The sequence below is a fragment of the Dyella lipolytica genome (assembly GCF_030160075.1).
In the GTDB taxonomy this organism is placed as follows: Bacteria; Pseudomonadota; Gammaproteobacteria; order Xanthomonadales; family Rhodanobacteraceae; genus Dyella_B; species Dyella_B lipolytica.
The window spans coordinates 940,717-1,056,059 of record NZ_BSNQ01000003.1 but is presented as its reverse complement, the minus strand read 5'-3'; the positions used below and the strand labels follow the sequence as shown (position 1 = coordinate 1,056,059).

The window sequence follows — 115,343 nt, the reverse complement described above, 5'->3', positions numbered from 1 at the left end:
ACCGCCGCCACGTATGTGGTGCTGACGTTGGTCATTGCCGTACCGACGGTATGGTTGGGTATGCGCGGTACGTTGACGCACGACATGAGCCATCTGGCTCCTCTCGACGCGGCACCCGTCGCGCAACAGGATGCACCGCCTCCGGCTGTGCCGGCGCCGTCGGGCAGCACTGCAAGTGCTCCCGCCAACGCTACGGCGTTGGCCCAGCAGGCCGCTCCTACGGCAGCACCAGCGCTGGCGACATCGGTGTCACATACCTCTGAGCAACCGCTGCTGGCCTCGATGGTGCCGGTGCCCAACCTCGACGGCGACGCCACCATTACGCCGTCATCCGGTAACAATCCGGCTGCGGCCACCATCGGTAATGGCGGGCACAGTCTCACGCTCAACCTCGCCAACAGCAGTTGGGTGGAAGTGACTGGCAAGGATGGCTCGCGTCTCGAATACGGCTTGCTGCCTGCCGGAACGGTCAAGACCTATCGCAGCGACCAATCGCTCGAAGTGCGCATCGGCAATGCTGCCGGGGCACAGGTCAGTCTCGACGGCCAGCCGATGACGCTGGATCAGTACCGCCACTCGAACGTGGCGCATTTCCGCGTCGACATCCAGGATGGCAAAGCGGCGCCCGCTGGCGCCTGACGAACCACCTGGCGTCCCCCGATCACCCTGATCGGTTATGCTTGCGCATTGTTCGCCCCCAAGGCGGGCAATGCGGTCTGCCGCCGAGTCGCGGCGGCTTAAAAGTACACCCCCTGTGGCGCCCTGCGGCGTCTTTCGCGATACGGTGATTGCATGGCATTTGATGCATACGACGACTACGAACAAAGCGAACGCGTACAAAAATGGCTGAGGCAAAATGGCCTTTCGATCGTCGTGGGTGTCGTCATCGGCCTGATCGCCATTTTCGGATACCAGCAGTGGCGCAATCATCGTGTTGGACATCAGACCGCGGCATCCGGTCTCTATCAGCAGCTGCAGTCGGTCATCGATAGCGGCAACAGCAACGCCGCCGACGTCCTCGTACAGCAGTTGATGAACGATTACGCCGATACACCGTATGCCATGTTCGCCGTCAGCGACCGCGCGCGCCGGCAGGTTGAATCCAAGCAGTTGGACAAGGCGTTGGAATCGCTCGCCTGGGCAGAGCAGCATGCACCCAGCCCGGAACTTAAAGCCCTGGTTGAGCTGCGAATCGCACGCGTGCAGATGGCTCAAGGTAACGCCCAAGAAGCTTTGAGCGCGCTCAACCGCATGCCCGCAGACAGCTACGGCATCGTGGGTGAGGAACTACGCGGCGATGCGCTGGTCAAGCTTGGACGGCGCGACGATGCCCTGAAGGCATATCAGGCCGCCGTCAAAGCCATGGGCCCCGGTGTCCAGCAGGGCAATGAAGTGCAAATGAAAATCGACGATCTGGCCGCGGCCGGGAAGCAGGGTGCATGAAACGTTTTTGGCTGATCGTATTGACTGGTTCGCTGGTGGCCCTTGCAGGCTGTCATTCGTTTAAAAAAGAAAACATCCAGCCGCCGACACCGCTGGCCAAGGACTTCGTGCCCACAGTGAAGGTGGCCAAGGTGTGGACCGCGCGCGTCGGTCATGGCGCGGGCGACAGCGGCGTGCGGATGCAGCCTGCGGTCGTTGATGGCGTGCTGTATGCCGCCAGCACCGACGGCGCGGTTGCCGCCTACGATGCCGCCACCGGCAAGACCCTGTGGGAGAAGAAAACACGTACCCACGGCTGGTTCGGCTGGGGTGACAAAAAGCGCAAAGACGCCTTCTATTCGGGCGGCCCTGCAGCTTCCGGCGACCTGCTGGTCATCGGCACACTCGATGGACATGTGTACGGTCTCAGCACCAAAGACGGCAGCGAGCGCTGGATCACCACGCTGCCTTCGGAAGTTATCGACTCGCCGGCGATTGCCGGGCAGTTGACCGTTGTTCGCACCCAGGACGGACGCGTTTACGGCCTGGACAGCGGCACCGGCGAACGCCGCTGGGTGAACGATCAGGGCAATGTGCCCTTGCTCAGCTTGCGCGGCAACGGTCCGTTACTGATCGCCAATGGCGTGATTTTCTTCGGCAGCGACGACGGCAAGCTGATCGCACTGCGCCTGGATAACGGCGAGAAGCTCTGGGAACAGAAGCTGGCGAGCGGCGAAGGTCGCACCGACATCGATCGCATGAACGATGCCGATGGCAGCGTCGTGCTGGACGGAACCAGCCTGTATGCCGCGGCCTATCACGGCAACCTGTCGGCCGTGGACGGCCCCAGCGGCCGTCAGATGTGGGCGCGTCCGTTTTCCAGCTATACCTCGGTAGCGGCCAGTGGCAACAGCCTGTTCGGTGTCAATGACGAGTCCCAAGTCTGGGCGTTCGACAAGAGCAGCGGCGCCGACATGTGGAAGAGCGATGCGCTGAAATACCGCTGGCTCACTGCCCCGGCCGTGCAGGGCGACTACGTTGTCGCCGGCGACATCGAAGGATATGTGCACTGGCTGCAGGTTGGCGACGGTGCCCTAGCAGCGCGCGAACGTCTTTCCAAGAAAGCCATCCGTGCCCAGCCGCTCGTGGCTGGCGACATGGCGTACGTCGTAGACGTGCAAGGCCATATCGCCGCCTATCGCCTCGGCGCGAAATAATCTCTGGAAACCATGATTCGTGCTGCCTGTCATCGCCCTGGTCGGTCGTCCCAACGTCGGTAAATCGACCCTTTTCAATGCGCTGACGCGTAGCCGCGACGCCCTGGTAGCCGATATGCCGGGCGTTACCCGAGATCGTCATTACGGCGTGTGCCGCATCGGCTCACGTCCGTTTGTGGTGGTCGACACCGGCGGCCTATCCGGTGTCGACGAAGGCATCGATGCACTCACTGCGCAACAGGTGCGTCTGGCCATCGACGAGGCGCAAGTGTTGGTGTTCGTCGTGGATGCGCGCGATGGTCTGCTGCCACAGGATCGCAGCATCCTCGATGAGCTTCGCCGCAGCGGCAAGCCGATCATTGCAGCCGTCAACAAGACCGATGGTCTGGACGAACAGAACGCGATGGCGGAATTCGCCGTGTTCGGCATTGCCCAGACCTTGCCGCTCGCCGCTGCACACAACCGCGGTACTGAGGATCTGATTGCCTGCGCATTGCCGCTGTTGCCGGAAGACACTCACGAAGAGTTGTCGCCGGAAGAAGCAGACAGCATTCGCGTCGCCATCGTCGGTCGCCCCAATGCAGGCAAATCGACGCTGATCAATCGCCTGCTCGGCGAGGATCGCTTGATCGTTTCCGACGTCGCCGGCACCACACGCGACCCGATTCGCGTGCCGCTGGAACGCGACGGCAAACGCTACACGCTGATCGACACCGCCGGCGTACGACGCAGGGCGCGCGTCGAAGAAGTCGTCGAGAAGTTCAGCGTCATCAAGACGCTGCAATCCATGGCGGCGGCGCAGGTCGTTGTGGTGATGATCGACGCTCGCGAAAATCTTGCCGATCAGGATCTCACGCTGATCGGTCACGCGCTCGACGAGGGCAGGGCGCTGGTCATTGCCGTCAACAAGTGGGACGGGATGGATACCTACCAGCGCGAACAATGCCAACGCGCGCTCGAACGTCGGCTTGTATTCGTCGACTGGGCCAAGCAAGTATTCATTTCTGCGCTGCACGGTTCTGGTTTGCGCGAATTGATGCGCGCAATCGTGCGTGCACATGCTGCCGCCACACGCGAGCTCAGTTCGTCGGATCTCACGAAGACGCTAGAGCGTGCTTACGAAAGTTATCAGCCGCCGCTGGTACGCGGACACGCGCCGAAACTGCGCTTCGCACATCCGGGCGGCAGCAATCCGCCGACCATCGTGATCCACGGCAGCCGCACCAAGCACATCGCGCCAGCCTATCAGCGCTATTTGGAAAACTTCTTCCGCAAGCGATACAAGCTGGAGGGAACGCCGGTTCGTATCGTGTTCCGCGATGGCGACAACCCCTTTGCGGGCAAAAGGAATGTGCTTACCGAGGGGCAGCAGCGCAAGCGCCAGCGCATGATCCGCGAGATGAAGCGACGCAAATAACGGGCATTGCACCCGCTTCGTCCTACACTGTGCACATGAGCGAATCCCTCGACCGCGAATCCTGGTTGGCCGCGTTGCGTCAGCGCGTGCCGGAGATTTCACCTACCGAGGCCTTCAACCGGCAAGCACAAGGCGCACTGCTGATCGACGTGCGCGAAGACGACGAGCGGGCGGCGGGGTTACCCACTGGCGCGCTGGCTCTGTCGCGCGGATTCCTCGAGCTGCGTATTGAAGACCACGAACCACATCGCGACCGCATCATGCTTACGTTATGCGGCAGCGGCCGGCGTTCTCTGCTTGCAGCCGAAGCCCTGCAGCGAATGGGCTATCGACATGTCTTCTCCGTTGCCGGCGGTTTCGAGCGTTGGAAAAGCGAAGGCCTGCCGATCAGCACGGGCAATCTCGACGCAGATGCCGCCGAACGCTATGCCCGGCAGTTGCGGTTGCCCCAAGTCGGCGAGTCCGGACAGCTCAAGCTGAGCCAGGCCAGCGTCGCGCTGCTGGGTGCGGGTGGGCTGGGCGCGCCGGCCGCGTTGTACCTTGCGGCGGCGGGAGTAGGGCGGCTCACCCTGATCGACGATGATCGCGTCGAACGCTCGAATCTGCACCGACAGGTCATCCACGCCGATACACGCGTAGGCATGGCCAAGACGGAATCGGCGCGTATGACCTTGGCTGCGCTCAATCCACGCGTGCAGGTGGATTTGCACAACGAACGTTTACGCGCGGACAACGTCGAGCGTCTGCTGAGCGGACATGACTTGGTTATCGACGGTGCCGACAATTTCCCAGCGCGCTATCTGCTTGCCGCAGCGACGCGGCGGTTGAATATGCCGATGGTCTACGGTGCCGTCGAGCGTTTTACGGGGCAGGTCAGCGTATTCGATCCGCGTCGGACCGATTCGCCGTGTTATCGCTGCCTGTTTCCCGAACCTCCGGCCGCCGCCGATGCACCTAATTGCAGTGAAGCTGGCGTGCTTGGCGTGCTGCCTGGCATCGTCGGATTGCTGCAGGCGAGCGAAGCGCTAAAGCTGATTCTGGATCTCGGTGAGCCACTTATTGGACGGCTGCTGTCGTTCGACGTCCTGAGCATGCGCTTCCGCGAAACGCGCCTGCCACGCGATCCAGCCTGTCCGGGATGTGGTTCGACAGCCACCTTCCATGGCTATGAGGACATCGAGCGCTTCTGCGCAGCCAACGGCTAGGAGCTTATCTAAGTGTCGGCAGGCGTGGCGAGTTGCTACACAAGCCGGGATAATGTCCGCTCGGGAAGACCAGGACACCTCATGAACGCACGCATCCTCGACGGCAAGCGCATCGCACAGGAAGTGCTGGAACGGATCGGCAAGCGCGTGAGCGAACGCAAGGCGCAAGGTCACGTCGAACCCGGCCTCGCCGTCGTGCTGGTAGGTGACGACGCGGCGTCTTCGGTTTACGTGCGTAACAAGCGCAAGGCCTGTCATCAGGTCGGCTTCCGCTCCTTCGATTACGATCTGCCGTCCAAGACTACGCAGGCGGAACTGTTCGAATTGATCGATCGCCTCAACGCCGATCCCGCCGTGCACGGCATCCTGGTGCAATCGCCGTTGCCTGACCATATCGACGAAGACGCCCTGGTCGACCGCATCGATCCAGACAAGGACGTGGACGGCTTTCAGGCCGTTAATGTCGGCCGCCTCGCGCTGCGCCGATTCGGTTTGCGGCCGTGCACACCCAAAGGTGTGATGACCCTGCTCGGACATACCGATCGTCCGGTCCGTGGCCAGCACGCCGTGGTCGTCGGCGTTTCCAATCACGTTGGGCGTCCGCTTGCGCTGGAGCTGCTGATCGCCGGTTGCACCACCACCTGTTGCCATCGCTTTACGCGCAGCCTTGAAACCTATGTGCGACAAGCCGATATCCTGGTTGTTGCGGTAGGTAAGCCGGGGCTGGTGAAGGGCGACTGGATCAAGCCAGGTGCTGTCGTGGTCGATGTCGGCATCAATCGGCTGGACGATGGACGTCTAGTTGGCGACGTGGATTTCGAGGTGGCTTCCGAGCGCGCGAGCTGGATCACTCCGGTCCCCGGCGGCGTTGGCCCGATGACCGTGGCGACCCTGATGGAAAACACACTCGAAGCTGCGGAAGCGCGAAAGTAGCGACGCCCTGGGAATGCGGGCCCAGGGCCTCATGCCAAATGGCAGTTAAACGAGCATATTCCAGCCCGGTTTCAACGCTCCATCTGGCACGATTTTTATCCGGCAGCAGTCGCGCCCTGACCGGCTCCCGCGTATAATCCTCTCTTTGCAGCGGGACTTTTCGCATGCGCATCCTCGCCGAGGCCCTTACATACGACGACGTTTACCTCGTCCCGGCCCATTCCCAAGTCTTACCGCGCGACGTGGATACCTCCACGCGCCTCACGCGGAACCTCAGGCTAAACATCCCCATCGTGTCCGCTGCCATGGACACGGTCACCGAAGCCCGGCTTGCTATCACCATGGCGCAGAACGGCGGCATCGGCATCATCCACAAGAACATGACTGCTGAGCAGCAGGCCGCCGAAGTGCGCCTGGTGAAGAAGTTCGAGGCCGGTGTCATCCGCAGCCCGATTACTGTCAGCCCGCATACTTCGATCCGCGATGTGCTCAAGCTGACCCGTGCGCACAACATCTCCGGCGTTCCGGTGGTCGAAGGCGAGCAGCTGGTCGGCATCGTCACCAGCCGCGATCTGCGTTTCGAACGCAAGCACGACGATCCGGTACGCAACATCATGACGCGTCAGGAAAAGCTGGTCACCGTGCGCGAAGGTGCCAGCCAGGACGAAGTGCTGCTGCTGCTGCACAAGAACCGCATCGAAAAAGTGCTGGTCGTCAACGATGCCTTCCAGCTGCGCGGCCTGATCACGGTCAAGGACATCCAAAAAGCGCGCGACAACCCCAATGCCGCCAAGGATGCACACGAGCGCCTGCTGGTCGGCGCGGCTGTCGGCGTAGGTGGCGATACCGAGCAGCGCGTTGAAGCACTGATCGATGCCGGTGTGGATGTGATCGTGGTCGATACCGCACATGGCCATTCCCAAGGCGTGATCGATCGTGCGGCTTGGGTGAAGAAACGCTATTCGCAGGTGCAGGTGATCGCCGGCAACATCGTCACCGGCGAAGCGGCGCGTGCGCTGCTCGATGCCGGCGTCGATGCCGTGAAGGTGGGTGTCGGCCCCGGCTCGATTTGCACTACGCGCGTTGTCGCGGGTGTGGGCGTGCCGCAGATCACCGCCATCGATATGGTCGCGACCGCGCTGAAGGACGAGATACCGCTGATCGCCGACGGCGGCATTCGCTATTCCGGCGATATTCCCAAGGCGCTGGCTGCGGGTGCATCGACAGTGATGCTCGGCTCGATGTTCGCCGGCACTGAAGAATCCCCGGGCGAAGTCGAACTGTTCCAGGGTCGCTCTTACAAGAGCTACCGCGGCATGGGTTCGATCGGCGCGATGGCGCTAGGTTCCAAGGACCGTTATTTCCAGGACGAAGCCGATGCCGACAAGCTGGTGCCGGAAGGCATCGAAGGGCGCGTGCCGTACCGCGGCCCGCTGCGCAACATCATTCACCAGCTGATCGGTGGACTGCGTGCTTCGATGGGTTATCTCGGCGCGGCGACGATCGATGACGTGCGCAACAAAGCGCAGTTCGTCAAAGTCACCTCGGCCGGTGTCACCGAAGCGCATCCGCACGATATCCAGATCACGAAGGAAGCGCCGAATTACCGGCTGAATTCGTGACGCCACGTAGCATACCCGCGCTCGTCATCCCGGTCTCTGCCGGGATGACGGTTGGATTTATGCCATCTCTTCATCATTTTGTGACCTCGCCGCGATGACCAACATCCATAGCGACAAGATCCTCATCCTCGACTTCGGCGCGCAGTACACCCAGCTGATTGCGCGGCGTATCCGCGAGATCGGCGTCTATTGCGAAATCTGGGCCTGGGACCACAACCCTGCCGAAATTGCCGCGTTCGGCGCAAAAGGCATCATCCTATCCGGAGGCCCGGAATCGACCACACTGCACGGTGCGCCGAAAGCGCCGCAGCAAGTGTTCGATTCAGGCCTGCCGATCCTCGGCATTTGCTATGGCATGCAGACGCTCGCGGCGCAGCTGGGCGGCGCCACGGAAGCTGCCGATGCGCGCGAGTTCGGTCATGCACGTGTCGACGTCGTCGTGGCGGATCGCCTGCTTGCCGGTCTTACCGATCACGCTTCCACTCAGGCGCTCGAAGTGTGGATGAGTCACGGCGATCATGTCGCCAAGGCCCCGCCGGGCTTCACCATCACGGCGACTACCGATCGTATTCCAGTCGCCGCGATGTCGAACGAAGCCAAACGCTGGTACGGCGTGCAGTTCCATCCTGAAGTGACGCACACCAAGCAGGGCAATGCCTTGCTCAAGCGTTTCGTCACCGAGATCTGCGGCTGTCAGACACTGTGGACCGCCGCGCACATCATCGACGACCAGATCGCGCGCGTGCGCGAGCAGGTGGGCAAGGATCATGTGCTGCTGGGTCTGTCAGGTGGTGTGGATTCGTCGGTGGTTGCAGCGCTCCTGCATCGCGCCATCGGCGATCAGCTGACCTGCGTGTTCGTGGACACCGGCCTGCTGCGTTGGCAGGAGGGCGACCAGGTGATGGCCACCATGGCTGAGCACATGGGCGTCAAGGTCATCCGCGTCAATGCCGCAGAGCGTTACTTCAAAGCACTCGAAGGCGTGGCCGACCCGGAAGCCAAGCGCAAGATCATCGGCCGCCTGTTCGTGGAGATCTTCGACGAGGAATCGGCCAAGGTCACCGCATCCGGCAATGGTCATGTGAAGTGGCTGGCCCAGGGCACGATCTACCCGGACGTGATCGAGTCGGCTGGCAGCAAGACCGGCAAGGCGCACGTCATCAAGAGTCACCACAACGTCGGTGGCCTGCCTGAGCATATGAAGCTCAAGCTGGTGGAACCGTTGCGCGAACTGTTCAAGGACGAAGTACGCCGCATCGGCGTCGAACTCGGCCTGCCGCGCGATATGGTCTATCGCCATCCGTTCCCGGGACCGGGGCTGGGTGTGCGCATCCTTGGCGAAGTGAAGCCCGAATACGCCGAACTGTTGGCACGCGCCGATGCTGTCTTCATCGAAGAGTTGCGCAAAGCCAATCTGTACGACCAGGTCAGCCAGGCATTCGCGGTGTTCCTGCCGGTGAAGTCGGTGGGTGTGGTGGGCGATGCTCGTGCGTATGAATGGGTGATCGCGCTACGTGCCGTAGAGACCATCGACTTCATGACCGCGCACTGGGCGCATCTACCCTACGACTTCCTTGGTACCGTTTCAAATAGAATTATCAATGAGTTACGCGGTGTTTCTCGTGTCGTTTATGACATAAGCGGCAAGCCCCCCGCCACCATTGAGTGGGAATAATAAAATCATCGAGTTAGCGCGCTACCAGCGCTAATTCGTCATGGTGTTCACTGCAAGAAAGTCTGATAAATAGCTGAAATGGCTGATGAATTGACCAGCAATCCGGAGTCGCCAGCCTTCAGCGCCGAGGACGAGGCGTACATGCGCCGCGCTCTGCAGCTGGCCGAGCACGCTCGCGATGCCGAAAACGAAGTACCGGTCGGTGCCGTGCTGGTGCAGGACGGCCAGATCGTCGGTTTGGGCTGGAACCGCAATATCACGTTGCACGATCCCACTGCGCATGCCGAAATCATGGCGTTGCGCGCGGCCGGGGAAAAACTGGCGAACTATCGCATCGTCGGCGCCACGCTTTACGTCACGCTCGAGCCATGCGCGATGTGTGCGATGGCGCTGGTGCATGCGCGCATCGGGCGCGTCGTCTACGGCACGATAGATCCCAAGACCGGCGCCGCCGGCAGTGTGTTCGACACGCTGGTTTCCGATCGTCACAACCACCGCATCGAGGTGCAAGGCGGTCTACTTGCCGACGAATCGGCCGCATTGTTACGCGATTTCTTCCGCGCTCGCCGTTGATGCGTTGTCGCGCAAAAAGGCCAAGGCCTCTGCGCAAGGCTGCTCGACTTTCAAACTCAGCAGCGGATCGGCGCGAGTACGCCCCAGATTGACTGCTGCTATCGGTTTGCCGGCTTTGGCGGCAGCGTGTGCAAATCGGTAACCCGAAAAAACCATCAAGGACGAACCCACGACGAGCATGGCATCAGCCGCATCCAGCGCCTGTATCGCTGTCGCCACGCGATCGCGCGGAACGTTCTCGCCGTAGAACACCACATCCGGCTTTAGCATGCCGCCGCAGTGCGGGCAGGGCGGAATGACGAACGTGCCGAAGTCGTGACCCTCGAGATCGGCATCGCCGTCCGGTGCATCGGCAGCATCGAGTTTCGCCCAAGATGGATTGAGCTCTAGCAACATGTGCTGGAAGGTGTGACGCGGAGAGCGATGCTCGCATCCCAAGCATCGCACCGTATCCAATCGACCGTGCATATCCAGCACATCGCGATTACCTGCGCGCTGATGCAGGCCGTCCACATTCTGCGTCAACAGCAATTGCACCTTGCCCAGCTGCTCGAGCTGGAACAAGGCGTGATGCGTATCGTTCGGCAGGGCGTGCCCAAATCGACGCCAACCGACCATGCTGCGCGCCCAATAGCGCTGTCGCGTCAGCGTGTCGCTTATGAACGCCTGATAGGTCACCGGTTGCGATCGCTTCCAGCTGCCGTCGGTATCGCGATAATCAGGTATGCCCGAATCGGTACTGCAACCGGCTCCGGTCAATACAAACAGGCGCCGGTGTTCCGCGATGAATCGCTGGAGGGCGTGCTGGCCGCTGTCGTTGGGCATGGTTATTTATTGCGTCTCGGTCTGCTCGATTATGCTGGCGACATCGTTTCCGCTCAGGAAAATCTCATGAACGTGCTCATATATGGCGCCACAGGCATGGTTGGACAAGGTGTGCTGCGGGAGTGCTTGCTCGCGCAGGACGTCGCCCTTGTCCAGACCGTAGGCAGAACCGCGACCGGGCAGCCAAATCCAAAGTTGAAGGAAATCGTGCAGCACGACCTTTTCGATGGCGACTCCGTTGCCGCCGACTTGAAGGGCTTCGACGCCTGCTTCTTTTGCCTGGGGATTTCGTCTGCCGGCATGACCGAGGCGGCATACACGCGACTGACTTACGACCTCACCATAGCCGTCGCCCAGACCGTGGCCCGGCTCAATCCTGGCATGACTTTTGTCTACGTATCCGGGGCGGGGACCGACAGCACGGAGCAAGGAGGCAGCATGTGGGCACGCGTAAAAGGGCGTACCGAAAATACCTTGCAGCGGCTGCCGTTCAAAGCGGCGTATCTATTTCGACCGGGCGCCATCCAGCCCCTGCATGGCATACGATCAAAGACGGCTTCCTACCGGTTGTTGTACAGCTTGACCAAACCGCTACTGACACCGCTGCGCCTGTTTTTTCCTAACGTCATGCTTACTACGGAAATCATGGGGCAAGCGATGCTGGCAGTTGCCAGACATGGCGCCGACAAAGCCGTACTCGAGGCTGCGGATATCCGTGCCCTGGCCACGGCAGGTTAGCCCTGGCATAGGGGGCAACGCAGCCGCGATCCTCGACGCTGAGCTTCTCGGCGGGAGTAAAATCGACAGCGAGTCCACCGAGGCAGGCAACGCACCTGTCGTGGCAAACAGGGAGCTCGGCAAGGTGAGTGCGGTGCGCTCGGCGAGGGTCGGCAGACCCGAGGAGGCATCATGTTCTCACATGTCCTGATAGCCACGGATGGGTCCGAGCATGCCATGCATGCCGCAGAAACCGGTGTCGAGCTGGCACGCAAGCTTGGCGCGCGCATCTATGCATTTCACGTCCTCGCGCCTCTTCCGGCGGTCGCTTATTTTTCCGACGTCATTCAGCATGCGGAAGATTCTTACGTGGAAAGGTCGGTTGCCCGCGCGCAGCTACACCTGGCCGACATTCAGGCGATGGCGAAGAAGGCCGGCGTGGAGTCGCATGGTGGGTATGCGTTCGACCGCCGCCCTTATGTCGCCATTGTCGGTGCGGCCAAACAACAGCATTGCGATTTGATCGTCATGGGAACGCACAGCTACACCAGTCTCGATCGACTTTTACTAGGTAGCGAAACGAACAAATTGCTGACGTGCTGCGATGTCCCCGTCCTTGTGTGCCACTGATACGTTGCATAGCACGCAGGTTTTCAGATGGGCTATCGGGAGCCGTGCGCAATGAACATGCGGACGGATTTCGTTACCGGTTCGGGTGGCGACACCTTCGACAATGTGGCTGACTTTGTGCTCAGTGCCGCGCGCAAGGCGACGATATCGATTGAAGCGGGCAGCTGATCGAGTGCGCTCATGAACACCTGAAAATCCTGACGCCAACCAAGTCGATCGCTGAGCAAACTCAGACGCTTTATCCGGGCCTCATATTGCTCCGTGCGTCTTTTCTTCATACCGACCTTGCGGCGAGCCGTGCGCAGAAATTCGAGTTGATACCGAACTTGCCGAGCACGGCGACGCCAACGATGGAAAGCAGGTGTTGTGCGTTCCTCCAACGCCGCTTGCCGCACCTTTTTCATCCGCTGCACATGCTGCTTGAGCACTTTTTTTGCGGTGGACGGAGTGACTTGTTGCCAAGGCAAGCCTTCGATGGCGACGGCGATACGCCGTACTTTGGCGGACCGACGACGCCAATGGGGATCATTCTCGAGTGCCTCATCCAGTAAGGCCGCGCTGCGATGTTCGAGCGCATCCATCAGCGATGGAGTGAGCGTGGCTGCGTGAGTAGCCGCGAGGAGTCGCGCGGTGCGCGCAGCTACGTGCGCATCTCGCAACGCGGAAAAGCTATCGACCAACTGCTTCAAGGTCTTGTCGAGCGAGGCTATCCGTCGATCTGATCGTGGCTCGAGAAAAGCGAGCAGGCTGCGCAACCGTCGGCTCGATTTTCGCGCTTCGTGGATACCGTCATGGCGCCCTTTGCGGAGCGCCAGTGCGTGTTCCAGCGACTGGCACTCCTTGGCCGCCAGCGCCCCTAATGCCGACCCGATATCCAAGCTTTTGCATTGCTTCGCATCGTTCATCGGTCCAGATCGCCTCAAGGCAGTCTGCGCGGATTAGCCCCTCATCATAGCCCTCCATCGATGCTACCGGCGGACGTCGGCGGTGGCCGGTCGCTGCAGCCGGGATAAGCCGGATCCGGCCAAACATCCCAGTTGGTCTTGCTGGTCGGCGGGTCGCAAGTCAGGCGATGAACGGTCAGGAAATCCTCGCGAACCGCCTTTCCGGTGGCCCAGCGCTGTATCGAATAGGTGTCGAGCAGGTAAGGCGCGCCAGTAGGGCTCGCATAGCTGGTCAGATAATCAATGACTACGCGGTCGCCGAGGGCCGTTTCGTCATGATCATTCAACGGAATGGGCGGAGCAGGGGGTGGCAAAACCTGCGAACCGGCCGGTGCCGGCGGCACCGCCAGAAATACATAGCCTTCCGGCACCTTTTGCCAGGTCAGCCGTCCGTGCTGATAGATCGTGAACTCCTGCATCAATACGCGACGCGGCGCGACGCCAGGCTGGCGGGCCAGATCAAGCGCAATCTTGAGCGCGGACGCCTCGTCCAGATCATGGATGCCCCATGCCAGCAGCGTGCAGCCGCCGCTATCGGCGTGTGCAGCACGCGACGCCAGCAGTTGCGGCAACCCCTCCGCCGGATGTCGTGCCGCGAATTCTGCCGGCAGATACGCCTGTGTCTGAGCTGTCTGCGGCAAGTAAAAGCCGAAGAAGTCGCGCTCGGCGAGCGTACGGAAGAACGTTGTCGCATGGCCGAAGCGATAAGGAAGAATCACCGGTAGCGGTTGGTTAGCGCATCCTGGAAGCTGCTCCACGTACCGAGCCGATTCACGCCAGTTTTCCGTGCGCGGCAACTCACGCCCACGCAGCAATAGCAGATAAGAGCCGATCAGTATCATGCCGAGCACGGCGACGATAGCGCTGCTGCGCGTATACCCACGCGGCCCGACGGCATCGTAAAGACGCGCGATCAGCAACCAGGCAAAAGGCGAGCAGGCGAGTAAGTTTCGATCCGAAAACGACGGCGCTACCAACATCGATACGGCGATACCGCAAACGATTACACCGATCAGAACGAAGCCCGCGAGGGCAGTTGTCCAGCGCGTATCGATATCGTCGAAAACAAAGAACGGCTCGCCGACAATCCGTCGTTGAATGGCGAATACGAGCAGCAGTCCCACCACCAGCGCGACCTGCGATGCCATGAGATCGGTCGCCGCCTGTCGAATCTGAGTGGAAAAGAAACCGAGGTCGTTGCTGAACCACAGATTTTGCAAATCCTGTTGCGACGAATGAACCATCATCCTGTAGTACGCAACATTGAATGCGAGTACCACCAGGCCGGTCGCAACCAGCGCCGCGCGCAATCGCCACGACGGCACAGTGAAAAGAAGGAACGCCAAGACCATGCCCAGCGCCAATAACAAATACGCATGCGTGAGACTGGCGACGAGCCCCAGCAGGCTTAGTGCCAGCCAATGTGCAATGGGAAAACCGGGGCGTACGCGCACACGTCTGTGCAAAGCGATGGCGAGCGACAACAGGCTCGCGGCGAAGGTCAGGCATAGAGCGTAGCTTCGCGCGTTCTGCGATTGATTGAACCAGAACGCAGACACAGTGCCTACTGCACATGCGAAAGCGATCGCCGCCGGGCTCAGTACGCGCCGCGTTCCCATCGCAAAGACACCGACCGCAAGCACCGCAAACACCGCGCTCGGTAAACGCAAAGCCCATTCTGAGAAGCCCGCTAGACGGGTCCAACAGTACAAAAAGAAATAGTAAAGGGGTGGGTGGACATCGGAGAGCGAGAGGCGGAAAACCTCACCAAGGCCGTTGTGATGATGAATCACCAGGACCGAAAACAGTTCGTCGATCCACAAACCACTTGCTGAAAGCCCGACGAACGCGCCGACACAAGCGATTAATGCAATCAGTCCATAGACAATAGCCTGCCATCGGGCGGGGGCTTGGGTGGAAAAATTCACGTACTGACCCCCGTATAGTCTGTGACACAGCAATGAAATCGTGCCAAAAGAATATTGCAAAGTACGACGGGCGCTTTGGTGCAAGCCATGCATTCACAAGTGTTCGTCATTTATTGAAGTAATCTGCTATTCAATCTAAAAATCGGCATTCCTGACGCGCACTGACACCTAATCAGGTTTATGTGCGTTACATCACTTACGGCGGACTCCGCGCGTAGTTATTCCGAGTGCTTGCGAGAAGCTGATATTTTCGTAAGCGTGTCGCAAGAACTTTGCATTGAGCACGTTTTCGAAATATCGATTTTTCCTCGTGCAGCAAGAATGCTACGCTAAGTTGGCAGCGAATTCATGTCTGTGAATTCGTTGCATGGACGGCTTTAAGCCAAAATATAACTTTGTCAGGGAGATAGCAGTGAAGCACTTATGTATTCTTTTCTGTTTGTTTCTATTGTCCATGGGACAGGCTTATGCCGGGATGCTCAATCCTGGGCAGGGTTTGCAAGCTGGACAGAGGATTTACTCGGATAACGGGCAGTATTTTGCCCAGATGCAGACGGATGGTAATTTCGTCGTTTATACGCTCAGTGGGACCGCTCTTTGGTCCACCAATACTGTGGGTCAAGGCGCCGACTGGGCAGTTATGCAGAGTGACGGCAATTTTGTTCTTTATAACCAGGCAACAGGCAAAGCCATTTGGTCATCCAATACGACCTACCAGAGGCCCGGTTTCGCCGCAATTACTGACTACGGACAGTGGATTGTTTTCTCGAATGTCCCGCTTTGGGCTTCTAACACGTCGGATCATAGTAATCCGCCGCCAGGTGATGCCGTGTTTTTTGGCCAAGGCGTCGCTTTGAAGCAGAACACGTATTACACCGCAGGCCAATACAAGCTGATCTATCAGAATGACGGGAACGTTGTCATTTACAACCCAACAAAAGCTATTTGGGCGACTAATACCGCAAATAGGGGTGCTGCTTACGCTGGATTTTATACGACCGGCGTTTTCTATGTCATGACGGCGGCCCAATTATCCAACAGCGCTAACGGCATGGGTTACACGACGCTGTTTGGGACAACCACGCCCTCGCCTTCGACATATAGCATTTCAGAATGGAACTCTACATATGGGGCGATGCAGGCGGACGGCAATTTTGTAATTTATATCCCGGTTCGCGAGTTTAGTTCGCCCTCTCCCTACGCTCCTGCGGAAGTTTATTCGAGCAATTCTACTTCCGGATGTTACGGACCACCGGATGCGTGCATGGGAACTACTAATATCATCAACATTCCAGTTGACTGATTTATTTAACTGGGCTCCCGGCTGCGCCGGGAGCCTTTTGGTTTCGTTGTCGGTCGCCTAGGTATAGCCAGTTTGCCGATTAACGAGATAAACGAGCGACTGCGTAAAGAGAAAAGCCAGCCGACGTGATGCGCCTTACTTTCCAATGACGAGGGTAGCGTGTGCTTCCGCCAAGAAGCGCTCTGCTTCCTCCGAAGTTGGCATGTTCGATGCGATTTGTGCGAGCACTCGCTCGATGTCGCTGGAGGCGGAGAAAGCTTCATCGCAAAGCAGCGTCGCGATGGGGCCGAAGAAGTTCAGCGCAACCTTCTCCACGATCTCGCGTTGACCTGGACCACCGAGTTTAGTGGTTATCGTGGCCGATGCAGCGGGCTTGGATTCTTGCGGTTGCCGTGCGGATGGGCCGCTCTCGAAACCACCAAGCAACCACTGCAGTGCGGCTTCGCTCAGCGGGACCTTGTTCTCCGTGGCGCTGATCGCGCCGGGTTGGAATCGCGCGCGTGCCGTAGTCACTTTGGACAAGTAGCGCACCGCTTCGTCATTGCGGTACCTGCTGAAGACAACGTCCTCGATATGGCCGTTGCGTAAGCGGATCGTAGACGAGTGATTGCTCTCGGTGGCAATAAAAAAGAAACCCGAGGCTTTCTTCTGCGCGAGCGTTTTCAGCTCGCGCAGGACTGAGATGAGGGGTCGAAATTCACTGACCATCCTTGCTTCTCTAGACAGTTATCACACTGGACGCCGTAGGTACGGCGGCTCAGCGTTTGTTGAGTCGATCCATCGCCAATCGTACGCTGTTTGACAAGCGCGCGATGGCTTTCGCCAGAGTGCCTATTTCGTCTTTGAGTTTAACCTCTTCGATGGTGTGATCCCATTTGCCCACGCTTAGTTCGTCGGCGACGGCGGTCAAATGTTGGATCGGTTGAAGCACGCGGGTCCAGATCAAGACGGATTGCAGTCCAAGCAGAATGAAGCAGATGAGTAAGCCGATGATGCCGATCCAAATGGATTGCCGTGCGATCACACTCTCAATGTCACTTTTGGGATACGCAGAAACGAGCGTAAAGCCCCATCCCGGCACATCTTCCTTCTCTACGCTCCAATCCGACGGTTGCTCTTGGGCCACTTTTTCTATCAGTGCAGGGTCAGTGGTGCCGCCGGTTTTCGAATGGAAACGCAACTTGCCTTTGCTGTCGAACAACGCAATGAAACCCGAATCCAGCACGTGGCTGTCGCTGATGACATCGTCGAGAACTTGCAGGTCTGTCTTGTAACCGACATACCAAATGCCGATGGGCTTCGGATTCTTTCCGTCGTAGATCGGCTCGTAACCAGTGACATACGGGTTGCCGAGAATATCCACGACACCGTAGAAGGCCAGGCCTTTGCGAATTTCAGCGATCACCGGTCCATGCGGATCCAGCTGCGTTCCCGTGGCGCGGCTCCCGTCATCTTTCTTGATATTGGTGGACACGCGCACGAACCCGTCTTCCGCACTCGAGAAGAGGGTGGCTGTGCCTCCCATCGTCGATGTAACACTGTCGACAAGCTGAAAGGTATTGCTCTGTGGTTTGTTACCAAGCAGTAGTTCGTTGGCATGGCGACCCGATACCGTTATCTCGGAACCGGCACTAGGTGTGCCTAATACATCGCTTTCTTGACGCAGCAGCCGCATCGAGCTGTGCACGCTGTCCAGCATGATCGATCGCGTTACGGCTAAAAGACTTTGCAGTGAGCTAGTTTGGCTTTTGATCGAGGCCGCGGCATCGGCTTTCACGCGATTCGCTTCTATCGTGGCAAGCACAAGCGCAACCACGACGACGACCGCCAGGACCAATGCCAGTACAGGCAACAACAAACGCACCCGCAGAGAGTGTCGAAGCATTCTATTTTCCCCCTGAAACGTTTCGATGGGCCGACCGGTCTCTCTGTGTCATCAAACTGTAACCAGCATGGGCCACGGGATGATCGTTGAGCACAGGACGGTCAACTCACAACGGCGAGCATATCAGCGCCATATGTCGATTGCGTTGATCTTCTCCACGAAACGGGCTATCCGCCGGGCGATCGGTGTGCCATAAAAAGTCACATTGGTAACTATCGGCCTATCTTTATGCGCTACTGGATCTTTCTCGCTCTAGCGATCCTGACCGAAGTCGTCGGCACCCTGGCCATGAAATGGGGACAGCTCAACGCGCCAGTGTTAGGCCTCGTCGTGATGTATGTGATGCTGATCGTCTCTTACATGGCTCTGGCGATGGCGGTAAAGCGCATCCCTATCACCGTTGCTTACGGCGCGTGGGAAAGTCTAGGTTTGGTTTTGATCGCATTGATGGCGGCGCTGTTGTTCAACGAGAACCTCGGTCTGATGAAGATCAGCGCCATCGTGCTGATGATTGTCGGCATCGTGCTGCTTGAGCGCGGCACCGCATCGCACGATTGAGGTGCTCCCATGTTGCCGACCTTTGAACCGATTCACGCTATCTACCTCGCCATTGCTATTGCATTGGAGGTAGCAGCCAACGTGCTGATGAAACAATCGCACGGTCTTACGCGGTGGATACCGGGCGTTGCAGCGATTGCATGCGCGCTAGCGGCTTTTACGGCCTTGAGTTTCGCCATTAAGGGGATCGAGCTTTCGGTCGCCTATGGCATTTGGGGTGGGGTAGGACTGTTGGCGACAACGCTATTTGGCATTGCGCTATTTCGCGAGCGCGTCAGCCCATCCGGCTGGTTCGGCATGCTGCTGATCATGGCAGGCGTGATTCTGATGAAGTTCGCGTAGGGCCAGCGAGCCCAGGGTTCGTTTATGACCGCATACCCACATGTATGCGCTTAGCCGCGGGCGGTACTCAGCCCTTGGTGGCGACGGCAGACAAACCGCCCACGTTGCATCTGCGGCCCCCGCACACGGGTCCTTCAATGACACCCACTGACCTAGCTCGCCCAGGTGGCCTGCGTGACTGTATCAGCAGCGTTACACCCTCACCCCTGCCCGTATTCGCCGCCGAGCTTGAGGCCTGGAAAGGGGGTTGTCCCGTTGATTTCTGACTACAAAAGGCTTAGCTTGTCAATGGGGAATAAGTGTGATCCATTTCACAATTTCAGACATAGGCGTCGCCCTTTTATGAAGATCATGGGTCGTCTTCTCATGGTGTGTCTCGCTCTATTCATTACTGCCTGTGCAACCGACCCGGGTTCTCGCACAGCGCCCGAGATCGACCCTAATGCCCAGGCGGTAGCGGCCTATCACATAGGTGTCGACGATCAGCTGCAAGTGACGGTCTGGCACAACCCGGACCTGAGCGTGAGCGTGCCAGTCAGACCGGACGGTCAGATCACCGTGCCACTGATCGGCGACGTCGTGGCCGGTGGCAAGACGCCCGAGCAGGTCGCTGCCGAGATCAAGGATAAATTGCAGTCCTACGTGCGCGACCCGCAGGTGGCAGTGATCCTGATCGAATTGCGCAGCAACGAATACTTATCGCGCGTGCGCGTGACGGGGGCGGTACACACGCCGGTTTCCCTTCCTTATCGGCAGGGAATGACCATTCTCGACGCGGTATTGGCGGCTGGCGGCACGACGGTCTATGCGGCTCCTGACCGCACCGTGCTGTATCGCAAGGGCGGCAAAGACACCACGTCTTATGCCGTACGACTAGACAAGATTCTGCAACAGGGTGAGTTAATGACGAACTATCCGGTGCAGCCAGGTGACGTGATCACGGTGCCGCAACGTACGTTCTGAACGCCACGGAAAATGGCTAGGGGGGTAGGGGTGTCATGAATGGAGAAATCGCTCCGTTAGGGGACATGGTGCCAGTAGTGCTGGGTGAAGCCCGGCGGCATCGCATTGCGTTCGGCCTGGTATTCGCCGTGATCGCGCTGGCCGCGCTGGTCATGGGTTTGCTCTGGCCCAAGAAATACGAGGCGTCCACGACCATCTTGGCGCAAGGGAGCAGCATCATCACGCCGCTGATGGAAGGGGCTGCTTCACCGACCGAGAACCTGACCCGTGCCGGGATTGCGCGCGACGTGATCTTCAGTCGTAGGGTGATGGATCAGGTGCTGGCAAGCGGCGGTTGGTTGGCCGCGCATCCCAGTCCGGTTGAACAGGATCGTCTCATCGAGGGGATCAAGGCGCGCACCAAGGTGCAGATTGCGCGCGACAACCTGATCACCATCAGTTACTCCGATTCCGATCCGAAGCGGGCGTTCGACGTCACCCGGCAGTTTGCCCAGCTGTTTATCAGCGAAAGCCTGGCCTCGAAGCAACGCGAAAGCCGTGATGCGTTCGAATTCATCGATAGCCAGGTCAATGTCTATCGGCAAAAGCTGACTGATGCGGAGAACAAGCTAAAGGCCTTCCGGGACGCCGACGCCGACGCGCGACCGGGCAACAGCAGCGAGACCAGCGAGCGCATCAACCAACTGCGTTCGCAGATCGAAACCGCACAGATGCAATTGATGGAAAAACGCTCGCAGGCGGCTTCGCTGGCATCGCAGCTCAACGGCGAGTCCGAGGTCAATGCCGTGCAGACGACGAGCGGCATCTATGAGACCCAGCTGGCCGACCTGCAAGGCCAACTCGATAAGTTGTTGCTGACCTATACCGACCAGTATCCCGATGTGATTCGACTGCGGCATCAGATCCAGGATCTCAAGCAGCAAGTGGCGATTGACGATCAACGCAAGCAGGCGTCGCGTCAGGCAGGCACGCCGATGCCGCTGGATGACAGCGTACAGATGAATCCGGTGTATCAGCAGTTGAAGGACCAGCTGGTGACGGTGCGCGGCGACATCGCCGCAACTAGCGCAGGTATCGGTGCCAGCCAGACGATGTTGCAGTCGGAGCTGGCGCGCAGCCAACGCATCGCCAATTCCGAAAACGTCACCTCCGAGCTGACCCGCGACTACAACGTCAACCGCGACGTCTACCAGGATTTGCTCAAGCGACGGGAAAACGCGCGCGTCTCGATGAATCTGGATGCCGAGCACCGCGGATTGATGTTCTATATACAGAACCCTGCAGTAATGCCGCTTACGCCATCGGGTTTGCGCTTCATGCATTTTGCGCTGTCGGGGATCGCGCTAGCGCTCGCCATCCCGTTGGGATTGTTGTTGGGCATCGTGCGGTTCGACCCGAGGGTACGCTCGGTGCAACAGCTCGAGCACACGACCGGCCTGCCGGTACTGGCGACGATACCGTTCTATCCGACGCCGCGGGATCGTCGCCGCGAGCGCGTGGAAGTCACCATGCTATCGCTGCTCGTCGCCGGTGTCGCGATCGTCTATCTGTTGCTGTTCTGGCTACGGATGAGGTCATGACCATGAAGAGCACTGAGAGCGACAGCATGTTGTCCCACCATACTGAAGACATCTTCAAGCCGCACGCCGGCGTAACTGCGGCAGGCACGTCGTCCAGTCACTCCATCGCGCGTATGGATGACGGCATCAACGCGCTCGCACCCTTGCAACTCGAGCAGCGGCGGCTGATTCACCGCGAGGAATCGGTCAGGCAGCAATCCGATGCTTTCCGCGAGATCCGCACGCGCCTGCTCGCGATGGGCGGCTTGCAGAATTTCGTCACCCTGGTGGTATCCGTGAGTCCGCGTTCGGGCGGCAGTTTCGTCGCCCGCAACATGGCGGCTGCCTTTGCCTTCGACGAAGCCAAGACCAGTCTGCTGATCGATTGCAACCTGCGCTATCCGAGCCAGCATAAAGCGCTTGGCGTGGATCCCGCGAAGGGTGGGCTGATCGATTTTCTCGAACATCCGGTGCTGGGGATTGCCCACATCCTCTACCACACCGGCGTGCCGCGCCTGCGTCTGATACCGGCCGGCACAGCGCGTGAAAACGGCGGCGAGTATTTCTCTTCGTTCCGCATGCGCGCGGTACTCGATTCGCTGCGTTGTCGTTATGTGGACCGTTACCTCTTTCTCGACGGTCCGGCGATCAAAGGTTCGCCGGATGCGCGGATCTTGTCGGAACTGGCCGACTTCGTCGTCGTAGTGGCCGGTTACGGCCGCGACACGCCGGCAGCCATCAGTCAGGCCGTTGCCAATTTCGATCCGGGGAAGCTGGCAGGGGTGGTGTTCAATCACGTGCCCTAACGGGCTTTGAGAAACACCTTGTTAGGGCAGGCCACGGATGGTCTGCCGTGAATCAGGCACGACACGTGTTTGATTCATTCCGTTGGGGGTTGTGGGCATATCGGGACGTAATGGTTCGTTAGCAACCTAAAAGGGAAGGGGGAGTCATGCCGTCACCCACCAAGCTCGCTGGTGCAGTCATGCTGATTCTCGGCTTGGCGTCGGGTAAGGCTGCGGCTGCGCAGTTCGACTACACCTTGTATAGCGGACTGGAGCGCAACGACAACGTCAACGAAAGCGCCACCAACCAGATCGGCAAGAACATCCTGGATTCGGGCGTCAGCTTTAGCCTTGCGCAAGCTGGCTCGACCCTGCAGGCGAATGCCGCGGGCGACCTGGAGTATCTCGACTACTTCGGCAAGGGCATCAAGAACCAGCTGTTCGGTCAGTTGAACGGGAATGCCAATTGGGTGGTGCTTCCTCAACGGCTGGATATGACCATCCAGGATTACGCTGGCGTGCAGCCGGTTTCGACGCTGACCAGCAATGCGCCGAGCAACCTGCAACAAACCAACGTGGTTGCGTTGGGACCGACGCTGTATTTCCGCCTTGGCGAAACGCTGCACGGACAGGGAGAGCTGCGCTATATCAACAGCTATGCATCGAAAGCCAGCGATTTCAACTCTTCGCGCGGACAGGCCGCGCTGCGCTTGTTCAAGGATCTTGATCCTACCGATCAGTTGTCGGCGAATGTCGAGGATCAGCATGTCGACTTCCAGAACAATACATCGAGCCCGAATTACGATCGCGTGCAGGCGTTCGCTCGCTACGATCGCAAACTCACGAACCTCGACCTAGGCGTTGCACTCGGCTGGTCTCAGATCGACTTCACCCATGGGCCTACCAAGTCGACGCCGCTCGGTTTGTTGTCGGTGAACTGGCAGGCGACACCGCGAAATAGCTTCACTTTCCTTGCCGAACACGAATACGCCGACGCTGCCGACGATCTGATGGCGCAGCCGAACCAGTACTTCACCAACATCGGCAACAACATCAATATCGGCGACACAGAGGTCAACTCCGACGTGTACCTGGAACGAACCCTCCAGGCGAGCTATGCCTTCAACACCGAGCGCTTCACGCTGAATGTGGCGCCGCTGTATCGCAAACTCGACTATCTCACGGACAACACGCTCAACCTGACCGGCCGCGGCTTCAGCTCAGGTCTTAGCTACAAGCTTCGTGAAGACCTCACGCTGTCGGCGTTCGCGAACTATGAAAAGCGCAACTACGACGTCATCGATCGGCATGACAAGTTCTCCAACTACGGAGTAAGCCTGCTGAATCAGCGAACGCCGCATTGGGCCATACGTCTGGCGCTGAGCCGCATCCAGCTCAGCAGCTCCACGCCCCTGCAGGGGTATCAATCCAACGTGATCTATATCGGCGTTGTGTACACACGGTGATGTCGTCATGGAACGAATCGGCCACACATACATGCAGCGACGAGGGTTCGGTATAGAGGCTTTGCATCCCTCGATCGCAAGCCAAGGAGCAGGTGTTATGGGGAGCATGCCGTGAGCGTGATGTCCGTCCCGCAGTGGCTCGGACCACCCGGTCGCCGGCTGTTTGCAACGTGGCATGGTTGCAACGAACCCGCAGGGATGACGCTGGTCATCTGTCCGCCGCTGTTCCATGAGCGCGTGCTTGGCTATCGCTTGTTCGGCCTCCTCGCAGCACGCCTGGCTGCTGCCGGCATCGCGTGCCTGCGCTTCGACTATTACGGCACGGGCGACTCGGCCGGTGATGATCTCGACTTCAGCCTCGAGGGTGCATGTACCGACATCGCCATCGCCGTCGCCGCAGCACGTGCTCAATCCGTGGGGGGCGGCAGCGTCGGACTGCTCGCCGTTCGCGGTGGTGGTTGGCCCGCTTGGTCGGCGACAGTCAGAGACCCGTCCATCTCCCATTGCTGGATCTGGCAGCCGCTAACCGATGGTGCTGAGTATCTCGATGCATTGCAGCGAGTCGACACCGCGGAACGGACTGTGCGGACGAACCCGCCGTTCTGCAAAGCGCCGAGCACCAGTCGCGATGACGGCCAACTAGTGGGGTGCGCGTGTCCCGAATCGCTGCGACGGGAGCTGCGCGATGCACAGCTTCCCGCCACCAATTTGTTGCCCGGCACATCGCTAGGTGTGTTGGGTCGCCGAAACGAACTGGATCGCGCCACGTTCGCGACCTACCGGATCGAACTTACCGAGAGTGCAACCCAATGGGCGGACACCCTGAAAGTGCGGGCTACCTTTCTGACCAAGGCGTTGACCGAGCCGATCGACCGGCTGGCCTCCGTGCTGTTGGCATGAGCGACCCGCGCCTCATCGACGAGATTGTCCCGTTCGCAGACAACGGGCTCTACGGACTGTTGACCCGACGCAGCAAGGACCCCGTGAGCGGGCCCGTGTTGGTGTTGTTGAACCCCGGAGTGATTCCCCGCAGCGGCCCGTTCCGTCTGCACGTGCGGCTCGCGCGTCGGCTCGCAAAAGCCGGCATCGCCACGTTCCGCTTCGATCTGCCTGGCATCGGCGACGCCACGCCCGACACGACCGTCACGCGCATGCAGGCCGTCACCATGGCGCTGGATGCTGTCCAACGCCACACTGGCGTAAATACCTTTGTGATGGGCGGCCTGTGTCTTGGCGCCGACCTGGCGTGGAAGGCGGCCCTGCAAGATCCACGCATCGTCGGCATGCTGCAGATCGATGGCTTTGCACGCATCGACTACTGGTACTACCAAGCCTGGGCGAAAGACCATTTCCGATGGCCGCCAGTACGGGCGCTTGCCGCGATCGCGCGGCTTGCCATCAGGCGCTTGCGTCCCGTCGAGGAGTTCGGTCGCGAATGGCCCGCGCGGGGTGAGGAGCGTGTGCAGCTGCGTGCCATGCTCGACCGTGGTGTAAAGGTTTTCGCGCTATACACGGGCGGCATCGCTGCCTACTTCAGGGATCCGCGGCAATTCGCCTCCACGTATGCGAACGCCGCAGACGATCCGCAGATGCGGTTTGAATTCTGGCCTGATTGCGATCATGTGTTCTTTGCGGAGTCCGATCGCGTTCGGCTTATCGACGCCGTATCGACCTGGTACGAGAGCGCGTTCCATTGCTCCCGCCCGGTCGAGCGCCTGAGGGTTTCCGCATGAACCACGGCACTTTGCTCGTTACCGGCGGCGCCGGGTACATCGGCAGCCACGTGGTGCAACAGCTCGTCGAGCGAGGGGAGCGTGTTGTAGTCATCGACAATCTGGTCAGCGGTTTTCGCGAAGCGGTGCGCAACGCGGAGCTGGTGGTCGGCGATGTCGGCGACCAACGCTTGGTCGCCAACGTACTCGCGACACATCACATCGAGGCGGTACTGCATTTCGCCGCACACACCGTAGTGCCCGAATCGGTCAGCGATCCATTGAAGTATTACGGCAACAACACCTGCAAGACGCGCAACCTGCTGGCCTCGTGTGCCGAGGCCGGCGTGCGCCAGTTCATCTTCTCTTCCACCGCAGCCGTTTACGGCATGCCGGCGGACGGCGCCGCCGACGAGGGCACGCCGACGATGCCGCACAACCCGTATGGGGCATCCAAGTTGATGTCGGAAACCATGCTGCGCGACATCTCCGCGACCGGAGCGATGCGGCATGTAATTCTGCGCTACTTCAATGTCGCCGGTTGCGACCCCGCGGGGCGCATCGGTCACTCCGCGCCCAATGCCACGCTATTGATCAAAGTCGCCTGCGAACATGCAGTAGGAAAGCGCGCGAGCCTCTCGATCTTCGGCACCGACTACAACACACCGGACGGCACCTGCATCCGCGATTACATCCATGTCGAGGATCTGGCAGCCGCACACCTGCAAGCACTCGATCACCTTCGCGCCGGCGGTGAGTCGCTGACCCTCAACTGTGGCTACGGACACGGCTACAGCGTGCGCGAAGTGATCGATGCGGTCGAACGGGTCAGCGGCCATCAGCTGACCGTGGTCGAACAGCCGCGCCGCATCGGCGATTGCGCCATGCTGATCGCACGCAGCGATCGCCTCAAGCGCGCGCTGGCGTGGCAGCCGCGGTATGACGACCTGGATTTCATCGTGCGGACTGCGTTGCAGTGGGAAGAGAAGCTGGCGCATCGGCGTGCTTGATCCCAGATTACCGTGTAGGTAGAGGCATACATAGTCACGGGCCATAGTGACCGCGCAATTCGGCATGGGCCTGCATCGAACCTCGGCCTCCCCTGAAGACAATCCATCCAAGTCCAAAACTTCGATGGAGATCCGCGGATGAGTAAGTCCAAGGGACTGCTTGCCACATCATTGCTCGTGCCAGCCCTGTTTGCCGGACTCTATCTGGCTGGCTTCCTATCATTGCTCTTGCTCGGCCTGCATCATGTCCCGCTGACGTGGAACACTTACTGGGCCTACTACCACGTTATCGATATGCCAACGTACGTGCCGTATGCCGGCAAGATCAAACTTGCAGGCGCCATCGGTTTCGGCGTGCCGCTGCTCCTGTGGACCATCCTCGCTGTCTTGATTCTCAAGCCGCGCAGCACGGCGTTCCACGGTGATGCTCGCTTCGCTAACCGCGCCGACCTGGCCAAGGCCGGGCTGCTCAAGCAAACCCCCGAGGGAGTGATTATCGGCAAGCATGGTCGCCACTTCCTTTATCTCGGGGGACTGCAGCACATCATCATGACGGCGCCCACTCGCACGGGCAAAACAACCAGCATCGCCATTCCCGTATTGCTGACCTATCAACACTCCATGGTTGTCATGGATCTGAAGGGCGAGTTGTATCAAGTAGCGAGCGGCCACCGGCAAGCCGAAGGGCAGGTCATTTACAAGTTTGCACCCTACGCCGAAGACGGCCGCACCCACCGCTTCAATCCGTTCTTGTGCGTGTCGCGCGATCCGCGGGTGCGCGTCAGTGAAATCCAGACTATCGGTGCCATCCTCTACCCTGACGATCCCAACAAAGACCCGTTCTGGACCGCCCAGTCCCGCACGGCGTTTTTCGGATTTGCCTCGCTCTTGTACGAGAACTGGGACGCGATGATTCAACGCGATATCCCCCTCGACCCTAACACCGACGCAGCCTTCCCAAGCTTTGAGCGCATCTATCGGCTATCCAGCGGCGACGGTGACGGTGGTGACCCCAAAGAGGTGATCAAACAGTGGTTGAGCGATCGAAGCTTTATCAGCGAACCAACACGCACGGCGCTCTCCGGCCTGGTCGGATTAGCCGGAGAAACCTTCTCCTCCGTGATTGCCTCCATGCAAGAGCCATTGCAGCAATTCATCAGCCCAATCTTGGCGGCCGCCACCAATGCTAGCGATTTCGATGTGGCCACCTTGCGTAAGCGACCAACCACCATTTTTGTGGTGATCCCGCCAGCCAAACTGGGCGAGTCGAGCAAGCTGCTAAACATCTTCTTTTCTATGGTGGTGGGCCAGAATCTGAAGGTGACACCGCAAGAGGACAAAACGATCAAGCACCAGGTGCTGCTGCTGATGGACGAGTTCACCGCAATGGGCCGCGTGGGCGTCCTGTCCGAACGTATATCGATCACCGCCGGCTACTGGGTACGCGATTTGACGATCATCCAGAGCAATTCACAGTTACGTTCCACTTACGGCGCGGACGCGGCGCAGAATTACGTCACCAACCATGCCGCCAGTATTGTCTTCACTCCGCGCGAGCAGCAGGACGCGGAGGACTATTCCAAAGCGATGGGCGACACCACCGTGCGCCGTCGCAACCGCACAACTAGCCAGGGCGGAACCTCCTACACCCACACCGAAGAGCGTCGCCCACTGATGCTGCCGCAGGAGCTGAAGGGGCTGTCGAACGATGATCAAATCATCTTTTACGAAGGCTGCCCGCCGATCCGATGCAAGAAGAATTGGTATTTCAAGAGCGACTACTTCAAGAAGCGCATTCGACCACCGGTGGAAGTGAAGCAGTTAGCGCTACAAGGCATACCCGTAAAGAAGACGACGCGTGAGGAGGGCTTAGTCGTGGGTTAGTGTTTGCCGCTGCTCGGGATGGGATGAGAGGGTGGGTATGTAGCAAGTTGAGCTTCGGTTGGGGGTGTTTTGTCTGCCGCGACACTCGCCCATTAAACAACTTAGTTAATATAGGAAAGCGATGGAAGGCTCGAATTTTTCTTGTTTATTCGCGCTGTGTTGCTTGCTGTTAGCGTGTGCCAATACTTCAGTAGATGCATCGGATCAGGGCATTGTAGATCCCATGGGGTTGAGACCTTCCTATGACAAATGCATCGACGCATCCGGCGCCGCGACATTCAAAATGCTGGACTGCATTGATACGGAGCACGCTTATCAAGATAAACGCTTGAATAAGGCGTACATGTCATTGATGGCCAAACTGAACGTGAGCGAACAGGCCGGGCTGCGCGAAAAGGAAAAAAAATGGATCGCCTATCGTGACTCTCATTGTGCACTTGCTCCGGATGGTGGGCAGGGACAACGTATAGATTCAGCCAGCTGTTTTCTAGGCGAAACTGCAAAACAAGCTACCGCACTGGACGCACGTCTAAGACGGCCGGTTGCACAGACAATATTTTCGGTAGCCGCAAGCGAAGCGCATATTTCGGACAGCCAAGTTGTGCCACAGTCTGCTGCTGCACCCGTTCCGACGAATGTTGGGAGCAACGTGGCCACCGCATCGGCAACATCGAGCACAACAGTGTCATCGACATCGCTCGGCGATGGGCTGAAGGAAGGCATGGCTTACGCAGACTTCCATAAGGCGCTCCTTGCTCAAGGTTGGGCACCTGTGGTGGACAGGCAATGTAAGGCTAATGTGGTCGGCGGAGATTACAAAACGTCGTGCGCAACCCATCCAGACGCCACATGCAAAGCATGCGACGTAATACCTGAGTTGAGTTCATGCGGTAGTGACGGGGTTTGCTTAACTCGGTTCCACAATGCGAGCAGCAACAAAAATCTGGAGGTAGGCACGTATGGAGATACTGATGATTGGAATGTTCATGGAGGAGAGTCACGAATTTTAGTTACCGGCTGGACGGTTACTCCGACAGCTTCTCACTGAATAACAGTTCAAAGGAATGGAGACCTTTATGAGCAATCCGTTGTTGGACCTGATCTCGCACGGTGAATCCGGAGTCGATGGTTATAATGCCTACAATCGCGGCACGTATATCGATGCGCAAGGCAAGCCACGTGTCCGGCCAGCAAACGAGCCCATCGATTTTTCTAGCCTCACGCTAGGACAAGTGCAGGATATGCAGCATCTCGGGCACGATGACCCGAAAAGACTGCTTGCTGTAGGCAAGTATCAGGTCATTCCGAAAACAATGGATGACGCAATCAACAAGTTGAACCTGGATCGCAATCAGCTATTTACACCGGAACTGCAAGACAAAATTTTTTCTGATTATCTAATTGTTGACAAGCGTCCAGATGTCCGTGGCTACATCATTGGCAAGCCAGGCGTGAGCTTAGAGGATGCGCAACGAGATATGGCGAAAGAATGGGGAAGTTTTGGCGATCCCGACAATAGTGGGCATAGCCACTATCCTCCACCCAACAAATCGAGCATTACGTTGGAGCAATCTGCTGACGCATTGAATCAGATGCGAGCTCAGTACAAGGCTAGTGTCGACCGCGGCTTAACGTCGGATGCGGCGTGGCAGGCAGTCACCGACTCGGGACCATCGCAAACACAAGTCAATCCCCAACGTTCACTAGTTGCACTCCACAATGGGGTTCGTGGAGAAGTCGTCCGCGCATTGCAAGTCGACTTAGCGGCGTTGGGATATACCGATAACCGAGGCCAAACTTTGCAACCCGATGGACTCTTTGGTCGTAGCACCGAAGCCGCTGTCCGTGCCTTCCAGGGTGATAACGGCTTGCGCAAAGACGGCATCGCTGGTACGAACACACTTGAAGCAATTCACAGTCAGCGTCAGTTGCTCAACCACATCCCGGCATTGGCGCGGGAGCTAGAAGGTAACAACCACATTCGAATTGGCGCATTCGACCCTGCCGATCGCGCTCCCACACAAGGCGATCCTCGCGCGAATACCTCATCTACAGCCAACGCACCGATGTCCAATCCGTTTGCCAACCCGTGTCACCCCGATCACGGTTTGTACGCCGAATTGAAAGAACGCATCCCTGATGCTTCCGAAAATCGTTTGGCACAAATGACTGCAGCGTGTCACATGTCAGGGATCAAGCCGGGGCGATTGGGTGACATCCATATCGCCAGAAAGGGAATGGTGCTTAGACCGGATGGCCCGGGGCTTCCTGCAATGGTGGATAACAGCGTTGCGGCTCCGCCGATTCAGCAGACTATGCAGCAGGTTCAAGCTTTTGACCATCAGTGGACGCAACAAGCCCAGCTCAACGCGCAGATGGCCCAACAACAAAGCGCGCCGAACATGGGTAGCTCCGGCGGTCATGGTCGGCGATAAACCCTCCACGCGCTGTTGGACACGAAAAGAAGACAACCCAATGAAACCAATTGGCCGCCGCGAAGCCTTACTGCATTCAGGTGATATACGACGGCGGTGGCAGTTCGTAATCGCGCCACATACCAGGATCGCCACGCTCGCCCGCTTCCGCAGCCTTGATGATGTTGTACATCTCCCGCGCGGTCACGTAATGCAGCACGTAGCGGCGGCCGTCGTTGTAGGTTTTTTCGAGATGGGTGTGCATGGCATGGGTAGATTCGCCCAGTAGCGTATCCATGTCGTGCTCCTGGGTACCGTGGGTGTGCACTTTCACGAACACCCATTCGGGGCGTCCTTCGACATGAACGCCGGTGCGTACCCAAGCGTCCACGCGCGCCGGTGTCGGCGGGCAGGCGCGGCGCACGTCGGCGTTTTCGATGCGCGGCATCACGCCCATGCGGCGTTCGCGCCAGTTCAGGCCGAGCGGTCCCTGCACGATCATCAGGTCGCCGCTGGCGTGTCCGCCAACGCGTACCGGTTCGCCGGTGTTATGGGATTTCGGTCGCAGCGGATCATCCGTGGCGTAGTAGATCGCGTTGATCATGCGCGTCTGCGTGTCGCTCGGCGCGGAGGGCAGGGTGAAGTCGGCATAGCAGCCGAGTTTGCGCAGCAGGATCAATTCGTTGTTGATGCCGCACCAGCGGCCGTCCTTGCGTGAATTGTCCAGGCTCCAGTTGCCGTGGATGAAACCGAAGCGCAGCTGGCCGGTGTGGGGATCGCGAGACAACGCACCATGTCGCTCATGCAACAAAGTGTTGAAGCGGCTGATGGTGGCACTGAAATTCTCGGCCGTGTCGTTGTCGTGGTGCAGGTGGATTTCGATCTCGCCGTACCCATCCGCGCAGAGCGCGGCGAGCTTCTGCAGATGTTCTTCCAAGTACTCTTCTTCGGGATAAAAGAACGTGTGCTGTGGCGGCCGGCCATCGGCATCGCGGTGCGCCGCGGCGACTTTGCGGTAGTCGCTGCACCAGCGGTCGACGCGACGGCGTTGGGTGTCGAGGTTGGCGCGGCCCCAGGCCGGTTCGAAATGATCGACGAAGCAGAACATCACGTGCACCGGGGCGACGGAAGGTCGCGGCCGGCGTCGGCGCAGATAGCTGCCCAACCAGATCTGCATGTTGCGGGCGCGAATCCCCAACATCAGCACCGCTACTACAAGCAACAGCAGCACGACAACAATGATGAGTATCAGCGTGCCCATCAGTGCGACACCGAGGACGGAACCAATGTCAGCAACTGCTCCGCATTGTTGCGCCACTGACGTTCGCCCACGATGTAGTCGCGTGCCGTCTGACCGACGCGCGCACATTGCGCAAGGTCGTCGGCCAGGGCCAGCACTTTGTCCACGCAGGCGTCGACATCACCGCGTGGAAACAGCCAGCCGGTGCGGCCATCGGTAACCACTTCGGTCAACGGCTCGTAATCGGGCGCGACCACCGCCACGCCCATCGCCATGAATTCAAAAACCTTCATGGGCGACCCGTACTGGTTGGAGTCGGGCAGCACGGCGTAATCCATGCACGCGATCCATGAGGCGATATCGGTATGTGCCACGCGGCCAGGCAGGATGACCCGGTCGCCAAGGCCGCGCTCGCTGACCTGGGCGCGCACCGCTGGCAGGTCCCGGCCATCGCCGACCAGCAAGAGGGTCAATTGCGGTTGTTCGCGCAGGCGCATCGTGATCCTGGCCGCAAATTCTGCAGTGCCATGCCAATGCGCAAAAGCGCCGACATAACCGCACACGACTTGCCCGCCGATCCCTCGCTCCCTGCGCAACGGACCGCCGTTGAAACGTGCAGGGTCGAAACAGCTTATGTCCGCGGCATTGGGCGATACCACCGACGGCGCGATCGCACCGTACGCGGCTTCCGCTTGCTGCTGGAATTGCCGCGATATGAAAACCAGACCGGTGGCATGGCGCAGGCACCACGCCTCGATGCGGCGGGCAGGGCGCTTCATCCACAGCGGTCGCACACGCTCGACCAGTGCCGAATCGTTGATCTCCAGAATGATCGGAATACCGCGTTGCCGTGTCAGCCAGATGCTGGCAAACATGAAGAGGGAGTAGCGCTCGTAGACCAATTGGGCCCTTGTGCGTCGCAACGCGCGCGGCAGGCGCAGCAGCACGACCAAGTTGTAGGCCACCTCGAAAAACTCAAAAAGTACGCCGGGTAATCGCGTCACCAAACCACCGATGCCGTGGACTGGCGCACCGGTCGGCGTCGAGTGTTCGTGTTCCGGATCGGCGCCAGGGAAGGACAATACTGTCACCTCGTGACCAAGCCCGCGCAATGCGCCGACGATGCCGCGTATATGCACGCCTTCGACATGTCTTCCGCGCGTGCGGTGGTGATAGAGGATCCTCATGCGCGCTCCGGCGGTAAGGCTTCGGATCGGCGTCCCGTCGCCATCCATTCCGGCAGCAAGGTGCCCAGCACCTCGCAGGCACGGCCGTTGTCGTCGTGCAACAGAATGATGTCGCCCGCTCGCGGCGGTTCGCTGCGCAGGTGGCGGACCAGCTCGTCGGTCGAACGGGGTTGGTAATCGAGACTGTTGTACGACCAATAGGCCATGCCGCGTCCGTGGCGGGCAAAATGCAGCAGCAGCGGCAACGACAGGCTGCCGCGTGGCGGCCGGAAGCGATGGCGCGCATGACCGTCGAACGCCTGCAGCAGTTGATCGGTGCGTTCGATCTCGCTCAGCTGCTGACGAAGACTCAGTGCATTGAACAGCGGATGACTATAGGAATGATTGCCCAAGGTGTGCCCCTCGGCCACGATGCGTTCGACCAGCCGCGGATGTTGTTCGATGCGCTGACCGACGAGAAAGAAACTGGCGTGCGAGCCGTGCGCTGCAAGCAGGTCGAGCAGGCGAGGCGTGTGCTCCGGATGCGGCCCGTCGTCGAAACTGAGATAGACGACACCGCCGCGCTGCGGTCCGCGGGTTAGCACCAGCGCGTCCGGGAAGAGGCGTAGCAATTGCGACTTCGTCGGTCGGAGCTTCATGCCATCGCACCCGTATCGAACGCAGGTGATTCGGTGGCGACGCTCTGCAGGATAGTGTCCAGCCGGTCGATATTGTCGTCCCAGCGGAAGCTTCCGCCGTGCAGGGCGATGCGCTTGCTGTCCCAGTCGCGTTGGCAGGCTTCGCGCAAGGCGGCGGCGAGCGCCGACGTCTCGCGCGGCGCTACCAGGATGCCGGCGTAGCCGGGAACCACTTCGGGAATGCCGCCGACACGCGTCGCCACGACAGGAATGCCACAGGCCATGGCTTCCAATACCACATTGGGCACGCCTTCATTGTGGCTAGGTAGGCACAACAGGTCGGCCGCACGGAACCAGTCGCCGAGCGCGGCATGCGGAATGGCTCCGCGCAGCTCGACGTGCTGCTGCAAGCCAAGCGCAGCGCAACGCTGCGACAACAACTCGCGGCACGGGCCATCTCCCACATAGATCAACCGTGCGTCGGGTTGCTCGACGAGGAGTGCCGGTAAGGCCTCGAGCAGATCGATGCAACCCTTGGCCTGTTTCAGATTGCCGACGTACAGCATCAGCCGTGCGGTAGCTGGAAGTTGCAGCCGCGCTCTCGCATCGCTACGCGAGCCGGGCATGAAGCGTTCGCCGTCGACACCGTTGTACAACGTGTGCACCCGACTCGCTTCGGCACCGATCGAAACCGCCTTGTCGGCCAGCGCCTGGCTGACTGCGATAACGGCGCCCGCGCCATGCAAGGCCGTGCGAATCTTGCGCCGGCGCGGTGGATCGTTCGCCTGCTCGTTGAGGTCGCTGCCGTGCACTTTCACGGCATAAGGAATGCCCATGCGTTTTGCCAGGCGGCTTACCGCGACGGCATCGGGATAGGCCCAGCTGGCAAGCAAGCAGTCGTAGTGCTCGTCACGCAGGCGCCGGCCGTGCTGCAACAGCAGGCACGCCAGCCAGCAGCTGGCATGCAACGCGCGGCCAACACGCGGCGGATACACAAAAACAAAATGGCCGGTGCGCAGCCCCGGTATCTCGACGTGACTGTACGCGCGCGTGAAGCGTTCCTGGAATGGCACCGCGGCGAGCACCTCGACGTCATGCCGTTGCCCCAGGCGCTCGAACTGCTGCCGGTTGAACGGGCTGCGCTGCGGATCCCACGGCGTCGGGAACAGGTTGGTGAGAATCAGGATCTTCACGCGCATGATCCTTCGCCGCGGTAGATGGCATCGTAACGCGCCGTCATCGTTTCAAGCGTACCGTTTTGCTCGAGCCATGCACGCGCCGCCCGGCCCATCTCGGCAGCGCGCGGCGGATCGTTGAGCAACTCGAGCATCGCATCGGCCAGGGCCTGCGGATCGGCCGGTGTCACCAGTCGCCCGGTGAGTCCGTCGCGTACGATTTCACCATTGCCGCCGACGTCGGTGGCTACGATCGGCAAGCACACGGCGCACGCTTCCAGCAACGCGATCGAATAGCCCTCGCTCAGCGACGACAGCGCGAACAGATCGAATCCTTGCAGCAACGCGTGCACATCATCGCGGTCGCCGAGGAGACGCACTCGATGGGCGACACCTTCATCCTGCGCGCACTGTTCCAGCCGGGTGCGTCGGTTGCCGTCGCCCACCACTACCAGCACAGTATCCGGCAGCTGTTGGTGGACACGACGGAACGCTCGGATCAGGCTGGCCTGATCCTTGGCCCAGTTCAAACGCCCGACGCTGCCGATCACGCGCGTGTGCGGAGGCAACGCCAGGCTTTGCAGCAGGCGCTCGCGCATGGCCGCGGAAGCCGCGCGAAATCCCTCCAGCCGGATGCCATTGGGCACCACGCGCGCCAGGCGTCGCGGCACGACGCCACGTTGCGTTACGTCGCGGTACGCCGCGTCGCACACGCTGACGACCACGTCGGTCCGCCATAGCGCCTTGCGGTACAGCCATTCACGGCGATCGCCGATCCTGCCGTTGTCCATGCCGTGGCGCGTGTTCACTACATGTCTCAGGCCGAGGCCGAAGCTGGATAGCACGGCCTGGTAATGCGCGACCGCATTGTGGGTATGCAAAACCTCGGTACCGTGCGCGCGGATCAGTCCACGGGCTCGGCGCAGGGCGCGAAGATCCAGGCCGTGCCGCTTATGGCAGGCCGTCACCGGCACGCCGATGTCATCGAGCTCATGGGCCAGCGAACCCGTTTCGAACAGACACACGACCTGGCAGCGATGCCCCTCGCGCTGCTGGACTTTCACCAGTTCCAGCACCATGCGTTCAAGGCCGCCGCGGGTCAGGCTTTCGACGAAGTGGGTGATGTTCATGGGGACGGCTTGGCCGGCAACAGAGGTCATGGCAGCTTCGATACCGTGACGCGCCGCTTCCCGCTCGAGGTGAGCGGAATGTCGTCGACGAAATGGCAATGCAGCGCGATGCTGTCGCCGAGCACCTTGCTTACCTCGTTGCGTATATAGGCCAGCGATTGCTCGTCGAAGCCGTCACCGCGAACCAGGCTCAGGTCGAGGCGATCGAGGCTCGTTTGCACGACCTGGTAGGACGTCAGGCCGCGCACATCCTTCAGCATGTGCGGAAAGAATTCGCCAGGCAGCAAATGACCGGCCGGCGTGCGGATGGCATCCAGTTGCCGGCCCTCTACGCGACGCAACCGCGGCAACGCGCGGCCACAGCGGCATGGTGACGATTCGCTCGTCGCCAGGTCTCCATTGAGGTACCGCACGAACGGCATGCCGTAGTTGAACAGATCAGTGATCAGCAGGTTGCCCGTATGCGCACCGTCGGCAGCCTGCGTTGGTTGGTGCAGCTCGACCACAAGGTGATCGGCGTTCACATGCAGGCCATCGCGCTCTTCGCATTCCGAAGCGATCAACATGAACTCGCGACAGCCGTAGGTATTGAATGCCGGTGCATCGAACGCCTGCTCGATGATGCGGCGCTGGAATTCATGCAACGCCTCGGCGGCACCCAGGATCGATTGCGGGCGGAATACGCGCCGCCCCGTCGCCAGCAGCCACTGCGCGAGCTGCACCAGCGGCCCGACGTAGCCAACGATCACATCGGGGCGATACGCGTCGATGGCATCGGCATATTCGGCCAGGTTGGCCTCGGTCATGCGGAAAGTGTCGAGCATGCGCCGGGCGAACGCGGCGTTGTACAGGCGGTCTTTCAGGCGATGCAGCGGGCTCGGAGCGCCGACCGTGCCGCTCCACAGGAACAGCGTGCGCCGGCCCATGCGCGCGTCGGCCCAACCGTAGCCACGCCACATCACCGCCGTACGCCGGTCATTGCTTTCGCGGGTAAGGCCGAAGCGCAGCGGTTCGCCAGTCGAACCACCGGTGGCTTTGTACAGCAACTGGTCGCGTAGGGACTCCGCCTTGAGTTCGTCGTAGTGCTCGCGGATATCCTGCTTGGTAAGAACCGGCAGCTGCGCGAAATCATCCAGGTTGCGAATGTCTTCCGGCGCGATGCTCAGCTCGCGCCAACGCCGCCGGTAATACGGAACCTCGCGCTGGCAATGTTCGAGCAGCGCCTTAAGACGGCGCCATTGCAATGCCGCCAGCTCATCGTCGGAAAGCCACTGGCTGCGCTGGTATTCCGCCAGATAGGCAAGTGTGCGGCGCCGGCGCAGCCCCGACTCGTAGGCCGGGTAGAGCACGCCGCGAAACACCGGCTCGTACCAGTTCGCCATCATGGATCCTGTCCCGCGCGCAGCGCCGCCCAGCCAAGCACGCGGCCGACGACCATCGGCCGCCCCGCCGCGAGCTGCTGATGCAACCCTTGCAATTGTTTGATATCACCCTTGCTCCAGCAGCGGAACAGCAGCGTCAACGCGAGATAGGTCGTGCTCACCACGACGAACCCGGCCAGAAGGTGCCACAGCGGCAGCATCGGTAGCAGCCGGGTGACCCATGCAAGAGCCGCCGCCAGCATCGCCGCCAGCACAATGCGCAGTAGCCGTTCGCTATCGAGACTCACACCACCGACACGCATCGCGATCGCTATATAGATCGTCGAGTTGATCAGCGATCCGGTGACCACGGCCGCCGTCGCACCGGCCAGGCCGAAATGCGAAATCAGCACCACATCCAGCACGATCTTCAACACGCCGAAAGCAATCGTCATCGTCAGGATGGTGTGCTGGCGGTCGGCACTGACCAGCAGGCTGGTGGCCGCCTGCGACACGGTACTGATGGCGAAGGACGTGAGGAATAGCGCGAACACCGGTACCGCCGCCGCATACGCGTGTCCATACAGCACACCGATCAGCGGACCGGCGAAGCTCACGCCGAATGCCACCATCGGCGCCGCTAGCAGGACCAGATAATTCGTCGCGGCCACGAAACGACGACCGGCCAGTGCGCGTCCCTGGCTGAGCGCACTGGCCATCATCGGCAGCAGCACGGCGCTGAACACACCCGGCACCAGCAGGCTGATGCCCTCGGCCATCTGGTAGGCCACCTTGAAATAGCCCGCAGAAGCGGCGCTGTTGTAGAGATTGAGGAACAACACCTCGATGCCGCTGGCAATCACGAATCCGATGATGACGGTGGCTGATACCAGGCGCAGATGGCGGCGCACCCGCTTGATCAAGGCGGCAGGCAGGGGCGCGGATGCCGGCATCGATGCGAGCAGCCGCGTGGCGTAGTGACGGGACGCCAGAAAGAACACCACGCTGGATGTCGCATACACCACCACAAACCACAACAGCGGCCCATGCAACAGCACGGCAAGCGCCACCAGCACCAGATTCAGCGGCGCGCCCAGCATGGCGATCCTGGCCGTCGCGTCGAATGCCTCGAAGCCCTTGGTGATTGCGATATTGAACATGTACGGCGCGCGCAAGCCTACGGCAAGGGCAAGCAAAGCGAATTCGATTCCATGCAGGTCGGGCGCCCAGCGGCCGGCCGCGACGAAGAAGAGGATAACTCCGCAGCCCAGCACGACCACCAGATGCCACGCCTGCACACGGCGCAGGTAAGTCAGCACGGGCACGATCAGCGCCGGTTGATCCCCGCCTCGCAACTCGGCGACGAACTTGATCACGCCGGTCGTGATCCCCGAATTGGTGACGACAACACCGACCGCAGCGAACCAGATGAAAAGGCCGTAGATACCGTAGTACCCGGGTCCCAAATGGCGCGCGGTCATGATGGCGGCGACCATGCCGAGGAAATACTCGGTATAGATCCCGATCGAGGCGAAGATCGTGTTGCGTAGCGCGTGGGAACGAGTACTCATGCGCTGTGCAGCAACAAGGCGACCATCACGAACAGCGCCGCAATGCTGATCATGGCGATCGGCAACCAGCGCCACCAACCATCGGCCAGGCGAAAATGCGGCAAGTCGGGAAAGCGTTGCCGTGCGCCGGCGTACTCACCGACCACCAGTGCGGCCACCAGATATAGCAGCACGGTGTAACTGCGGCTGAGGAAGAACGCCGCCGTAAATAGACCAGTGAGTGATAGCAGCAGTGTGAAAGCGAGCCCACGCTCGACTTGCCACGCTTTTGCCTGTTCGGCGTCGTCGCTCGGCGGCGGTGCTTGCCGCAGGATCGTCAGCATCATCCAAAAACCATAGCCAACGAAAGCAAGCCAGATGATGTAACCGAAAAATCCTGTCTCGGCGAGCACCAGTATCAGCGAATTATGCGCAGTCAGCTCGTTGTAGTCGGTGAAGTTACCGGCGCCCACGCCGAACAGCGGCTTGGCCAGAAACATGTGAAGGCCTTCGTACCATGCGTCGACGCGACCGAAGGCAGACGATTCGCTGACATCGAGCTGCTGCAAGCGCGATGGCATCATCATCATCCCGACCAGGCCCACGCCACTCAACACCAGTGCTGTGACCAGGCCGCGGCGGCGCCATAGGTACACCGCGCCGATCGCGACGACCGCCAGCATCGCGCCGCGCGAATTGGTGAGGAAGATGCCATAGAGCAACAGCGCCGCGCCGGCAAGCCAGATCACGCGCCGCAGAAAGCCACCCCGGCCGCTGAGATAGACAGCCATCGGAAAGGCGGTGGCGAAAAGCAGTCCAAGGTCGTTCGGATCGTTGAAGATGCCCACATACTGGATGCGACCGTCCAGCGACAACGGCGTACCGGTCCAGCCGACCCCGACGCGCGTCTGGTTCCATCCATGCAACGCCAGCACGATCGAACACAGCACGAACACGAAGAACGCCACCACTACCCGCCGCGGGCTGGCAGCGATCGCCGATGCGAGCACAAAGAACGCAATCACGATCGGTCCGAATGTCTTCAATTGCACCAGCGCACCGCCCACCCAGCCGTTCGCGGCATCCGACACCATCAGTGCCAACAGGAACAACAGCAACAGCAGGAACTGTGGTCCCGCGAAGACCTTGGTGTTGGATCCGAGCCAGAGCAGGAATGCCAGCAGCAAGACCACCGGCAGCAACGGGATGCCCGTGAGCGCCGGCATGTAGTCCTGCGGCCGGATGATGGTAAGCATCAGATAAACCAGGCTGAGGACAAACATCGCACCGCCGGGCCGGGCGGCCGCGTAGCGATGCGGTGCGACCTGCAGCACCGCCGGAGACATGGCTTTTCCAGTTACCACAGATGCAATCTCCGGTTACGGGCGAAGGCAACGAGCGCTTGTGCGGCAAACAGATTGAGATAAAAGAACGCCACGGCAGCACGCACCGGCAGCCAGCGTTCACCCATGCGCAACATGCGCGTCAGCGCAACAAGCAAGGCGCCACCGAACAACGCGCACAGCGCGAACGCATAAAACGCGTGACGCGACGCCAGCACGATGATGGCAAGCATAAATAGCGCCAACAGCCACGGTGCAAGCAGACGCAATGCCTTGTGACTGACGAAACGGAACCACAGCGGATTGCGCCAGGGCGCGAGCAGCCACGGCGCCAGCTGCATCAACTGAAAATTGCCGGCGAGCGTGCGGATCTTGCGCCGGCGCTCCTCGGCCGGATGCAGCGAAAGGCGATCCCACGCCACTGCCAGCGGTTCGAAAATTACGCGCTTCCCAGCTTTCGCGACACGCATCGGAATCAGGACGTCGTCGAGCACGGTGCCCAGCGGCAACGGCAGGAATAAAGCACGGCGCATCGCATAAAGAGCACCGCTTACGCCGATGGTGGAGCCGGAACGGCTTTCGGCGTGGCGGATCAGTGTTTCGTAGCGCCAATACGTGTCCACCCCGCGCGCGAAGCCGGTTTGCGGATCCTCGAAGCGAAGCTCGCCGCTGACCGCGCCCACCTCGGGGTCGGCGAAGTTGGCCACGAGTTCGCGCAATGCGTGCACATCCAGTCGCTGTCGCACATCGGTCATCAGCAAGATCTCGCCTTCGGCCACGGCGATAGCGTCATTCAGGCAGGCCGCCTTGCCGCGACGTTCGTCGAACTCGAGCACGCGCACGCCTGGATCGTCCAGCCACCGGCACAATTCGGCGCTCGTGTCGCGACACCCGTCGCAGGCAATGACGATCTCGATGCGATCGGCGGGATAATCCAGTGCGCGCAGACTCGCCAACTTGTCGCGAATATGCGCAGCGCCGTCATAGATGGCGATCACCACCGTCACCGTTGGTGTAACCGGCTGCTTGCGCACCGGGCGCGGGCGCCGGCGTGCGATCCACACCATGCATGCCGGGTATCCGGCAAACGCATGCAGCAGCAGCAGCGCGCTGATCCAGAACGCGAGTTGCGCCACTGTGGTCATCATATGCTGAAGGCCTGCCATGGCTGCTCGGAGCCTGTCCTCATCGTTCGCGTAGCCCGCGTTGTCGCTGAGTGGCCGTCAGGTGGTAGTGCGTGGCGCAGCGCCTGACTGGCTGTCAGGCCAAGCCGCGCGCTGCCGCATGGCGGCCACTCAGCGACAACCCGAAGGGCCGGGTCTGTTTGCCCGCAATCCTGCGTCATCACTCGCTCATGTATCGGCATACACTTCACTCGTTCTTCCTGGTCTTGCGTGCAAACAGATCCCGGCGCGGGCCACGCGAACGATGAGGACAGGCTCTTATCTCAGCGTGGTTCGAACAAACGGCGCAGACGGCCGCCCAACGTAGTCGGTCGCGCAGGCTTGTCAGCGATGCTCTCCGGCAATTCGCTGGCAAGCGTGGCGAGCGTACCGGTGGCGATGCTGAGCAGGTTCAGACGCACACCGGTTTCCCGACGCACGCGCGCTGCCATGTCGATCGCCAAGAGCGAATGACCACCGGCATCGAAGAAGTTGTCCGCCGGACGCACGTCCTGCACACCGATGAGCTCGCACCAGATGCCGGCCAGATAGCGCTGTCGCGGATCGTCGATGGGCGGCGGCACCGGACCGCGGGAACGTGCGTCGGTAGCGGGCGCTATCTTGACCACCGGCGGCGGCAACGCCTTACGATCGACTTTACCGTTGGGCGTTTGCGGCAGCGCAGGCAGAAGCACCAGGTGCTGCGGCTGCATGTAACCCGGCAATTGCGCCGACAGCTGGGCACGCAAGCGCGGGAACAGGGTGTCTTCGGATTCCATGGACACGGCATACAGGACAAGACGTCGATCCTGCGGCGTGACATCCCAAGTCACGGCGACGCAATCGCTCACCGCAGGCTCCACGCGTGCCACCATTTCGATCTCGCTGGGTTCGATGCGGAAACCGCGCAGCTTGATCTGGAAGTCCAGGCGGCCGAGATGTTCGAGCGTGCCGTTGGCAAGCCAGCGGCCGCGGTCACCGGTGCGATACATCCGCGCACCCGGCGTCGACGCAAACGGATCGTCAACGAAACGCTCGGCCGTGAGTTCGGGCCGATGAAGGTAACCGAGCGCGACGCCGTCGCCGCCGATCCAGATCTCGCCGGGCACGCCGATCGGGCAACGTTGGCCTTGCGCATCGAGGATCCACACCGTGGTGTTGGCGATCGGCGTGCCGATCGAAAGACCGCGTTCCGGATGTTCCACCTGCCAGCAGGTCGACCACACCGTCGTCTCGGTGGGGCCATACATGTTCCATACCTCGGCGCAGCGTGCGCAAAGTTCGACGGCCAGGTCCAGCGCCAGCGCCTCGCCGCCGCACAGCGCCCGGAAGCCGGGCGAGCCTTGCCAACCCGCCTTCAGCAGCACACGCCAGGTGGCCGGTGTCGCCTGCATCACGGTGGCCTTGCTCGATGCGAGCAGCCCCATCAGCGATTCGCCATCCATCACTTCCTCGCGCCGTGCCAGCACGACTTCGGCACCGATGCCGAGCGGCCCGAACAGCTCGAGCACCGCGATGTCGAACGACAAGGTGGTTACCGAGACCAGCCGGTCGTCCTCGCGCAATCCCGGTCGTTCGCACATGCTCGCGAGGAAGTTGCGCACGGCGCGGTGCGGAATCGCCACGCCTTTCGGACGTCCGGTCGAACCGGAGGTGTAGATCACGTAGGCCACCGATGTCGGCGTCGCGCTCTGCGTATCCGGCGCGAGCGGTGAGGCAGGCAGCGCATCGAGCGAAGCGGATTCGTCCAGCCACAGCACGGCACGCTGACCGATGACGAAACGGTCGGCGAAACGGTGTTCGGTGATCAGCACGCCGATGTCTGCGTCCTCGACCATCAAGGTGAGCCGGTCGCGTGGGAAGGCCGGATCGAGCGGCACATACCCGGCGCCGGCTTTCAGCGCACCGAGTACGGCTGCGACCAGGCCGAAGCCGCGGTCGAGCGCGATGCCGACCAGCGCACCTCGACCGATGCCCTGTGCGCGCAGCGCATGAGCGATGCGGTTGGCGTAGGCGTCGAGTTGGGCGTAGCTGAGGGTTTGTTCGTCGCAGCGCAGCGCCACGCGGTCCGGCGTGCGTCGCGTTTGCGCCTCGACCAGGGCATGCACGCAACCGTCGGCGATGCCGGCAACCTCGGTGGCGTTCCAGCGGTTGAGCAGCTCAAGCTCGGCCGCTGGTAGCAGCGCCAATTGCGCGACGGGCTGTTGCGGATCCTGCAGCGCCGCCGACAGCAGAGCGAGGTAGCGCTCGCGCAGGCGCGCCGCGGTCGACGCATCGAAAATGTCGGTGTTGTAGGTGAGGCCGCCAGACATCCCCAGACCGTGTTCGACGAACCACACGCCGATATCGTCCGCTGCGCCATGCTGGAACACCGGCAGGCGTTCGTGGCGCAACTGGCCCCAGGTGCGGTTGCGACCGCGTACGTCCTGGAAGGAAAACATCGCCTGGTACAACGGCGGCCGGCTGGCGTCGCGCGGTAGGTGCAGTTCCTGCACCAGTTGGTCGAACGGCACTTCGGGATAGGAAAAGGCAGCGACCACGCTGGCACGCAACTGGCGCAGGAAATTCACAAAGGACAGGGTGGGATCCACCTTCATGCGCAACGGCAAGGCGTTGACGAAATAACCCATCACCGGCTCGAGCTCGGGCACTTCGCGGCCGCGCACCGGCGTGCCGACGATGATGTCGTGCTGCCCGGTCTGGCGATGCAGGAACACGAAGTAGATCGCAAGCAGCACCATGAACGGCGTCGCCTCGGCCTGCTTGCCGAGCGCATGGATGGCATCGGCGGTGGCGTTGGGTAGTTGCAGCCATTCGGTGGCACCGTTGCCGGACATGCGCAGCGGGCGCGGATGATCCGTCGGCAGTTCCAGCGGCTCGATCTCGCCCTGCAGATGCTGTTTCCAGAACACTAGACGCCGGTTCAACTCGTCGTCACGCAGCCACGCGCGATGCCATGCCGCGAAGTCGCCGTATTGCACGTCCAGCTCGGGTCGCGGCGCGGTCTCGCCATTCAGCAGTGCGGCGTAGGTGTCCGACATCTCCTGATACAGCAGGTCGAACGACCAGCCGTCCCAGATGATGTGATGGGTGACAAAGAAAAACACATGCTCTTCCGCACCCAGCCGGAACAGCCGCGTACGAAAGAGGGGAGCGCGCGACAAGTCGAACGGCTCGTCGATCAACTGTTCGAGCCGGCGTTTGAGTTCGGCTTCGCGTGTTTCGGCCGGGATGGCGGAAAGATCTTCGACCGGCAGCAGCGTCACGTCGACGGTATCGTGGATGCGCTGTTGCGGTTCGTCGCCTTCGGTTTCGATGGATGTGCGCAACACCGCCTGACGCCGCACCACGTCCTGCAAGGCACGCTCGAACAACTGCTCGTTCATCGGGCCGCGCAAGCGATGTGCCGAGGGAGTGTTGTAGGCGGTACGCTCACCGCGCATTTGCTCGAGGTAAAGCATGCGCTGTTGCAAGATGGACAAGGGTGCTCGCTGACGATCGGGCAGGCGCGCAATCTTCGGCAGTGGACGCTGTGTGTCGGTGGCTTGCACGCCACGAATGCGTTCCGCGAGTTGTGCGACGGTCGGCGCTTCGAACAGCGCGGCCAAGGGCAGGTTGAGGCTAAGCTCGCGATTGAGCCGCGCGGTGAGCTGGGCCGCGAGCAGCGAATGACCGCCACGATCGAAGAAGTTGTCGTCGACTCCTAGGCCGGCGGCGCCGAGCACCACTGCCATCGCGTCGCTTACCTGACGTTCCAGTTCGTCGCGTGGCGCGGTGTGCACTGCGGCAGCGTCTTGCTGTGGCAACGCATCGGCGGGCGCGGGCAGCCGCGCGCGGCCGATCTTGCCGTTGGGCAGCAAGGGCATGGCATCGAGCACGATGAAATGCTGCGGCACCATGTATTCCGGCAGCACCTGGCGCAAGTGCACGCGCAAGCCTGTCTCGTCCACCGTCATGCCGGCGCGCGCGACCAGATAGGCCACCAGGCGCGCGTCGCCGGGCCGGTCTTCGCGCACGATGACCACGGCGTGTGCTACTTCCGGTTTTGCGGCCAGGTTCGCTTCGATTTCGCCGGGTTCGATGCGGAAGCCGCGCAACTTCACCTGGAAGTCCAGACGTCCCTGGTGTTCCAGCGTGCCGTTAGCGAGCCAGCGGCCACGGTCGCCGGTGCGATATAACCGTGCGTGTGACGCATCGGCATAGGGATCGCGGACGAAGCGTTCGGCGCTCAACTCCGGTCGATTGAGATATCCGAGCGCAACGCCGGCGCCGCCGATCCACAATTCGCCAGGCACACCCGCCGGGCACAGCTGACGCTGCGGATCGAGCACCCACACGGTGGTGTTCGCCACCGGGCGGCCGATCACGATGCCGGCGCGCGGGTTCTCGACCCGCCAGAACGTCGCGTACACCGTCGCCTCGGTGGGGCCATAACCGTTCCAGACTTCACCGCAACGCGCGAGCAATGCCTCGGCCAACGCCAGCGACAAAGGTTCGCCGCCGCTGACGGCGCGAAAACCCGGATGTCCCTGCCAGCCCGCATCGAGCAACAGCCGCCACCCGGCAGGCGTGGCCTGCAAGTAGGTGGCGCCGCTGGTTTCGACCAGCTTGCGGAGTAGCACGCCATCGCGCACTTGTTCCCGACTCGCCACGATCACTTCGGCGCCTACGGCCAGCGGCAGCATCAATTCCATGAAGGCGATGTCGAACGAAAGCGTCGTCACCGCGACCAAGCGGTCGTCGGCACGCATGCCTGGCTCGCGCTGCGTCGTGGTGAGAAAGTTCGCGGTCGCTCGATGCGGTACCTGCACGCCCTTGGGGCGCCCGGTCGAGCCGGATGTGTAGATCACGTAAGCCACCGCGTCGGGCGCGACGGCATCGGTGTCGGTGGCAAGGCGCGTCGCCGGTTGCGCTGCCAGTTCCGCGACGAGCTGGTCGAGCGCCAGCACCGGGCGTCCGCGCAGATCGAAGCGGGCGGCGTGCGCTTGCTCAGTGACCAAGGCCGCCAGACTCGCGTCGCTCACCATGAAAGCGAGCCGTTCTTCCGGAAAAGCCGGGTCGAGCGGCACATAGCCGGCACCCGTCTTGAGTACGCCAAGCAACGCGGCGAGCATGTCGATACCGCGCTCCAGCGCAATGCCGACCAGCGCGCCGCTGCGTACGCCGCGGCTGCGCAACAAGCGCGCGATGCGATTCGCGCGTTCGTCCAGTTGCGCATAAGTGAGCGTGCTGTCGCCGGCGCGGACGGCGGTGCGCTCGGGTGCGCGATCGCATTGCGCTTCGAAGAACTCGTGCGCGCGACGATCTACGTCGAACGGCGTGGGGGCAGGTTGCCACCCTGCCAGTTCACGTCGGCCGGCTTCGTCGACCAAGGGCAGTTCGCCGAGTGCGGCGTCCGTTTGTGCGACGGCAGCGCGCAGCAGGGTTTCGTAGGCCTGCAACCAGCGGCGTACCGTGGCCGCATCGAACAGGTCGCTGTTGTACTGGCATTCCAATCGAAGCTGGCCGTGCTCCTGCACTGCGTTGACCGACAGTTCGAAGTTCTCGTAGTGGCGCGGATTGCTCGCGAACGTAAGGTGTGCGCCCTGAAATGCCGCTGCTTCGTGATCCAGCGCCTGGTCGATGTTGAACAGCACGCTGACCAGCGGCAGGCGGCTCGGCTCGCGTCGGACGCCCAGTCGTTTCAGCAGACTGCCGAAGGTGTAGTGCTGGTGCTCCAGCGCTTCCAGCAGCGTGGCCTGGGTATCTTTGAGCAACTGCGCGAATGGCGCGGCGGGATCCGCTGCGCAGCGCAAAGGCAGCAAGCTCACGCAATGGCCGACCAGCTGTCCGTCACCGGTGCTCGCTTGTGCCGCCGTGGGAATGCCGATCACCGCTTCATGCTGACCGGACAGCCGGGTCATGAGCGTGGCGAAGCTACCCAACAGCGTGGCGAACAGGCTGACGCCGCGTCGCGCGCCCATGCCTTTGATGGCATCTAGCAGCGCCGTGTCGAAAACATGGTCCTCGCGCTTGGAAGCGAATGTGCGTTGCGCCGGACGACTGCGATCGGTCGGCAAGTCCAGCACCGGGATACTGTCGGCGTAGCGGGACAGCCAATACGCTTCATCCGTGGCGAAGGCGCGCTGATCGCCCTGGCTGGCTTGGGCCAGTGCATAGTCGGCGAACGATTCGGGCGTCGGCAACGGTCGCACCGATTCGCCGGTGCGCGCGGCGTACAGCGAAGACAGTTCGTGCACCAGCACCCACCATGACCAGCCGTCGCAGACCAGATGGTGCGCGGTGAGTACAAGCACGTGATCGTCGCTGGCCAGACGCAATAGCTCGGCTCGAAACAGGGGAGCCTGCTCGAGTACGAACGGTGTTTCCACTGCTTCACGCAAACAGTTGGCGAGCGCGCTGGTGCGGGCTGCGGCATCGTCCGCGGAGAGATCGCGCAAAGGCAATTCGAGCGTCAACTGTTCGTTGACGCAGAACGTGTCACCCTCCGGGCCGAAGCTTGCGCGCAATGCATCGTGGCGATCGACCAGCTCCTGCACGGCGGCCCGCAGGGCATCGCTGTTCAGCATGCCGTTGAAACGCAACGATACCGATTCGTTATAGGCCAGCGATGCCTCGGGACTGATGCTGGCCGCCAACCAGATCTCGCGCTGCGGCTCGGTGCTGGGCACTACGCGGGTCAGCGCAGCGGTGGCAAAGGGATCGTAATCGACGGCCGTCAGCACCGGCCGCTGTGATGTGTCCGTACTCATGCGCTCACCTTCATATATTTACCGGGTTGCTCCGGGTTCGGCACGAACCAGCACGGGCGTCCATCCGGTTCGCGTCCCAGCCGCGCGCCTGGCACGGGCGGGTGGCTCGCTTCCATCACGGTGCGCACAGTGGCGGCGTGGCGCGGCATGAATTCGCTTTCCAGCAGTTCGCTCACCGATTCCTTGTAAGCCTGTGCGATGCGTTGCACGTCGGCTTCGCTGTGCGCCGTCGTCATGAAGCAGGGGAAGTTGTCGAGAATGTGCACGCCGCGGCTGCGGATCATCGCGAACAGCAGATCTTGCAGCGGGTGATCCTCGAGGAACTGGGTTTTCCACACGGAACCGAATTGCTTGATCGCGATCGGCGCGCCTGCCTCGCGGCAGAATGCATTGAGTTCGTCGGCCAGCGCTGAAGTGCGTGCGCTGAGTCGCTCCTGCAGCGTGGGGCCTTGTGCTTTCATGTACTCAAGCGACGCTTTGGCGGCCGCGAGCGCGAGCGGGTGGCGTACGAAGGTACCGGCGAAGTAGGTGACGCCTACCGTCGGTACCGAGTCGTCGCCGTACTGCCAGGCGCCGCCATCGAGCGCGTCCATGTACTCGCGCTTACCTGCGATCACGCCGATCGGATAACCGCCGCCGACCACCTTGCCGTACGTGGCAACGTCGGCCTTGATGCCGAACAACGCCTGCGTGCCGCCTGGATGCGTGCGGAAGCCTGTAACGATCTCGTCGAAGATGCATAGCGCACCGGACTCGGTGGTGATCTTGCGCACGTCCTTGAGGAAATCCACGGGCTGGAAATCCGGGCGACGACTTTGCACCGGCTCGATCAACACGGCGGCCAGTTCGTTCGCGCGGGAGCGGATGATCTCCAGCGACTCCGGCGTGCCGTAGTCGAGCACCAACACGTTCTCCGCCGTGTTGCGCAAAATGCCCGGCGCGGCGGGCACAGCACGCAGCTTCTTGGTGCCGCGAACCAGCATTTCATCGATGATGCCGTGATAGGCGCCGGTGAACAGCACCACAGTGCTGCGTCCAGTGACGGTGCGCGCAATGCGCAAGGCGCCGAGCACGGCTTCCGAGCCGGTGTTGCATAACGCCGCGCGATCGTGTCCCGTCAGTTCGCAGACCAACCGCGCCACCTCTCCGGAAAGTGGATGCTGCGGGCCGATCTCGTAGCCAAGGTCAAGCTGGCGCCGCACCGCTTCGAGCACAAAGTCCGGCTGCCAGCCGAACAGACTCATGCCGAAACCATTCAGTGCGTCGACGTATTCGTTGCCATCCAGATCCCACAGATGCGCACCTTTGGAACGCCCCACCACTAGCTGATAGGTGATCTCCTTGAGCAGCGGACGGAAGCCGTTGACCACGCGCGGATCGGCCATGTGCGGACGCTCTGCTTGCGTGTAGTCCTTCGATTTGCGTGTGCGGGCGACGTAGCGCTGAATGAAACTGTCGAGCCTGGCTTGCTGGTGCGGCGAGAGTTCGAACCGGGCGGCCGTGTCGATGCGCGCAATCGCACCGAATGCCTTCTTGACGTCGTAACGGGTATGGGCGAGCGCAGCTTCTTCGTCGCTAACCGCTTCGGCAGGTTTGGCTGGCGTCGGCGCAGCGACAGCCATGGCCGGTGAGGGCAGGGGCTGCGGCTGCGGCTGCGGCGCAGCGACTCCGCCGGCGAGCAATGTCAATTGCTGCGACATCAGTTGCATCTGCTGCTCGATCACCTGCCGCACATAATCGTTTCCCATGACAGCGTCCCCCATGACGACATTCCCGATGACAGCTGCCGGTGCCGTTGGCAACGGCGAGTTTGACAACGGCGCAACGGACGCCGCCACTACCGGCGCAGGTGCGGCCACGGGTGGCGCCTCGGGCGGCATGTGCGCATCGAGCATGGCGGCGAGCCGGTCGAGGCTGGCATCGTCGACCATCAATTGGCGGAACGTGATCGCGACCGGAAACACCTTGGACAGGTGCAGCGCAAGCTGGGTCAGCATCAGGCTGTCGAGGCCGAGCTCGATAAAGTTGGCATGCACGTCGGCATCGACCAGGTCGACGCCTGCCACGTCCTCGAAGATGCTCTTGAGCTGGGCGATCAGGCGCGTGTGCCGATCGGCGCGGGGTGCTTGGGCAATGGACATACTTGTCTCCTCGGTGCACGTGGCAGCCGCCACCGTCTCAGTTATTTCAGCGGGAGCGGGCAGGGCGGCGCCGGCAGGCGCGGCCTCGACCCAGCAGCGCTGGCGTTCGAATGGATACGTCGGCAGTCGCACGCGCCGGCGACGTTGGCGCCGATCGAAGCGCGCCGGATCGATCGCGACGCCGTGGCACCACAGCTGACCGACGGCGAGCGCAAACGTGGAACACTCCGATGCCGGTGCATCGGCGAGCGACGACACGGCGACGACGTGACTGTGCTGCGTACCGAGCTGCTGACGTGCCAGTGCAGTGAGGCTGCCGCGTGGCCCCACTTCGAGCAGTACGCGCGACGGCGCAGGAAGTGCGTGCCCGAGCGCGACCGCAAATCGCACCGGCCGGCGCAGGTGGTCCACCCAGTAGTCGGTGGAAACCGCTTGCTCGGCGGTCAGCCAGTCACCGGTTGCTGTCGATACCAGCGGAAGCTTCGGCTCGGCACGCGCCACGTTGGCAACCTCGGCGCGGAACGGCGCGAGCGCCGGCTCCATCATCGCCGAGTGGAATGCATGCGAGGTTTTCAATGCGCGACACGCGACGTCTTCCGCTTCCAGCGCCGCCTGGAAGCGTGCGATCGCTTCATGTGGACCGGCGACGACACAGGCATTGGGCGCGTTTTCCGCGGCCAGCTGCACGTCGTCCGGCAAGCGCGTCTGCAAGGTTGCCAGCGGCAGACGCACTGATAGCATGCTGCCTCCAGGCAATTGCTGCATCAGCGCACCGCGACGTGCAACGAGGTGCAATGCGTCGCGCAGCTCAAACACGCCGGCCAGCGTGGCTGCAACGAATTCACCGACGCTGTGTCCGATCATCGCCGCGGGCACGAGCCCGAAGCTCATCCACAGTTGCGCCAGCGCGTATTCGATCGCAAAGGTGGCCGGCTGCATCACGGCTGTGGGCAGCAAAGCTTCGGCATCGCCGGTAAACACCAACTCGCGCAGGTCGAAACCCAACTCCGCACGCAGCAAGTCGGCGCAGGCGTCGAATGCGGCGCGGAACGCGGGTTCGCTCGCGTAGAGGTCGCGCCCCATGCCGGCATATTGAGCGCCCTGGCCGGGGAACAGGAATACCACGTCGCTGGCTTGCGCCGGCCGGCTGCGCGCGATGGCGGCGGTTGTCTGCGCATTGGTGAGTTGCGTCATGGCAGTACGCGCGTCATCGGCGACCACGGCAAGGCGATGCGCAAACGTCTTTCGCCCGATCGCCAGCGTCCAGACGACATCGGCAAGATTGAGTTCCGGCTGCGCGCCAAGATGATCGGCAAGACGCGTGGCCATGGCGCCAAGCGCACTTGCCGTGCGTGCCGAAAGAATCAGCGTTTGCGGCCCGACAGCGGGCTCCGATGCCGGTGGCGCCGGCGCTTCTTCCATCACGATGTGTGCGTTGGTGCCGCCTACGCCGAACGAACTGACGCCTGCGCGCCGCGTCCCCTCGGCCTGCCATTCGCACAGGCGGTCGTTGACCACGAACGGCGAACTGGCGAAGTCGATGACCGGATTGGGCGCGCGGAAATGCAGGCTCGGTGGCAGCTGGCGTTCCGCAAGCGACAACGCCGTCTTGATGACGCCCGCGGCGCCGGCGGCGATCACCAGATGGCCGACATTGCTTTTCAGCGAACCGATGCGGCAGAAACCCACATCGTGGGTGCTGCGACGGAAGGCGTGGGTAAGACCTTCGAGTTCGATCGGATCGCCGATCGGCGTCGCCGTGCCGTGCGCTTCCACGTAGGAGATGCTGCGCGCATCGACTCCCGCATCGGCATGCGCCATCGCAATCACGGCAGCCTGTCCTGCGCTGGTCGGCGACATGAAGTTCGCCCTGACGCCGCCGTCGTTGTTGACGGCGCCGCCGCGGATCAACGCGTAGATCGTATTGCCGTCGGCCTGCGCATCGGACAGTCGTTTGAGCAGCACCACCGCAGCGCCGTCGCTGAACACCGTGCCCTTGGCATCGGCGTCGAACGTCCGCGTGTGCCCGTCCGGCGACAACATCGCGCCGTCCTGAAACAGATAGCCGCTGCGTGGAGGGCAGGTCACTGCCACGCCACCTGCCAACGCCATGTCGCATTGGCCGCCGCGCAGGCTCAGCATCGCCTGGCAGATCGCGACCAGCGACGTGGAGCAGGCGGTGTGCACGCTCACCGTGGGTCCGGTGAGGTTGAGTTTGTGTGCGACGCGCGGCGCGATGTAATCCTTCTCGTTGTCCAGCATCACTTGGAATGCGCCGATCATGTCCACCCGATCGGGATGTGCACTCACGTGATGCTGGAAGTAGCTGGCGTTGTACATGCCGCCGAACACGCCGACCGGGCTGCTCTGTGCATCGGCTGCATGACCGGCGCGCTCCAGGCATTCCCAGCACAGCTCCAGGAACAGCCGCTGTTGCGGATCCATCAGCTCCGCCTCGCGCGGACTGATACCGAAGAACGCGGCGTCGAACAGTTCGACATCGTCGATCACGCCACGCGCAGGCACGTAAGCGGGATCGTTGCGCAACGCGGCGGGAATGCTGGGATCGAGGTCGCTGAGTTCGAAGCGTGTAATCGACTCGCGTCCTTCACACAGATTGCGCCAGAACCCCTCGACGTCGGCAGCGCCTGGAAAGCGTCCTGACATCGCCACGATCGCGATCGGTTCGTCGTGATCGTGGCGACTGCGTGCGATGCGGCTCGGCTCGATCGACGGTCGTTCGTCGCCGCTAAGTGCGCGCGCCAGCGTGGCGGGCGTCGGGTCGCGGAACAGTGTGACTGCAGCGATAAGGCCGAGGCCCTGGCTGCGGATTTGCTCGATCAGGCGCAGCGCGCGCAGCGAATCGCCGCCCAGCGCAAAGAAGTTGTCGTCGCGACCCACTTGTTCGAGATCGAGCAGGTGCGCCATTGCATCGCAAATCTGTTGCTCCAACGGATTGGTCGGCGGCGCATATGCCACGGCGAGCTCCGGCCGGCTGCGATCCGGTGCGGGCAGGGCGCGGCGATCGAGTTTGCCGTTGGCGGTCACCGGTAACGCATCGAGCTGCAGATAACTCGCCGGAACCATGAATTCGGGCAGGATCGTCGCCAGATGGGCGCGCAACGTGGGTGCGCCGACAGGCGATGCGGCGACGTAGTAGGCCACGAGGCGCTTGTCGCCGGGTCGATCCGCACGCGCGAGTACGGCGCAAGCGCGCACCGAGGGGTGACGTTGCAATGCTGCCTCGATCTCGCCAAGTTCGATGCGGAAACCGCGGATCTTCACTTGCGAGTCGACGCGGCCGACAAATTCGATGGCGCCGTCCGGCCTGTAACGCACCAGGTCGCCGCTGCGGTAGAGGCGTTCGCCCGGCGCGCCGAATGGATTGTCGACGAAGCGTTCGGCATCCAGCTCCGGACGCTGCAGATAACCGCGCGCCACACCAGCGCCGCCGATGTACAACTCGCCGATCACGCCGACGGGCACGGGTTGGCGTCGCGGGTTGAGCACGTACACGCAGGTATCGGCGATCGGACGTCCAATCGGAATCGATAGCGCATCGGCGTCGAGGTCGCGGGGGATGCGCCACGTACAGGTAAACGTCGTGCACTCGGTGGGACCATAGCCATTGCTGATCGTGGTGTCGGGCAACGCAGCGAGCGCGCGTCGCACGTGCTCGACCGACAAGGCTTCGCCGCCGGTGAACAATTCGCGCAGACCGCCGAGTTGGAGCGGGTTCTCGTCGACCACGGCGTTGAACAGCGCCGCGGTGAGCCACGCAGTGGTAACGCCCTGGTCGGCGATGGTGCGTGCAAGACCGGCGCCGGTCGGCACCGGTTCGTCGTGGATGACGACGCGGCCGCCGTTGAGCAGGGGCCCCCAAATCTCCAGCGTCGATGCGTCGAAGCCCAGCGGCGCGGCGTGCAGCATGCGCGTCTCCGGTCTCAGTCCGACGTAATCGACGCCGCAGACGAGGCGGATGATCGAACGATGACGAATTGCTACGCCTTTCGGCGTTCCGGTCGAACCGGACGTGTACATCACATAGGCAAGCGCGTCGCCGTCAATCGCGCGTAGTGCGCTTTCATCCTGGCCGGCATGCGAGGTGTCCCGCATGTCGTCGTAAGCGAGGCGTGCAACCGATGCCGGCAACGCCGGTATGCAGTCCGTGAAGTGGCCCAGCACGACGCTGGCACCCGCGTCGTTCAACGCAAATGCAAGACGTTCCGTGGGGTGCGTGGCATCAAGCGGCAGGTAAGCCGCGCCGGCTTTGAGCACGCCGAGGATCGCGGCGATGGTGTCGATCGAACGCGCCTGCATCACGCCAACGATCGCGCCAGCCGTAACGCCTGCTTCGCGCAGGTGCGTTGCGATCGTATTCGCGCGCCGATCGAGCCCGGCATAACTCAAACTAGCGCTGCCCATGCTGACGGCGATGGCGTCCGGATGCGCGGTAGCGATGGCATGGAACAGGCCGTGCACCGTATCCGCTTGTCGGCGCGGTATCGCAGTGGCGTTCCACCCCACCAGCAACTGCAGTCGCTCGTTGTCGTCGATAAGACTGAATGCGTCGAGCGATTCACCAGGCAGGACTACCAGCGCTGCTAGTGCGCGCAGCACGCAATGGGCGAGCAGGTCGACGTCGTCTGCGTCGAGCGGCGCGTCGAATGCCACTTCAAGTCGTGAGTCGCCAGCGCAGTGCAGATGCCAGATCGATGCGGCATGTGTCGGTTTAACGGGTCTGGCGCCTCTGTCGTGCGCGCACCATGCGCTCGGCTGCGGAGCGTCGTTGCAGTGGATCAGCGCATCGGAACACGTGTCGATCCAGCTTGCAGGCGTGCCTTCAGAAGCGACCTCTACCGTGGCTTGCCTGGTGCCTGCGGCATCCTGCAGCGTCAACGCCACTGCATCGACGCCGGTGAGATGCGCTTCGACTAGGCCCAATGCAGCGCAAAGAACATGCGATGACGACGCTGCCAATCCGGCCAATGCGGAGGCAAGGGTGGTGTCCAGCGCATAGCTGCGACGGTGCCAGCCATGCGACTGTGCACGCGCCCGATGCGGCAGCACTTCGAGCAGGCGCATGCCCTCGGCACTCGAAGTTGAGGTGTGATTTGCGCTCAACGTACTCTCCCCATTCCATTGAATCGGCGAGTGCCGCTGCGTTACCGCAGCGACATTCGCGCGTACGAATCCACGGCTTCCCTTAGCCGTTTTGGAGGAAACGAGCACCCCTGATAGCGTCGTCGTCCGTCCCGTCAATCCGGGTTTTCAATTGCAGTTCGGCCGTCCAGGCCTCTTACAATGTTCCTTGCATGTTGCGGTGGCGTTGCGCCCGGTCCGGGTGGGCGGCATGAGTTACATCAATGCCTGGATTGGAACGCGAACAGCCACAAAATCGCCCCCTGGGCCGGTGTTCCGGTCCAGCTGACGTGGTAAACCCCTGCGCTGGCGACCTGCCTATAAGCAACGGCGCACTGCACGCCGCTGTTGGGCGGTAGGTCGAGAAAACTGTCGATGACCGCAAAGCCGTTATCGGGTACGGCCGTCATGTGATAAACCGTTGCATCACCCCACCACACTGCTATCAGCAGGGCAGGGCCTGTTGTCGTCACGTCGCCGCTGGTCAGCGTCGGGCCGTCGGTGGGCGAATGACCCGATCGTCCCAAGGCGCGCGCCAGCTTGTCGTAGTACTTCCCGGCTAGGTTCGGGGATGGATAGTTCTGCGCTACGTCCTGCAACACGCCCGCGTTCCTGATTTCGATAACTGGCACCGATATTTCGCCGGCCTCGTTACCGTGCTTGACGATGCTTATCGTGTGATCGCTGCCGCCTCGCGCCGGTAGCGCGAGGTAGGCTTTGACGTTGAAGCGGCCACCGTAACCACCGAAGACAACGCTCCGGCCCAACTGCGACCAAGTGTTGTCGTGGTTGTCGGTCGGGCCGTCTGCATTACTCGTGTAACCGCCGTTGAGAACGAGCAGCGCACTGCCGCTGGGTTGCGTGTCGAGCGGCGCTGTTACGGCGGGCGTTGCACCAGCCCCCTCGGTTTGTACAAGCAGGGTGTGCACGCCGAGCATCGGAATCGGTGCCGGTTCCGCACGTTGGGGCACGTCGGCGTTTACGCCTTTGGCGAAGGGAGCCAGCAGAGCGACAAAAATGACCTGGCGCATGCGCACCGACGTCATCGCATGACGGGAAGCAGGCGAGAGGAAGCGGAAACCCAAGGTGCGCACGCCACCGTTTCCGCTGGGCGCACAGACCGTGCGCCGGCGCAAAAAAGCGTGCCAGGATCGACGAACGCGAGGTATCGCCATGCCCCTCCCCCTAACTGACTTTCACCAAAAATTCAGTGACGCAGTTGGCACAGCATGCATCTTCCCGAGGTGCGCCGCAATGGCATCGGAAGACATGGCATAAGATATTGATATATAAAATATTTGTTCGTACTTCCAGGCCCGCGGCGGCAGGTAGTTACAGCAGAAATCGACGCGAGCGAACCGCTAACTCTGGATAACCCCTGCGTAAGGCGGATCGGTGCGGCTTATCGGGTGTCCTGTCAGCCGCCGCACTAGCCGCCGAACGCCGGCGGCGGCGGTAGCGGCACCCTCGGTGAGATCATCGAGGTGGGGGTGACGACCCACGGCCGGCATCTCGATATGGGCGCGTTGCGCCATGTAGTGCAGCTTGTGCAACAACGCATCGCGCCGGGTGCCGCGAGTGAAATAGGTAAAGCTCATGGTGATCGACAGACCGGGCCCGGTTTCGACCATGTGCGGACTGGTCGATGGCATGTACGCGCCCTGGCCGGGTTCCAGATCGAACACGTGAGCGCGTTCGCGAAATTCTTCGCGCCATACCAGCAGGTCGCGATTGCGGTCGTAGTGAAAACGATTGCGGGCCTGTTCGCTGGCGACGACGAGGTCATCCGGATCCCAGACGTAAAGCCGTTTGCGCCCGTGCATCTGCAAGATGAAGTTGTGTTCCACATCGAAATGGAACGGTGTGACCGAATGCTGCGCAGAAACGAAAATGAAACCGGCGCGATAGTGCATGCCGGGGTCTTTCTGTTCCAGTTGCGGCCGGACCGAGTCGAGCACGCCATCGACGAGCTTGCGATAAATCGGATCGTTCTGCACGTAGCGAAGAATCGCCCAGCCTTTGTTTTCGCCGATCTTTTCCAGGCCTTCGACATCCGCCCTGCTGGTCGTGAATGTCGTGCCGGCGGTGGATGCCTTATCGATCCCGAGCAGCTGGCCCGCCGCTTCGAGACGTCGGCCCAGCGCTAGCAGGGAATCCATTTGCAGCAGGGGGTCTTCAAAGACCCGGTGCCGAACCGCTCCAACGCGCCAGGGATGGAACGCATTCCAGTCCTGCTGGATAAGGGGAGTCATGGTATCGCTCATACTGCCTCCGTAACGGACAGCATGCCCCGATGTCGGCTTGGGCAGACGACGATACGTTACACGAGAATGGGGTGTCGCATCATCTTGCTGTTCCATCCAGCTATGTCGGGAAAGTCGGGTTTCCCGTCTGCGTTTGATTGACGCTACTTTGTGCTCGGCGTAGCTTAATCCGCGTCGGCAACGCGATATTGATCGTCGCCCGATAGACTTTTGCGTTTCTTGCGGGGGGATCCGCTTGAACAGTCCTTTACTCGAAGCCATGGCACCTGTGGCGGCGCAAGCCGGCACGCCGGTTGTGGTTGAGCGGCGTGATGCCGCTGAACTCGGCTATAGCGCATTCCTGCGCGAGTATGTGGCGCAGAACCGGCCGGTGGTGGTGGTCGGTGCGATGCAGGCATGCGCCGCCATGCGCGACTGGACGCCGTCTTTCTTCCGGGATCGGTTTGGACCCAGGCTGGTTGACATCGGTTATGGCCAACAGATGACGTTCGCCGACTTCATCGATGCCATATTGGCGTCGCAAGAAGATGCGCCAGGACCTTACATGTATCGGCTGTTCATCGGTCCTCATCTACCGGAACTGCTGCCGGATCTCGAGCCTTTGAACAGCTATGCGTTTCCGCGGCGTCTGGCCAGTCCGCTCATGCCCAGACCGTGGAGACGGCCGGACGGCTATCTCAAATTGCTGATCGGCGGCATCGGTGGCCGATTCCCGGTGATGCATTACGACGGTGAGAACGCCCATGCCACGATCACCGAGATCTACGGCGACAAGGCGTTTGTCATGTACGCGCCAGAGGATTCGCCGTACCTGTATCCCAAGCCGGACATGCCGAATCAATCGCAGATCCCCGATATACGGAATCCCGACTTCGAACGATATCCGCTGTTCGCTAAAGCAACTCAGTACTACACGGTGTTGCATCCGGGCGACATGATTTTTGTACCTTCCCGGTGGTGGCACACCGCACGGACACTTTCGCCGTCGATCTCGATCTGCCAGAACATGCTCGATGCGACGAACTGGCGCGGTTATGTCGATGAACTTTGCGCACCAAGCAGTGGCGGGAGCGTGCTCAAACGCCTAGCGAAGCGGGTATATCTGACTGGACTTGGCGCTTTCCTGTCGGCACTCGAACGCCCAGTACCTCGACATGACGCCGCGCCCAAAGGAGTAACCGCCCGACGTGCTCGACTCGCGCCCGTTGTCTATACCGATGCAGGCGATTCGAGTGCATGGCGGGTAAATGAGTGGAAGGTACGTTGAAGCCGCCCGATTGACGTACGCTGGTCTTGCTGTACAGGGTTTCGATGTCCTGCGATGAATTGGGGTAGCGCAGGTCCAGTTGATGTCGCGCGGTGAGGAAACGGGCGTGTCCAGGGAAACCGACTTTCTCGATCTGTACAGAATCCTGGGGTTGAACCCCGGCTGTGAACTGAGCGAGTTCAAGCAAGCCTATCGGCGCAAGATAGCGATGATGCATCCCGACCGCATCGCCAATAGCCGCTTGAACGCGCAGGCCACCAAGTGGGTGCAACGCATCACCACGCAATACAACGCTGCCATGGAATTCCATCGTCGCTACGGACGATTGCCCGGTGCAGCGGCGCCTACATCGCGCGCGCCGATCGATTCGGGGGTTCGTGCAGTGCATCCGCCACTCGCATTGCGCGGTCTGCGCAAGCAGGTGCGTGCCAGATTGATGATCGCACTGGCGGTTGCGGCGGTGTGCGTTTTGTTGTGGAACGTCGGCTCTCTATCGCAAAACGCAAACGTGGCGTCGCCCAAAACGAGCGAACCCGATACGACATCTACATCTCCCGAAAACACGCCCATGCTTACACTCGGCATGTCGCCCGAAAACGTACACGCCATCGAGGGTGATCCGGACCTCATCGAAGACGATCGCTGGGAATACGGTCCGTCCTGGGTTCGCTTCGAGCATGGCCAGGTGGTGGATTGGTATAGCTCGCCGCTCCATCCACTTGAGGTATCGGTGGACACGCCTCCTAGCCCTCATCATTGAGTAGGCCTTTGGTTTCCGTGCGAGCAACGATGCTCCGCTGGGTAGGGCATCAACGTTGTGGTGTCTTCATATGCAGTGCGAATGAGACGAGACACTTCGTTGGCACACCGTGCCGGATGCACTCACGTCGAAATCGAGCACGCCTTTGTTACTCGCCGTGTAAGGTCCATCCGGACTCACGCTGATGTGTTGCAACTCGCCGCGCTTGGACACGTTGATGGCGTAGTGCCGATCCGGTGCCAGTTCCACGATGACGTGGTGCGCGGCGGTGGCAGGTATGTCGTAGGCGATGGTTCCGGCGATGGGTGCGCCGGGTTCGAGCTGGCTGCTGATCACGACGCTGTTACCGTCGTCGGCAGCCAACCGCACACCGATGGCCGCGCCTTGCGTGATCGCGACCGGACTCGCCGCAGCTACTGCGGTCGCCGTAGGTGACAAGTCGAATACGGTAAGCCAGCGTTGCTCGATGGCGGCGTCGGCAGGGCGCACTTGAACTTGCCAAACCTTGGTGAGCTTGTCGTCTGGATACAACGGCACGGTCGTTGTCGCTGCGCTCTGTGGCAGCACGAGCAACATGGCACCAACGTATTCGCCGTTGTCACTCACGTCCAGGCGTTTGCCGCTGCCGGTGGTAGCGACGGCAAGCAGATTCGCCGGGAAATGGAAGGCCAAGTATTGATCGAATGAAGGCGCGCCTTTGCGGGTGCGGTCGTACACCACGAAACGGTTCGGCCGCAGATACACGATCTCGCGCGACCAGGCGGCTACGCCAGGCCCGTGCCTGAAAGCGCGATACATGTCTTCGAGATGGGTGGCCAGCACGTAGACATAGTCGGAACCGTCCTCGTAGGAAGCGATTCCTGTACGAACCTTGTCGTCTTCCCTGGTGTAGGCGGCCTGGCCGAAACGATCGAGTACGCTGCTGTCGTGCATGTTGCGCACGTAGTAGATGTTGTAGAGCTGTCGGTTACCGCGGTACAGCGTTCCGTTGAAGTCCGCGAAAAGGTCGGCATAGGCGCGATCTTCGTCGGCACTGCCTTTGGGCTCGTGCACCAGCCAGCCCGAAGCGTTGACCAGCAGCGGAGTCGCGCCGCGCACTAACGCAAGACCGCCCTGGTCGAAACCTTCCTCGCCCTGGCCAGGGTTGTTGATGTACGGGCCGGCACGGAGTGACATCCAGCTGGCGTGCGTGGTCCAGTCGGAGCGTGCCGCTACGGCACCCATGCCCGGTGCGAGATAAGACAGCGGCAACGTGTCCAGCGGCACGGTCGGGGCTCGTGGATCGTTATCCAGAAACGTCAGCCACGCATCGGCGGCTTGGAAATCGGTTGTGGCCTTCCTGATGTCGTTGAGATAGGTATGAAAACCGCCGACTGTCGGCGAATGCCAGTAGTTGAGCTCACCGAGGATCTGCACCGCCAGGCCTGTCTGCGCCGTTCCCGGCGGCGGTGGCGATCCTGTTGCGTGATTGGTGTCGCGATCGTCGACGTAGGCTCGCGACGGCCAGGTGAAATGCATCAGGTAGTCGGCGCTGTCGAGCGGAAACGAGTACGGCGTTGCGGCATGCACCAGATCGATTCCGGTTGCGGTCTTCACTTCGCGCGCAGGGAGGCTCATGTTGAGGATGCCCAGCGTGGCGTAGCTTCCAAATCCTTCCGGCCAACCGCCGCCGGACAAATGCGCTGTGTAATACGGCAGCACGCGACGATCGAACTGGTCTTGCAGCCAATCCGTCCATTGCGCCGGCGCGACTGGATTTTCGTCGTAGGTGGCCAGCGCAATGACGGCCTTGGCGTGGAAGTAACCGGCGAAGTAGTTGCTTTGCGGATGTCGGTATTCGAAGTTGGCGCAGCCGAAGGGGGAGGGCGTTTCCCACGCGTTGAGCCATGCATTCGCCGTGGTGTAGACCTGGTGACGCTGGTCCGGCGTCAGCAGTTCGTATACCCAGTCATAACCCAGCCCGAAGCCGACGCCGTAGAAGCGAATGCCATAGCCATCGTCGGTGCACGGATTCCAGCCACGATTGCCGGCGGCATGCGCGAAGGGCGTGGACATCTTCATCAGGATATCGACGGCCTTGGCGCCATACTCTGCCGCCGCCTTCGAATTGCTTGCCTTGAGCACTTGGTAGCACATGCCTTCGTCGAGCAAGGCGGAGAAGTAGGTGTCGCCCTGATAGCCCGCACCAAGATTCGGATGGTTCGGGTAAGCATCGCCATGAGGATCGTTGACCGTGCCACCAAGATAGGTGTCGCAGGAATTTCTAAGCTCACGCCATGCCGGCGTTTTCGCTGCCGCGTTTTGACGGAGCAGGGCCAACGTCGCCGCGTCGAGCAAGAGACGTGGATGCGCTGCCAAATGCAATGCAGGGGCTGTCGGCTGCGCGGGCGCGGCGGGCTGTTGCAAAGCAGTGGCATATGCCGCCGTCGCTATCAAAGCGAACAACGCGAGGGCAATGCGATTATTGATGCGTAGAAGGTGAAATCGGCCAGCATGGGTCGAGTTGTGCATGTCTGCAGCGCTCGATGTCAGTTAGCGTGCACCGCGCCCGAACAACACGACTTCCAAGGTCTGGATCAGGATCAACAAGTCGAGCACAAGATTGTGGTTCTTGACGTAGAACAGGTCGTATTTGAGCTTCTCGGCGGCTTCCTGTTCGGACGCTCCGTAGGGGTAAAGCAGCTGCGCCCAACCAGTGAGACCCGGCTTGAGCGAGTGGCGCACGTTGTAGTAGCGGATTTTCGTCGCCAATTCGCTCACGAATTGCGGGCGCTCAGGACGTGGCCCGACGATGCTCATGTCACCGGTGAGTACGTTCCACAATTGCGGCAATTCATCGAGCCTGAGCTTGCGCGTAATACGACCGACGCGGGTCACCCGGTCGTCCTGTTTGCTGGCCCAGCGTGCTACGCCGTCACGTTCCGCATCGGTGCGCATGCTGCGAAATTTCACCATCCAGAACGTTTGGCCGTGTTCGCCGACACGCTCTTGGCGATAGAGGATCGGTTGTCCGGGACCGGACTCCAAGCGAATCGCCAGCCAAACGCCAAGCATAAGCGGCCAGGAGAGCGCGATGATCACGACAGCAACAGCGAGATCGAAACAGCGCTTGCTGACCAGGCGCAGCGGTGTGGCGTGGAATCCCGCCGAAAATACCAGCCATGACGGATCCACCAATCCCAACTGCACACGGCCCGACTCGCGCTCGAAAAATGTCGCAAGGTCGGTGACGGGAACACCCAGCTGCTTGCATTCGAGCAAGTCGTCCATCGGCAGGCTGCCGCGCCGGTCGTCGACACCCACCACAATTTCGTCCACCTGCTGGACCTGTATGACCGCGTGCAGAGGCTGATCGCCATGGATCAGTTGGTCGAACGGCACAGCGACGATTTCGTTCGGCCGCGGCACGTAACCCACCAGGCAGAAGTTGCGACGATCCGAACGCCGACGCATGCGGAAGTGGAACTGGGACGCACGTTCGCCGGCACCGAGGATGAGCACGCGGCGCTTGAGCGCTTTGATGTCGCAAAGGCGCAGAAATACCGTGCGAAATGCGGTTACCCCCACGAAACCGAGCAGCAGCGCTATCGTCATCACGCCGCGGCCAACGTAGGCCTGCGGCAGCACGTAGTAGCCAACGCTCAGAAAAACCGTGCCAACGATGAATGCGACGACCTGATGCGCCAACACGCCGAACCAGTTGGTGCGCATATGCGTGTCGTATAAACCGAGCGCCGCCATGCTCAACAACATGGCTACGGCGAATATGAAAGACCGCTCCGGCATCCGATAGGAGAATTGCACCAGTTCTTCCGGATATCGGAAGTAACGTATGTGAGTGGCAAGATTCAGCGAGCCGGCAAGAACCAGCAACTCGCCAAAGCCGAGCAGGGCGATCCGATGGACCGTCTTGGGCCGCGAAAAGCGAAGCATCCGATATCCCCCTCCCCAATGCCGTCATTCCTTACGGCAGAGATCTAGGCTACGCCCGTTATTTCGTGTTGTCGACGTGTCAAGCACACCACGAAACCGACTGTCAACTTTATGAAACAGTGTTACAGGTGTGCGCTTCGGGGCAAGCCTTCTCAGCCCGCGCCGCATCTGGCGCGGGCCGTATTCGCTGAAGAATTACCACTTACGCTACCGAAAGATAATGCAGGTTGCATGCCACGACCGCGACCGGAGCGGCCAATGCACCGACGCAATCGAACGGTACTTCCAGGGTACGTACGCGGCACGGCCATGGGCCGACCGCTTGAGCGGGTGGCGCGACCGGCTCGTCCGACATGGCCGACAGCGTGGCGGGCGCTTGAGCCAGCCCGACGCCGAACGCCTTGAGTAGCGCTTCCTTGCGCGTCCATAACGTCAGCAGTGTTTGTGTACGAGCCGCTGGTGGCAGTTCTTGCAGGGCGGCCGCTTCGGCTGGAGTGCATATCGTGGTAAGCAGATCATCCAGCACGATCCGCGGCGGCGACTGCTCTATGTCGATGCCGACTGTCGGCGCACCACAGATAGCCATCGCTACGTAGTTGCCGCTATGGCTGAGGCTGGTGGACAGGCTAGTTCCTGGCAACTGCGGTTGTCCATTAGACGTATGCGTTAGCGGCACACGATCGGTTTCCGTGCCGAGACATACGCTCAGCGCTATGCGCCATATAGCGTGCGCCATAACGTAAGCGAGATAGTCGCGTTCGAAGTGAAAACGTGCCGCACGCGCGCGCTCGTTTGCATCGAGCCATTCATCGGCCATATGAGCGTACGCGGCCCATGCGGCACTATCGAACAGCACAATGCGTGCTTCGTCTGCAGCAGGGCGGCCAAACCCGGAACACGCCAAAGCGTATCGGGCAGTTTCTGCGAAATCCGTTGTTGCTATGCGGTGATTGCTCACCATTCTCTACTCTGCATTGTGCGCAACGTTTCCGTGTTGCGACGTGGTGCGTACGCTTTGTTCTGCTTTGTCGAGCAGCACGCGCAGCTGCTCGGCAAGCCGCAGGCTCAGGGCGACGATGGTGAAGGTGGGAAATGCCCAGCCTCCGGTCGGGAAAACCGAGCCGCCGGCGATATGCAAGTTGGCGATGCCGTGTACGCGACAGTGCCGATCGACGACACCCTGATGGGGATCGTCAGCCATCCGGGTCGTACCGAGGTGGTGCGCTGTGGTGCGAACACCCGGGACTGCGCGGTCTCCCTCAAGCAGCCACGGTTCGGGCTCATAACGTCCCTGACACGCGGCGGCAATCCTCGTGTTGAAGAGCATCGCGGCGGTGCGATAGGTACGCTGGTCCAGCGACGTGAGCTGCCAATCGACACGGACCTTCCGCTGTCCCAGGGCATCGTGCACGTCCGACAAGGTGACACGACTGTTTGGATTGGGCGCCTGCTCGAAATACCCGACCAGGTCGACGTGGGAGCTTTCCGTCACCGGCTTACCCGCCCATTTGCGCCAGGCGGCCTGGGCGATGTCTCCCACACTGAGGCCAAGTTTCAAGGCGAGCTTGCCGATACTCTCGGGCGTTTCGGGTACCGCATTCTTGTTGCGCCACGCGCCGATCTTCAGTGCGTCAGTGATCTGTTTCTCCACGACCGAACCTTCGTCCTGCACCGGTGGCCGCAATGCTGCCCGCAGTTTGCGCAGGGCGTGAAGACCATCGGGAACGGGGCCTTCCACAGGCACCGGACGGACGCGTGCATTCAAAAGGCGATGTGCACGCTGGCTTTCGTCCGACAGACACAACTCGGGAAATACCGGTGCCGGACCTTTGCCGCCGTTGCGATCGTAGGGCCGCGTTACGTGCTCGTGGTTCTGCGCGTAGAGCGTACCGAGCTTGCCCGCCGGATGATCCATAAAGAAGCGGCCGACCAGATCGCGGTCGTTGCCCAGCCCGTTCCGCGCGACCGAGTTCGACAGCAGCAGCAGCCTGGCGTTTTCGATCGCGCCGCAGGCAAGCACGAAGTGCTGCGCGCGAATCGTGCCTCGACGGCCGTCGAGCGAACCAATGCGCGCACTGTGAATGGACATTCCCGAGGGAACAGACTCCAGCTCGAGCAGATTGGCGTGCAGCAGGAGTTTGATGTTCGGGGCCTTTGCAAGCTCAGCTTCGTACGCTTCGCCAAAAAGCACGGGGCTGCGCGCAAAGATCCGATTGATCAGCGTCGTGTCGTCGAAGGAATGCGGTGTTCGCGACGGCGGGGTGAGGAACGAACCTTCCTCGAACGCATGCGATTCAATCTGGCAGAACGACTGCGCCCTTTCGTAATACGGCACGAGTTCGGCATACGAGAGTGGCCAGCCACTATGTGGGACCCAGTCCCGATGGCTCATGTCCATTTCGCTCAGCGGAATGCAACCGCCGCCCCACAGATTGCAGCTGCCGCCGAACACGCGCATACGCGACATGCCCGGGTTGAAGTGCGGAGTTCCGACGGATTCGCCGTGATAGAGCGCCTGGATGTCGTGCGCACCGGCTCGACCTCCGCTTTCAACGATGCACACGTCGATCGACGTACCGACGAAGGCTTGCGCGATGGCAATGCCAGCGGCGCCTGCACCGATGATGCACAGCTGCGTATCCAGGTCGGTGGGAGTGGGTCCGTTACGATAGTCGATGATCACCTCGTGCCCCCTAATCGATCGCGTCAAGCTTGACGACTGCTATCAAGCTCAATGGCGATGCGTCGGCAACATCACACGTGGTAGTACTCGCGGTACCAACGCACAAAATTGGCGACGCCTGTTTCAACCGAAACTTGCGGACGATATCCGACCGCGTTGACCAGTCCGGAAACGTCCGCCTCGGTATCCGGCACGTCGCCGGCCTGCAGCGGCAACATTTGCATCTGCGCCTTGCGCCCGAGACATTCTTCCAGCACTTCGATGTAACGCAGCAGCTCCACAGGCTGCTCGTTGCCGATGTTGTAGAGAGAGTAGGGTGCCACGCCACTGGTGGCGGGATCGGGCGCGTTGCCATTCCAATTCGCGACCTTTTTAGGAACAACGTCCAGCGTACGTACGACACCCTCGGCGATGTCGTCCACATAGGTAAAGCTGCGCTTGTGCCTGCCGTGGTTGAACACCTTGATCGGCTCGCCAGCGAGCATGGCCTTGGTAAACAGAAATAACGCCATGTCAGGGCGTCCCCAGGGGCCATACACCGTGAAGAAGCGCAAACCGGTACTCGGAATGCCATAGAGATGCGCGTAACTATGCGCCATCTGCTCATTGGCCTTCTTGCTCGCCGCGTAAAGCGTAAGCGGGTGTTCGGTGGATCGATGCTCGGAAAAAGGCATCAACGTATTGGCACCGTAAACCGAACTGGTGGAGGCAAACACCAGATGCTCCACGCCGTGGTGGCGGCATCCCTCCAGGATGTGCAGAAAACCGGTGACATTACTGCTTACATACACATGCGGGTTTTCGGCGGCGTAACGGACACCGGCTTGCGCAGCGAGGTTGATAACGCGCTGCGGCTTATGGGTGGCAAAAGCGCGCTCGATCGCCGGCCGGTCTGCCAAGTCCGCGTGAATGTGCGTGTAGTTGGGACGTTCGGCGAAACGCGCCAGGCGCGCCTTCTTCAACGTCACATCGTAATAGTCGTTGAGATTGTCGACGCCGATCACTTCGTCGCCGCGGTCAAGCAGACGGGTGGCGACATGGGACCCGATGAATCCGGCGGTACCGGTAACCAATACCTTCATGGTTGCATTCCTTGTCGGAAAACATGGACAGCAAATGCCGACGCAACGACGTTGGATAGATGCAGCTAGTGAATCCCGCCATTGACAGTAGGCATAGTGGAGCCAAGGACAGAGCGCACGGTTTTCCCCTCACAGCGCGGCAACTTACTTTGAGCCATGGCTGTTATTCAAGGATGACACAGGGCCGCAGGCCGTGTGTCATGTCGCTCCCTACTGAACTCTGCCACCCATCAGGCCTCTTAATAATCACATATAATTCAATAATATAAAGCGATCAACCGGCGATGCGATAGCGTGCCGCCGGTTGCGAACGCGAGAGATTGGGCGACATCTTCTGCCGCGCATCTTCGTATGCCTGCCAGTCGGCTGCTTCGGGCAGCGCCGGAATCGTCACCAGTTCGCCCTGATCGAGTCCGGCCAACGCGGCATCCACCATGTCTTCAGCGGGCATCACAATCTGCGCAGGCAGATGGCTTATCGGTACGCCTGCGACATCCCAAAATTCCGTAGCCGTGGCGCCGGGAAGCACCGCCTGCACACGCACGCCTTTGTCTGCAAGTTCGTGATGAAGCGACTGGGTAAAAGCGAGCACGAATGCCTTGCTTCCCGAGTACACGCCGTTGAGAAGTTCCGGTGCGATGGCCACGATCGATGCGATGTTGATGATCGCGCCATGGCCGCGTTCCACGAGGCCGGGCGCAGCAGCGTAGGTGAGGCGGGTGAGTGCGCTCACGTTGAGCGAAATCATCTCGTCCATCTTCGCCACGTCAGATTGCAGCAGCGGCGTGGCGGCGCCGAAGCCGGCGTTGTTGACCAGCGTCGTGATGCTCTTGTCGGTACGCAGAAGATTTTCCACCGCGGCCAGATCGGCGGCGTTGTTCAAGTCGGCTGGAAAGACCTGGATGGCGCGGCCCGTGGCATCCGACAAACGGCGAGCCAGCTGATCAAGACGTTCGCGGTTGCGCGCTACCAAAATAAGGTCGTAGCCGCGGCGCGCCAGACGGTCGGCGTAGATGGCGCCGATGCCGCTGGAAGCGCCGGTGATCAGGGCAGTGCCCTTGGATGAGGTGTTCATGTCGCTATCTCCGATGAGGAAGCACCGGCGGTATGTCGATGCCTTGAGATAGTTGTACGCGGGCCGCACCTAGACTTAAATGTCGTAGATGCCACCTTTTAGGTCATCTACCGGAGGCTGCCATGCAACGCGTCGGATTCGTGGTTTTCCCAGGCTTCCAGGTCATGTGCCTGGCCGCCGCGTCCGCGTTCGAATTCGCCAACATCACGGTGGACGACGCCGTGTACGACGTCGGCTATTACTCCGAAACGGGCGGTCCGATCGCCAGTTCGCTCGGCATGAGCATGGAAACGCGGCCCCTCGAGCGGCAGTCGTTCGATACCTTGCTGGTTGCCGGTGGCGTGGGCGTGCCGGAGACGACGCCGGCGCTGCTCGACTTCGTGCGCGAAGCACCGCAATGGTCGCGCCGCGTCGCGGCGATCTGCACCGGCGCCTTTGTTCTCGCCGAAGCCGGTCTGCTTGATGGCCGCCGCGCCACCACGCATTGGTTGTTGGCGCGACAACTGCAGAACAGTTTTCCCAAGGTGAAGATGGAAGAGGATCGCATCTTCATCACCGACGGGCCGATCTGGACGTCGGCCGGCATGAGCGCCGGCATCGATCTCGCGCTGGCGATGGTCGAGAAGGATCTCGGTGCGGAGGTTGCGCACAAGGTGGCGCAGAAACTCGTGCTGTATCACCGGCGCTCCGGCGGGCAGTCGCAGTTCTCCGCCTTGCTGGAACTCGAACCGAAATCGGATCGTATACAAATTGCGCTGACGTACGCGAAGAGTCACCTGCGCTCGCCGCTATCGGTGGAGGAACTTGCCGCCGCGGCGAATCTCAGCCCGCGTCAATTCAGCCGCACGTTTCGCGCGGAAACGGGTCAGTCGCCTGCGAAGGCGGTGGAAAATCTGCGCCTTGAAGCGGCGCGTCTGATGATGGAGCAGACGCGCCACCCGATCGAAGTCGTCGCGCGAGAATCGGGCTTCGCCGATCGCGAACGCATGCGCAGGGCGTTTTTGCGAGCGTTCGGTCAGCCGCCGCAAGCGATGCGGCGCAACTTGCGCAGTGACGAACTTGCAGCTTCGTCAAACGATGCGTAGATATCGGCGACAGCGCTCAGCCATCACCTTGGCTAAGCTGCCGTCTCCGCCAGCCACTCCTTGCTGATCCAGCTCACCAGCAGCGCACCGGCCTTGGCGATGCCTTCTTGCTCGCCGAGCCTTTCCACGAGCATGTCGCAAAGCCCGGCAAAGCTTCCGTCTTTCTGAATCAGCAAAATCGCGGCATATTCCAGCGCATCCACCGCTTCCAAAAAGACAGTGAACTGCTGTCGCCACACGATCACGCCGGCGGTTTCCGCGAGCATCTCGCTTTCGGGCAGCGCTTCGTTTCGTTGAAAGGCCGACCAGATATCGGCTGCATTGGTCGTCGCCGCCAATATCTTGAGCGACGGTGCGAGACGTAACCCGGCCGCATCCCAATCGGTCTGCGCTAGCGCGTCCGACGTCAGCGCATCGCCATCGGCCGCTACAAACGCGTACGCAAGTGCGAGCTCGATGCGCGCCAGCTCGCGCACATCCGGGTTATCGGGGTAGAGCGACGCCAGCGTGCCGTCGAAGTCGTCGCCGTAGGCGTCGAGTGTCCACGCATGCGGTGGATGGCTGTCGATATGGGCGATAGCCGTCGTCAGAAACGCTTCTTCGCCGAGCCACATACGGACGTGCGGGTAGCTCGCTTCCAGGCAACTGATCAGCTGGACGCGATAGTTGTTCTGATAGACGTTCAACCCGGCGCTGGAGCCGCCACTCAGGCGCGATGCCGCATCGTCCGATGCGGTCACGAGCCAGGACCGAAAATCGCGTTGCATATCTGCGAGGTTCATGCCGCCATCGCCTTGCGCGCCCACGCATCGATATCGCCGATGCTCCGCGCGATCGCCAGTTCGTCGAGTAGATCTTTGAGCGGCGGAATGTTGCCGTCGCGCTCGATCATGGTCGCAACGGGCCCAGTTAGCGCGATGGCTTTCGCGTAGAGCGCCCAGACCTCGTCGCTAACGGGGCTATCGTGCGTGTCGATCAGCAACTCGCTACCCGCGCTGTGTCCGGCGAGATGGATCTGCCGCACGCGGTCGGCTGGAATGCCACGAAGGTAGGCGTGCGCGTCGAAACCGTGATTGGTGGCGCTCACGAAAATGTTGTTGACGTCGAGCAGCAGGCCGCAGCCGGTGCGCTTGCTCATTGCGTCGAGAAATTCCCATTCGGTCATCGCGGCATCGCCGAAGACGATATAGCTGGACGGATTTTCGAACAGCATGGCGCGGCCCAACACCTCCTGCGCCCTGTGGATATTGGCGCAGACGATGTCCAGCGCCTCTTCGGTGTAGGGCACTGGCAGCAGATCGTGCGAATTGAAGCGATCGATGCGAGACCAGCTCAAATGATCGGAGACAAAAAGCGGTTCGATCTCGTCCGCCAGCGATTTCAACTTGCGCAGATACTCTGTCTTCAGGCCATCCGCGGAACCGATCGACATCGACACGCCGTGCAGCACCACCGGGTAACGTTCGCGTATCCGGCGAAGAATATGACGCGGCTGGCCGCCTTCGACCATGAAGTTCTCTGAGATGACCTCGACAAAGTCGGCGCGCACACGGGTGTCGAGGAAGTCGCGGTAGTGCTCCCGGCGCAAGCCGAGTCCATAACCTGCAAACGTGGGTAGTGACGTGGACATCGCGTGGCTCCCGAATAGAACAGTGAAAGGCTGGACCCGCACCGCGCAGGTCCAGCCGGATCGATTACTTGCCTTGCGGTTCGGTCAGCGTGCCGCCGGCGGCGACGCACGCGCTTGGTGTCTTCACGACGACGCCCTGGCCTTTGCAACCGTTGAGGCCTTTGCAGTCGTGCTTGGCCGTGGCGCAGAGGCTTTGGCCCTTGCACGAGTTGACGCCGTAGCAGCGGCCCGGCTGTTCCTTCTGCACGGACTGATCGGCTGCGTGCGCCGTGGCCACCGATGCGAGGGCCAGCGCGACGACGGCGGCGGCGGCGGCGAAGCTGTTGCGAGACTTGGTAACGAGAGTGCTCATGATGTTTTCCTAGGGTTGGGTATGTGGTTGACAGTGAATCAATGCGGCTTTATTTCAGGCTTTGCGCCGCGTCTTCGATGACTTGCGCAACCTGTTCCGGCTGCGACATGAAAACGAAATGGCTGCCCTTGATCTCGGTGATCTTGGAACCGGCACGCTGGTACATCGAGCGCTGCAGATCGGGGCTGTAGAAATGGTCTTCGGTGGCGACGACCGCCCAGCTGGGCTTGTTGCGCCATGCCGCGACGCCGGCGGCATGGCGCAGCGCGGCGACGGTTCCCGGCACCTGCGAGATCGCCATGAAGTTGGTGCGGTTCACAGTGAGATCGCCGCCGAGATCCGCGCCGAACTTTTTCTGATCGACCGTGATGTAACCGTCGAAAGACGTCTGCAGATCGTTGCTGGGCTCGGGCATGGATTCGACGAGCTGCAGCACGCTTTCGCCCACGCTCGGCGCCACGGCAGCGACATAAACCAGGCCCTTGACCTTGTCGCGGTTGCCGGCCTCGCTGATCACGGCGCCGCCGTAATCGCTGCCGACCAGCAAGGTCGGACCGTCTTGCTTGCGAAGCTGCCGAAACACTGCGTCGGCGTCATTGGGCAGCGATTCGATGTGCGGCTGCACCACGCTCACGGTGTAGCCCTTGTGGATCAGGATGTCGTGCACGACGTGCCAGCCCGAGCCATCCACGAAAGCACCGGGAACGATCACGATGTTCTTGACGCCGGCCGGTGCGGGAGGCGTGGTGTCGGCGGCGAAGGCGGGGCTGGCCGCCGCCAACATGAGAGCTATCAAACTCAACGATTTACGCATGGGGTTTTTCCTTGGGGGAATTGCTATGAAAGAACGGATGTTTTGCGCGGCGATCAGCGCGACAGTGACCAACCGCGACGCAGGGCATCGAGCGACCACGTGCCGCCGCCGCGAGCGACGAGAGGTAGCAACAGGCCAGCCCAGCTCAAATGCGTGGGCCACGCATCGGGGTACACGAACACCTCGATCACCGTGGTCATGCCGAGCAGCGCGAACGCGGAAGCCCGCGTGAACAGGCCCAGCACCAGCAACACGGGGAACAGATGTTCCGCGCCGGTCGCCATGCGCGCGGCCCAATCCGACGGAATCAACGGCAGCGCGTATTCGTTGGCGAACAAGTCATAGGTGGATGACTTGATGGTCAGGAAACCTTCGACTTTCGTGCGTCCCGACTGGAAGAACACAGCGGCGATGCCGAGGCGCGCGACAAGCAGCAGCAAGTTGTCGGGTACGATGCGCGACAGCCACGTTGTCGGCGCGCTATCGCGAGGTTCGCTCGCCGCGAACTTTGTCGAGGCGATTTCGATGCTGCGCGAGCTCATGACTTGGCCTGGAGCGAGCCGTAACCCTTCGGCGTCTTGATCGTGGTGCAGGTGCCCTTGGGGACCAGAATCCAGGCGTTGCCCTGGTAGTCGGCCTTGGCGGTACCCGCGCAGGTCGTGCCCGGGCCGGCGGCGCAATCGTTCTTGCCGGCGCCTGCCACGCCGTAGCATTTCTCCATCGCCGGCTTCGCCGAGCTGGATGTGGCATGCGCGCTGGTCGCCAGCGTTGCTAGTGAGAAAGCCAGCGTGGCGGCCAGAGTTGCGTAGGTGCTTTTCATGAGTGTCTCCGTGAATGAGTGAGTGAGATCAGATGTGGGCGCCGCTCACACGGCGGTGATGACGGCGTTGATGTTTCCGCGCGTCGCCTTCGAGTACGGGCAGATCTGGTGCGCGCGATCGGCGATGGACTGGGCGACGGCGAGGTCGAGTCCCGGCAGGCTCACCTGCAGGCGGGCCGAAATGGAGAAGCCTTCTTCGGGCGCGTTGTTCAGATCCACTTCGGCGGCCACCGAAGCGTCGGCGGGAAGATGGATGCCCAGTTCCTGCGCGGCGCGACCCATCGCACCAATGAAGCAGGCAGACCAGCCGGCGGCGAACAGCTGCTCCGGATTGGTGCCGGTGCCGTTGGAGCCGGGCAGGGACAGCCTGATGTCCAGGCGGTTGTCGCTGCTGCGCGACTGGCCATCGCGGCCACCGGTTGTGAGGGTCTGGGCGGTATAGAGAACGGTGTTGTTAGACATGGTCGGATTTCCTGAGTGGGTTGAAAGGCCGTTCGCCCCGAAGCGGTGGCGTGCAGTCGGCCGGTGTGCATAGGAAACCGTCGTGGCGTATCCCGGATGTGTCGCGCGGAGCGTCAAAAAGCATCGGAATGTGTAGCGAGCGGCGCCGGATACGTTCCGATACAAAACCCGCCGCCTTTGTACAAACGGATACAAAAAGCCGGTAAAGCGGACACGTTCGAGATAACTCAGACCGCTCAAATAGCGGGCAGGGCAACGCGCACAGGCGTCGCCATCCCCTATTGCGAGGAAAGACTCATGAATTTTCTGCGTATCGCCATTGCCGCGGCCGCCCTGGGTTCGGCGCTGCTGGCCTATTGGCCCAGCGCGTGGACCACGGCCAGTGCCCAGGAAGCGGTCTCCCAGGCACCGGAATTCACCGGCGCGGACCGCTGGTACAACTCCCAGCCCCTGACGATGGCCGCACTTCGCGGCAAGGTCGTACTGGTCGAATTCTGGACGCGCGAATGCATCAACTGCATCCACGTGCTGCCGCATACCAAAGAGTTGTACGACAAGTACGCCAAAGACGGCTTGGTGGTCGTAGGTGTGCACACGCCCGAGTACGACGAAGAACGCGATCCGGCCGCACTCCAATCGGCCATCCGCCAGTTCGGGATCACCTGGCCGGTTGCGGTGGATAATGAATCGCGCATCTGGAACGCCTACGGCAACCGCTTCTGGCCGGCGCTCTATCTCATCGATCAGAACGGTCGCGTGGTGTACAGCCACATAGGTGAGGGAAACTATGTCGAGACCGAACAGCGTGTGCGGCAGTTGCTTGGCAAAGCGCCGTAAGACGTCACCGCAACCCCATCACTTGGATGAACAACATGGATCACATCGACCACATCCTCGTCGTCGATGACGATCACGACATTCGCACCGGTGTCGTGGACTATCTACGCAAGAACGGCCTGCGCGCGAGCGCGGCCGTCGACGGGCGCGACATGTTCGCGCAGCTGGACACCTCGGCGTTCGACCTGATCGTGCTCGACATCATGATGCCGGGCGACGACGGCCTGGTGCTGTGCCGTACGCTACGCAGCGGCAAGCATCGAGCTGTGCCCATCCTCCTGCTCACTGCGCGCGACGACGAAACCGATCGCATCATCGGCCTGGAGATGGGCGCGGACGACTACGTGGCCAAACCGTTCTCGCCACGGGAACTGTTGGCGCGCATCAAGGCGGTGATCCGGCGCACGCGCATGCTGCCGCCGAACCTTCGCATCACAGAGACGGTCGACACCCTGTCTTTCGGCCGTTGGCGTCTGGATACCACCGCGCGTCATTTGATCGACGAAGACGGCACCGTCGTTGCGCTGAGCGGTGCCGAATTCCGATTGCTGCGCGTGTTCCTGGATCATCCGCAGCGCGTGCTGTCGCGAGACCAGCTGCTCAACCTTACGCAGGGCAGGGATGCGGAACTCTTCGACCGCTCCATCGACCTGCTGGTGAGTCGCTTGCGAACGCGCCTCGACGACAAAGCGAAAGAGCAGACGTACATCAAGACTGTGCGCAGCGAAGGTTATGTATTCAGCATGCCGGTGACGGTGCACGGGAACGACACATGAACCGCATCGCATCGACGGCGCCGAAGCGCTGGCTGCCGCGCAGCATGGCCTCGCGCCTTTATTTGATCATCCTCGCCGGTTTGCTGTTGGCGCAGGGTCTTTCCATGGCGCTGCAGTCCTACGAGCGCTACGAAAGCGCCGTATCGGTGATGCTCAATACCGTCGAAAACGAGGTAGGTACCTCGGTCGCCATACTGGATCGCCTGCCTGCGCAGGAACGTCCTGACTGGCTCGGCCGTCTGCAACGCGACAATTACCGCTTCGTACTTGATGCAGGACAGCCTGGCATGCCGCTGATTTCCGAACGTTCGCGCCAGCTGACTCGCAGTATCGCCAAACAAGTGGGAGCCGATTACCACGTGCACGCCGACGCCGTTTCGGTAAAACCGGAGCGCTACCAGGTGCATTTCACCTTGCATGACGGCTCGCCCCTCACGCTGGAAATCACGCCGCATATGGCGCCGGTGGCGTCGTGGCTTCCCGTCGTTTTGACGCTACAACTGCTGCTGCTGCTCGCATGCACATGGTTAGCCGTGCGCCTGGCGACACGGCCGTTGACGCAGCTGGCGCAAGCCGCCGAATCGATGACGCCGACCGCCGACGGACCGCGTATGAGCGAAAACGGTCCCACCGAAGTGGCTCAGGCCGCCGCGGCCTTCAACACGATGCAAGAGCGCGTTGCGCGCCATCTCAAGGAGCGGCTGCATATCCTGGCGTCGATCTCGCACGACCTGCAGACACCGATCACGCGCATGCGGCTTCGCGCCGAGAATCTGGAAGAGGGCGAAGAACGCACCAAAATCCTGAAAGACTTACGCGAGATGGAGCATCTGGTGCGGGAAGGCGTCGCCTACGCCCGCAGTGCGCATGGCGGTGCGGAAACCCCCGTGCGTATCAACGTGGAGGCCTTCTTCGAAAGCCTCGTATTCGACTACCAGGACATCGGTCGACCGGTAACGCTATCCGGCTCCATCAACGGCACCGCCATAGTTCGTCAGCAAGCATTGCGTCGCGTGTTGGGCAACCTGATCGACAACGCGATCAAATATGGCGGCGGCGCCGAAGTCGGCGCATGGAGAACGGAGCAAGGCGCATTGTGCATTGCCGTGTCGGATCGTGGCCCGGGCATTCCCGAAGAATCTCTGGAGCAAGTCCTTCAGCCTTTCTATCGCCTGGAAGCATCGCGCAACCGCGATACCGGTGGCGCAGGCCTTGGATTGGCCATCGCCGCACAACTTACACGTGCGATCGGAGGAAACCTCGCGCTGGCCAATCGCGAGGGTGGCGGGCTGGTTGCGACCGTTACTTTCTGATTTCAGTGCCATACTACCAGCATCGAATCGCAGCTTAAATTCCGCGTTGGCAGGGCTAGCTGTGTTGTGCCACATTAAAAGGTAAGTCGGGTAGGGGGGGCTGTTGCACAAATGGAATCTGGACGCCGCCGTGAGTATTCATATCCCTCCACGGATGGACCCTATCCCGGTTCTCTCGTTAGGTTGGCCATCACCTTTGCGCTTGTAATCTTTCTACCAATTGGCTTACCTATTTTCGTCACCTTCATGTTCTCTGAATCGACATTTTGGCCGTGTACTTTGGCCTTTGTTTCCAATGGAGATATAGCGCTATCGTCCATCTTTTTGATAACTGCTGTACTGTGTGATGGCATGATCAATCGTCGAGATACTACAGCCGTAACGTTGCTTGCGATTGTAATTATCTTTGTAGCGCTTTGCGTATATACGCAGGACCGGCTTGCCCATGAAGTGTCAGTCGGAGAATCGAAAGCAGTGCTGTCTAATTGGTTGGGTGTGGCGTGCTACGTCGTCGCCGCCGGTTGGACTCTGTGGTCTCAGCATATTTGGTTCAGGTATTCCGAAGCCTAAAACGTCATGAATAGTAACCTTCTCATTGTCGCTGAGTTCCTAACACTGCTCTCAACAGTGATTGCTATGTTGGCGAGACTTTTGTTTCTCCGATATAAAAAGCTCCAGCAGAAGCACGCATCGGCGCCTGAGCGTGACACGTCAGTCGTTATTCCCATTAAAGACGCACTGTCAATTAGTCTTTCGAGTTCATCTCCAGTGATAAATGTTGTAACAGTTCAGTCCCCGTCCGCGCCGATGACGACAACTTCGTCAACTGACGTTCCCTATACGGTCATTGCTAACACATCGATTGAGGTCCTAAGTGATGTCTGACGCACCAGCGAACTTGCAACGTGCCCCGGTCAAGCGTTCGATTAGCTTTTGCGAACTCTATGCAAATGCCGTCAACTTCAAAGTCACCGCTACGGACTTTGGCTTGGTATTCGTTCGAACTGTTAACGACGAAAACGGTATAGCCGTTAACGAAGAGCAGGCAGCCGTTTCCCTAGCACCGCAGGCCTATAAGCACATGGTGTTGGCTTTGCTTGATTTATTGAATGAGTATGAGGCGCAAGTAGGCGAAATAAAAATGCTCACCAGCGTGCCGTCGGTGGAAACTATACGCGGCGCAATCACTGGCCTTGTAAACAGTGCCAAGAGTCAGCCCTCAGTCGTTTCCGGCACGCGGTAGCCTAGCTAGTTGGTCCGTGCGTCGCGATTTAGATTCAACGTTGTGTGTTCTGCGAGTGCAGGGTAGATCCAGTTCAGGCGCTCGCGTTTCCTGGGCACAGCACAGCGCCATGTGTTCGGAAGATCCAGGCAGCAAGCCGCATGCCAGCCGATTTCAGGCTACGAATCAAATTTGACATAATATACATTATGCGCAATTACGTAATAGCCATAGTACCTAACGCAACGCTTCTTGCCACCGGACCGTTGGGTCATCCTCTCAGACCGCAACCCGGAAACCTCCGGGTCCCGGGTTGCATTGTAGAAAGGAGCTCGGCGCGTGTTGGCTACGCTGGCGTGGTCAGACAACTCGCGCAATCAGGTCAAGGTTTACTTCAAGCCAGCGGCTTGCTCAATCACATCGGCCACTACGTCGGGATGCGAAAGCATTGGAACGTGGCTGGAAGGAATGGTCGACGTGGTTGCATGGATCTTGTTTGCCATGCTTTTTTCAAGATCCGGTTGAATCGCCCGATCCTCGGAAGCAACGATGTACCAAGAAGGTTTGCTGTGCCACGCCGCGCTGGTTACGTTGCCACCCAGTGACTTTGCACTGGTGGGTGCTTGTGCGGCATACAAGATCGCCTTCTCGGGCGCACTCAAGTCTTGGGCAAAACTCTCGTAGATGCCCGCCTTGGTGAGCTTGAGGAACCCTTCCCTATCCGGCTTAACCTCGGCGGCCAACGGAGGGGGAGCCATGGTCGCTCCCAAGGAGCCTGCAGACTGACCATCGTCTGGAGCAAATGCGGCGACATAAACCAAACCCCTTACTTTGGGATCGTTGCCGGCTTCCGTTATGACAGCCCCACCATAGGAGTGTCCAACCAAAAGGACCGGACCATCCTCGAGGGCGATAGCCCGTTTGACGGTCGCGGCGTCGTCAGCCAGAGACGTGAGCGGAAGTTGTACGGCAACAACGTTCATGCCTTTTGCGTTGAGTAGAGGAATGACCTTCGACCAACTTGAACCGTCCGCCCATGCGCCGTGCACAAGAATGACATTCTTCACCTGCGATGGTGCTGCGGAAGCTGCCTCTGCGGACGAACTGTTCATAGTCAGGGATACGCTCGATAGACAGATAAGGGACGTGGCGACAAGCGAACGCCACGAGATTCTTTGCCTGGTTTTCATGATGGAAACTCCTTCGCCCAAATGAAGATGGAATTGCTGGTAGGGCGAAGGAAATAGAGCATGGCGGGATGGTCGTCTCTTTCGAAAAACAGACTCGAATTTCAAAAAAACGACCGAAAACCCACGTGCACGTCTTGTCGGGATCGAGCGACACATTATTCCGAGGGACTATCGATCCAGGGTGCGAAGGAGCGACGCCAGCGTCCAGGGCTCACCTTCGTGCACTGCTTGAATGCGGCGTTGAAGTGAGACTGGCTGGAGAATCCGCATTCCAAAGCGATATGTGCCATTGAGTGGTCTGACTCAACGAGCAGAAACTTCGCTTTGCTGATGCGCCGGGCGAGCAACCATTGATGGGGCGACATGCCGATTGATCGCCGGAAGCTCCTGGCGAAATGTGTCACGGACAATTGGCATTCGAGCGCCAACTCCGCGAGGGAGATGTCCATGCGCTCATCCATCATTTCCTTCGCACGCAGTTCCTGCCACCGGGCCAGGCCGGACGAATAGCGACGAGCGGCGGTGCTGGCATTTCCATAATGTCCCAGCGTATGCGCGCACACGGCACTCAGAATTTCGTCCAGCAACAATCCACTGGCAATGTGTTGTTCCCTGAGTGCGGCCAAGGCCGCTTGACACAGAAATCTCATCACCGGGTCGTCCCGGCCGACCATCGGGCCGTGGATCAACTCCGAAATCGGCGAAGTCCCGTTCTGGTCGGAGAACGCATTGAGTGTCGCGAGTGGAATGCGGAAGTGGAGCGAGTGCGTCGATTCGCGCACCATCGCTCTGGGGTCGAGCCGCAGGTCGTGAATATAGGTCATGCCTGCCACGGCAGGTTCTACAGGTATGGATCGACCGTTCAACCAGTATTCGTGGTCCACAATGCTGGCGAGTTGGACATCCACTAGAAAAGCTTCATCGCAGCCCAGTGAGCCGCTTGGTTCCGCCATCGGAAGATCGAGTTTCAATTCCGACAGCGCAATCGTCCCCCGCTCCAGCTTGCGTTCGGCGCGCAAGTCAGGCTCGGGTACGCCAAAGCAACCTGCAAGATGCTTTCCGAAAGCTGTATCGCCCGATTCAGCCTGTAACCCACCGACTTGTCTACGGGGTTGGCTGCTTCCGCCTTCTTTCATAAATGCCCTCCTGGCCGCCATCTTCCCGCCATGCTGACCACTTTGGGAAGCTCGGCCACCGGTAGGCACCCATGGCAGCAATGGGTCGGGAGCTGCTGCTCCCCTACCCTCGATAACCCTCTCTAATCGTCACCTTCCCTGCACCTAACTCTAGCCAAAGGCTGATCCTGCATGTCTGCTTCGGGCCGGAAACGGACATTAGATCGAATCTCTGCAGCTCGTCTCGTAACGCGTATTGCTGTGACTGGAAACAATCTCGCTTCCTTCCACGCGGACATCGACGGGCGCCACCAGTCGATCGCTTCGCCTGTCTTGACGATCTCTTATGGAGTCGGCGTCGCCAGGAACGTGTGAACGTGGTTGGCTGTGTCGGCCGCATTCACGTCTGCATCGTAGTAGTTTCCCATCAGTACGCCGTTGTTGTTGACGGAGGCCAATGCTGTACCGTACTCGCCCGGAATCGCGAAAGTGGTATAGACCCCATTCTTCAATATGAATCCCTGCAGGCCCTCACCGCCCGTTTGGAGGCATTGGTTGGTCGGACAGTAGCTCCCGACGATCTCGTCGGCATCGTTGATTCCCGTGCTGGCGGTGTAGACCGCACCTGGGAAGTCGATCGACGTATAGGTGTCCCCACGCCGCAAAAAACCGTGGACGTTGCCGTTTGCATCGGCGTATGAGCCGACAATGTGCCCTTCGCTATTGACCGAAAGATACAGCTGAATCTGGCCGCCGCCGGGATAGTCGAACGAGGTGTACGTACCTCCGATAAGCGTATATCCGTGCGAGTTTCCGGTGCTGTCAGTCCATCCACCGACAATCTCGCCCGTATTGTTGATTGCCGGGGAGAAGGTGCTAACGGCGCCGGTAAACGGCACGTTTAGGGGTTTAAATGTATCGCCGTCCAACTCATAGCTGTGAAAGATATAAGAATCTCCGGCCTCACCAACATAATAATCGCCGACAATCTGGCCGAAATCATTGATGCTGTAGGGTTGCTGTACTTGCGAGCCCTGAGGGTCATTCAATAGATCGTAGGTCTCTTGGACGGGATTGGTTCCAAATACTCGCGCAAGAAAGCCTGTCTGAGTTATCCCGTTGTTTGAAGACCAAGCCCCGACGACTCTAATCTTGGGCGTAGCTGTTCCGCTCTGATCGTCCGAGTCGCGGTCAAGGGCATCGGGATTGATACCAACACCCTGTGTATCGAGAGCCCCCGGATAGCTGATCAGAGTGTATGTGTAGGTCGGTGAATCCGACAACCGTGTGCTCACCTGCGCTTTAGTTAGCGCCTTTCGCGCACCTAGAAACCTCATCGCAGGCATTAATCCCTGCGCAAAGCTATTTGAAACGATCAGGGTTGCTCCCAACAGGGCCAGAGCTATTCCAGAGTTTTTCAAAACGTGATTCTTCACAAGACCCCCTTGATTCGGACGTTAATCGAATGAATGTGGCAGGAACTTGTGCGAAGCCTAATGGCGCGCGCGACGACCAGAAGCTCCCGTTCGACGGGACCTGGCAATTTTGCGATGAACCGTGCATTCAGTACGCCCAACGGGTGCAAGAACAAAGGAGCAGCCCATAGAATGCGGGCATGCCTACCCCAGACGCGCCAAAGCGCCTCGTATCTTTCTGGCCGCTGCAGATCGGCGGTTGGGCGCTTTATGCATTGACGACTGCGATCGCTTCAGTCCCTTACAGTCACACCGGTACTGAAGTGTTTGCAGTCGTGGTTGAGCTTGGTACTTCCTTTCTCGCCAGCTTTCTCTTGTATTTCCTTTGCCGGTATCTCTGGCGCAAGGGCGTGCCGCTATTTCGCGCCCTCTCCTACTGCGTGGTTGTCTCCTACGTACTCGGCGTAGCGTGCACGATCGTTACGCGCCTCATGCAGATGCTCTGGACCAACACGACGTTGCCGTTCGACTGGAGTATCGCGTTGACTGAAGCCATCGGCGTCAGTTTGACCCTTGATGGATGGAGTGCGCTCTATTTCGGCATAAAACACTATCAAACCGTCGAGCAACAAAGGACAAAGCTGCTTTCGATGGAGGCGACAGCGCGAGAGGCACAGTTATTGGCTCTGCACTATCAGCTTCAGCCACACTTCTTTTTCAATACACTCAACGCCATTTCCTCGTTAGTAGTAAGTAATCAGCCTCTATTGGCTACGGAAGTGATCGCAAGGCTGGCCGCGCTTCTGCGAAATACGCTGAGCTTTCCTGACACGCACACGGTGACACTGCGAGATGAGCTTGCTGTGGTCGACGAATATCTGACCATTGAGCGAATACGCTTCGGTTCGCGACTTAAGGTATCTTTCGATGTGAGCGACGAGGCAAATGACGCGCAAGTGCCACGCTTCTTGCTGCAACCGCTCATCGAAAATGCCATCCGGCACGCGATCGCCCTGCGTCCCGAGGGCGGTGAAATCACCATCAGCGCACGCCTGGCCGAGCAAAGATTGCAGATCGATGTTGCGAACGACACGTGTGAGCTTGAAGCGACGGACTCCTATCAGAGCCATGGGGTGGGATTGGCGAACACGAGGGCTCGATTGGGGCAGCTCTACGGTGCTCACGACGCGACCCTAATGCTGTCGGGGGAGAATGGACGATTCATGGTTTCACTTCGACTCCCACTGATCACGGAGCCGATTGTGAGCTTATCGATGGTCGGACGATGACTATCCGAGTCCTCATCGTCGATGACGAGCCGCTCGCGCGACTTGGCGTGATCTCTCGCCTACGCGCGTACCCGGACATGATCGTCGTCGGCGAATGTGCGACGGGAGAGGATGCACAGCATTTGATTGCTCATTTGACGCCAGATCTCGTTTTTCTTGACATCGAGATGCCTGGTATCAACGGCATTGAGCTGGTACGACTGCTTCCTAAGGGCTACGCGTCGCATTTCGTATTCCTGACGGCGCACGACGAGTATGCGTTAAATGCATTCGATATCGAGGCGCTCGATTATTTGCTCAAGCCCATTGATAACGAACGGTTCGCCGCTTGCGTTGATCGCGTTAGGCGAACCGTTGTGCTGCATCGGCAGGAGAGCCACTACGGCCTTCTGTATGAACGGTTAATTGCCAAACATGCTGACACAGGTGGCCAGCCGGTTCGTCGCTTTACGGTGCGCTGCGGCAGCGATATTACATTCGTGAAGGCAGACGACGTCGATTGGATAGAGGGCTTGTCGGACTACGCCGGTTTGCACGTACAGCGTAAGACCCACCTCATTCGCGAAACGCTCAGCTCTCTGGAGTCGCATCTAGATAGCTCACAGTTCCTGCGCATCCATCGCTCCTCGATCGTCCAGGTCGATCGCATCGTTCGCGTGCAGGCGCTCGCCAATCGCGACGCACTCGTTACATTGCGAGATGGCCAGTCGTTGCGAGCAAGCCGCAACTACAGTTCGGGCCTTCACGATCTGCTGCGAAATAGACGTTCCTCGCTTTGAGTAGCGACCGGCACTGGAGTCCAGTGGCTAATCCCCCAATTCTCTAGGATTAAAGTTCAGCCTCGTTTTGCCGATAAGTCGTATGCCCTAAAAGGCGTAACCTTTCTTTTGAGAGAAAATCATGTCCGTACAGGCCATCAGCAGTCAGCCGACCGTCGTAGCGACTCCAAGCGCCGGCACCTCACCCTCGCAACCTGCCTCCACAGCGCAGGCAGGTAGTGGCACTAAATCGACGCCGGCAGCATCGTCCGACAAGGTCAGCATCAGCAGTGCCGCGCATGCCGCCCTCCTCCATGCCGCCGTCGCCGAAGCGACGGAAACCTCCGTGCAGACTGCTCAGGAAGCAAGTCGTGGAGATATTCAGGCGCAGCATTTGCTCGCGAAGGAGCAGGCCGCGAAAGGCGGCTAATCCTGAATCGTCACCGCTCACAGCCCTGCGGAATCGCCGTAACACCCATCCCTTTCACCCATTCGTTCCGCCGCTGGAGACGTTGCCTTTCACCTTGAAGTAAGGGGCGGCCTTGCCTGCCCCTTCCCTATTCAATAACTTGTGCTTCGACGCGTCCCTGACGCACAGCACGTATCAATGCGTCGTGATCACGCTCATTCTGATCGGCATAATCGACGGCGAACGAAGTTATCGCATCCGCGAAAGCGTCGCTTTTTCCGAGATAGGCAGCTAACACAACGGCATCGCCGGTCCGCGCATGCGCGCGTGCCAAAGCACGGCCGCAGAGTTCAGCGTAGTTACGAAGGTTGAGCGGTTTCATCACGCTGATGTCTGGCGTTATCTTGGCATCGCGCAGCTGGCGAACGTAAAACTGGCGTGCGATTCCGTGGGTCCAGCCTATAAAAATATCGCTTGCCGATTGCATCATGCGTTGCCCTACCACTACGCGCTCGCCGTGATGCTTGTAAACGCTCGCGCCGACATAGGGCTCGATAACAGACTCACGCGCTTCTTTGAACTGCAGAAAAAGCGGGTCGCCCGAGCCAGAGACCAAAAGCAGAATGCCGCAATAGGTTCCGACGCTGCCCACCCCCACTACTTTCATGGCCACGTCGACAAGGCGGAAGCGATCCAGTAACACCCGCCGTTGAGGTTGAAGTGTGTCTCGATAATGCGCAAACCCGCGATTGAGTTCCTTGCGACGCTTGGCTGGGTCACCGCTATCGTCGTGATAGATGAGCGGCAGCTCGTCACGAATGCGCGGCGGCGAGCCCTCGGCTACAGCCAATTTCACGAACTCCTTCGTGTGGGCCGTATATTCCGTCGCCTTTTTTAGCCGCGTTTTGGCGAGCTTCTTCAAGTCGGGATCGACGATCTGCTCGATAATTTTTTTCAGATCGAGAAAATCGTACCAGGCATCCAACAATGGCATCTCACTGTATTCGGCCATGCGATCCCGGTAAGCACTTGTCGCGTGCCAGGCGGCTTCGCGCCCATCATCCTTGGAAAAGCCATTGGACTGTGCGGCAATGAAAAGACTGGCAGCAAGGCGCTTTAAATCCCACTCCCATGGGCCGACGCTGGTTTCATCGAAATCGTTGATATCGAATACAAGCCGCCGCTCGGGCGTGGCATAGCCACCGAAGTTGAGCAAATGACAATCACCGCAGACCTGCAAGTGCATACCCGTAGACGGCGTATGTGCCAGATCGGCAGCCATGATGGCAGCACTACCACGATAGAAAGCGAACGGCGATTCCATCATGCGGCCGTATCGGATAGGCACAAGATGGGGGACCCGCCCCACCGAATTGGCCATCAATGTTTCAATAGCATCCCGCCGGTGTTTGGGTGCATGCCACCCCGCTTGCGACTTGCGCGGACACTGCGATCGAAGCGACTTTGCCAGCGCCAACCGCTCGTCGATCGACTGCGTATGCGTCTGCGCCGGCAGCGGCGCTTCAATGGCTTGGCGCGCCTTGCGCGCTGAATGATGGGTGCTACTACGAGCCACTTGCAGATGGGAGGACGTAGCCATGCAATCGGTCTCCGTCATTCGTTCGAACAGTGGTATCCCTGACGGACTCTCTAAGTGCACGTGTCGTCACGGGAGGATATCTCCGCTTCGGGTTGGAAGCGGACCTTCACTATACCCGCGATAACTCGGGCTAATCACCCTTCAATGGCGAGCGCCTGTTCGACGCCGATATCGCCCAGTAGTTCTTCGAGCACACCCACAGCGGCAGCACTAAGCGTAAGATCGGAGCCCTCGCGCACTCACCACAGTCTTGAGGGAGGTCTTATGTCCCTTCTTCGTTACGCAGTTTCAGCAAGTTTGGTCGTGGTTGCTACCATCTCTACCGGCCTTCCCGCCGGCGCCTCGCAGGACGTGCCGAAACCGCAGCAGACACCTAACCTTTCTGGCGTGCACGATTTCGACTTTTTCATCGGCAGTTGGCGCACGCACAGTCGACGACTGAAATATCGTCTTGTCGGCAGTCACGACTGGGAGGAATTCGACGGCACGATTCGCTCGTTCAGTCTTATGGGTGGATTGGCGAATGTCGACGATACCGAGTTTGATACGCCGGAAGGCATCTATCGCGGCGTAGCGCCGCGTGCTTACGATCCGAAGACTGGACTGTGGGCCATCTGGTGGATTGATGGCCGCAATCCCCATGGCGCACTCGACCCGCCGGTCAAAGGGCGTTTCGTGCATGGCATCGGCACCTTCTACGCCAGCGATACACTGCGCGGCAAACCGATCAAGGTGCGCTTCATTTGGTCGCAGATCACTCCCAACACGGCGCATTGGGAGCAGGCCTACTCTGGTGATGGCGGCCGAACGTGGGAAACCAACTGGATACAGGATGTGCGCCGGGTCAAGTGAACCCGAGCATCGCGACTAAACGCGTAGCGGGCTGTTGAGAAACGCTCATCCATCCCTGTCGCGATAACAGTCCCTAATTGCCCTTTTCCACCGGCGTTGCTCGGTCGGTACGCCAGATCTCGTTGACCTCGGAACAGGCACTGGCGAAGAGGCTTAGATCGAACTCGAGCCGGCGACTGGCAGCGGATCCCAGTACGCCGGCGCTCCCACGGCTTGTTGAAGCTGTGCGATAAAAAGTTTTGCCTTCACTTCATGGGAACGCCCGGGAAGACGTACGGCATGGATAGCTGGCCGAACACGCTGCGGGGACTGAGGTACGTCGCCAAACAAAGAGATCAGCCGACCAGCTTGTATATCTTCAAAAACGAGCCAACTGGGCAATTGCACGATGCCTAAACCAGCGAGCGCCCCTTGAAGCATGCCTTCCTTATCGTCGGTGCGCAGACAGCCACGAGCCGGGAAGGGATGACCGCGGTTGAGACCCTCATAGCTCCACGTGCCCACCCATGCCGCCGGTGTTGCCATGGTGGTGATGCAGTCGTGGTGCAACAAGTCGCCAGGCGCCTCAGGCTTTCCCGCGCGCTCTAGGTAGCTCGGACTTGCGCAGGTGATTAGGTTTAACGGCGCCAAGGTCACCGCGTGCAAATCGCTGTCTGGAAGTAAGCCAATACGGACGGCGACATCAATACGTTGCTCCACTAGATCGATGACTTGATCGCTGAGATGTAGCTCGACCTCAACATCGGGATAGCGCCGCAAAAAGTTGGCGATCACAGGCATTATGTGCCGGCGCCCGAAAACCGCCGGTGCTGTGACAGACAGAAGTCCGCGCGGATCGGCGTTGGCCGACGAGATTGCTTCTTTCGCTTCAGCGAGTTCGGTGAGGATGTTTCGCGCGCGCGGTATGAATTGTTCGCCCGCATCAGTGAGCACGACGCGGCGCGAACTACGGTGGAACAGCCGAGAACCGACTTCTGCTTCAAGCCAATCAATCTTGCGTGTCACCGACGAGACAGCGACACCCTGCTTCTTCGCCACCTGAGAGAAACTTCCGCAGACGGCGACCGCCAGGAAATCATTGAGTGCATCAATCATAAGAGTAGGTATTCTGGCTAAAAAATCGTTGCGTATTTTGCAATCCACGTTTGCATTTTTTCTAATTGTTCCGATTATTGCAACGATCTAGGCTCCCGCCAACCGACAAACCCAACCCAGTCGGGCTAATGGAGACCTTGCACCATGAACCCTCGATCGCTATCTACCCGCTTCCTTCGTCATACGACCTTCGCCTTGGCACTGGGAACGCTTGGCGCCGCCTTCATTTCCGGCCCGGTGAGCGCAGCGGCACCGATGGTCAAGACCCAGGCACCGGGCTTCTATCGCACCATGCTGGGCGATTTCGAAATCACCGTCATCAGCGACGGCACTTTGGATCTACCTGTCGACAAACTTCTGAGTGAACCGGCGGCGCAAACCAACGCGACACTCAAGAAGTCGTTCCTGGGTTCGCCACTTGAGGTGTCCGTCAACGCCTTTCTAGTTAACACTGGCTCACGCCTGGTGCTGGTTGATACCGGTGCCGGCACATTGCTCGGCCCGACCTCCGGCAAACTCGTCGCTAACTTGCGCGCTGCAGGCTACCTCCCCGAACAGGTGGATGACATCCTGCTGACGCATATGCACCCTGATCATGAGGGTGGCCTCATCGCGAATGGACAACGCGTATTCCCAAACGCAGTGGTGCATGCCGACAAGCATGAAGCGGCGTATTGGCTCAGCAAAGCCAATATGGACAAGGCTCCCGCTGACTCCAAGGGCTTCTTTCAGGGCGCAATGGCTTCAGTACAGCCTTATGTCGACGCCGGAAAATTCCAGCCGTTCAATGGTGACACCGACATTGTCCCTGGCGTGAGGTCCATAGCCAATCCTGGTCATACACCGGGCCACACCACTTACCTCGTGGAAAGCAAAGGCCATGATCTCCTGCTGATAGGGGATTCGATTCACGTCGGATCAGTGCAGTTCAATAACCCATCAGTCACCATCGCCTTTGATACCAACGCCAAGGATGCTGCGAATTCGCGGGCCAAGGTGTTTACGATTGCCGACCATGACGGCGCGCTCGTCGGCGCTGCCCACCTCTCTTTTCCGGGCCTCGGCCATCTAACGGCGGAGGGCAAAGCATGGCGGTGGATCCCGGCGAACTACACGACACACTTGCCTTGATCGCGAAAATCTAAGCCTACCGGCACGTCAGTGCCTACATGGACACGCCATGCAGGCACTTTTGCCGTCGCCATAGTCATCACCAGCATAGTCACTAGGTGGGAACAACAATGAGAGTGCGCGCTTACTATTCGCTCAAGCGTTAGCCGTCGCAACCTCACCCTCTTCTTTTCTCCGAGGTCACCATGCACAAGAGTCGTCTCAGCAACATCATCATCGATTGCCAAACCGATGACATCGAAGCCGCTGCAGGCTTTTGGGCCGCGGCAATCTGCCGAGTTGCAGAGTCCGACGCCGATTCGGCCGAACCATATCGATTACTCGAAGGTCCTCAAGGCGAAATGAAGATCCTTGTTCAAGCTGTGCAGCATGAAAGCAGGATTCATCTTGACATCGAAACCAACGACATCGAAGCCGAGGCAACTCGACTGGAAGGGCTTGGCGCCAAGCGCGTTGAAAAGGTGAAGTCTTGGTGGGTCATGGAGGCGCCAACAGGGCAGCGGTTCTGCGTCGTACGGCCCCAGCGACCAGACTTCGAGGAGAACGCGAATGTCTGGCAGAGTCAAGGCGACGCCTAATCCCTCCTTCAAGCGGACCCACTCCGGCTGGCGTTGATTCCCACGCCGCCGGATAGGCGGCGTGGGCTGATTACAAAACACGGCCTGAGGCCTGGCACTCGTGTCGCTACGGCGTCCGTATGAATCCGTTCACGACGCCCGCAGAGTTAACATAGAGCCCCACGATGACACCGCTAGGGTTGATCCCTGTTGCCTCAGTGAACGAGGCTCCGGGGTAATCGAACGACGTATAAGCACCATTAAACAGATAACCGTGGCTGACGCCCGAAGCATCGGTGTAAACCCCCACCACGTCACCCGGAGCATTGGCGCCGCCAGCAAACGTAAACGCGGCGCCTGGATAGTTGATGGTGGCATACGATCCGTGGAACAGCAGGTACCCTTGGCACTGTGTGGAACATGTCGTTCCACTTAGGTGTGTGTAAGCACCAACGACTGCGCCAGATGGGATCACCACGCTGCTGGTACTACTGACCGCACCTGGTGGGTCGAAGGTCGCCGAGAAGTCGCCCTTCTTGGACACCAGGAAACTGTGGGTAACGTTGGTGTTGCCGGTGACGCCGCAGGCAGCGTCGGAACAGGTTGCGCCTGACAATTCACCTGAAGGGTTAATGCTACTGAGTTCTGTACCAGCCGCACCTGGGTAGTCAACCGTTGTGTAAGACCCATCGCGTAAAATGAAACCGTGGCTGACGCCGGCCACGTCGACATAGGCGCCCACAATATCTCCCCGTGGATTGATAAAGTTGGCAGTCGTAAACGTGGAGCCCGGAGGGTCGAACGGCGTAAATTCCCCTCCTGTTAGCGTAAAACCGTGCAAGGCTCCACCCGCGGTGAGGGTGTAACCGCCGACGCTCGTACCCTGGGGATTGGGGCCGCCAACAAGTTCAGTGAGTACTGAGCCCGGATAATGGACCGACGTATAGGTCTGCGCCCCCGCGAACGACGGCACTGCAACGGCCGCACCGATCGTACACATTGCGATGATCCGAGATACCTTAGTCATAAGATCTTCTCCTGATTCTCGTGTGAAGTTACGGGCCAGAGGACTGATGGAGTCTAGGGCTCCATCCACGCACGCCAAGGGAGATTGCGCCTTGAACGATTCCTTACGAACGCGTAGGCGTAGCGGTCGCTTATGAGTAAAAATGAACGGATGCCCTCCGAATTTACCAAATCTGTTGTTATCGAAACGTCCCCGCCCGAGCTATTTCTGAGCCGGGAGCTGGCGACCCTGTCATTCAATTTCCGCGTACTGGCGCAAGCGCGCGACGTGCGCGCGGCCATGCTCAAACACCATCATTAGTTCGGCTCGGCCGCGCCCGGCCCCGACGGTATTTCCTTCCGGCGAGCTGTTGTCGCGCATCCGCGAACGTGTGCTCAATCTGGTGAGCGCGCAATACACCACGGCGCGTCCGCGCCGCTGCCTGCACGGTTATTTCGAGAATGAATTGCCGCCGGTGTTGAACTTTCCGCGCAAGGACTAATGCATCCGTTAGGCGCGTGTCTCTTCGATTCCATATCGCATGGCATCTTCGAGAACATCAACGTCTATATTTTTTAGTGCGCGGAATTTGATGCAATACCCCGTTACGGTCGCCTGACCGATCTTCTTTCCAAATTTCTCGGCCAAGTATTTTTTGTCTTTTATGCCCATGATGTAGACGGATATGCCTGTTGTATTTGCGCTCAGGCCAACCTGATAGAAATCCTTGTTTTTTCCGTCGGCATACTTAATGGCCTGCACTCCGTAACCTATGTTCGGATTGGAAACCACCCGGCCGCTTTCGTCTTTTCCATCGAGAAACCACAATTTACAGTCCGGCATGATTCCAAGAATGAGGCCGTGAAGCTCTTGGAGGTCTTTTTGTTTTGGCTCTGGCTGGGCCGCGATATAGTCCTTGATTTGGCTGCGCACGTTCATATGAAAAATCCCGGCCTGGGGTCTGCTTAGCCAATCCTACTCCCGATAACACGGGCTAACCGCCCCTTCCCCGCCCTCAACTCCAACCAAGCTAACTGCGGCGCCAGGGTGATGTCTCATCGGACTAATCGGACGATAAGTTTCCACGGGTACGCTTGGCGCCTTGGATCGGCACTCCATGGACGAAGTGAACCTCATGATCTCGACAAATGGAGTGGCTATGAGCACGTTAATCTTGTTTCGCCGTATCGGAGTGTGGGCAGCCTTTCTTGGTGCAGCCACTGCTTGCGCCAGTTCCACGACTTCGAACAGCTTGCCGCTAACGAAAGTGGCCGACATACCCCTCGGTGGCGAAACCACGCGCCTGGACTACGCAAGCTTCGATCCAGGCCGGCATCTTCTGTTCATCGCACACTTGGGCGATAGCGCCGTGATCGTGTTTGACACAAAAGCCCAACGCGTCGTGACGCGAATTGCTGATATCAGCAAAGTCCACGGGGTCTTGGCGATCCCGGAACTCGGTCGGGTTTATGCCTCGGCTACCGGAAGCAACGAGGTGGTCGCGATAGACGAAGACAGTCTGAAGGTCGTGGCACGAGCACCGGGAGGCGTGTATCCCGATGGTATGGCGTATGTTCCGGACCTCCGCAAGCTTTACGTCTCCGATGAGCATGGTGCGACCGATACGGTCATCGATGTGCGTACGAATCAGCGTGTAGCCACTATTCCGTTAGGTGGTGAAGTGGGAAACACCCAATACGATCCGGTCTCCAAACATGTCTTCGCCAACGTGCAGACTCGCCGGCAGCTGGCCGATATCGATCCCACTACGGATAAAGTCGTCGATCGCATCGACTTGCCCGGGGCCGAGGGCAATCATGGATTGCTGATCGATGCGCCGCAGCGGCTCGCATTCATTGCCTGTGAGGACAACAACAAATTCCTCGTGCTGAACCTGACGAGCCGTCGCGTTACGGCGTCCTTCGATGTGGGCGGTGATCCCGACGTCTTGGCCTCCGATCCAGAGCTGGGCTGGATCTACGTGGCTGGCGAAGCAGGCATCGCTACGATCTTCCAGACCAAGAACGGCACAGTGCAGAAGATCGGCGAAGGCATGCTTGGCCCGAATGCTCACGTAGTGGCAGTCGATCCGGCCTCGCATTGGTCGTATTTCCCGCTCAAGGATCTTGAGGGGCACACTGCCCTGCGCGTGATGCAGCCGCGTCCGAGCCTCACGAAATAGATTCGCAGAAAGATCTGGTTTCAGGAACTCACAGCTGTTGAAGATCAGCAATCAATCCAGGTCCGTTCGGCTGCCATCCCAGCTTTTTCCGCGTTTGCTCGCTGGATGCAGGAGAATCGCGTCCAGCAAACATGGCGAGCCATCCGAAAAAAGCTTGAGCTTCGTCTGCTGCGATGGACTTGACTCGCAGGTTGAGGCGTTCACCAAGGGTTTGCGCGATATCGCGCATCGATATGCCCTCTTCCGCAACGGCGTGATACTTCGCGTTCGGCTCAGCTTTTTCAATCGCCAGTTTGTATAGGCGGGCCACATCGAGAACGTGCGCAGCTGGCCAACGATTGTGTCCTTCACCGATATAGGCGCATGCACCCTTTTCACGAAATATCGTAATGGCTTGGGTGATCAACCCCTGCTTGACCGGGTCGTGAACTTGCGGGAGACGCACCACCGACACATTGACGCCGCCTTCAGCAACAGCGACAGCGGCTTCTTCTGAGGCTGCACGTGGAATGACGTTTGAGGCGATCGTTGCATTGTCTTCCTTGGCCGGCTGACCCGGCACCGTGTTGGCCAATCCGGTTCCGGAAGTCACAATCAACGGTCGGTTAGAGCCAGCGAGAGCCGAACCGAGTGCCTTGATCACACGTCGATCATCTTCGCAATTCGCGACGAATGTCGAGAAATCGTGCTTGAAGGCAAGATGGATGACAGCATCGCATTGGGCGGCGCCCTTCTTGAGGCTATCCAAGTCCTCAAGCGATCCGTGATAAACCTCTGCGCCGGCAGCAGCCAGATCCGCAGCTTTGTCATTCGAGCGACAGAGTCCGAGCACCTGATGGCCTGCCCCGATCAGCTCTTTGACGACGGGCATACCGATAAATCCCGTAGCACCTGTGACGAATACACGCATGATCAACATCTCCAGAGTTCGTTGGAGACAAATTTCCACCCTTGATCTATGCTAGTAAAGTAGTGAGATTATCCGGTTATAACGGTTAATAGGATGGACGCGCAGATCACGCACGAAAACCAGCTCGGCACCTATCTGAAGAATCGGCGCTTGAAGCTCGATCCAGCCGCATTCGGTTTTTCCGCTGAGCGACGCCGCACGCCAGGGTTACGTCGCGAGGAAGTGGCGCAGCGCGCCAACATCAGTTCGACCTGGTACACATGGTTGGAACAAGGCCGAGGCGGCGCGCCGTCGGCCGATGTGCTCGATCGGATCGCTCATGCCTTGATGCTCACCGACGTCGAACGCGAGCACCTGTTTCTGATCGGGCTCGGTCGCCCGCCGGATGTGCGCTATCAAAAGAATGAAGGCGTCACACCGCGACTGCAGCGCGTTCTCGATGCGTTGAATCCCGTACCCGCCATCATCAGGACTGCCACGTGGTATGTCGTCGCGTGGAATCGCGCAGCCACCACGATGATCATGGACTATGGATCGTTACCGCCCGAACAGCGAAACATCCTGCGCTTCATTTTCCTCGATCCGCGTCCTCGCGCGTCGCAGCACGACTGGGAAAGCGTGGCGCGGTTCGTATTAGGTGCATTCCGAGTGGATGCAGCCCGTGCAGGGGCCGCGGAGGAAGTGGAACCGCTTGTCGAAGAACTCTGCCGACTCAGTCCGGAATTCAGAGCGATGTGGCGCGAGAATGACGTTCAAGGCCCGCATGGCGAGAGAGTCAAACACATACGGCACCCGGTTCTCGGCCCGATCTCTTTCGAATATTCGGCTTTTGCAGTGGATGGCCGACCAGATCTCAGCATGGTGGTCTATAACCCGGCAACGCCCGCGGACGCCGAGCGGATCGCGTCACAGATGGAGGCGCAGTCATCTGCGAGTTGACGCTTATCAACTTGTGATCTGTTCTGTTTTTTTCCAAGGATGGGCGCCACGGCGACGCCCACATCGTCCGGATCGTATTGCCTTACTGGGTTGAATCCGGCAAGAAGTTCATCGCGACCCCATTGATGCAATAGCGCAACCCCGTCGGCGGAGGACCATCAGGAAACACGTGCCCAAGGTGGCCGCCGCACTGACTGCAATGAACTTCGGTGCGCACCATGCCATGGCTGGTATCCGTGGTGGTCTCGACCGCCCCCGGTTCCGGCTCATTGAAACTTGGCCACCCTGTTCCACTTTCAAACTTCGTTTTTGCGACGAACAACGGCTGGTCACACCCTGCGCATAAGAACGTGCCTTTGCGCTTTTCATAGAGCAGCGCGCATGTGCCTGCCCGTTCTGTCGCGTGGCCGCGGAGAACGTCGTATTGTTCAGGGGTGAGGATTTTCCGCCACTCGTCGTCTGTGTGATTGACTTCGAAGGTGTGAGAAGAGCGGCCATCCGAACGTGTTGTCATGGGTGCGGCTCCAAGGAGAGTTACCGATGATTTCGCTGGTGGCCCATGTCGGGTTACGTGAATGAACAAGCTCCGCATCCGCGCCTGTTCCCGAGGATCTGGGTGATAACGCCACGCATACCAAGCTAATCGTTCGACCAGACAGCGCTTCCCACTCCTCTTTGTAACTTCTCGTCTGACGGAAACGAATAGACTGAAGAGCTAATCCGGGGGAGCCATGTCCGATCTCAATTTCAGCTGCACGCAGTGCGGCAAATGTTGCCATGACTTGCGGCTTCCACTCACACGTCCAGAGGCTGTTGCTTGGCTGCAACGGGGGGGCACCGTGGAAGTGCTATGCGAGGCGGTTCCTTGGGTGACTGAGCCCGCGACATCAGACGCTCCGGCGATGCATAAGCGTCAACGCTCATTTCCCGCCTGGAGCGGCGAGCTTCCCATTCGTGTCATCGTCGTACTCGCAGCGACGTTCAAGGGTGCATGCCCTAACCTTGGCAGCGACATGCGATGCGGCATCTATGACAACAGACCGCATGTTTGCCGCATTTATCCGGCCGAAGTGAACCCCTTCTTATCCGTGACGCCCAGCCATAAACAATGCCCACCGGAAGCGTGGACGTCCCCCACTCCTTTCGTGCGCGCCAACCAGATTGTGGCCGCGCAGACACAGCTTCATATGTCGCTCCTACGTCACGGCGAGCAGCTTGATATCGCTGTCAAGGCGTGGGCCTGTAAAGAATTGGACATCCAGAGTGCGAGCCTGTCGAATGAAGGTTTCATGGCTCACTGCCCTTCCCCCGAAGCGCTTCTGTCCGTATTGCAACAGACTCCTCCCGTCGTAGACGATAGGTCGTCGCGAAGCCATTGGTCGATGGTGACGAACCAAGCCGCAACATTTGATGCGCTATGCCTGGCCGGTGCAACGCCCATGTACGCAAGAGCAATCGCAGACGGCCCATCTCGGTACTTGGGCTTTCGTCCCGATGCTCCACCGCAGGAACAATCAGCTTGAGTGGCGACTGAAGTCAGCAGCTTCCGACAGAGTCACAAACCCTTAACAGGAGTTCACATGCGCCCGGTACCCGTTCTTATCGTGTCGACGCTTTTCGCCCTAAGTAGCATGACGACATCCAGGCTAGCCACGGCGGCCACTACGTTGTCGTCTCCGGCCATTGCGACGTCCAATGTGACCTTCAAAGCGAGCGATGGCGTGGAGATTTATGGCAGGTACTACCGTGCGATCTCGCCGCGCGCGCTGATTGTGCTTTTTCATCAAGCCCATTCCAGCAAAGATGAATATAAGACCATTGCCCCACGGCTCGCGGCGGCCGGATATAGCGCACTGGCCATCGATCAACGTTCCGGCGGCAATCTCTATGGGCCCAATCAAACGGTTGAAGCACTGGGGCATTCCGCCGACTATCTGGATGCCAAGCGCGATCTCGAAGCCGCTCTCTCATTCGCCGAAACACAGAAACTTCCCATCATTCTCTGGGGCAGCAGTTATTCCGCGTCGTTGACCGTGGTGGTTGCTTCGGAGCACGTCAATGAGATCCGCGCCCTAGCCGTTTTCTCTCCCGGCGAATATTTTGACCAATCTCCCACCATGATTCGTACTGCTGCGGCAAAAATCACCGTTCCCTTCTTCGTCACCTCTTCGAAAGACGCCGAGGAGATCGCCGCGGCTAAAGCCATTCTGTCGGCCTCGCCTTCAACACTGAAGGTTCAGTACGTTCCAATCACCGGCGGCGTTCACGGAGCATCCACGCTGATCGCCAGTCGCGACCCCGATGGCGCTGAAGACAATTGGAAGGCCATCTTGGGATTCCTTTCGCGACTTAATCTCTAATCCGAGCAGATCCGATCACTCAATCGCAGCGACAACCCCTTCGCCCATCCATGCCGCCAAGAATTCTCCTGCCGCAGAAGTTCCGTGATCCTCCCCGAGAAGGTGAGCGAGATTGCCGCACAGTTCGGCGAACGAAGCACCGTTCGCGACATAGTTGACCGCGTGCATCTCAAGTTCGTCGATTGTTTGGAAACGACAGCGATGCCCTTCTCGCCAAACCCGAATGGCTGCCGCGTCCGCGAAGTACTCAACGGCTGGAGGTACTTTTTCGGACGCCATGGCGGACCATAGCGCACTGCAATTGCTCCGCACGGCAAACATCCGTAGGGTGGGCACAAAACGGATCTTGGCGTGGTCCCAGTCAATATCTTCGATCATCGTTTTGGTGGTTAACACCCTGCCATCCGGACCATCAAACGCGCGACGCAGAGTCCAGTCCAACAGCGCCAACTCTCCGACCTCGGGGCTGTCGGGGTAGAGCGCATCCAGCACGTCCGCGAAGTGCGCGCCGTAGTCACTGATCGTCCAACTTGAGGGTGGATGGGTCTCGATGTAGTGACGAACGGCCTCATGAAACTGCTCGTCTCCTAGCCACGCCCAGGTACGCTCAAAGGTTTCACGCATGCACTCTTCCAACTGAGCGCGGTAGGCGTGATGGTAGACAGCCAATCCAGGAGCCGCGTCCGCCGGGACGTGCTGATCGAGGACGTTGGGTCCGTCCACCAAAAAGGAGCGAAACTGTCGCTGCATGTCCAGGAGGCTCATACGAAACACTCCTCCGATTGACACGCTGCGGAAGCCACCGTTCGCGCGATGTTTAACTCATCGAGCAATTCGCTCAGCGGTGGAATATTGTCGTCACGCTCAATCATGCTCGCGACCGAACCAAATCGCTCGCAGGCCGCACGGTAAACGGACCACACTGCGCTAGGGACAGGCTGATCGTGTGTATCGATGAGGCGATTCTCTCCCTGACTATGACCGGCCAAATGCATCTGTCTCACACATCCCTTGGGAATAGCAGACAAGTACTGGTAGAGATCAAAGCCTTGATTGACGCCACTCACATAAATGTTGTTGACGTCCAACAAAAAATAACACCCTGTCCGTCGGCACAACTCGGCGAGAAACGCTGGCTCGCTGTAGTCGGCCTGTGAGTAGCTCAGATATGTCGAGGGGTTTTCCAGAAGGATCGGTTGTCCCAGGAAGTCCTGCACCTGATTGACATGGGCGCAGACCACATCCATGGCCTCATTCGTGTAAGGAAGTGGGAGCAAGTCGTGGGAGTTAAATCCCTCGACACCTGTCCAACACAGATGGTCGGAGATCCAAAGCGGCTGTATGCGTTCGGCCAGGTCTTTTAACTGTTTTAGGTAATCGAGCTTCAGCCCATCGGCCGAACCAATGGACAAGGACACGCCGTGCATCGCGACGCGATAGCGCGCTCGTACCGCTTCCAGAACGGCGAGCGGCTTGCCTCCTTGCACCATAAAGTTCTCGGAAATCACCTCGACAAAATCGACCGCAACTTGACCGTCAAGGAATTCCTGGTAATGCGCGGGGCGCAAACCCAGGCCAAATCCTTCGAAAGCAGGTAAATCATGCGTACGCATAGTGAGTTCCCAGAAAAGAGAGCCCAACTGGTGGGAGCAGTCGGGCTCTGACGATCACTTCGACGGAGCGGTCAGGCTGCCACCGGCTGCCTGGCATGCGCTGGCTGTCATGTCTTTGAAGCCTTGGCCCTTGCAGGAGTTCTGGCCTTTGCAAGCGTGATCGCCCGACTTGCAATCGGATTGTCCCTTACACGCATTGACGCCGTAGCACGGCTGCGCCTGGTCGCCCCCTGCAGGCGATGCATGGGCCGGGCTCACTTGAGCGAGGCTGGCAAACGCAATGAACGCTGCGGCTGCCGCGAGGCTGGTACCACTGGAGAGCTTGATCATGAGACAACTCCTACGTTGAAAGAATGGGATGCCGTGATGGCATAGGTGAGTTCGTTGTCGTTTCCGAAAAAGTTACAAGGCCCCCGTACATGACATTTCCACGAGTAGGAACAAAGGAGATCAAGGCTCTTGCATATCTTCGCTTGCAGCCCCACAGCAATAGGCATGTACCGCATCGGCACATAGGCCGTTCGTCATGTAACGACCATCACGCGGTGCACGAACGCTAACGAAGGGTTTCCTTTTTTGAGATAGACCAGGAGACCGGTTGTGATCGCGGAGGTGACATGAAACGTCGGCGCTTTCTCCAATGGGCAGGTGGCTTAGCCATCGCTGCATCGTCACCCTTGCGGGCTATCGCGCAATCCGATGACGATCCAGGGGACATTTACAACAGGCTGAAGCAATCACTCGATCTTCGTTTCGTCGTAGCAGGCGGAAGCATCAATGTCGCCATTGATGGAGACGCCTCCCCTCTCGATAAACATCGAATAGAAGTGTGGGTACGACGAAGTGCATCGGCTATCGCGGCCTACTTCGGGCGCTTCTCCGTAGAGCATTGGGGCCTGCTCGTCACGCTCAGCGATGATGACCACATCGGCCCTGCTACAACCTGGGGATATCCAAGTTCCATTACGCACATCGCGTTGGGACGAAACGTCAGCGACAGCGCCCTGCACAATGACTGGGTGATGGTGCATGAAATGACGCACCTGGCACTCCCCTCACTACCTCAACGCAATGCATGGTTTATGGAGGGCAACGCGACATACGTTGAACCCATTGCTCGCGCGCAATTGGGGCAACTCACGCCGCAAGAGGTGTGGCGCTGGGCCGTCGACGACATGCCCAAGGGACAACCGCACGACGGCGACAAAGGGCTCGATCATACGCATACCTGGGGCAGGACCTACTGGGGCGGCGCTCTGTACTGGCTGCTTGCCGAAATTTCCATCTATAAGAACAGTGGCGGCCGGTATCGCCTGCAGGACGCCCTACGGGCTATCAATCGCGAAAGCGGCGGCAACACGTCCTTTTGGAGCGTGGAGCAAACCATCCTGGTAGGAGACACCGCCGTGCAAGGTCATGCATTGGGTTCACTTTACCGGGAGCTTAAGGATCGCCCCGTCACGGTTGATCTCCACGACGCACTCAAACAATTGGGCATTTCGGAAGTCGATGGCGCTATTCGCTTTGACGATCGCGCGCCACTTGCCGGACTTCGCCGTTCCATTACAACGCTACAAGCGCCCAGTGCGCGTAGCGACTAGCTACTGCGCACCCACGCGCTTCCATGGGTGATCACTCGCTTCATCCCTGGTGACGAAGCCCGTCACCTTTCCGTTTGCATCACGCTGAAATACGTCCCTTCTGTAAACGTCGTCGGGCCGGAACAGTACGTCGCGCGTCTCTGCCTTCAGTTCCACAAAGGGACGGCCTGGCTTGCCGCCCAGAATATGATCACCCTCGCGCTTGATAATGTAAGTGCCGTCTATGTTCTGGTATGTACCGACCAGTTCATCGATCTGACTCGAGCTAAGCGTTATGCCGGGTGGATTCACGCGGATGCGGTCGATATGCACGATTCGCAGCAACCACTTACCATTGATGCGTTGCCAGGTCTCCGTCATGAGTAGATGAAACTTGCTGACGTCAGCCCCGCCGGGGCGTTGCGGCACGTCGTCATAATGGAAAACCTGCGCGGTATCGCCGATGATTTTGACCTCATATTTACGAATGATTAGAGGCGTGTTCCCATCATCTTCGAGTTCACGCAAAAAATCGTCACGTCGTGCAACCTCTCCTTCTTCGACATACATGAAGTCGGAGGTGGTTAGCCGTGACCAGGTGGCTCGATCGCCGCGATGGACAGCAGTAAGTAGGAGTTCGTCGTTAACATACAGCTCATTCCTGATATCAGCCGGCGCATCGACGGCCTGCGCTGACGCGCTGGTGACATGCCCTCCTGCAAGGAGGGTGATGGCGACGGCCAAAGAACGCGTTAAAGAGGCACGATCCATGATGATTTGTGTAGCTAGCGGCGTATGCCGGGATAGCGAACATAGGTATTGATGGGCCGAATGGACAACACAAATGTTGTCAACCGGACAGGCAGCGTTACGAAACGGGCAAGACCTGCAACCAAGTGGGTGAGCATCGCGTGATCGGGCCTATGTGCGCCTTCCCTACCCTCGATAACAGTCCCGAATCGCCACAACGAAGTCGAGAACACGCCAAGAAAACCATCTCGCAACGACGCTTACTCTCGAGGGCGCAGCTCGCGTATACCCTTTCCAAGCCGTCGTCGCAGCAGCGTGCGGAGCGTTACGCCTTCGGCATAACCCACCTGCCCGGCAATCTGATCGACGCTGTACTTGCTGGTTTTCAGCAAATGAATCGCGCGTTCGATCCGCAAATCCTGGATGTATTCGACGGGCGTCTTGCCTAGTACGCCATCGAGACGTCGCGACAACGTGCGTTTGCTAGTCCCCAGCGCTTCAGCGATCGAATCGATCGCGAGTGTCGTGTCGAGGCGTTCGCGCACCCAACGGTCGAAACGCTCGATCAGAGGATCGGAATGGATGAGGTGATCGGAAATCACATAGCCCGACTGCGATAGCCGCGAATCGAATACCAGATACTTGGCGACGAGCGCTGCAAGTTCGGGGCTGTTGTTGCGGATCAGCCAGAGTGCAAGATCGAGATGGCTGAGGGCCGCACCTGCCGTCACCATGACACCACTCGGAACGACAATGCGATGCGCATCCAGGCACACATCCGGATAACGCTGACGGAACACGGGCGTGAGCCACCAAGTCGTCGTGGCTTCGCAACCGGCGAGCAGGCCGCTTTCCGCCAGCACAAAGGTGCCGGTACAGGCTGCCGCAAGGTGGGCGCCGGCGCCATGCCATCGACGTAAGACATCGAGAGCATCCACGACATCGTCGCGCACAAGCGTGGGCAGAAGCCGTTCGGGCACGATGTCAGCGAGCGCCGGCACGACGACCCAATCGGGAACCGGCGTGTCCGCAATGTCGCATACGGGCACCTGCAGCCCGAGCGCGGTGCGCACTTGGGGACGCACTCCCATCAGCGTGATGTCAAAGCCCGGCGTAGTTATGCCCGTCCATTGCGCGAGTGTGTTGGCCGTCGTCAGCGCGTCGAGCACCGTTGTCAGGCCGGTGTCGAACATCCCCTCTAGGGCAAGTATGGCAATGCGCATGGCAAAATAAATACCAAAGATGTCAATTTGGACAGTATCTGCATGAGTGGCCCATTTGTAAAGTTCCACCCACTGCGCAGCCCACTCAATCAAATACTGGAGAACGACGATGGTTAAATGTGGATTGTTAGTCCGGCTCGAAGCCAAGCCGGGCAAAGAACAGGCGGTCGCGGACTTTCTTGCCGCCGGTCTGGAAATGACGAATCGGGAGGCGGGAACGCCCATCTGGTTCGCCATCAAGCTGTCGCCCACGACGTTTGGCGTCTTCGACGCCTTTGCGAACGAAGACGGCCGTCAGGCACACCTGAACGGTGATATGGCCAAGGCGCTGATGGCACGTGCCAGCGAATTGCTGGCCACCTCGCCGTCGGTGGAACCGATCGACGTCCTGGCGATGAAGAACAAGCTGGCCTGACATCACGGCGCCTCAGTACGCCAGCGCGCGAATGCGCGCCTGCAGCGTCCATATGGCGATATGCGACCGAGATTCATCGGCATCACCGGCGTGAAGGGCATCGCGGTTGAAAAGACCCTGCCGGGAGCACGCAACCAATGCAGTCGGTTCGACGCGACTGTAAGCGCAAGTACTGAGGCGCTCTTTTTTACACACAAGCATCACTGCTCAACAGTTGCCCGACAGCAGGTGGCTTTAGCAAGACGTCGGGCAAGTCAAAACACCTTTGGAGATTGAAATGCTCACACTACGAAAGAAGATTGCTGTTGCTTTCCTGCTCGCTCTGGGCGGCACGATCGCACACGCCGCGTCGCAGCCGGCCGCGAAAGATATTGTCATCGTCCATGGTGCGTTGGTGGACGGCTCAGGCTGGCGTGCCATCCACGACATCCTGACCAAGGATGGTTTTCACGTGACTATCGTGCAGGAGCCACTTACTGGCCTTGCAGATGACGTCGATGCCACCAAACGCATCCTGGATCAGCAGAATGGCCCCGTTGTGCTGGTCGGTCATAGCTATGGCGGCTCCGTGATCACGGAGGCCGGTGCCGACCCGAAGGTCAGCGCGCTCGTCTATGTATCCGCACTCCAACCTGATGTCGGCGAAGCCAGTGGTCAACTGCTGTCGAAGTTCGCCGCGCCCAACGATGCGATGCGAGCTACGCCGGACAAATATTTCTACATCCCCGCGGCCAAATTCCGTGCGACCTATGCAGAGGATCTCCCTGCCCCGGAGGCTCAGTTCCTGGCGGACTCGCAGCAGCCGCTCGCTCAGAAAGCCATGGCCACACCCATCACGGTGGCGGCATGGCGTACCAAGCCCAGCTACGCCATCCTCACCACTGAGGATCGCGTCATCAGCCCTCAACTTCAGCGCTGGATGTATCAACGTTCGGGCGCCAAAGTTACCGAGGTTGCCGGAAGCCACGCTTCTTTTATCTCCCAGCCCGCCGCAGTCGCTCGAGTGATCGAGACTGCCGCAACGCAGACGAACTGATCGCTGATCATCTCGATGGGGCATGTCCGATTTAGGTAGAAGGCCGACATCTCCGCAAATCGGCATGCCCCCATCGCAGCGGCACACCTCGGTTGTGAACACACCGGGACATAACCCCATCCCGAGATCGAGACCGTACCAATCGCCCCATGAATTCACCACGGACGTCGCCTGTATGCTCTTACTGATCCTTGCTTACCTCGGCGGTGTACTGACCATCCTTAGTCCGTGCATCCTGCCAGTGCTGCCTTTTGTATTCGCGCGAGCAGACCGCCCGTTCGCGCGCAATGGTCTGCCCATGCTGCTGGGCATGGCGCTTACCTTCGCCGCAGTCGCCACACTGGCCGCTGTTGGCGGTGGCTGGGCCATCCACGCAAACCAATACGGCCGCTTCGTCGCCTTGGCAGTGCTCGCTGTGCTTGGTCTCACGTTGCTTTCCGAGCACGCCGCCGAATGGATTAGCCGTCCATTCGTAGCGCTCGGCAACAAGCTCACTCAGCGTGGCGGCAACGAGGATGATTCGGTGCTTTCGGCGGCGGGGTTAGGCGTCGCCACCGGACTGCTGTGGGCACCATGCGCAGGTCCCATCTTGGGCCTTCTGCTTACGGGGGCGGCCCTCAAAGGCGCCAGTGTCCAAACCACCTTGCTGCTGCTCACTTACGCAGCCGGCGCTGCGACGTCGCTTGCACTGGCGCTCGCCATCGGCGGGCGCGTGTTCGCTCTGATGAAGCGTTCGCTTGGTGCAGGCGAATGGGTTCGCAGAGTCCTGGGTGTGCTGGTATTGGCCGGCGTTGCCAGCATCGCACTGGGGCTGGACACCGGATTGCTGACTCGCGTGTCACTGGCCAGCACCGGCGGGATCGAACAGAAGCTGATCGACGCTGTACGCCCTGCTGCTCCTGCGCAACCTACTGTCAAGGCAGGTGAGCCGTTGTCGGTGGAAGGTGAGATACCCTCGCTCGACGGCGCAACCCAGTGGCTCAACAGCCCACCGCTCACGACACGGTCACTGCGTGGCAAGGTCGTACTGGTCGACTTCTGGACCTACTCCTGCATCAACTGCATTCGCGCCCTGCCCTACGTGCGTGGCTGGGCCGATAAATACAAAGATCACGGCCTAGTGGTGATCGGTGTGCACGCGCCCGAGTTCGCCTTCGAGAAGGATCCGGGCAACGTCGCCAACGCCGTGAAGGACTTGGGCGTCGACTATCCGGTCGCACTCGACAACAACTATGCCATCTGGAAGGGCTTCGACAACGAGTATTGGCCTGCGCATTACTTCATCGACACGCAGGGACATATTCGCCACCATCACTTCGGCGAAGGCGATTATCAGCAGAGCGAGGACGCGATCCGTCAACTGCTCGCCGAAGCCGGCCAGGAGAATCTGCCTGGCGGCTACGTGCAACCGAACGCCCAGGGAGCAGAGGCCGCAGTCTCAGGCAATACCACACGCTCGCCGGAAACTTACCTGGGCTACGAACGCGCGGAGAATTTTGCCGGCGGCCAGTTGGCGCAAGACGATAGCTCGACCTATCACGCACCACAGACGCTGATGGCCAACCAGTGGGCACTCGACGGGCGCTGGACGGTGAACGACGACAAGGCGCGGCTTGACCTCGCCAACGGACGCATCGTCTATCGATTCCGCGGTCGTGATTTGCATCTGGTACTGGGCCCCGGTCGCGACGGCAAGCCCGTACGTTTTCGCGTGCTGATCGATGGCCAGGCACCCGGCTCCAGTCATGGTGTGGACATTGATACGGATGGCAACGGCACCGTCGCAGCGCAGCGACTCTACCAACTTGTTCGACTGGCCAACGGCAACGGTGAACATACCTTCGAAATCACCTTCCTCGCCCCCGGCGTGCAGGTTTATGCCTTCACCTTCGGTTGAGCCTCACCTTTGGTGTGAGAAGGAGTCCATATCAATGATCATCAATCGCCACGCTTCAACGCAACAGAATCCACGCATCGCAGACCTGGCTCGATGCTTGGAGCCCAACATGTCGCTCTTGGCCGAATGGTGGAACAACACAGGCATTGCGGAATTCGGAGACATGACCCCGCAGGAACTTGTCTCGACTGGAAAGAGCGACGTTCTGGAATGGTTTCTTCGATCGATTCTTCGCGGCGATCGAGAGTGAATGATCGCAATGCGTAGAGAACTACGGTCTACGCAGAGTGACTCACCACCAGCGCATCTGTTGCTCAGAAGCGATGCGATCGACTTAGTGCGTCAGAAGTTGTCTTTACTGGCGGAAGAGATCGACCAGTGGGAGGCAATCACGTGCACGACGGATGGTTGATGAGGCAAGTCGAACCACCATCGCGTTTCGCGCAGACTGGCGTGAGTTTCAGGAGTTCTATGGATAAGAACCCTGAAACTCTCAGTACCGGTAAGCCACGCGTGCAGAGCAGCCCTTTTCTACCTCGCCTCTTAGACGTGCTCCGCCGTTTCGCCCATGGTGAGCAACAGCTCATCGAGTCGTTCGAGGGTGGAGGCCAGGCCATCCTTCAGCCCCATGTCGATGGCTTTCTGCACGTCATCCGCCGAGTTATACAGCACGACAGTCGTGACGAGGGTTCGCTCCTTCGCATCGGTGAACGCGACGTCCCAGCGTGCCCTGGGCATATCGGGATTCACGATCCCTGCCTCATCACAAAAGCCATCCAGGGCCGCATAGTTATCGATCGGGTTTATCGCTTGATAGTCCAGGCGATTCCAGAAAGCTTGCCCATCGGGTGTGATCATGGCGTAGTGCCAATACCCGCCTTGCTTAAACTCCATGTGCTTTGTCTTGGTGGTAAGAGGCTTGGGAGCAAACCACCGATCGAGCAATTCGCGCTTCGTATGACAATCCCACACAAGTTGGCGCCCCGCCGCAAACTCCCTTTTTACGATGATGCTGTTTTTTTCTTTGTCGACGATGAAATCGAATCGAAGTTCAGCTGTCACGTTTTTCTCCATTGAGTGATTCTAAGAGGCTATCGAGATTCTGGTATCTACTCGCCCACATCGAACGCTGTTGCGCGAACCAGCGCTCGGCGGCTGCCAAGTTCTTTTGTTCGAGCGTGCATGTCCGGATACGGCCACGCTTCCTGGAACGGATCAGTCCGGTCCTTTCCAATATCCCCACGTGCTTCATGAAGGACGGCAGAGCCATGGCGAACGGTTCCGCCAGTTCACCCACCGTTGCGGACCCTCTGCCGAGCCGCTGAATAACAGCCCGGCGCGTTGGGTCGGCTAGCGCATAAAAGATCGAGTCTAATGCCGCTGCATTGTTAGCCATGTGGCTAACTATAGACCTAACAATCTGTGTCCGCAAGGGATCAAATGCAGGCCTTCCATAGACATCAAATAGTGTCCTTCGAGGGTCAAAGGCTCGGCCTGCCCTACTCCCGATAACAGCCCCTAATCGCCATCGCCATAAGGTTAGTGTGCGCTTGTAAAGACGAGGCATGCATCGGGTTTTCCTGCGGCCTCCACCCACACGTGTGTGGTGCTGCGAACGAATTGTTTTGAGACGCCGATGTCTTCGTTTCGCAAGAACGGCGCATACACCATCACGTGCGGCGGATATAAGATCTTTGCCTCTCCCGTTTTCGGATCGAGCTGCACGAAGTCATGGGAGAGCATGTAAGCAACGCCGGGTTTTGCGGGTGGCCGCAAACGCCCTGCGCTGTACTCCGCGTCGATCATGCGGTCAACGCTCGGGCCATCGACGCCACTCACCATGATCCGTGCTCGTTCGAGGCTCGCCTGGAGGGTGGTGCGTGAACCCTCGGCGTCGTAACAGACGGGAGCGGTGACGTGAATGTCGCGTTCGACAAGGCAATTGAAACCGTTGCGACTCGCTCGAACCAAAACGAACCCGGAAGGCCCGAGTACGTAAACACCAGCGTCCACTCGCAGCTCCGGCGGTGCCGCGCTAAGTGCCATGGTGATTTCTCGATTTCGGTCAAGCTGAGGAATGCCTGCCGGGAGTGTGCTCGCCATTGCGCTCGTCGCGGACAGCAACGTCAGGATCGCGGCGAGGCGAAGTGTGTGGTGAATCATTCGGTAGCTCTCATGTGGTGTTGATAAATAAGCATGTAAACAGCCGGACTTCGGTTCGATCACGTAGTTCGCCATGCGAAGCCAGGCCGCCATTTCAGATTCACGCCCAGCGTGCCCAGCACGATCAGCGCGACACCTGCCATCTGAACCAGGACCAGGCGATGTCCGTACAGCAGGTAGTCCAACAGCAGCGCCATCAGAGGATAGATAAACGAGACAACGGCAATGGTCACCACAGGCAGCCGCGGATAAGTCGAATAGAACAGCACATACACGATCCCGCTATGGATCACGCCAAGGCCAAGCAACCACGCCCAATGAAGCCCTATGTGAAACACGCTACTGCTGCTGAAGCCTGCGAGCATGGCAACGCCAACCCAGCACTGGATCATGACCAGAGCGAACGGACGCTCCTTGCCAATCTGACGCGACATCAACAGCGACACGCCACAGAACAGCGCTGCGAGAAACGCCAATCCAACACCGATGAGATAGTTCTGTTCCGTGTGCCGAAAAAGGCGGACAGGATCGCTGGTGCAGATCACTCCAACGAAACCCAGTACCGTCCATGCCAGGTCGGCCGGCTGCGTGCGTTCACCTTGCACGAGCGTTGCCAGAATCAGCATCACGAACGGGAAGCATTGATAAACTAACGTGGCAACTCCGATGGACGATCGCGCCATGCCTGCAAAGAGCGCCACCCAATTGAGCACAAGCAATACCCCGCTCAACACCGCCCCGCGGAGTAACACGCGCTCGTGCCACAGTCCTCGCAAGTAGCCCTTGGCCAGCCCCCAGCCGAGCAGAAACAGGCCGCCAAACAGACAGCGATAGAACACTGCCGTAAACGCGTCTTGGTGGCTTTCATGCACGAAAACACCTACCGAGCTGATCAAACACTCGGCAAACACCAGTTGCAAGACAGCGCCACGCCTGTCGTTGGGCTGGGATGAAGGGGTCATGGTTGGCTGGGCTTTCCAGAACGATGGGAGGCAGCGTAAGGCTCACGATGCGACAGATACAGATTCAGATAGAATCAAAATAGACAAGTACAGATGGAGTCCCCTCCATGCTTCTCTATGAACGCGTTGCCGCGGCACTGCGCGCGCAAATCGCTCACGGCACGCTGCGCGCCGGCGAGCGCCTCCCATCGATCCGGCGCTTGGCGGAGGGACACGGCGTCAGTGCGGCCACCGCGGTTCAGACATACCTGCAACTGGAGCGCGAAGGCTTGGTAGTAGCGCGGCCGCGCTCGGGTTATTTCGTGCGCGCATCGACACCGCAGTTGCCGGCCTCCCCGCTTGCAAGACGCCGAGTACCGGGCGAAGTCAACAACCCCGCGCTGCTCGATGCCACGGAAATACGTGCGCGCGGCGACTTGCTTCCGCTGCATAGCGCGACGCCTGCCCTCGAGTTGCTACCGCAAGGAGCGTTAATGGCATCGGTGTCGCGTTGCCTTCGTCGCGCGCCAGCAGCGGTGCTCGAATACGCGCCGGCACAAGGCCACTTGGCACTGCGACGTCTCATCGCCCAACGTTATGCACAAGTAGGCGCACCGGTATCACCGGAAGAAATCGTGATCACTGCCGGCGCGATGGAGGCGATCGACCTAGCCTTGCGTACCATTACCTCACCGGGTGACATAGTGCTGGTGGAAACACCGACCTATCACGGGATCCTTCAGGCAGTCGCCGCATTGCATCTGAAGGTGCTGGAAGTTCCGAATCTGCCTGGCCAAGGTATCAACGTGGCTCGCCTCGACCAACTGCTGCAGCAGAACTCCGTGCGTGCGGCAGTTTTGGTACCTAATTTCAACAATCCACTGGGTAGCCTGACGAGCGATGCCGACAAACGAGCCTTGGTAGACAGCTGTGCCCGGCACGGTGTCATCATCATCGAGGACGATATCTACGGTGAGCTGGCTTGGTCCGGGCAGCGCCCATCACTGCTTCGCCGGTGGGACACCCGAGGCATGGTGATCAGCTGTGGCTCGTATTCCAAAATGCTGGCGCCCGGTCTGCGCCTCGGTTGGCTGGCGGGCAACCAATGGACAGACGCCTTAGCGCGCGCCAAATTCTTCTCCACGGTGGGAGGTACCAGCCTTACCCAGCTGGCCATGTCGGACTATCTGCAACGCCACGATCTGGAGCGACATCTTCGCCGGCTTCGCCGAACATTGGCGGATAACGGGCAGCGCCTATTCGAAGCCATCGCGCGTTACTGGCCCTCCGATACGCGCGCAAGCGAGCCACAAGGAGGCTTGTCGCTGTGGGTGCAACTGCCCGCACGTGGCGATAGCCGTGTGTTGTCCGAGGCGGCGTTGTCGAAGGGTATCCGCACATCGCCTGGTGTGCTGTTTTCCAGCCGAGGCGACTATGTCGATTACGTAAGGCTAAGTTGCGGACTGGTGTGGAATGAGCGGCTGGACCGCGCCATGAAGGAACTGGGGAAATTGGTGACCAAGCTCGACGGATCGAAGGTTATAGCTCGGTAGAATATCGTCGGTCGCATGGCGTATGACCATGACTTCCGTGGCCAGCGCAATAGTCGACAGGCACATAACACGGGCCAATCACCTTCACTCATAGATCACCCATGCGGTTTGCGCTGGCGGAAGTTCACAAGAGCCCGCCTATACAAAATTTTTGAACAGGCCCCTCTCAGGTGTCGTCCACCTGTGCACCGATACCACAACACGGCAACGCCCTCGAATGTCGCCCTTCTGATTCGAGGAAATTACCGTGAGACCAAATTGCCGCCGAATGGCTCAGGCAAATTTGACGAGGTTATGAATGGTAAAGACATCGCCCGTCTTCCGCCCTTGCAGGTGCGCGAGATGCGAATCAGGTCGAAGCGTTGGCATCCTCGTGGCCATACGCCAGCAGGGCGATAACCGGCAACAAGACGAAGCATTTGACGCTGACCGTGGCAAAAAACAACGCCCCGCTGCCACAGCCTAGGGCGAACGCACCGACATTGGTCGCCATGCGTGCCAGACGCGCGTTGGCCGCCGCATTTTGCTCGCCTTTCACGCCATGCCACTTGTCGGCGAGATCCAGCATGATCTGCGTGGTAGTGCCCGTCATCAGCGTGGTGGGCGGAGCATAGGAAAGATGCACACGCTGCAGCGCGTTCTGAAGTGCCATGGCGGACACAAAAACCATGCCAGTGACGATAGCCGGTGCAGTATCTGCATCGGCGAACGGACCGAAATACCAAGCCATGGCCGCACCGGCGATGAGCAACAGCAATTTCAGCATGAACAGCGTGCGCAGTACGGGTATGCCCCGTTCGATCAGCGCATAACGCAGTAGCCGGGCCAATACGACAATCACGCAGAAAACGGGTAACGCCAGAAGCTTGGCAAGCGCGCCGGACGAGCCATGCACGAGCGCTGCGCCCAGCGTCACGAAGTTGCCGGTGACGTGGGCAGTAAACAGTCCGTGCAAGGCGAGAAAGCCGGCGGTATCGACATAACCGGCGTTGAAGCTCAGCAAGGTGGGCAGTGTAGGTTTCTTCATCACGCGGCCCATCGACAAGTCATCACCATCCCCAGCGCACCTCAGCACCCAGGTAGTCTGAATCATGCCCACCGGCGTGGCGTAACGCCGATGCCACGACGTAATGATCCGCTTCCAATCCGAACGCCAGGCTTCGCGTGGCATTCCAACTGAGTTCCAACTGCCCATAGGTGCTGCTTCGTCGACCCGGTTCTCCGGCGGTGCCGGGAACCGGAATATCCGGCTGCACGTAGATCGCATCCTGTGTGGTCTGCCTCCACAGCATGCCGATGCTGGCGATGAGTTTCACGTTGTCGATGGGCGTCAAGGTCAACGACGGCTTGAAGTGGATGAAATTGGTGTAGCCGGTGTAACCGGACATAGTGACGTAATAGCCATTGGGGAACAGGGGATTGAATGTTCCGACATGTCCGTCGGCCAGGTTGTGGTCGCCGGAAGCCGCATCCAATTGCACGCCAAGACGCGGACTCCAGCCGATACCGGTGAACGTGTAACCTGCAAGCGAACCCAATGCCCAGGCATCGACATCTTTCATACCAATGTGTCCACCCTGCTTCATACCTTCGATGTCCCAATCGAATCCCTGCAAGTGACCGTTGTAGTGCATGTCCACATTCTGCCTCTCCTCGTTACCGGAAGCGGCAAGAAAATGCACGTCATCTTGGCGGAAATCCGAGAAGCTGATGCTCAGTTCACTGGTCGCCGTAAGGCGGTGCTGCGCACGGACGCCGCTGAAAGTCAGATGGTGGTTGCTGTAATCGTCGAAATCCGATTCGTTACGGTATTGCACCGGTTGGCTCGCAAAACCACTGATGCGCCAATCGTTCCGCTCGTAATCGGCCCAGATAGCATCGTAGGCCTGGCGCACATTCGGCCCGTCACGAACCGATACGAAACGCTGTAGATCGAAGGCGATCTCTTGACGTCCCACCCTCAGCTTGAGCAGGCCGCCGGCCACGTCGCGCTGCGTGTCCAGGAACAAAAGCCGCAGGTCCAGACGATTGGCATCGACCGGCGAAGGCTTGGCCAAGCCGGGAGCCAGCGCGTTCTCCAACTGCACAAACAAGCGCGTGTTCGCTGTCAGATGCGCGTCGGCGTGAAGCTCGAGGCGATGCAACAGGTAATTTTCGCGATGGCCGCCTCTGACGTCGAACAAGGCAGGATCCACGCTTACAAAGCGCTCGCGCACGGTGACACCGAACGACAGATAACGTTTTGGATCGGTCTTCGACAGCGGGATGTATTTGAAGGAATCCCCTGGTTCCCTAGTAATGCGCGGATCGGCCAGCACCGACCAATCTTCCTGCCAACGATAGAAGTCAATCGCTGGTCGCTGCGGCGCAGCTTGCTCGCTTGTCGTATCCGGATCTTGAGCGTCCGCAACATCGACGACATTCGCCGTGCAGGTCATGCTCAATAGCAACATGCAGCTTGTCAGCACAGAAAGGTCACCTGTCCGGGATCCATCAACCAAGGACCGGCATCCACCGGACCGATGTGCCCCGCGGGCTTATAAAAAAAGCCCGCAGGGCACTTCTCACGAAGGACAACTAGTGCGCTTTCGGCGCGTGAATCTCCGCGATATAGCCACCCGGGAATTGCACGATGGCCGAACTCCTATCGCTGGAGTCATAACGCGGAGAAAGCACCTTCGCCCCGGCCGCCGCGGCCTTGGCCAACGTCGCATCGAGATCCTTCACTTCATAGCCGGTGAGCTCGTGGCCGAACGGGTACGGCAGATGGCCGTCCGTTACGTTGACTTGCATCTTTCCGAAGCCGGACTCGATGCGGATGCGTCGGTAGGTCTGGCCGGGCTTTCCGATTTCGCCGGCATCAGCCTGGCGATCGTCGGACACCACTTTCCCATGCGAGAAGCGCAGAAAATCATGCACGAAGGTGTCGACCGTATCCGCAGAAACATAGATGCGGTTATCGGGCACGGTTTCCAGTTGGCCGTACTGTGGCGCGGTGAAATGCCAGTAGAGTTGCATTTTTACGCCGCCGGGCCACTGGATCACCGCGTCGAGACCGATCGGGTCTTTGAATTTGTCGACGATCACTTCTGCACCGGCCGCTCGCGCTTCCTTGATCGCCTGATCCATATCAGTCACTAGATAACCGGTGCGCTCCAGCCCGAACGGATATGGAATCGGCGTCAAAAACGCAAACGTCGACAGCGTGCCGACCGGTGTCCATACATATTGCCCTTCAGTGCTGCTGGGAACAGGCAACACATTAAACGTGCCGCGCTTGGACGGCTTGCCGCCAAAGGTCGCGGTGAAACTGTTGACGAACGTATCAAAATCGCCCGGCGCCACATAGACATGCGTGGTGTCGTACTGTGCGCCGACCGCCAGGCTTGGTGCACTGTTGGTTTGTTTGGCGTCGGCTACTGAGGCGAAGAACGCGAGTAGCGATGCAGCCAGCCATGTGTTGAACGTGAGGATTCGCGACGGTGTGTGCATGATTGCCTTCCTAAGGTGTCGAATTCTGGCAGCTAACGATCTTTGACTTCATGACAGTACAGCGCGGCGAACGCCATGCCGGCGATCAAGGCGATGTGCTCCATGAAAACATTCATTTCGGCAAAACGTGCGGCGCCTTCCAGATTCCAGAAAGCATGCGCCACGTAGGTCGAGATTGCGGTGAATACAGCTAGCGCGCCAGCACCGAGCCAGGCGTAGCGATTGACAATGATGGCCAACGAGCCACCGAGTTGCACGATCAGCAGCAACACATACAGCGTCCATGATGCCGGTAAACCCATGGCGTGGATTTCAGCCAGCGCGGCGGCGGGATGGAAGAGCTTATCGACGCCACTCCACCAGAACGGCAAGGTAAGCGCTACGCGCGCAAGAAACGCTGTCGCGCGCAATTCAAGCAACGCACTGATGAATGCTGGGGTATCAGTGCGGTGGCGTTGGGCAGTCATTAGACTGCCCAGCACGCGCAACCCAGCGCGCCCCAGAACGACTTGAGATCCGCTTCGGATATCGGAAGCTTGGACGACCAAGCGCCGATGTGATCATGACCATGAACGTTGCAGCCACTGCAACCGCACGCATGCGCCTGACGCATTACGGGTTGCGTGGGACCGCTCCACGCCGCGTATCCGCCAAACGTGCGCACCGGCGACCAATCCGGCATAGCGGGTGGTAAGGGTGTGTCGTCGAGATGCTTGAATATATCTGCAGCGTAGACAATCTTGCCGCCCACGACGGTCAAATGCGAAGTGAGGTCCGCGATGTCCTGTTCGGCACAGGCAAAGAAGTCGCGGCTGGGCACGATGAGATCCGCTAGCTGCCCGACCTTGATCTGCCCCTTCTTGCCTTCCTCGTTGGAGAACCATGTGACGTACTGGGTCCACATGCGCAACGCAGTTTCGCGGTCCAGGCAGTTGCGCTGCGGATAAAGGCGCATACCACCCACGGTACGACCGGTGACCAGCCATGCCAGCGACACCCATGGGTTGTATGACGCTACGCGGGTGGCGTCCGTACCGGCCGATACCTTGACGCCTTTCTCCAGCATGCGTGCCACTGGCGGGGTTGCCTCAGCCACTGCGGCGCCGTAGCGTTCGACAAAGTACTCGCCCTGATAGGCCATGCGATGTTGTACAGCGATTCCACCACCGAGCGCGGCGATGCGGTCGATGGATCGGTCGGAAATGGTTTCCGCGTGATCGAAGAACCAGTTGAGCCCTTTCAACGGAATATCGCGATTGACGCGCTCGAACACATTCAAAGCGCGAGTGATGGTTTCGTCGTACGTCGCGTGCATGCGCCAAGGCCAACGATTCTCGGCCAGTACGCGCACTACGTCCTCCAGCTCGCCCTCCATCGATGACGGCATGTCGGGGCGCGGCTGGCGAAAGTCCTCGAAGTCGGCGGCCGAAAAAACCAGCATCTCGCCAGCGCCGTTGTGGCGGAAATAGTCATCGCCTTGCTTGTACTTGGATGTCTTCGTCCAGTTGAGAAAATCCTCTTTCTCCGCTTTCGGCTTTTGTGTGAAGAGGTTATACGCAAGACGGATCGTAAGCTGCCCTTCTTCGGACAGCTTGCGGATCACTTCGTAATCTTCCGGATAATTTTGGAAGCCGCCGCCTGCGTCGATCGCACCGGTCACGCCCAGGCGATTCAGTTCGCGCATGAAGTGACGTGTGGAGTTGAGCT

At 59.8% G+C, this 115,343-nt stretch carries 103 protein-coding genes (2 of these 103 only partly in view); 49 read left to right on the top strand and 54 right to left on the bottom strand.

The features are described 5' to 3' along the window. From QQL64_RS06105 to tadA, 9 genes are all read left to right on the top strand, one after another. Positions 1 to 639, top strand: partial view of a helix-turn-helix domain-containing protein gene (locus QQL64_RS06105; protein WP_284397010.1) — the 3' portion only. It extends 333 nt beyond the left edge of the window; only the last 639 of its 972 coding nucleotides appear in the window; its start codon lies beyond the left edge, outside the window; it ends in the stop codon at positions 637 to 639. Positions 640 to 792: 153 nt separating this feature from the next. Then, positions 793 to 1,443: a YfgM family protein gene (locus tag QQL64_RS06100; protein ID WP_284397008.1), complete on the top strand. Its 651-nt coding sequence runs from the start codon at positions 793 to 795 to the stop codon at positions 1,441 to 1,443. Continuing rightward, positions 1,440 to 2,639, top strand: coding sequence for an outer membrane protein assembly factor BamB (bamB, locus tag QQL64_RS06095; protein ID WP_284397007.1), 1,200 nt, complete (start codon positions 1,440 to 1,442; stop codon positions 2,637 to 2,639). Before QQL64_RS06100 ends, bamB begins: the two co-directional genes overlap by 4 nt. 19 nt (positions 2,640 to 2,658) lie before the next feature. After that, the gene (gene der, locus QQL64_RS06090) at positions 2,659 to 4,056 is read left to right on the top strand and encodes a ribosome biogenesis GTPase Der (protein WP_284397003.1); all 1,398 of its coding nucleotides are present in this window, start codon (positions 2,659 to 2,661) and stop codon (positions 4,054 to 4,056) included. Positions 4,057 to 4,091: 35 nt separating this feature from the next. Then, a complete protein-coding gene (gene moeB, locus QQL64_RS06085) occupies positions 4,092 to 5,261 on the top strand; it encodes a molybdopterin-synthase adenylyltransferase MoeB (RefSeq protein ID WP_284397000.1) in 1,170 nt (389 codons plus the stop codon). Between the two features lie 81 nt (positions 5,262 to 5,342). Next, positions 5,343 to 6,194, top strand: coding sequence for a bifunctional methylenetetrahydrofolate dehydrogenase/methenyltetrahydrofolate cyclohydrolase FolD (folD, locus tag QQL64_RS06080; RefSeq protein WP_284396997.1), 852 nt, complete (start codon positions 5,343 to 5,345; stop codon positions 6,192 to 6,194). 164 nt (positions 6,195 to 6,358) lie between these two features. After that, positions 6,359 to 7,816, top strand: a complete 1,458-nt coding sequence (gene guaB / locus QQL64_RS06075; protein ID WP_284396995.1) for an IMP dehydrogenase — start codon at positions 6,359 to 6,361, stop codon at positions 7,814 to 7,816. Between the two features lie 94 nt (positions 7,817 to 7,910). After that, positions 7,911 to 9,491 carry a glutamine-hydrolyzing GMP synthase gene (gene guaA, locus QQL64_RS06070; protein ID WP_284396993.1) on the top strand — a complete coding sequence of 527 codons (1,581 nt, stop codon included), beginning with the start codon at positions 7,911 to 7,913 and terminating at the stop codon, positions 9,489 to 9,491. A 78-nt stretch (positions 9,492 to 9,569) separates the two neighbouring features. Beyond that, a complete protein-coding gene (tadA, locus tag QQL64_RS06065; RefSeq protein WP_284396991.1) occupies positions 9,570 to 10,064 on the top strand; it encodes a tRNA adenosine(34) deaminase TadA in 495 nt (164 codons plus the stop codon). Here the strand turns inward: tadA and QQL64_RS06060 are convergent. Then, positions 10,035 to 10,889: an NAD-dependent protein deacetylase gene (locus tag QQL64_RS06060; RefSeq protein ID WP_284396989.1), complete on the bottom strand. Its 855-nt coding sequence runs from the start codon at positions 10,887 to 10,889 to the stop codon at positions 10,035 to 10,037. The genes tadA and QQL64_RS06060 overlap by 30 nt on opposite strands. 66 nt (positions 10,890 to 10,955) lie before the next feature. On the opposite strand from QQL64_RS06060, the gene QQL64_RS06055 reads away from it, so the two are divergent. Together QQL64_RS06055 and QQL64_RS06050 are read left to right on the top strand one after the other, a co-directional pair. Continuing rightward, positions 10,956 to 11,627 (top strand): NAD(P)H-binding protein, encoded by a 672-nt coding sequence (locus QQL64_RS06055; RefSeq protein ID WP_284396987.1) that lies wholly within the window; start codon positions 10,956 to 10,958, stop codon positions 11,625 to 11,627. A 171-nt stretch (positions 11,628 to 11,798) separates the two neighbouring features. Continuing rightward, complete coding sequence (locus tag QQL64_RS06050; RefSeq protein ID WP_284396986.1) at positions 11,799 to 12,236, top strand: universal stress protein; 438 nt, start codon at positions 11,799 to 11,801, stop codon at positions 12,234 to 12,236. Between the two features lie 32 nt (positions 12,237 to 12,268). On the opposite strand, the gene QQL64_RS06045 is transcribed toward QQL64_RS06050, so the two are convergent. Further along, entirely contained in the window at positions 12,269 to 13,141 is an 873-nt protein-coding gene (locus QQL64_RS06045) for a CHAD domain-containing protein (protein WP_284396985.1), read from the bottom strand. A 44-nt stretch (positions 13,142 to 13,185) separates the two neighbouring features. Then, on the bottom strand, positions 13,186 to 15,108 hold the full coding sequence (locus QQL64_RS06040; RefSeq protein ID WP_284396983.1) for a glycosyltransferase family 39 protein: 1,923 nt from the start codon (positions 15,106 to 15,108) through the stop codon (positions 13,186 to 13,188). A gap of 367 nt (positions 15,109 to 15,475) precedes the next feature. Between QQL64_RS06040 and QQL64_RS06035 the strand changes: the two genes are divergently transcribed. Next, positions 15,476 to 16,411: a hypothetical protein gene (locus tag QQL64_RS06035; protein ID WP_284396981.1), complete on the top strand. Its 936-nt coding sequence runs from the start codon at positions 15,476 to 15,478 to the stop codon at positions 16,409 to 16,411. 135 nt (positions 16,412 to 16,546) lie between these two features. On the opposite strand, the gene QQL64_RS06030 is transcribed toward QQL64_RS06035, so the two are convergent. Together QQL64_RS06030 and QQL64_RS06025 are read right to left on the bottom strand one after the other, a co-directional pair. Then, positions 16,547 to 17,119 (bottom strand): DUF8082 domain-containing protein, encoded by a 573-nt coding sequence (locus QQL64_RS06030; RefSeq protein WP_284396977.1) that lies wholly within the window; start codon positions 17,117 to 17,119, stop codon positions 16,547 to 16,549. Between the two features lie 49 nt (positions 17,120 to 17,168). Continuing rightward, on the bottom strand, positions 17,169 to 18,296 hold the full coding sequence (locus QQL64_RS06025; RefSeq protein ID WP_284396976.1) for a Cache 3/Cache 2 fusion domain-containing protein: 1,128 nt from the start codon (positions 18,294 to 18,296) through the stop codon (positions 17,169 to 17,171). 228 nt (positions 18,297 to 18,524) lie between these two features. Between QQL64_RS06025 and QQL64_RS06020 the strand changes: the two genes are divergently transcribed. From QQL64_RS06020 to QQL64_RS05965, 12 genes are all read left to right on the top strand, one after another. Further along, entirely contained in the window at positions 18,525 to 18,854 is a 330-nt protein-coding gene (locus QQL64_RS06020) for an SMR family transporter (RefSeq protein WP_284396973.1), read from the top strand. 9 nt (positions 18,855 to 18,863) lie between these two features. Next, positions 18,864 to 19,196, top strand: coding sequence for a multidrug/spermidine efflux SMR transporter subunit MdtI (gene mdtI / locus QQL64_RS06015; RefSeq protein ID WP_345782631.1), 333 nt, complete (start codon positions 18,864 to 18,866; stop codon positions 19,194 to 19,196). Between the two features lie 351 nt (positions 19,197 to 19,547). Next, positions 19,548 to 20,159 carry an XrtA/PEP-CTERM system exopolysaccharide export protein gene (locus QQL64_RS06010; RefSeq protein WP_284396971.1) on the top strand — a complete coding sequence of 204 codons (612 nt, stop codon included), beginning with the start codon at positions 19,548 to 19,550 and terminating at the stop codon, positions 20,157 to 20,159. Between the two features lie 35 nt (positions 20,160 to 20,194). Further along, the gene (locus QQL64_RS06005) at positions 20,195 to 21,739 is read left to right on the top strand and encodes an XrtA system polysaccharide chain length determinant (protein ID WP_284396969.1); all 1,545 of its coding nucleotides are present in this window, start codon (positions 20,195 to 20,197) and stop codon (positions 21,737 to 21,739) included. Next, positions 21,736 to 22,524, top strand: coding sequence for a P-loop NTPase family protein (locus QQL64_RS06000; protein WP_284396966.1), 789 nt, complete (start codon positions 21,736 to 21,738; stop codon positions 22,522 to 22,524). The genes QQL64_RS06005 and QQL64_RS06000 overlap by 4 nt, the downstream gene beginning before the upstream one ends. Positions 22,525 to 22,670: 146 nt before the next feature. Then, positions 22,671 to 23,969, top strand: coding sequence for an outer membrane beta-barrel protein (locus QQL64_RS05995; RefSeq protein WP_284396962.1), 1,299 nt, complete (start codon positions 22,671 to 22,673; stop codon positions 23,967 to 23,969). Positions 23,970 to 24,080: 111 nt separating this feature from the next. Next, positions 24,081 to 24,869, top strand: coding sequence for an alpha/beta hydrolase family protein (locus QQL64_RS05990; RefSeq protein WP_284396960.1), 789 nt, complete (start codon positions 24,081 to 24,083; stop codon positions 24,867 to 24,869). Next, positions 24,866 to 25,702, top strand: a complete 837-nt coding sequence (locus QQL64_RS05985; protein WP_284396958.1) for an alpha/beta fold hydrolase — start codon at positions 24,866 to 24,868, stop codon at positions 25,700 to 25,702. Before QQL64_RS05990 ends, QQL64_RS05985 begins: the two co-directional genes overlap by 4 nt. Then, positions 25,699 to 26,691 carry a UDP-glucose 4-epimerase GalE gene (gene galE / locus QQL64_RS05980; protein WP_284396956.1) on the top strand — a complete coding sequence of 331 codons (993 nt, stop codon included), beginning with the start codon at positions 25,699 to 25,701 and terminating at the stop codon, positions 26,689 to 26,691. The genes QQL64_RS05985 and galE overlap by 4 nt, the downstream gene beginning before the upstream one ends. A gap of 138 nt (positions 26,692 to 26,829) precedes the next feature. Continuing rightward, the gene (locus tag QQL64_RS05975; protein ID WP_284396955.1) at positions 26,830 to 28,575 is read left to right on the top strand and encodes a type IV secretory system conjugative DNA transfer family protein; all 1,746 of its coding nucleotides are present in this window, start codon (positions 26,830 to 26,832) and stop codon (positions 28,573 to 28,575) included. A gap of 121 nt (positions 28,576 to 28,696) precedes the next feature. After that, positions 28,697 to 29,623, top strand: a complete 927-nt coding sequence (locus QQL64_RS05970; protein ID WP_284396952.1) for a lysozyme inhibitor LprI family protein — start codon at positions 28,697 to 28,699, stop codon at positions 29,621 to 29,623. Positions 29,624 to 29,651: 28 nt separating this feature from the next. Then, entirely contained in the window at positions 29,652 to 31,010 is a 1,359-nt protein-coding gene (locus QQL64_RS05965; RefSeq protein WP_284396950.1) for a peptidoglycan-binding domain-containing protein, read from the top strand. Positions 31,011 to 31,086: 76 nt separating this feature from the next. Here the strand turns inward: QQL64_RS05965 and QQL64_RS05960 are convergent, their stop codons facing one another. The 13 genes from QQL64_RS05960 to QQL64_RS05900 all read right to left on the bottom strand — a co-directional run bounded on the left by QQL64_RS05960 (position 31,087) and on the right by QQL64_RS05900 (position 58,054). Beyond that, positions 31,087 to 32,250, bottom strand: coding sequence for a hypothetical protein (locus QQL64_RS05960; protein WP_284396948.1), 1,164 nt, complete (start codon positions 32,248 to 32,250; stop codon positions 31,087 to 31,089). Further along, the gene (locus QQL64_RS05955) at positions 32,250 to 33,416 is read right to left on the bottom strand and encodes a glycosyltransferase (protein WP_284396946.1); all 1,167 of its coding nucleotides are present in this window, start codon (positions 33,414 to 33,416) and stop codon (positions 32,250 to 32,252) included. Before QQL64_RS05955 ends, QQL64_RS05960 begins: the two co-directional genes overlap by 1 nt. After that, positions 33,413 to 34,054 carry a polysaccharide deacetylase family protein gene (locus tag QQL64_RS05950; protein WP_284396943.1) on the bottom strand — a complete coding sequence of 214 codons (642 nt, stop codon included), beginning with the start codon at positions 34,052 to 34,054 and terminating at the stop codon, positions 33,413 to 33,415. Before QQL64_RS05950 ends, QQL64_RS05955 begins: the two co-directional genes overlap by 4 nt. Beyond that, entirely contained in the window at positions 34,051 to 35,232 is a 1,182-nt protein-coding gene (locus QQL64_RS05945) for a glycosyltransferase family 4 protein (RefSeq protein ID WP_284396941.1), read from the bottom strand. The genes QQL64_RS05950 and QQL64_RS05945 overlap by 4 nt, the downstream gene beginning before the upstream one ends. Beyond that, a complete protein-coding gene (locus QQL64_RS05940; protein WP_284396939.1) occupies positions 35,223 to 36,368 on the bottom strand; it encodes a glycosyltransferase in 1,146 nt (381 codons plus the stop codon). The genes QQL64_RS05945 and QQL64_RS05940 overlap by 10 nt, the downstream gene beginning before the upstream one ends. Beyond that, entirely contained in the window at positions 36,365 to 37,723 is a 1,359-nt protein-coding gene (locus QQL64_RS05935; RefSeq protein ID WP_284396937.1) for a phenylacetate--CoA ligase family protein, read from the bottom strand. Before QQL64_RS05935 ends, QQL64_RS05940 begins: the two co-directional genes overlap by 4 nt. Continuing rightward, complete coding sequence (locus QQL64_RS05930; protein WP_284396935.1) at positions 37,720 to 39,270, bottom strand: oligosaccharide flippase family protein; 1,551 nt, start codon at positions 39,268 to 39,270, stop codon at positions 37,720 to 37,722. Before QQL64_RS05930 ends, QQL64_RS05935 begins: the two co-directional genes overlap by 4 nt. Next, on the bottom strand, positions 39,267 to 40,595 hold the full coding sequence (locus tag QQL64_RS05925) for an O-antigen ligase family protein (RefSeq protein WP_284396933.1): 1,329 nt from the start codon (positions 40,593 to 40,595) through the stop codon (positions 39,267 to 39,269). Before QQL64_RS05925 ends, QQL64_RS05930 begins: the two co-directional genes overlap by 4 nt. An 11-nt stretch (positions 40,596 to 40,606) precedes the next feature. Further along, on the bottom strand, positions 40,607 to 41,758 hold the full coding sequence (locus tag QQL64_RS05920) for a glycosyltransferase family 2 protein (RefSeq protein ID WP_284396930.1): 1,152 nt from the start codon (positions 41,756 to 41,758) through the stop codon (positions 40,607 to 40,609). A gap of 281 nt (positions 41,759 to 42,039) precedes the next feature. Further along, entirely contained in the window at positions 42,040 to 48,507 is a 6,468-nt protein-coding gene (locus QQL64_RS05915; protein ID WP_284396928.1) for a non-ribosomal peptide synthetase, read from the bottom strand. Beyond that, the gene (locus tag QQL64_RS05910; protein WP_284396926.1) at positions 48,504 to 55,772 is read right to left on the bottom strand and encodes a polyketide synthase; all 7,269 of its coding nucleotides are present in this window, start codon (positions 55,770 to 55,772) and stop codon (positions 48,504 to 48,506) included. The genes QQL64_RS05915 and QQL64_RS05910 overlap by 4 nt, the downstream gene beginning before the upstream one ends. A gap of 239 nt (positions 55,773 to 56,011) precedes the next feature. Then, positions 56,012 to 56,965 carry a hypothetical protein gene (locus QQL64_RS05905; protein ID WP_284396925.1) on the bottom strand — a complete coding sequence of 318 codons (954 nt, stop codon included), beginning with the start codon at positions 56,963 to 56,965 and terminating at the stop codon, positions 56,012 to 56,014. Positions 56,966 to 57,151: 186 nt separating this feature from the next. Next, positions 57,152 to 58,054, bottom strand: coding sequence for a cupin-like domain-containing protein (locus QQL64_RS05900; RefSeq protein WP_284396922.1), 903 nt, complete (start codon positions 58,052 to 58,054; stop codon positions 57,152 to 57,154). Between the two features lie 235 nt (positions 58,055 to 58,289). Here QQL64_RS05900 and QQL64_RS05895 point away from each other — a divergent pair, with 235 nt between their 5' ends. Then, positions 58,290 to 59,321, top strand: coding sequence for a cupin-like domain-containing protein (locus QQL64_RS05895; RefSeq protein WP_284396919.1), 1,032 nt, complete (start codon positions 58,290 to 58,292; stop codon positions 59,319 to 59,321). 106 nt (positions 59,322 to 59,427) lie between these two features. Next, complete coding sequence (locus tag QQL64_RS05890) at positions 59,428 to 60,081, top strand: J domain-containing protein (RefSeq protein WP_284396916.1); 654 nt, start codon at positions 59,428 to 59,430, stop codon at positions 60,079 to 60,081. A 66-nt stretch (positions 60,082 to 60,147) separates the two neighbouring features. Here QQL64_RS05890 and QQL64_RS05885 read toward each other — a convergent pair whose 3' ends face one another. The 6 genes from QQL64_RS05885 to QQL64_RS05860 form a co-directional block, all read right to left on the bottom strand. Further along, positions 60,148 to 62,592, bottom strand: a complete 2,445-nt coding sequence (locus tag QQL64_RS05885; protein WP_284396914.1) for a hypothetical protein — start codon at positions 62,590 to 62,592, stop codon at positions 60,148 to 60,150. Positions 62,593 to 62,613: 21 nt separating this feature from the next. Beyond that, positions 62,614 to 64,014: a TIGR03013 family XrtA/PEP-CTERM system glycosyltransferase gene (locus QQL64_RS05880; RefSeq protein WP_284396911.1), complete on the bottom strand. Its 1,401-nt coding sequence runs from the start codon at positions 64,012 to 64,014 to the stop codon at positions 62,614 to 62,616. Positions 64,015 to 64,216: 202 nt separating this feature from the next. Beyond that, positions 64,217 to 64,831 (bottom strand): 4'-phosphopantetheinyl transferase family protein, encoded by a 615-nt coding sequence (locus tag QQL64_RS05875; RefSeq protein ID WP_284396910.1) that lies wholly within the window; start codon positions 64,829 to 64,831, stop codon positions 64,217 to 64,219. Between the two features lie 147 nt (positions 64,832 to 64,978). Further along, positions 64,979 to 66,697 (bottom strand): GMC oxidoreductase, encoded by a 1,719-nt coding sequence (locus QQL64_RS05870; RefSeq protein WP_284396909.1) that lies wholly within the window; start codon positions 66,695 to 66,697, stop codon positions 64,979 to 64,981. Between the two features lie 71 nt (positions 66,698 to 66,768). Further along, the gene (locus tag QQL64_RS05865) at positions 66,769 to 67,779 is read right to left on the bottom strand and encodes an NAD-dependent epimerase (RefSeq protein ID WP_284396908.1); all 1,011 of its coding nucleotides are present in this window, start codon (positions 67,777 to 67,779) and stop codon (positions 66,769 to 66,771) included. Positions 67,780 to 68,053: 274 nt separating this feature from the next. Beyond that, on the bottom strand, positions 68,054 to 68,854 hold the full coding sequence (locus tag QQL64_RS05860; RefSeq protein ID WP_284396906.1) for an SDR family NAD(P)-dependent oxidoreductase: 801 nt from the start codon (positions 68,852 to 68,854) through the stop codon (positions 68,054 to 68,056). 122 nt (positions 68,855 to 68,976) lie between these two features. On the opposite strand from QQL64_RS05860, the gene QQL64_RS05855 reads away from it, so the two are divergent. Continuing rightward, positions 68,977 to 69,939: a GlxA family transcriptional regulator gene (locus tag QQL64_RS05855; protein WP_284396905.1), complete on the top strand. Its 963-nt coding sequence runs from the start codon at positions 68,977 to 68,979 to the stop codon at positions 69,937 to 69,939. A gap of 32 nt (positions 69,940 to 69,971) precedes the next feature. Here QQL64_RS05855 and QQL64_RS05850 read toward each other — a convergent pair whose 3' ends face one another. The 7 genes from QQL64_RS05850 to QQL64_RS05820 all read right to left on the bottom strand — a co-directional run bounded on the left by QQL64_RS05850 (position 69,972) and on the right by QQL64_RS05820 (position 74,017). Beyond that, complete coding sequence (locus QQL64_RS05850) at positions 69,972 to 70,721, bottom strand: HvfC/BufC N-terminal domain-containing protein (protein ID WP_284396903.1); 750 nt, start codon at positions 70,719 to 70,721, stop codon at positions 69,972 to 69,974. Continuing rightward, on the bottom strand, positions 70,718 to 71,569 hold the full coding sequence (gene bufB, locus QQL64_RS05845) for an MNIO family bufferin maturase (RefSeq protein ID WP_284396901.1): 852 nt from the start codon (positions 71,567 to 71,569) through the stop codon (positions 70,718 to 70,720). Before bufB (QQL64_RS05845) ends, QQL64_RS05850 begins: the two co-directional genes overlap by 4 nt. 64 nt (positions 71,570 to 71,633) lie before the next feature. Further along, a complete protein-coding gene (gene bufA2, locus QQL64_RS05840) occupies positions 71,634 to 71,921 on the bottom strand; it encodes a BufA2 family periplasmic bufferin-type metallophore (RefSeq protein ID WP_284396898.1) in 288 nt (95 codons plus the stop codon). Positions 71,922 to 71,970: 49 nt separating this feature from the next. After that, a complete protein-coding gene (locus tag QQL64_RS05835) occupies positions 71,971 to 72,735 on the bottom strand; it encodes an alpha/beta fold hydrolase (RefSeq protein ID WP_284396895.1) in 765 nt (254 codons plus the stop codon). Positions 72,736 to 72,788: 53 nt separating this feature from the next. Continuing rightward, the gene (locus QQL64_RS05830) at positions 72,789 to 73,277 is read right to left on the bottom strand and encodes a DoxX family protein (RefSeq protein WP_284396890.1); all 489 of its coding nucleotides are present in this window, start codon (positions 73,275 to 73,277) and stop codon (positions 72,789 to 72,791) included. Continuing rightward, positions 73,274 to 73,555: a BufA1 family periplasmic bufferin-type metallophore gene (locus QQL64_RS05825; protein ID WP_284396889.1), complete on the bottom strand. Its 282-nt coding sequence runs from the start codon at positions 73,553 to 73,555 to the stop codon at positions 73,274 to 73,276. The genes QQL64_RS05830 and QQL64_RS05825 overlap by 4 nt, the downstream gene beginning before the upstream one ends. A gap of 45 nt (positions 73,556 to 73,600) precedes the next feature. Further along, the gene (locus tag QQL64_RS05820) at positions 73,601 to 74,017 is read right to left on the bottom strand and encodes an organic hydroperoxide resistance protein (RefSeq protein WP_284396886.1); all 417 of its coding nucleotides are present in this window, start codon (positions 74,015 to 74,017) and stop codon (positions 73,601 to 73,603) included. A gap of 297 nt (positions 74,018 to 74,314) precedes the next feature. Between QQL64_RS05820 and QQL64_RS05815 the strand changes: the two genes are divergently transcribed. From QQL64_RS05815 to QQL64_RS05800, 4 genes are all read left to right on the top strand, one after another. Then, entirely contained in the window at positions 74,315 to 74,854 is a 540-nt protein-coding gene (locus QQL64_RS05815; protein ID WP_284396883.1) for a redoxin domain-containing protein, read from the top strand. Positions 74,855 to 74,889: 35 nt separating this feature from the next. Next, complete coding sequence (locus tag QQL64_RS05810; protein WP_284396882.1) at positions 74,890 to 75,630, top strand: response regulator; 741 nt, start codon at positions 74,890 to 74,892, stop codon at positions 75,628 to 75,630. Then, the gene (locus tag QQL64_RS05805; protein ID WP_284396877.1) at positions 75,627 to 76,943 is read left to right on the top strand and encodes a sensor histidine kinase; all 1,317 of its coding nucleotides are present in this window, start codon (positions 75,627 to 75,629) and stop codon (positions 76,941 to 76,943) included. Before QQL64_RS05810 ends, QQL64_RS05805 begins: the two co-directional genes overlap by 4 nt. Before the next feature lie 877 nt (positions 76,944 to 77,820). Continuing rightward, positions 77,821 to 78,186 carry a DUF3467 domain-containing protein gene (locus QQL64_RS05800; RefSeq protein ID WP_284396874.1) on the top strand — a complete coding sequence of 122 codons (366 nt, stop codon included), beginning with the start codon at positions 77,821 to 77,823 and terminating at the stop codon, positions 78,184 to 78,186. A gap of 368 nt (positions 78,187 to 78,554) precedes the next feature. On the opposite strand, the gene QQL64_RS05795 is transcribed toward QQL64_RS05800, so the two are convergent. From QQL64_RS05795 to QQL64_RS05785, 3 genes are all read right to left on the bottom strand, one after another. After that, positions 78,555 to 79,277: an alpha/beta fold hydrolase gene (locus QQL64_RS05795; protein ID WP_284396871.1), complete on the bottom strand. Its 723-nt coding sequence runs from the start codon at positions 79,275 to 79,277 to the stop codon at positions 78,555 to 78,557. A 233-nt stretch (positions 79,278 to 79,510) separates the two neighbouring features. Next, on the bottom strand, positions 79,511 to 80,491 hold the full coding sequence (locus tag QQL64_RS05790) for a helix-turn-helix transcriptional regulator (RefSeq protein ID WP_284396869.1): 981 nt from the start codon (positions 80,489 to 80,491) through the stop codon (positions 79,511 to 79,513). A 323-nt stretch (positions 80,492 to 80,814) separates the two neighbouring features. Further along, the gene (locus QQL64_RS05785; RefSeq protein WP_284396867.1) at positions 80,815 to 81,906 is read right to left on the bottom strand and encodes a hypothetical protein; all 1,092 of its coding nucleotides are present in this window, start codon (positions 81,904 to 81,906) and stop codon (positions 80,815 to 80,817) included. Positions 81,907 to 82,085: 179 nt separating this feature from the next. Here QQL64_RS05785 and QQL64_RS05780 point away from each other — a divergent pair, with 179 nt between their 5' ends. The 3 genes from QQL64_RS05780 to QQL64_RS05770 all read left to right on the top strand — a co-directional run bounded on the left by QQL64_RS05780 (position 82,086) and on the right by QQL64_RS05770 (position 84,362). Then, the gene (locus tag QQL64_RS05780) at positions 82,086 to 83,174 is read left to right on the top strand and encodes a sensor histidine kinase (protein WP_284396865.1); all 1,089 of its coding nucleotides are present in this window, start codon (positions 82,086 to 82,088) and stop codon (positions 83,172 to 83,174) included. Then, positions 83,171 to 83,953, top strand: coding sequence for a LytR/AlgR family response regulator transcription factor (locus QQL64_RS05775; RefSeq protein WP_284396862.1), 783 nt, complete (start codon positions 83,171 to 83,173; stop codon positions 83,951 to 83,953). The genes QQL64_RS05780 and QQL64_RS05775 overlap by 4 nt, the downstream gene beginning before the upstream one ends. A 121-nt stretch (positions 83,954 to 84,074) precedes the next feature. Further along, positions 84,075 to 84,362 carry a hypothetical protein gene (locus QQL64_RS05770; RefSeq protein WP_284396861.1) on the top strand — a complete coding sequence of 96 codons (288 nt, stop codon included), beginning with the start codon at positions 84,075 to 84,077 and terminating at the stop codon, positions 84,360 to 84,362. 127 nt (positions 84,363 to 84,489) lie between these two features. On the opposite strand, the gene QQL64_RS05765 is transcribed toward QQL64_RS05770, so the two are convergent. Beyond that, the gene (locus QQL64_RS05765) at positions 84,490 to 85,941 is read right to left on the bottom strand and encodes a DUF2252 domain-containing protein (protein WP_284396858.1); all 1,452 of its coding nucleotides are present in this window, start codon (positions 85,939 to 85,941) and stop codon (positions 84,490 to 84,492) included. A 264-nt stretch (positions 85,942 to 86,205) separates the two neighbouring features. Between QQL64_RS05765 and QQL64_RS05760 the strand changes: the two genes are divergently transcribed. Then, positions 86,206 to 86,793, top strand: a complete 588-nt coding sequence (locus tag QQL64_RS05760; protein WP_284396856.1) for a hypothetical protein — start codon at positions 86,206 to 86,208, stop codon at positions 86,791 to 86,793. A 153-nt stretch (positions 86,794 to 86,946) separates the two neighbouring features. Here the strand turns inward: QQL64_RS05760 and QQL64_RS05755 are convergent, their stop codons facing one another. Continuing rightward, positions 86,947 to 87,888, bottom strand: a complete 942-nt coding sequence (locus QQL64_RS05755; protein ID WP_284396854.1) for a LysR substrate-binding domain-containing protein — start codon at positions 87,886 to 87,888, stop codon at positions 86,947 to 86,949. Positions 87,889 to 88,083: 195 nt separating this feature from the next. On the opposite strand from QQL64_RS05755, the gene QQL64_RS05750 reads away from it, so the two are divergent. Both QQL64_RS05750 and QQL64_RS05745 read left to right on the top strand, forming a co-directional pair. Then, positions 88,084 to 89,019: an MBL fold metallo-hydrolase gene (locus QQL64_RS05750; RefSeq protein WP_284396853.1), complete on the top strand. Its 936-nt coding sequence runs from the start codon at positions 88,084 to 88,086 to the stop codon at positions 89,017 to 89,019. 185 nt (positions 89,020 to 89,204) lie between these two features. Further along, positions 89,205 to 89,597 (top strand): VOC family protein, encoded by a 393-nt coding sequence (locus tag QQL64_RS05745; protein WP_284396850.1) that lies wholly within the window; start codon positions 89,205 to 89,207, stop codon positions 89,595 to 89,597. Between the two features lie 106 nt (positions 89,598 to 89,703). Here QQL64_RS05745 and QQL64_RS05740 read toward each other — a convergent pair whose 3' ends face one another. Next, positions 89,704 to 90,603 carry a hypothetical protein gene (locus tag QQL64_RS05740; RefSeq protein WP_284396848.1) on the bottom strand — a complete coding sequence of 300 codons (900 nt, stop codon included), beginning with the start codon at positions 90,601 to 90,603 and terminating at the stop codon, positions 89,704 to 89,706. A gap of 132 nt (positions 90,604 to 90,735) precedes the next feature. Here QQL64_RS05740 and QQL64_RS18220 point away from each other — a divergent pair, with 132 nt between their 5' ends. Together QQL64_RS18220 and QQL64_RS18215 are read left to right on the top strand one after the other, a co-directional pair. After that, positions 90,736 to 90,903: a hypothetical protein gene (locus QQL64_RS18220; RefSeq protein WP_345782630.1), complete on the top strand. Its 168-nt coding sequence runs from the start codon at positions 90,736 to 90,738 to the stop codon at positions 90,901 to 90,903. 49 nt (positions 90,904 to 90,952) lie between these two features. Then, on the top strand, positions 90,953 to 91,084 hold the full coding sequence (locus QQL64_RS18215) for a hypothetical protein (protein ID WP_345782629.1): 132 nt from the start codon (positions 90,953 to 90,955) through the stop codon (positions 91,082 to 91,084). 8 nt (positions 91,085 to 91,092) lie between these two features. Here QQL64_RS18215 and QQL64_RS05730 read toward each other — a convergent pair whose 3' ends face one another. Further along, on the bottom strand, positions 91,093 to 91,521 hold the full coding sequence (locus tag QQL64_RS05730; protein ID WP_284396846.1) for a DUF1801 domain-containing protein: 429 nt from the start codon (positions 91,519 to 91,521) through the stop codon (positions 91,093 to 91,095). 220 nt (positions 91,522 to 91,741) lie between these two features. Here QQL64_RS05730 and QQL64_RS05725 point away from each other — a divergent pair, with 220 nt between their 5' ends. Further along, positions 91,742 to 92,764 carry a YncE family protein gene (locus QQL64_RS05725; protein ID WP_284396844.1) on the top strand — a complete coding sequence of 341 codons (1,023 nt, stop codon included), beginning with the start codon at positions 91,742 to 91,744 and terminating at the stop codon, positions 92,762 to 92,764. Between the two features lie 28 nt (positions 92,765 to 92,792). Here the strand turns inward: QQL64_RS05725 and QQL64_RS05720 are convergent, their stop codons facing one another. Beyond that, positions 92,793 to 93,674, bottom strand: coding sequence for an SDR family oxidoreductase (locus QQL64_RS05720; RefSeq protein WP_284396841.1), 882 nt, complete (start codon positions 93,672 to 93,674; stop codon positions 92,793 to 92,795). A 93-nt stretch (positions 93,675 to 93,767) separates the two neighbouring features. Between QQL64_RS05720 and QQL64_RS05715 the strand changes: the two genes are divergently transcribed. Then, positions 93,768 to 94,613: a helix-turn-helix transcriptional regulator gene (locus QQL64_RS05715; RefSeq protein ID WP_284396832.1), complete on the top strand. Its 846-nt coding sequence runs from the start codon at positions 93,768 to 93,770 to the stop codon at positions 94,611 to 94,613. A gap of 82 nt (positions 94,614 to 94,695) precedes the next feature. Here the strand turns inward: QQL64_RS05715 and msrB are convergent, their stop codons facing one another. Then, positions 94,696 to 95,127: a peptide-methionine (R)-S-oxide reductase MsrB gene (gene msrB, locus QQL64_RS05710; RefSeq protein ID WP_284396829.1), complete on the bottom strand. Its 432-nt coding sequence runs from the start codon at positions 95,125 to 95,127 to the stop codon at positions 94,696 to 94,698. A gap of 217 nt (positions 95,128 to 95,344) precedes the next feature. On the opposite strand from msrB, the gene QQL64_RS18245 reads away from it, so the two are divergent. Together QQL64_RS18245 and QQL64_RS05705 are read left to right on the top strand one after the other, a co-directional pair. Continuing rightward, a complete protein-coding gene (locus tag QQL64_RS18245) occupies positions 95,345 to 96,136 on the top strand; it encodes a YkgJ family cysteine cluster protein (RefSeq protein WP_404601078.1) in 792 nt (263 codons plus the stop codon). A gap of 57 nt (positions 96,137 to 96,193) precedes the next feature. Continuing rightward, positions 96,194 to 96,973: an alpha/beta hydrolase gene (locus tag QQL64_RS05705; RefSeq protein WP_284396826.1), complete on the top strand. Its 780-nt coding sequence runs from the start codon at positions 96,194 to 96,196 to the stop codon at positions 96,971 to 96,973. 15 nt (positions 96,974 to 96,988) lie between these two features. Here QQL64_RS05705 and QQL64_RS05700 read toward each other — a convergent pair whose 3' ends face one another. From QQL64_RS05700 to bufA2 (QQL64_RS05690), 3 genes are read right to left on the bottom strand one after another with little or no spacing between them, the layout of a single operon-like run. Then, positions 96,989 to 97,738: a DNA-binding domain-containing protein gene (locus tag QQL64_RS05700; RefSeq protein WP_284396824.1), complete on the bottom strand. Its 750-nt coding sequence runs from the start codon at positions 97,736 to 97,738 to the stop codon at positions 96,989 to 96,991. Next, positions 97,735 to 98,586 carry an MNIO family bufferin maturase gene (gene bufB, locus QQL64_RS05695; protein ID WP_284396822.1) on the bottom strand — a complete coding sequence of 284 codons (852 nt, stop codon included), beginning with the start codon at positions 98,584 to 98,586 and terminating at the stop codon, positions 97,735 to 97,737. Before bufB (QQL64_RS05695) ends, QQL64_RS05700 begins: the two co-directional genes overlap by 4 nt. Before the next feature lie 54 nt (positions 98,587 to 98,640). Beyond that, positions 98,641 to 98,916: a BufA2 family periplasmic bufferin-type metallophore gene (gene bufA2 / locus QQL64_RS05690; RefSeq protein WP_284396819.1), complete on the bottom strand. Its 276-nt coding sequence runs from the start codon at positions 98,914 to 98,916 to the stop codon at positions 98,641 to 98,643. 287 nt (positions 98,917 to 99,203) lie between these two features. Between bufA2 (QQL64_RS05690) and QQL64_RS05685 the strand changes: the two genes are divergently transcribed. Then, the gene (locus QQL64_RS05685) at positions 99,204 to 100,187 is read left to right on the top strand and encodes a hypothetical protein (protein ID WP_284396816.1); all 984 of its coding nucleotides are present in this window, start codon (positions 99,204 to 99,206) and stop codon (positions 100,185 to 100,187) included. Here the strand turns inward: QQL64_RS05685 and QQL64_RS05680 are convergent, their stop codons facing one another. Beyond that, positions 100,188 to 100,937, bottom strand: coding sequence for a nuclear transport factor 2 family protein (locus tag QQL64_RS05680; protein WP_284396813.1), 750 nt, complete (start codon positions 100,935 to 100,937; stop codon positions 100,188 to 100,190). Between the two features lie 239 nt (positions 100,938 to 101,176). Further along, on the bottom strand, positions 101,177 to 102,139 hold the full coding sequence (locus QQL64_RS05675; RefSeq protein WP_284396809.1) for a GlxA family transcriptional regulator: 963 nt from the start codon (positions 102,137 to 102,139) through the stop codon (positions 101,177 to 101,179). A 109-nt stretch (positions 102,140 to 102,248) separates the two neighbouring features. On the opposite strand from QQL64_RS05675, the gene QQL64_RS05670 reads away from it, so the two are divergent. From QQL64_RS05670 to QQL64_RS05655, 4 genes are all read left to right on the top strand, one after another. Then, positions 102,249 to 102,554, top strand: coding sequence for a putative quinol monooxygenase (locus QQL64_RS05670; protein ID WP_284396806.1), 306 nt, complete (start codon positions 102,249 to 102,251; stop codon positions 102,552 to 102,554). 277 nt (positions 102,555 to 102,831) lie between these two features. Beyond that, positions 102,832 to 103,590, top strand: a complete 759-nt coding sequence (locus QQL64_RS05665) for an alpha/beta fold hydrolase (RefSeq protein ID WP_284396803.1) — start codon at positions 102,832 to 102,834, stop codon at positions 103,588 to 103,590. A gap of 175 nt (positions 103,591 to 103,765) precedes the next feature. Further along, positions 103,766 to 105,487 (top strand): cytochrome c biogenesis protein DipZ, encoded by a 1,722-nt coding sequence (locus tag QQL64_RS05660; RefSeq protein ID WP_284396800.1) that lies wholly within the window; start codon positions 103,766 to 103,768, stop codon positions 105,485 to 105,487. Between the two features lie 34 nt (positions 105,488 to 105,521). Continuing rightward, positions 105,522 to 105,737, top strand: a complete 216-nt coding sequence (locus QQL64_RS05655; RefSeq protein ID WP_284396797.1) for a hypothetical protein — start codon at positions 105,522 to 105,524, stop codon at positions 105,735 to 105,737. A gap of 293 nt (positions 105,738 to 106,030) precedes the next feature. Here QQL64_RS05655 and QQL64_RS05650 read toward each other — a convergent pair whose 3' ends face one another. The 4 genes from QQL64_RS05650 to QQL64_RS05635 form a co-directional block, all read right to left on the bottom strand. Then, the gene (locus tag QQL64_RS05650; protein WP_284396794.1) at positions 106,031 to 106,549 is read right to left on the bottom strand and encodes an SRPBCC family protein; all 519 of its coding nucleotides are present in this window, start codon (positions 106,547 to 106,549) and stop codon (positions 106,031 to 106,033) included. After that, on the bottom strand, positions 106,539 to 106,883 hold the full coding sequence (locus QQL64_RS05645; protein ID WP_284396791.1) for an ArsR/SmtB family transcription factor: 345 nt from the start codon (positions 106,881 to 106,883) through the stop codon (positions 106,539 to 106,541). The genes QQL64_RS05650 and QQL64_RS05645 overlap by 11 nt, the downstream gene beginning before the upstream one ends. A 143-nt stretch (positions 106,884 to 107,026) precedes the next feature. Then, positions 107,027 to 107,725 (bottom strand): hypothetical protein, encoded by a 699-nt coding sequence (locus tag QQL64_RS05640; protein ID WP_284396788.1) that lies wholly within the window; start codon positions 107,723 to 107,725, stop codon positions 107,027 to 107,029. Next, positions 107,710 to 108,612, bottom strand: a complete 903-nt coding sequence (locus tag QQL64_RS05635) for a DMT family transporter (RefSeq protein ID WP_284396786.1) — start codon at positions 108,610 to 108,612, stop codon at positions 107,710 to 107,712. Before QQL64_RS05635 ends, QQL64_RS05640 begins: the two co-directional genes overlap by 16 nt. Positions 108,613 to 108,719: 107 nt before the next feature. On the opposite strand from QQL64_RS05635, the gene QQL64_RS05630 reads away from it, so the two are divergent. Beyond that, on the top strand, positions 108,720 to 110,144 hold the full coding sequence (locus QQL64_RS05630; RefSeq protein ID WP_284396783.1) for an aminotransferase-like domain-containing protein: 1,425 nt from the start codon (positions 108,720 to 108,722) through the stop codon (positions 110,142 to 110,144). A gap of 349 nt (positions 110,145 to 110,493) precedes the next feature. Here the strand turns inward: QQL64_RS05630 and QQL64_RS05625 are convergent, their stop codons facing one another. The 5 genes from QQL64_RS05625 to QQL64_RS05605 form a co-directional block, all read right to left on the bottom strand. Beyond that, positions 110,494 to 111,171 (bottom strand): YoaK family protein, encoded by a 678-nt coding sequence (locus QQL64_RS05625; RefSeq protein WP_284399657.1) that lies wholly within the window; start codon positions 111,169 to 111,171, stop codon positions 110,494 to 110,496. Positions 111,172 to 111,193: 22 nt separating this feature from the next. Then, positions 111,194 to 112,612 carry an alginate export family protein gene (locus tag QQL64_RS05620; protein WP_284396778.1) on the bottom strand — a complete coding sequence of 473 codons (1,419 nt, stop codon included), beginning with the start codon at positions 112,610 to 112,612 and terminating at the stop codon, positions 111,194 to 111,196. Between the two features lie 109 nt (positions 112,613 to 112,721). Next, positions 112,722 to 113,636 carry a glyoxalase gene (locus QQL64_RS05615; protein ID WP_284396775.1) on the bottom strand — a complete coding sequence of 305 codons (915 nt, stop codon included), beginning with the start codon at positions 113,634 to 113,636 and terminating at the stop codon, positions 112,722 to 112,724. Between the two features lie 32 nt (positions 113,637 to 113,668). Beyond that, complete coding sequence (locus tag QQL64_RS05610; RefSeq protein WP_284396773.1) at positions 113,669 to 114,103, bottom strand: DoxX family protein; 435 nt, start codon at positions 114,101 to 114,103, stop codon at positions 113,669 to 113,671. Further along, on the bottom strand, positions 114,103 to 115,343 hold the 3' portion of the coding sequence (locus QQL64_RS05605; protein WP_284396770.1) for an amidohydrolase. It continues 640 nt past the right edge of the window; the window shows 1,241 of its 1,881 coding nt (coding positions 641-1,881); its start codon lies beyond the right edge, outside the window; the stop codon is at positions 114,103 to 114,105. Before QQL64_RS05605 ends, QQL64_RS05610 begins: the two co-directional genes overlap by 1 nt.

Excerpts from the sequence above, each read along its gene's own strand:
- QQL64_RS06050 (WP_284396986.1), top strand. The coding sequence starts at position 11,799 with ATGTTCTCACATGTCCTGATAGCCACGGATGGGTCCGAGCATGCCATG.
- QQL64_RS05905 (WP_284396925.1), bottom strand. The coding sequence starts at position 56,965 with ATGGCGATACCTCGCGTTCGTCGATCCTGGCACGCTTTTTTGCGCCGG.
- QQL64_RS05995 (WP_284396962.1), top strand. The coding sequence starts at position 22,671 with ATGCCGTCACCCACCAAGCTCGCTGGTGCAGTCATGCTGATTCTCGGC.
- QQL64_RS05950 (WP_284396943.1), bottom strand. The coding sequence starts at position 34,054 with ATGAAGCTCCGACCGACGAAGTCGCAATTGCTACGCCTCTTCCCGGAC.
- bufB (WP_284396901.1), bottom strand. The coding sequence starts at position 71,569 with ATGTCCACGTCACTACCCACGTTTGCAGGTTATGGACTCGGCTTGCGC.
- QQL64_RS05875 (WP_284396910.1), bottom strand. The coding sequence starts at position 64,831 with ATGGCCGATGAATGGCTCGATGCAAACGAGCGCGCGCGTGCGGCACGT.
- moeB (WP_284397000.1), top strand. The coding sequence starts at position 4,092 with ATGAGCGAATCCCTCGACCGCGAATCCTGGTTGGCCGCGTTGCGTCAG.
- QQL64_RS05800 (WP_284396874.1), top strand. The coding sequence starts at position 77,821 with ATGTCTGACGCACCAGCGAACTTGCAACGTGCCCCGGTCAAGCGTTCG.
- QQL64_RS05635 (WP_284396786.1), bottom strand. The coding sequence starts at position 108,612 with ATGACCCCTTCATCCCAGCCCAACGACAGGCGTGGCGCTGTCTTGCAA.
- QQL64_RS05975 (WP_284396955.1), top strand. The coding sequence starts at position 26,830 with ATGAGTAAGTCCAAGGGACTGCTTGCCACATCATTGCTCGTGCCAGCC.
- QQL64_RS05815 (WP_284396883.1), top strand. The coding sequence starts at position 74,315 with ATGAATTTTCTGCGTATCGCCATTGCCGCGGCCGCCCTGGGTTCGGCG.
- QQL64_RS05830 (WP_284396890.1), bottom strand. The coding sequence starts at position 73,277 with ATGAGCTCGCGCAGCATCGAAATCGCCTCGACAAAGTTCGCGGCGAGC.
- QQL64_RS18245 (WP_404601078.1), top strand. The coding sequence starts at position 95,345 with ATGTCCGATCTCAATTTCAGCTGCACGCAGTGCGGCAAATGTTGCCAT.
- folD (WP_284396997.1), top strand. The coding sequence starts at position 5,343 with ATGAACGCACGCATCCTCGACGGCAAGCGCATCGCACAGGAAGTGCTG.
- QQL64_RS05700 (WP_284396824.1), bottom strand. The coding sequence starts at position 97,738 with ATGAGCCTCCTGGACATGCAGCGACAGTTTCGCTCCTTTTTGGTGGAC.
- QQL64_RS05765 (WP_284396858.1), bottom strand. The coding sequence starts at position 85,941 with ATGGCTACGTCCTCCCATCTGCAAGTGGCTCGTAGTAGCACCCATCAT.
- QQL64_RS18220 (WP_345782630.1), top strand. The coding sequence starts at position 90,736 with ATGAGTAAAAATGAACGGATGCCCTCCGAATTTACCAAATCTGTTGTT.
- QQL64_RS05855 (WP_284396905.1), top strand. The coding sequence starts at position 68,977 with ATGCAACGCGTCGGATTCGTGGTTTTCCCAGGCTTCCAGGTCATGTGC.
- QQL64_RS06045 (WP_284396985.1), bottom strand. The coding sequence starts at position 13,141 with ATGAACGATGCGAAGCAATGCAAAAGCTTGGATATCGGGTCGGCATTA.
- QQL64_RS05970 (WP_284396952.1), top strand. The coding sequence starts at position 28,697 with ATGGAAGGCTCGAATTTTTCTTGTTTATTCGCGCTGTGTTGCTTGCTG.
- QQL64_RS05770 (WP_284396861.1), top strand. The coding sequence starts at position 84,075 with ATGTCCGTACAGGCCATCAGCAGTCAGCCGACCGTCGTAGCGACTCCA.
- QQL64_RS05825 (WP_284396889.1), bottom strand. The coding sequence starts at position 73,555 with ATGAAAAGCACCTACGCAACTCTGGCCGCCACGCTGGCTTTCTCACTA.
- guaB (WP_284396995.1), top strand. The coding sequence starts at position 6,359 with ATGCGCATCCTCGCCGAGGCCCTTACATACGACGACGTTTACCTCGTC.
- guaA (WP_284396993.1), top strand. The coding sequence starts at position 7,911 with ATGACCAACATCCATAGCGACAAGATCCTCATCCTCGACTTCGGCGCG.
- QQL64_RS05960 (WP_284396948.1), bottom strand. The coding sequence starts at position 32,250 with ATGGGCACGCTGATACTCATCATTGTTGTCGTGCTGCTGTTGCTTGTA.
- QQL64_RS05730 (WP_284396846.1), bottom strand. The coding sequence starts at position 91,521 with ATGAACGTGCGCAGCCAAATCAAGGACTATATCGCGGCCCAGCCAGAG.
- QQL64_RS06030 (WP_284396977.1), bottom strand. The coding sequence starts at position 17,119 with ATGGTCAGTGAATTTCGACCCCTCATCTCAGTCCTGCGCGAGCTGAAA.
- QQL64_RS05720 (WP_284396841.1), bottom strand. The coding sequence starts at position 93,674 with ATGCGTGTATTCGTCACAGGTGCTACGGGATTTATCGGTATGCCCGTC.
- QQL64_RS06055 (WP_284396987.1), top strand. The coding sequence starts at position 10,956 with ATGAACGTGCTCATATATGGCGCCACAGGCATGGTTGGACAAGGTGTG.
- bufB (WP_284396822.1), bottom strand. The coding sequence starts at position 98,586 with ATGCGTACGCATGATTTACCTGCTTTCGAAGGATTTGGCCTGGGTTTG.
- QQL64_RS05850 (WP_284396903.1), bottom strand. The coding sequence starts at position 70,721 with ATGAACCTCGCAGATATGCAACGCGATTTTCGGTCCTGGCTCGTGACC.
- QQL64_RS05790 (WP_284396869.1), bottom strand. The coding sequence starts at position 80,491 with ATGAAAGAAGGCGGAAGCAGCCAACCCCGTAGACAAGTCGGTGGGTTA.
- QQL64_RS05660 (WP_284396800.1), top strand. The coding sequence starts at position 103,766 with ATGCTCTTACTGATCCTTGCTTACCTCGGCGGTGTACTGACCATCCTT.
- QQL64_RS05955 (WP_284396946.1), bottom strand. The coding sequence starts at position 33,416 with ATGAGGATCCTCTATCACCACCGCACGCGCGGAAGACATGTCGAAGGC.
- QQL64_RS05915 (WP_284396928.1), bottom strand. The coding sequence starts at position 48,507 with ATGAGTACGGACACATCACAGCGGCCGGTGCTGACGGCCGTCGATTAC.
- QQL64_RS05655 (WP_284396797.1), top strand. The coding sequence starts at position 105,522 with ATGATCATCAATCGCCACGCTTCAACGCAACAGAATCCACGCATCGCA.
- QQL64_RS06100 (WP_284397008.1), top strand. The coding sequence starts at position 793 with ATGGCATTTGATGCATACGACGACTACGAACAAAGCGAACGCGTACAA.
- QQL64_RS05775 (WP_284396862.1), top strand. The coding sequence starts at position 83,171 with ATGACTATCCGAGTCCTCATCGTCGATGACGAGCCGCTCGCGCGACTT.
- QQL64_RS05725 (WP_284396844.1), top strand. The coding sequence starts at position 91,742 with ATGAGCACGTTAATCTTGTTTCGCCGTATCGGAGTGTGGGCAGCCTTT.
- QQL64_RS05665 (WP_284396803.1), top strand. The coding sequence starts at position 102,832 with ATGCTCACACTACGAAAGAAGATTGCTGTTGCTTTCCTGCTCGCTCTG.
- QQL64_RS05865 (WP_284396908.1), bottom strand. The coding sequence starts at position 67,779 with ATGAAGGTATTGGTTACCGGTACCGCCGGATTCATCGGGTCCCATGTC.
- QQL64_RS06060 (WP_284396989.1), bottom strand. The coding sequence starts at position 10,889 with ATGCCCAACGACAGCGGCCAGCACGCCCTCCAGCGATTCATCGCGGAA.
- QQL64_RS05645 (WP_284396791.1), bottom strand. The coding sequence starts at position 106,883 with ATGGCTAACAATGCAGCGGCATTAGACTCGATCTTTTATGCGCTAGCC.
- QQL64_RS05860 (WP_284396906.1), bottom strand. The coding sequence starts at position 68,854 with ATGAACACCTCATCCAAGGGCACTGCCCTGATCACCGGCGCTTCCAGC.
- QQL64_RS05755 (WP_284396854.1), bottom strand. The coding sequence starts at position 87,888 with ATGATTGATGCACTCAATGATTTCCTGGCGGTCGCCGTCTGCGGAAGT.
- QQL64_RS05985 (WP_284396958.1), top strand. The coding sequence starts at position 24,866 with ATGAGCGACCCGCGCCTCATCGACGAGATTGTCCCGTTCGCAGACAAC.
- bamB (WP_284397007.1), top strand. The coding sequence starts at position 1,440 with ATGAAACGTTTTTGGCTGATCGTATTGACTGGTTCGCTGGTGGCCCTT.
- QQL64_RS05820 (WP_284396886.1), bottom strand. The coding sequence starts at position 74,017 with ATGTCTAACAACACCGTTCTCTATACCGCCCAGACCCTCACAACCGGT.
- QQL64_RS05610 (WP_284396773.1), bottom strand. The coding sequence starts at position 114,103 with ATGACTGCCCAACGCCACCGCACTGATACCCCAGCATTCATCAGTGCG.
- QQL64_RS05965 (WP_284396950.1), top strand. The coding sequence starts at position 29,652 with ATGAGCAATCCGTTGTTGGACCTGATCTCGCACGGTGAATCCGGAGTC.
- QQL64_RS06010 (WP_284396971.1), top strand. The coding sequence starts at position 19,548 with ATGGGTCGTCTTCTCATGGTGTGTCTCGCTCTATTCATTACTGCCTGT.
- QQL64_RS05935 (WP_284396937.1), bottom strand. The coding sequence starts at position 37,723 with ATGATGGCGAACTGGTACGAGCCGGTGTTTCGCGGCGTGCTCTACCCG.
- QQL64_RS05625 (WP_284399657.1), bottom strand. The coding sequence starts at position 111,171 with ATGAAGAAACCTACACTGCCCACCTTGCTGAGCTTCAACGCCGGTTAT.
- QQL64_RS06025 (WP_284396976.1), bottom strand. The coding sequence starts at position 18,296 with ATGCTTCGACACTCTCTGCGGGTGCGTTTGTTGTTGCCTGTACTGGCA.
- QQL64_RS05885 (WP_284396914.1), bottom strand. The coding sequence starts at position 62,592 with ATGCACAACTCGACCCATGCTGGCCGATTTCACCTTCTACGCATCAAT.
- QQL64_RS06000 (WP_284396966.1), top strand. The coding sequence starts at position 21,736 with ATGACCATGAAGAGCACTGAGAGCGACAGCATGTTGTCCCACCATACT.
- galE (WP_284396956.1), top strand. The coding sequence starts at position 25,699 with ATGAACCACGGCACTTTGCTCGTTACCGGCGGCGCCGGGTACATCGGC.
- QQL64_RS05675 (WP_284396809.1), bottom strand. The coding sequence starts at position 102,139 with ATGCGCATTGCCATACTTGCCCTAGAGGGGATGTTCGACACCGGCCTG.
- QQL64_RS05835 (WP_284396895.1), bottom strand. The coding sequence starts at position 72,735 with ATGCGTAAATCGTTGAGTTTGATAGCTCTCATGTTGGCGGCGGCCAGC.
- QQL64_RS06005 (WP_284396969.1), top strand. The coding sequence starts at position 20,195 with ATGAATGGAGAAATCGCTCCGTTAGGGGACATGGTGCCAGTAGTGCTG.
- QQL64_RS05880 (WP_284396911.1), bottom strand. The coding sequence starts at position 64,014 with ATGCTTCGCTTTTCGCGGCCCAAGACGGTCCATCGGATCGCCCTGCTC.
- QQL64_RS05715 (WP_284396832.1), top strand. The coding sequence starts at position 93,768 with ATGGACGCGCAGATCACGCACGAAAACCAGCTCGGCACCTATCTGAAG.
- msrB (WP_284396829.1), bottom strand. The coding sequence starts at position 95,127 with ATGACAACACGTTCGGATGGCCGCTCTTCTCACACCTTCGAAGTCAAT.
- QQL64_RS05760 (WP_284396856.1), top strand. The coding sequence starts at position 86,206 with ATGTCCCTTCTTCGTTACGCAGTTTCAGCAAGTTTGGTCGTGGTTGCT.
- QQL64_RS05685 (WP_284396816.1), top strand. The coding sequence starts at position 99,204 with ATGAAACGTCGGCGCTTTCTCCAATGGGCAGGTGGCTTAGCCATCGCT.
- QQL64_RS05930 (WP_284396935.1), bottom strand. The coding sequence starts at position 39,270 with ATGAGTACTCGTTCCCACGCGCTACGCAACACGATCTTCGCCTCGATC.
- QQL64_RS05925 (WP_284396933.1), bottom strand. The coding sequence starts at position 40,595 with ATGTCTCCGGCGGTGCTGCAGGTCGCACCGCATCGCTACGCGGCCGCC.
- bufA2 (WP_284396898.1), bottom strand. The coding sequence starts at position 71,921 with ATGAGCACTCTCGTTACCAAGTCTCGCAACAGCTTCGCCGCCGCCGCC.
- QQL64_RS05945 (WP_284396941.1), bottom strand. The coding sequence starts at position 35,232 with ATGCGCGTGAAGATCCTGATTCTCACCAACCTGTTCCCGACGCCGTGG.
- QQL64_RS05940 (WP_284396939.1), bottom strand. The coding sequence starts at position 36,368 with ATGACCTCTGTTGCCGGCCAAGCCGTCCCCATGAACATCACCCACTTC.
- QQL64_RS05920 (WP_284396930.1), bottom strand. The coding sequence starts at position 41,758 with ATGGCAGGCCTTCAGCATATGATGACCACAGTGGCGCAACTCGCGTTC.
- QQL64_RS05630 (WP_284396783.1), top strand. The coding sequence starts at position 108,720 with ATGCTTCTCTATGAACGCGTTGCCGCGGCACTGCGCGCGCAAATCGCT.
- QQL64_RS05900 (WP_284396922.1), bottom strand. The coding sequence starts at position 58,054 with ATGAGCGATACCATGACTCCCCTTATCCAGCAGGACTGGAATGCGTTC.
- QQL64_RS05780 (WP_284396865.1), top strand. The coding sequence starts at position 82,086 with ATGCCTACCCCAGACGCGCCAAAGCGCCTCGTATCTTTCTGGCCGCTG.
- bufA2 (WP_284396819.1), bottom strand. The coding sequence starts at position 98,916 with ATGATCAAGCTCTCCAGTGGTACCAGCCTCGCGGCAGCCGCAGCGTTC.
- QQL64_RS05705 (WP_284396826.1), top strand. The coding sequence starts at position 96,194 with ATGCGCCCGGTACCCGTTCTTATCGTGTCGACGCTTTTCGCCCTAAGT.
- QQL64_RS05810 (WP_284396882.1), top strand. The coding sequence starts at position 74,890 with ATGGATCACATCGACCACATCCTCGTCGTCGATGACGATCACGACATT.
- QQL64_RS05805 (WP_284396877.1), top strand. The coding sequence starts at position 75,627 with ATGAACCGCATCGCATCGACGGCGCCGAAGCGCTGGCTGCCGCGCAGC.
- QQL64_RS05615 (WP_284396775.1), bottom strand. The coding sequence starts at position 113,636 with ATGCACACACCGTCGCGAATCCTCACGTTCAACACATGGCTGGCTGCA.
- QQL64_RS05740 (WP_284396848.1), bottom strand. The coding sequence starts at position 90,603 with ATGACTAAGGTATCTCGGATCATCGCAATGTGTACGATCGGTGCGGCC.
- mdtI (WP_345782631.1), top strand. The coding sequence starts at position 18,864 with ATGTTGCCGACCTTTGAACCGATTCACGCTATCTACCTCGCCATTGCT.
- tadA (WP_284396991.1), top strand. The coding sequence starts at position 9,570 with ATGGCTGATGAATTGACCAGCAATCCGGAGTCGCCAGCCTTCAGCGCC.
- QQL64_RS05670 (WP_284396806.1), top strand. The coding sequence starts at position 102,249 with ATGGTTAAATGTGGATTGTTAGTCCGGCTCGAAGCCAAGCCGGGCAAA.
- QQL64_RS05680 (WP_284396813.1), bottom strand. The coding sequence starts at position 100,937 with ATGGATCGTGCCTCTTTAACGCGTTCTTTGGCCGTCGCCATCACCCTC.
- QQL64_RS05795 (WP_284396871.1), bottom strand. The coding sequence starts at position 79,277 with ATGAACAGTTCGTCCGCAGAGGCAGCTTCCGCAGCACCATCGCAGGTG.
- QQL64_RS05745 (WP_284396850.1), top strand. The coding sequence starts at position 89,205 with ATGCACAAGAGTCGTCTCAGCAACATCATCATCGATTGCCAAACCGAT.
- QQL64_RS05640 (WP_284396788.1), bottom strand. The coding sequence starts at position 107,725 with ATGGCGAACTACGTGATCGAACCGAAGTCCGGCTGTTTACATGCTTAT.
- QQL64_RS06035 (WP_284396981.1), top strand. The coding sequence starts at position 15,476 with ATGGACGGCTTTAAGCCAAAATATAACTTTGTCAGGGAGATAGCAGTG.
- QQL64_RS06020 (WP_284396973.1), top strand. The coding sequence starts at position 18,525 with ATGCGCTACTGGATCTTTCTCGCTCTAGCGATCCTGACCGAAGTCGTC.